Genomic DNA, 111,528 nt, shown 5'->3' with positions numbered 1-111,528 from the left:
GGTGCTCGTTGATTCGGGCACCCGGGACAGGGAGGCGCCGCCCGGAGCGATGCGTCAGCGGAACGTCGAGTACGACGCGGACGACGACGCCTACGTGCGGTTCCTCGAGGAGGAGGTGCTGCCGCTGGTCGAGCAGCGACATCGGATCACCCGGGACCCGGCGCGCCGAGCGATCTGCGGCGGCAGCAGCGGAGGGAACGCGAGCTTCACCGCCGCCTGGCATCGACCGGACCTGTTCGGCGTCGCGCTGTGCTTCCTGGCGAGCTTCGCGCAGATGCCCGGCGGGAACCCATACCCCGCGCTCCTCCCCGCGGTCGAGCGGCGGGCCCTGCGCGTCCTGCTGCAGATCGGGCACCGCGACCTCGGCCACGATCGCGCTGAGATGAACTGGCTCGCGGAGAACCTGCGCACGGGGGCGGCTCTCGCCGAGGCCGGGTACGACGTGCGCCTGGTGCTGGGCGACGGCGGACACAGCCCGAACCACGGAGGCGTCCTCCTGCCCGATGCCCTGCGCTGGGCGTTCGGCGACGCGGGTCCGGCCGCGGCGAAGCGCCGCTGAGCGGCCTCGCGATCACCGGCGACGAGGAGATCCGTCATCTCCCGAACATGCCGGACGGAGGATGGACATCAGATGAGCGCGGCGGTCCACGCATCCACGTTCCGCTCGAGGAACTGCGCGACGCCGCGCCAGTGGGTGCCGTGCCCGGAGAGGAACATCGACCCCCAGGGCTCGCGACCCTCACGACGTGCGGCCTCGAGCATGTCGTGCATCGCCCAGGCGCGACGCGACAGGATCGGGACCAGCTCGGCACGCAGCACGGCATCGGCCCCGTAGCCGTCGAGGAACGAGCGGAAGTCCTGCGCCGCCACGGCGGGATCCGCGGCGACATCGTTCAGCGTGAAGGCCTGCGCGGAGTAGGCGAGATCCCACAGCCGGGTGCTCGCCGCCGTGCCGTCCCAGTCGATGAAGACCCAGCGCTCGCCGAGCACGAGGTTCCAGGGTGTGAGATCGCCGTGGCAGACGAGGTCCGGCGCATCGACGGGGATCAGCGCCGGGCCGAGGCCCAGCTGCGCGGCGTCGAGGCCCTCGCTGGCGTCGTGGATCGCCCGGACCATGCCGCCGACGCGCGCGAGCTCGGGCCCGGTCAGCGGCGGGGAGCCCATCGCGAGCGGGCCGGGCACGTACTCGGTGACCATGCGCCCCTGCTCGTCCTGACCCATCGGCTCCGGGAGGTCGATGCCGCGTCCGCGCAGGGTGCGCATGTACGCGAGGACCCCGGGGGAATGCTCCGTCGACGGCTTGCGGACGGTGCCGCCCACGCGGACCACGCCCGCGCTCGCGTTCCCGCCGGACAGAGGGATCTCCTGATGCATTTCGCCAGCGTAGCGAGCAGCGGACGCCTAGGGTGGGAGCACCGGAGACCCACGAGGAGGTGGCGATGCCCCTGTACGAGTTCCGCTGCGAGAGCGGCCATGTGCGGGAACGTGCCCTGTCGATGCACAGCGAGGAGCGCAGCATCGTGTGCCCGGAGTGCGGCGGCGAGTCCTCCCGGCTCATCAGCGCCCCCGGCCTGAGCAGGCTGGGCTCGGCGCGCGCCCGCGCGATCGGCGCGGCGGAGGCGAGCGCCCACGCCCCCGCCGTCGTCGACCGTGTGCCCGGAGCCGGGTCCCGGCGCTCCGCACCGGTGACGCGGGACCCGCGCCACGCCAAGCTTCCGCGTCCCTGACGCGGTCGGGCGGGCTCGAGGACGCGCCCGCCGCACCCTGAGACGAAGGAGAACGGCCGATGCCGAAGAACGTCTTCCCGCTCGATTCCACCAAGCCCTTCACCGAGCAGCAGATCCTGGGCCACAACCGCTGGCACCCCGAGATCCCGCCGGCGGTGAGCGTGCGCCCCGGCGACACCTTCCGCGTCGACTGCCGTGAATGGTTCGACGGCTACATCAAGAACGACGACTCCGCCGAGGACGTCGCGACCGCGCCGCTGCACACGGTCCACACGCTCTCCGGCCCCTTCCGCATCGAGGGCGCGAAGCCCGGGGATCTCCTGATCGTCGACATCCTCGACGTGGGCCCGATCCCGCAGGAGGACGAGGGCCCGCTCGCCGGCCAGGGCTGGGGCTACACCGGCATCTTCGCGAAGCGCAACGGCGGCAGCTTCCTCACCGACGAGTTCCCCGACGCCTACAAGGCCGTCTGGGACTTCCGCGGCGGGAAGGCCACCTCGCGGCACGTGCCCGGCGTCGAGTTCACCGGCATCGTGCACCCCGGCCTCATGGGGACGGCGCCCTCGCCCGAGCTGCTGTCGAGGTGGAACTCGCGCGAGGCCGCGCTGATTGCGACCGACCCGCACCGCGTCCCCGCTCTCGCGCTGCCGCCGGAGCCCGACGGAGCGATCCTCGGCGGCGTCCCCGAAGCCGACCGCGGCCGGGTCGCCGCGGAGGCCGCCCGTACCGCGCCTCCGCGCGAGAACGGCGGAAACCAGGACATCAAGAACCTCACGAAGGGCACGCGGATCTTCTATCCCGTGTTCGTGGACGGCGCGAACTTCTCCGTCGGCGACCTGCATTTCTCGCAGGGAGATGGCGAGATCACGTTCTGCGGCGGCATCGAGATGGGCGGATTCATCGACTTCCATGTCGACGTCATCCCTGGAGGCATGGAGAAGTACGGCGTCAGCGAGAACGCGATCTTCATGCCGGGGAACACGCCGCCGCAGCACAGCCAGTGGCTGTCCTTCTCCGGCACCTCGGTGACCCTGGACGGCGAGCAGCGCTACCTCGACTCGCACCTGGCCTATCAGCGGGCATGCCTGCACGCGATCGACTACCTGTCGACCTTCGGCTGGTCGAAGGAGCAGGCCTACCTGCTGCTGGGCGCCGCGCCGATCGAGGGCCGCTTCTCCGGGGTCGTCGACATCCCGAACGCCTGCGCGACCGTGTATCTGCCGCTGGACATCTTCGACATCGACATCCGGCCGGGCGCCGGCGAGGTCCCGCGGATCGATCCGGGCATCGGCGCTCCGCGGGCCGTCGTGAGCTGACACGGGCCCGGGCGGCGGCCTGCGATGATCGAGGGCATGGACACCCTCGATCTCGCAGGCCGCCCCCTCACGATCCGCCGCGCCGTCCGGGCCGATGTCCCGGAGGTCGTGGCGCTGCTGAGCGATGACGTGCTGGGGCGCGAGCGGGAGGACGCCGACCTCGGCCCGTATCTCGCGGCCTTCGACCGCATCGAGGCACAGGGCGGCAACGAGGTGATCGTCGTCCGGGACGCGGCCGGCACCCTGCTCGCGACGCTGCAGCTCATGCTCCTCCCGTCGCTGTCCCGGAGCGGCATCACCCGCCTCCAGATCGAGGCGGTCCGGGTCGCCGCGGATGCGCGGGGCGGAGGCCTCGGGACGGCGATGCTCTTCTGGGCGCACGCGTGGGGACGGGAGCGGGGCGCACGCCTGGTCCAGCTCACCACCGATGTCGCGCGCACCGACGCCCGGCGGTTCTACGAGAATCTCGGCTACGTGCCGAGCCATGTGGGGCTCAAGCGGGAGCTGTGACGGGCTCCCGCTCGGGCGCGCCCGGCATGCTCACGAGCGTCCGTCCGAGAGACCGATCGGTGATGCCGGGTGCCGGGTGAGGTGAGGAGGAAGCGCAGGGGATCAGCGCCGCGCCCCTGCATGCACGTGGACGTGCAGGTGCTTCGAGTCCTGGTATGCGCCCAGATTCGTGAGCACCGCCGCCGCGCCGTGCTCCTGCTCGACGTCGCGGGCGATGCGCTGCACCGCGGCGAGCAGAGCCCGCAGATCGGCCTCGTCCTCGGGCCCGGCCGTCGTCAGCGAGCCGATGTGGCGCTTCGGCACGACCACGATGTGGACCTCCCAGAACGGCCGGGTGTGGTGGAAGCCGAGCACGCGCTCGTCCTGGTGGACGACACGGAGCGCGCCCGGATCGGGGATCGCCACGTCGCAGTAGAAGTCGGTGCCGGAGTAGGGCCGGGTCATCGGGCCAGCCTCTCACGCAGGACGTGGACGAGGAGGTGGGCGTAGCCGGCCGCGTCGTCGATCGCTCGACGGGTGTGCGGGACGAAGGTGAAGTCGTCCCCATCGTCCTGTGTGCCGACCATTCCACGACCGTACCCGTCCGACCATCCGTGTGTCGTGGAGCACATCTGGGGCGGGTGGGAATGTCGGGGCCGCAGGAGTAGTTGAGTCAGGTGTGCTCAAGTTCGATGACAGTAGGTTTGACAGGGTCGACCCGCGGATCTGTACTTGAGTCCGTACAGCTCATGTCTGGTCGTCACCTCGGCGACCGGCACAGCCCGAACGAACCCGTTGCGGCGCAGCGCCGCAGAAAGGCAGGCACCCATGTCCCGTGTCGTCGGAATCGACCTCGGAACCACCAACTCCTGCGTCGCCGTCCTCGAGGGCGGACAGCCCACCGTGATCGCGAATGCGGAGGGCCTGCGCACCACCCCGTCGGTCGTCGCCTTCTCCAAGCAGGGCGAGGTCCTCGTCGGCGAGGTCGCCAAGCGCCAGGCCGTCACCAACGTCGATCGCACCATCTCCTCCGTCAAGCGCCACATGGGCACCGACTGGACGAAGCAGATCGACGACAAGACCTACACCCCGCAGGAGATCTCCGCCCGCATCCTCGGCAAGCTCAAGCGCGACGCCGAGTCCTACCTGGGCGAGACCGTGACGGACGCGGTCATCACCGTCCCCGCGTACTTCTCCGACTCGGAGCGCCAGGCCACGAAGGACGCCGGCCAGGTCGCGGGCCTCAACGTCCTGCGCATCATCAACGAGCCCACCGCGGCTGCGCTCGCCTACGGCCTCGAGAAGGGCAAGGACGACGAGCAGATCCTGGTCTTCGACCTTGGCGGCGGCACGTTCGACGTGTCCCTGCTCGAGGTGAGCAAGGACGAGGACGGCTCGACCATCCAGGTCCAGGCCACCGCGGGCGACAACCGCCTCGGCGGCGACGACTGGGACCAGAAGATCGTCGACTGGCTGATCTCGCAGGTCAAGACCAAGGATGGCGTGGACCTGGGCAAGGACCGCATCGCCCTGCAGCGCCTCAAGGAGGCCGCGGAGCAGGCGAAGAAGGAGCTGTCCTCCGCCTCCAGCACCAACATCTCCCTGCAGTACCTCTCCATGACGGAGAACGGCCCCCTGCACCTGGACGAGAAGCTCACCCGTGCGCAGTTCGAGGACATGACCAAGGACCTCCTCGAGCGCACCAAGGCCCCCTTCCACCAGGTCATCAAGGACGCCGGCGTGAAGGTCTCCGACATCGACCACGTGGTCCTCGTCGGCGGCTCCACCCGCATGCCCGCCGTCTCCGAGGTCGTCAAGGAGCTCACCGGCAAGGAGCCCAACAAGGGCGTCAACCCCGATGAGGTCGTCGCCGTGGGCGCCGCCCTGCAGGCTGCCGTCATCACCGGTGACCGCAAGGACGTCCTGCTCATGGACGTCACCCCGCTCTCCCTCGGCATCGAGACCAAGGGCGGCGTGATGACCAAGCTCATCGAGCGCAACGCGGCCATCCCGACGAAGACCTCCGAGGTCTTCTCGACGGCCGATGACAACCAGCCCTCGGTGGCCATCCAGGTGTTCCAGGGTGAGCGTCAGTTCACCCGCGACAACAAGCTCCTGGGCACCTTCGAGCTGACCGGCATCGCACCGGCCCCGCGCGGCATGCCGCAGATCGAGGTCACCTTCGACATCGACTCCAACGGCATCGTCCACGTGACCGCGAAGGACCGCGGCACCGGCAACGAGCAGTCCATCCAGATCACCGGCGGCTCCGCCCTCTCCGAGGAGGACATCGACCGGATGGTCAAGGACGCCGAGGCCCACGCCGCGGAGGACGCCGAGCGCCGCAAGAACGCCGACGCCCGCAACACCCTCGAGCAGCTCGTCTACCAGGGCGAGACCCTGCTCAAGGACAACGCGGACAAGATCCAAGACGGCGACCGCACCAAGGCCGAGGACGCCATCTCCTCCGCCAAGGAGGTGCTCGCCAAGGAGGACGCCTCCACCGAGGACCTCGAGTCCGCGCGCGACGCCCTCAACGAGGCGCTGCAGGCCGTGGGCACCGCCATCTACTCGCAGGCGCAGGCCGCCGGCGAGGGCGAGGGCCAGGGTGCCCCGGCCGATGAGGATGACGACGTCGTCGACGCCGAGATCGTGGACGAGGACGAGGAGAAGAAGTGATGTCCGAGAGCCCCAGCACCCCCGACCCGGCCGAGGGCCGTGAGGGCGAGCCGCGGTTCTCCTTCACCGACAAGCGCAAGGTGAATCCGGAGGACGGCAGCGTCCGTCCGACGGAGGAGCCCGTCGATCCGATCGACGCGGAGGCCGCCGAGCTGTTCGAGAAGGCGGCGGCCGAGGGCGAGCAGCCCTCGGCCGAGGCCGAGCGCGTCCGTGAGCTCGAGGCGCAGGTCGCCGAGCTCACGGAGACCCTCAAGCGCGACCAGGCGGAGTACGTCAACTCCCGCCGCCGCATCGAGGCCAGCGCCCAGGCGGGTCAGCAGGCGGCGATCGCCTCCGTGCTCACCTCGCTGATCGGTGTCCTGGACGACATCGACCTGGGACGACAGCACGGCGACATCGTGGAGGGAACGCCCTTCCACGCGATCAGCCAGAAGCTCGAGACCGCCCTCGGGAGCCACGGGCTGGAGCGCTTCGGCGCCGTCGGCGAGGAGTTCGATCCCACCCTCCACGAGGCCCTCATGCACGAGGACTCCGAGGACGTCGAGGTCAACACGATCACCCTGGTCATGCAGCCCGGCTACCGCATGCACGACCGCGTGCTGCGTCCGGCCCGGGTGGGCACCCGCGGCCCGCAGTGACCCTCCGCCGCGCTCGACGCGGCGCACCACGGCGGGGCCGCCGATGTCACCGCGCATCGGCGGCCCCGCCCGCCCCAGCACATTCCCCTGCGACACGCTCCTGAAAGGAGGCGCGCATGTCCGGACAGGACTGGCTCGACAAGGACTTCTATGCGGTCCTCGGCGTCTCGAAGGACGCGGATTCCGCAGCGATCAAGAAGGCGTACCGGAAGAAGGCCAAGGAGCTGCACCCGGACCGCCACCCCGACGACCCCACCGCCGAGGACCGCTTCAAGGCCGTCGGCGAGGCCTACTCGGTGCTCAACGATGCCGAGCAGCGCCAGCAGTACGACGCGATCCGCGCCATGGGCGCGGGCGGCGCCCGCTTCACCCCCGGGGCCGGGGGCGGCGGCGCCGAGGACATCTTCTCCGCCATGTTCGGCGGCGGGGGCGGCGGCGTCCGCTTCGGCCAGGCCGGCGGCAACCCGTCCATGGACGACATCTTCTCCATGTTCGGGGGCGGCGGGGCCGGCTTCTCGCCGGGAGGCCCGCAGCCCGGCCCTCTGCAGGGGGAGGATCTCAGCGCCCGTGTGAAGCTCACCTTCCGCCAGGCGGCGGAGGGGCTCGAGCTCCCCGTGAGCGTCGGTGGCCGCTCCATCACCGCCCGCATCCCGGCAGGGGTGCACGACGGCCAGAGGATCCGCCTGCGCGGCAAGGGCTCGCCCGGCCAGCGCGGCGGGAAGCCCGGCGATCTCCTGCTGACCCTCGAGGTGGCCGCGCACCCCGTCTGGAGCGCCGACGGTGCGGATCTGCACATCACCGTCCCGATCCGCTACGACGAGGCCGTGCTCGGCACCGTCATCGCCGTGCCCCTCCTGGACGGCGGGACCGTGAAGATGAAGGTCGCGCCCGGCACTCCCGGCGGCCGGGTGCTGCGGGCCAAGGGTCGCGGCCTGAAGACGGCGAAGCGGACCGGCGATCTGAAGGTCACGATCCAGATCGATGTCCCCGCGGAGGTCGACGGCGATGCGCTCGCCGCGGTCGAGGCCCTCTCCGCGGCGCTCGCGGATCAGGACCCTCGCAGCGACCTCGCGGCGGAGGCCGCCCGCTGATCACCACGACCCGGTCGCGCCAGCGGCCGGGTCGTCCGCGTCGAGCCCCGGCGACGGGAGGAAGGACAAGGAGGCACCGCCATGGCACCAGCACACCGGATCGATGAGAACGCCCCGGTGTTCGTCATCTCCGTCGCCGCGGAGCTGTCGGGCATGCATCCGCAGACCCTGCGGCAGTACGACCGGATGGGTCTGGTCTCCCCGCAGCGCACCGCAGGCCGCGGTCGGCGGTACAGCGCCCGCGACGTGGTGCGGCTGCGGGAGGTGCAGCGGCTCTCCCAGGACGAGGGCATCAACCTCGCCGGCATCAAGCGGATCCTCGAGCTGCAGGACGAGGTCGGCGACCTCCACGAACAGCTCGCCTCCCTCCGCGCCGCCGTCGCGAAGATGACCGGCGCCGACTCCCGCGTCTTCACCGCGGACTCGACCGGCGAGGTCAGCACCCTGCGCCGCGGCCAGCGGCCCCGCCGCTCGAGCAGCGGCGCCATGGTGCTGTGGCGCGGGAGACCCTGACTCCCGGGAAGAGCTCGACCCTCCTCAGCGCGGGGCGAGGGAGCGGTACAGCCCCCGCCACTGCCCGGCGACCGAGGCCCGGTCGTAGAACGCGGCGCCGCGGCGAGCGCCGTCCCGAGCACGCTCCTGCGCCGCGCCGGGGGAGAGGATCCCCGTGAGCGCCTCCACGAAGGGCTCGATCTGCCCCGCCTCCGCCTCGATGCGCTCGGCGTAGTCCCCGAGCACACCCTCGTAGTACACGAGCTCGCGCACCAGGACCGGGGTCCCCGCCGCCATCGCCTCGAGGATCGTCATCGGGAACAGCTCCTCGAAGGACGGCAGGAAGAAGCAGTCCGCGAGATTCATGAACAGGTTCATCCGCTCCCGCGGCACCATGCCCAGCAGGCGCACGTTGCCCGGGAGGTTCTCGGCGGCCTCCTGGATCCGCGCATGCCCGGCCGTGATCCGGCCGAAGGAGAACCCGCCGGCCCAGAGGAACTGCACATCGGGCAGGGCCCGGGCCACCTCGAGGAAATCGAAGAATCCCTTGCGGACCTGCAGCTGGCCCGCGCACAGCACCACCGGACGGTGCGCGTCGAGTCCCAGCTGCGCCCGCAGCTCCCGGACGGCGGTGAGCCCCGCCTCGTCCCGCAGCGGATGGAAGTCCTGCTCGGAGACGAAGTTCGGGACGAAGGAGATCCGGGACGGGTCGAAGCCGTAGTCGCCCGCGAGCTTGCGGATGAACCACGGGTTGACCGTCACCAGGTGGTCCATCGACCGGTAGAAGCGCATCATGTACGCGTCGAAGACGGCCCGGGCCGGCCGTGGAAGGCTGATCGAGTCGTGCACCGTCTCCGGGATGAAATGCACATGGCCCAGCGTCGTGCCGCGGCGGCGCATGCGCGGCACCCGGGCGAGGAACTCCGGGTTGATCGAATGCACGTGGTTGATGTCCCCGGGGCGCCGGGCGCGATCGACGATGTCGAACTCGTCGGAGAGCTCGGCCGTGATCAGCGCGACCTGTTCGAGGTATGCGGAGCCGACCCCCTGGCCCTGCACGGAATCGGCCTTGGAGAAGGCATGGATGCTGGTGCGCGTCACCACGGCAGCAGCTCCGTGACCACGGCGGAGACGCCCAGGCCGTAGGCCAGCAGCGTCCACGGCTTCCCGGCCAGGATGATCATCAGGTAGGTGCGCCAGCGCATCTTCGTGGTCCCGGCGAGGTAGCACAGCAGGTCATCAGGCGCCACCGGCAGCACGATCGCCACGGCGAAGGCGCGCGCGAATCCGGGGCGGCGGGTCCAGCCGAGGTACTTCTCGACCGCGGCCGGGGAGAAGCGCCGCTCGATCATCCCGAGCCCCATCTGCCGGGCGATCGCGAAGTTGACGATCGACCCGGCGCAGATCGCGAGATAGCTGTAGAGCGTGCCCTCCACCGGGCCGAACAGGATCGGTGCCGCGGGGACCAGGAGGCCGCCCGGGATGAGAGGGAACACGGTGGTGGCGAAGGACAGGGCGAGGAACACGACCGGCCCCCATGCGCCGAGGGAGCCGATGAAGGTCTGCAGGCCCTCGAGGGAGCGGAGCACCCCCGACTGCATCCCCCAGGCCACGAGCGCCGCGCACAGCGCCATGCCCAGAACGGGCGCGAGACGGGTCGCCCGGTGCAGCGGATCGCGGCGCGGGCGCGACAGGGGACGGGGCCGGGCGGTCGCCGGGCGGACGGGCCGCGGCAGCGTCGGGACCGTCTGCAGCATGTCCTGGGCCTGGCTCATGCGCTCATCGCCAGCGAACGGTCCATCGCTCCGACCGCGGTGAGGGCGGCGCTCATGTAGCGGGCATCGGCGCGCCGGGCGATGACCCCGCGGTACACGTCCTCCACGGAGCGGGCGAAGGCATCGGCGCCGCAGGTGCGCCGGGCATGCTCGAGGGCGCCCGCGGACATGGTCGCGCGCAGGGCGCTCGAGGACAGCAGGCGGTCCAGGCCCGCCGCGAAGCCCGCCGCATCCTCGAAGCAGAAGCCCGTCACCCCTTCGACGACGACCGCGTCCAGAGACGGGTCCCGGCGGCACAGCAGCGGCACGCCGCAGGCGAGCGCCTCGATGAAGGTCAGCCCCTGGGTCTCGGACTGGGAGGCGCTGACGAACACGTCGCCGATCCGGTACCAGCGCGAGACCTCCGCGGGATCGACGACGCCGACGAAACGGACCTGCGCGCCGATGCCCAGCCGGGCCACCTTCGCCTCGAGCTCCGCCCGGTAGGGGCCATCGCCCACGATCACCAGGACCGCGCCCGGTCGATCCGCCGCGGCGAGGTGATCGATCACCTCGTCGACGTTCTTCTCCTTCGCCAGGCGGCACACCGACAGCAGCACCGTGTCCCCGGGGCCGATGCGGAGCCTGCGGCGCAGCTCCGCGGCATCGGCCCGTTCGGCCTCGGTCCGGGCCGGACGCAGACGCTCCAGGTCCAGTCCCGTCGGGATGACGTGCACCGGGCGCTCCACGTGGTAGCCCTCGAGCAGCCGGGCGACCTTCGCCGTCGGGGCGATCACCGCGTCGGTGCTGTGCAGCAGCTTGCGGGAGAAGGCGGCGACGGCCTTGCGGCCCATCGTGCGGCTCGGCGAGTAGTAGTGCGTGTAGTCCTCGTAGATCGTGTGGTACGTGTGCACCAGGGGGACGTCCAGATCACGCGCGATCCGCCGGGCCCAGACATGCGTCGAGAACTCGCAGTGGGAGTGGACCACGTCCGGAGCCCAGTCGAGGATCTCCCGCAGCATCCGCCGGTGGCTGAGCATGCCGATGCGGGCCTGGTCGTACACCAGCGCGGCGGACACCGAGCCCAGCTCGTACACCCCGTCGCGGCGGCGCGAGCGCAGCCCCGGGGCGAGCGTCAGGACCCGGACCTCGCACCCCAGCATCTCGAGGTGGCGGCGCAGCGTCGACACGGAGGCGACGACGCCGTTCACGGCGGGCTCCCACCAGTCGGTGGTGAGCAGCACCTTGAGCGCGGGGGAGATGTCTCGAGCGGCCATGCCCTCAGCATCCCCGACCGGCGTCGCGCGGGGATCCGACCGACGGAGGGAGCGTGTCAGCCCGAGGGATGATCCTGCGCCCTCCCGGAGGCTGACGGCGACGGGAGCGGCGACCCGATCGACGGCTCCGCCGATGCGGTGGCCTGGGGTGCTTGCGTGCATACTCCGAGGCTAATCCGCACCTGCGACGCTCGACAGGGGAAGGACCGGGGACGTTGATGAGTGTTTCCCCCTGGTGCCCCGGCCCGACACCTGGTATGAGGCTGCGGAGGGGTCAGCTCGCCTTGTAGGTGACGGTGAAGGAGGCGGCGTCCAGCTGCTGGGAGAAGATCGCGAAACGCGCCTGGACGTGCGGGGCCGAGGGATCCACGCCGAGCTCCGCGACGGGGAGGGCGTGCAGCGTGAAGATGTAGCGGTGCGGCGCCCCGGGCGGAGGCTGCGGACCGTCGTAGCCGATGCGGCCGAAGTCGTTCGCCGCCTGCTTCACGACGGCATCCTCGCGAGGAAGGCCCAGCGGCAGGGATCGCGCATCGGCCGGGATGTCCCACGCGATCCAGTGCCAGAATCCCGAACCGGTCGGGGCATCGGGGTCGTAGCACGTGAGGGCGAAGGAGGCCGTGTCCTCCGGGACCAGCTCCCAGGCCAGGTCCGGGGAGAGGTTCTCGCCGCCCAGCTCCGGCACGAGCTGCTGGGGGCCCACGACGCTGCCGGAGGGCAGCGCCTGCGAGGAGAGGCGGAAGCGGGTGTCGGGGCTCACGGTGTCGGGGCTCATGGAGGCAAGGGTAGGGAGGTCCGCATCGCATGTCGAGGATCGCCGCCTAGACTGCTGACCATGTCGAAAGCCGCACCCGCGCCTGCCTCCACGCCCGTCCAGCCTGTGATCGTGGGCGGCGACATCGGCGCCTACTCCCTGGCGCGCGCCTTCCACGAGGCCTACGGGGTGCGCTCGATCGTCATCAGCCGCCTGCGCGGCTGGCACGTGGATCGCTCGGCGATCATCGAGAACGTGACCTGCGCCGACCCCTTCGACGCCGCCCAGCTGGCACCCGTGATCGAGGAGATCGCGCGCGGCAGGACCACAGCGCCCGTGATCCTGCTGGGCTCGGCCGATGCGACGGTCAAGGCGATCATCGCCCTCCGCGACCAGCTGGGGCGCCTGCCCGAGGGCTGGAGGGCCCCCTACGTCGGCATGGACGCCTTCCGCGCCGGCACCGAGAAGCAGAACTTCACGGCCCTGTGCGAGAAGGTCGGCGTCGACCATCCGGCCACACGCGTCGTCGACCTCGCCCACGAGGTGGACCCCGATCTCGAGGTGCCCTTCACCTACCCCGTGATCGCGAAACCCGCCGAGGTCTCCGAATGGAAGAAGGCGCAGTTCGAGGGGAAGCAGAAGGTGCACACGGTCGCCTCCCGCCCCGAGCTCATCGCCCTCCTGCAGCGGATCCGCGCCGCGGGGTACCGCGAGTCCGTGATCGTGCAGGACCGGATCCCGGGAGATGACCAGTCCATGCGGATCCTCACCTGCTACTGCGACGCCGACTCGCGCATCCGCTTCGCCTCCTACGGACGCACCCTCCTGGAGGAGCACAGCCCCGGAGCGATCGGGAACCCCGCGGCGATCATCACCGCCGTCGACGAGGCCGTCGTCGCGCAGGCGCAGAAGCTCGTCACCGAGCTGGGCTGGACCGGGTACGCGAACTTCGACCTCAAGCACGACGCGCGCGACGGGCGCACGAAGTTCTTCGAGCTGAACCCGCGCCTGGGCCGCTCCAACTACTACGTGACCGCCGGCGGGCACAACCCCGTGACCTGGTACGTGCGCGAGCACCTCGGCGACGGGCTCGAAGAGGCGGGGGAGATCCTCCAGGAGCAGGAGGAAGCGCTGTACACCGTCGTCCCCCTCGCCCTCGTGCGCCGCTACACGACCCTCCCGGACGCGAAGGACCAGCTGCGACGCGTCATCGCCGCGAAGCGGGTCCGCAACCCGCTGCTGTACCGGGGCGTCGAGAAGGACCCCCGCCGCTGGGCGATGATCGCGGCGGCGATGGCGAACTACGTCCGCAAGTTCCGCCGCTACTATCACCCGGAGGACTTCCGGTGACCGGCGGCGCGATCGACCCCGCGCACTGGTCCTCGCAGGTGGTCGGCGTCCTCGGCGGGCTGGGCCCCGCGGCCACCGGGGTCTTCCTCGACCTGCTGGTGCGCGCGACCTCCGCCGCGAGCGACCAGGACCACCTCGATCTCCTCGTCTCCCAGCACTCCACCACCCCGGATCGCACCGCCCGCATCCTCGATCCCTCCGCGCCGGATCCGGGGATCGTCATCGCCCGCGATGCGCGGATGCTCGAGCGCGCCGGGGCGACGCTCCTGGTCATGCCGTGCAACACGGCGCACCATTTCGTGCAGCAGGCGGAGGCGGCGACGTCCGTGCCCTTCCTCAGCATCGTCGACCTCACGGCCGCCGCGGCCGCCCGCCGCGTCGAGGACGCCGACGGGGGATCCGTCGCGGTGTTCGCGACGGAGGGGAACATCCGCGCCGAGGTCTACCAGCATGCCCTCGACCAGGTGGGCGCGGAGGCATGGATCCCGACGCGCGCCGTCCAGGACCGCATCAACACGCTCATCTACGACCAGGTCAAGGCCGGGCGCCCCGCGGACCTCGCGCTCTTCGGGGAGTGCGTCGCCGCGGCCGTCGAGGCCGGCGCCGGCACCGTGGTGCTGGGCTGCACGGAGCTGTCGGTCATCTACGACCAGCAGGGCCTGCGCGGGGACCGTCGACTCACCGACTCCCTCACAGAGCTCGCCCGCGCCACCGTCCTCGCCGCCGGCAAGCCCCTCACGCCCGCCTTCGCCTAGGGGCCCGGAGACGGCCCACGAGCGCGGATCTCGATCGATGCGCGGATTTCGGGTCGCCTGAAGACCGTTTATGCGGCACGAACCCGCACAGAGAACGTCCACTCGCACGTCGTAGTTCTCATCCCGGCCAGCCGTGGTCGCGGAGCGCTCTCGAGACCCTGTCGATCGCGATCTCGGCGCCGCGGTGCATATGGTCGATCATGACGCGGACCTCGATCCAGCCGATGCGGCGCAGGCGCTCGGCACGGTCGATGTCGCGGCGCATCTGCGCGGCGGTCCGGTGACCTGCACCCTCGTACTCGCAGGCTACGCGCCAGGTCGGCCACTGCAGGTCAGGCTCATGGAGTGACTCCCCTCGTGGGCCGAGCAGCGGGAGATTGAGCTGCGCCTCCGGAAGGCCGGCGTCCTCGAGCGCCAGACGCAGCTCCGTCTCCATCGGGGAATCAGCCCCCACGCGCACCCGATCGAGCACGCGGCGCATCTGGACGATCCCCGGGCGGCCGGCGTTCCGCTCCACGACCATCCTGAGCTCCTGGAGACTCGCCCACGGACCGGTGCGCCCTCCCTCGAGCCCGGGGCGCGGCCGACGTACGAAATGATCGCCGATGGCCGTGAGCTGGAGATCCGTGAGGCGGCCGGCGAGGTCCACCCAGGTCTGCGTGCGAGTCGTGATCGGCACGTCTCCGAGGAACCGCACCGCCGCAGAGGGAAGGGACGCGGTGCGCACGCGCAGTCCGGACGTCGTCGGGCGCAGACCGGAGCGCGGAACGGTCACCTCGAGCCGTCGAGCGGCGGCGTCCTCGTCCGATCCCGCCTCGAGCTCGGCCGGGAGCGGGAAGTCCCAGATCCGGGCGGCGCTCGCCCCGGAGACCACGAGCTCGGGACGACCCCAGGTGACCGCGGACGCCATCTCGAGCTCGGTGACCCGGCAGCCGGCGGCGACATAGAGGCCGGATCCGAGACGTCGCAGATCCTTCCGTCGAAGACGCGACGGGGGGACGCCCAGCTCTCGCGCCTCGGCACGCGTGAAGACGCGAGAGGAGAGCGGAGCAGGGAGGGGCCGGGGGATGCGTGCCATGAGCTGAATGTGTCACGACCCCGGAAACGAGGACGTCGGTCATCCCCAATGCACAGGCCATCCGCACGTCACGCTGGTCCTCCCCACCGAGCGCCTCTCATGACCTGCACGCTCGGTGAGCCGGGCGGCGTGAGATCCGTGCGCGGATTCGGGTCGCCTGAAGACCGTTCATGCGGCACGAACCCGCACACCGATCGGAGGACGGAACCGGGGCCCCGACGGGCGCCGGCTCAGAAGCCGGTGGCGGTGGGGCGGGGGTAGTGGCGCAGGAACTTGCGCACATGGCCCAGGGCGACCCGCCAGGCGTAGCGCCTCGCCCAGGAGCCGTCGGCCGGGTAGGCCCACGGGTTCGCGGCGCCGCGGCGGGCGACGGTGCGCACCCAGCGGCGCTGCGCCGGATCGGTGACGTAGCGCAGCAGCAGCGGCAGCGGGACCAGGGAGTAGAGGATCTCGTCGTAGCTCGTCAGCGGCTCGATCTCGCGATGCTCGATACGATCGGCGACGACGACGCGGGACACGTTCGCCCCGGCGGCCGTGTTGTAGTGCAGGTTCCGGCCGATGCGCGGGTTCACCTCGAAGAACTTCAGGACCCCGTCGCGCGGGTCCTCCTTCACGTCGAAGTTGGCGAAGCCGCGCCAGCTCGTCGCCGCGAGGAGGCGCCGGGCCTGCTCGAGGGCCTCGGGGAGCGGGGTCGTGATCATCGCGGCCGGGCGGCCCAGCGCATCCGGGGTGTGCTCCTCGAGCAGCACCCGGGCGGAGGTCAGCAGCGTCACCCGTCCGGCCTGGTCGACATATGCGGTGATCGAGCACATGGCCGTGTCATCGCCCGGGATCAGCTCCTGGACCACGAGGCGACCGCGGTAGCCGGCGCGCGCGATCGTGCGCAGGAGGGCGTCGAGCTCCTCGGCGGAGTGGACGAACCATACCTTCTTCTTCTCCGGGAAGCGGACCGCCGCCATGTCCGCGGTCTTGGCGGCCTTCATGACCAGGGGGAAGGGGATGTCGAAGGTCGGCGGGGTCCACGCGGCGGCCGCCTCGGCATCGGCCAGCCCCCGCATATCGACGATCTCGGTGCGGGGCGCGGAGACGCCTTCGGACTCGCACAGCTGCGCGAACTCCGCTTTGTCGGAGACCCGGTCGAGGGTCTCCGCGTCGAGGATCGGGATCTCGTAGAGGTCCTCGAGCTGTCCGCGATGGTCGCTCAGCAGCTGCACGACGGAGTCGGCGTTGCACAGCAGCAGCTGCGGACGCTCCCCGCCGCGGGACCGGGCGAGCTCCACGAGGGCCTCGATCATGTCGGCGTCCTCGGCCCCGGCGCCCAGCTCGATCAGCTCGCAGGCGACCGAGCGGCGCATCGGCTCCAGGCCGACCTTCGTGACGACCGTCGCGACGGTGCCGTACTGCTCGTGGAAGGCACGGGCGAAGGCGTAGACGCCGAGGCCCGACCCGACCAGGACGAGGTCGAAGTCGGCGGCCGATGCGGGGGAGGAAGCGGTCTCAGGCATGCTCCGGATCCTATCGACCCCGGCGGGACGAGCGTCCCGGACACCGCCGAACGGGCCGGAGTCCGGGACGCAGGACACGTGCGGCGCTCAGGGTCGGCGCACCCAGACGGTGCCGTCGGCGGGGATCATGCCCTCCTTCGCCGGGGCCGCGGCTGAGGCGATGAGCAGCTCCGCCCCGGGGCCGGCGACGGCCTCCAGCGGAACAGGGCGCTGCGTGGTGTTCACGGCCGCGCGGATGCCGCCGTGATCGATCGCGAGGACGCCGTCCGGCATCCCCTCCACGACGGCGATGCCCTCGGCCGGCAGGCCCAGGCGCAGCTCGCGCCGCAGGCGCAGGGCGGAGCGGTACATCTCCAGGGTCGAGCCGTCGACGTCCGCCTGCACGTCCGCGGCGAGGGACGCGAACTCCGCGGGCTGGGGGAGCCAGGACGCGCCGGTGGGCGAGAAGCCGTACGCCGGGGCGTCGGCCTCCCACGGGAGGGGCACGCGGCAGCCGTCGCGGCCGGGCACGCCGGCCCGATGATGTGCGGGGTCCTCGCGCAGCGCATCGGGGATGTCGCGGACCTCCGGGAGCCCCAGCTCCTCGCCCTGGTACAGGTAGGCCGATCCCGGCAGGGCCAGCATGAGCAGGCTCGCGGCACGGGCACGGCGCAGCCCCAGCTCCGCATCGGGCACCTCGTCGCGGGCGAGGCCCTCGCCGAAGCGGTGGTCCGGGGTGAAGCCGTAGCGGCTCGCATGGCGGATCACGTCATGGTTGGACAGGACCCAGGTGGTGGGGGCGCCCACCGCGTCGGCGAGCGCCAGCGGCTTCTCGATCGCGGCCCGCATCGTCTCCACGCCCCAGCGAGCCTGCAGGAAGCCGAAGTTGAAGGACTGGTGCGCCTTCTCGTCTCCGATGTACAGCGGCAGGCGCTTCTCGGGGATCCAGGCCTCGAGCACCATCATCCGGTCGCCGTCGTAGGAGTCGAGGATCGGACGCCATGCGCGGTAGATCTCGAGCACGCCGTCGTTGTCGAAGTAGATCGGGGCCTCTCCCTCGGGGATGTCGACCAGTCCCTCCGCGGTGACGGTGGCGTCGGGCAGGCCGTCGGGCTTGACCATGCCGTGGGCGACGTCCACGCGGAATCCGTCCACGCCGCGGTCCAGCCAGAAGCGGAGCACGTCGGCGAACAGCGCGTGGACCGCCGGGTTCTCCCAGTTCCAGTCGGGCTGGGTGGTGTCGAAGATGTGGAGGTACCACTGGCCGGGGGTGCCGTCGGCCTCGGTGACGCGCGTCCAGGCGGGGCCGTGGAAGATCGAGGTCCAGTTGTTCGGCGGCAGCTCGCCGCGAGTGCCGCGGCCGTCGCGGAAGATGTACATGTCCCGCTCGGGGGATCCGGGGGCTGCGGCGAGGGCCTCCTGGAACAGGGGATGCTCGCTCGAGGAGTGGTTGGGGACGATGTCCGCGATGATCCTCAGCCCCAGCTCGTGGGCGCAGGCGATGAGCTCGTCGGCGTCGGCGAGGGTGCCGAAGCGGGGGTCGACATCGGTGTAGTCGGCGACATCGTAGCCGGCGTCGTGCTGCGGGGAGGTGTAGAAGGGCGAGAGCCAGATCGCGTCGACGCCGAGGCCCGCGAGGTAGGGCAGGCGGGAGGTGATGCCGGGGAGGTCGCCCATGCCGTCGCCGTTCGCATCGGCGAAGGAGCGGGGGTAGACCTGGTAGACGACGGCATCGCGCCACCACGGGCTGTGCTGCGGGGACATGCGGGGATGGTTTCCTTCCGAGGGGAGGGCGGCCCGGACGGGCCGATGGTCAGGGGCGGCGGGTGCGGAGGAGGACGGCTCCGGGGCCGTCGGCACGGAGCACCAGGACGGTGCCGCGGGAGGAGGCCTCGAGCGGGCCTTCGGCGTGGAGGTCCTCGAACCCGGAGATGCCGGGGAGGACGTCGAGGTCGAGCTCGAGCGGGCCGTCCAGAGCCGCTCGGGCGAGGACGACGACCACGTCGCCGTCGGGGTGGGTGCGGGCGAGCACGAGGACGTCGTCGGCCGCGTGCAGCAGCGCGAGCCCGCCCTGGCGCAGCGCGACCTCCTGTCGCCGCAGCCCCAGCAGCGCCCGGGTCGCGCGCAGGACCTCCGTGTCGATCCGCTCCGGGTCCTCGGCGGCGATCGCCTCCCAGGGCATCGGGGTGCGGGAGTGCTCGCCGGTCGTGCCCCGGGCGCCCAGCTCGTCGCCCGCGAAGAGCGTGGGCACGCCGGGGAGGGCGGCGAGCGCCGCGACCGCGACGATCTGCCGTTCCCGGGTGCCGACGACGCTGCGGGTGCGCGGGGTGTCGTGGCTCGCGAGCTGGTTCTGCGAGTGCTGACGGGCCGACCAGCTCAGCTGCGCCCCGTAGTCCACGATGGTGCGCGCGATCGCCTGCCCGGGAAGGCGGGGGATCGTGGTGGGCAGGCCCAGCCAGTTCAGATCCGAGGCCGGGTCGGTGAGCCATGCCCACAGCGGGCGGGTGAACCCGGTGTAGTTCATGGTGCCGTGCCAGCCGTCGCCGGCGAGGTCGGCGCTCGCGTCGTGGCCGTGCTCGGCCAGCAGCCAGTGCGAGGGCTCGCCGTCCTGATCGAGCGCCCGCAGGGTGGCGCGGATGCTGCGCGCGACGTCATGGGCGACATCGACGTCGTCGTGGCGACCGGTCATGTTGGCGACGTCGATGCGCCAGCCGTCCGCGCGCAGCGGCTCGCGCAGGTAGCGGGCGACCACGCTGCCGGGGCCCTCGACCAGGCGGCGCCGCAGCTCGGGCGAGCGCAGGTCGAGCTTCGGCAGGCTGGGCACGGCGTCCAGCCAGGAGCGATAGCTGCTCGGGTGGTCGGTGAACAGGTAGAAGCCGGCCTCGGGAGAGGCGGGATCCGCCTGGGCGGCGCGGAACCACTCGTGCGTGTCGCCGGTGTGGTTGGTGGTCAGGTCCAGCAGCAGGCGCATGCCCCGCGCGTGCAGCGCGGCGGAGAGCCGGACGAGGGCCTCGTCGCCGCCCAGCAGCGGGTCGACGCGGTCGAAGGTCGAGGCGTCGTAGCGGTGCACGGAGCCCGCGGGGAAGACGGGGGTGAGGTAGAGCGTGTCCGCGCCGAGGGAGGCCACATGGTCGAGGTGCTCGATCACCCCGTCGAGGTCCCCGCCGAAGAGCTGGCGCGCGGTGAGCTCGCCCTGCACGGCGGGCTCCTCGTCCCAGCGCATCGGCACCGCCCAGCCGGGGAGGTCGGCGGGGGCGGGGCGGCCCTCGGAGTCCGCGGGGGAGGAGGCCGAGCGGGCGAAGCGATCGGGGAAGACCTGGTAGACGATCGCATCGGCGACCCAGTCGGGGGCGCTCTCGTGGACGACGAGACGGAAGTCCGTCGCATCGGACACGTCCCAGGGGACGAGCCCGGCGGCCGTGAGCCAGGCATAGGCGGGGACGTCCTCCGATCCCGGACCCAGCAGGCAGAAGCGATAGCGGACCACGGGGTTCTCCGCGCGCAGCTCGGTCTCCCACCAGGCGCCCGTGGGGTCCTCGTCGACGCACCGCAGACGGGAGGTGCGGATCTCTCCGTCGATCACGGCGCGCAGGGCGACCACGTCGACGGGGTAGCTCGCGGGGACGCGGACGCGCAGGAGGGCGCTCTCGCCCAGGCGCCGCGGGGGCCGGGGCGAGAACAGGGGGCCGGAGTCGTGGAGGGGGCGTCGATGCAGCGGCGGCAGCGGCAGCGGCGCGGTCATCCCTTCACCGCCCCGGCGGTCGAGCCGCCCACGATGAAGCGCTGCAGGAACTGGTACAGCACGATCACCGGGACCATGATCATCACGGAGCCGGCCGCGAACAGGCCCAGGTTGTTGGAGCGGTCGCCGGCGAGCATGCCGTACAGGCCCACTGCGAGGGTCTTGTTCTCATCGCTCGTGAGGAAGATCGAGCCGAGCAGGAAGTCGCTCATGACGCCGACCAGGCTCAGCAGCAGCGTGGTCGCGAGGATCGGGACCAGGGCCGGCAGCAGGATGAGGGAGAAGACCTGCCAGTGGTCCGCGCCGTCGATGGTCGCGGCCTCGTCGAGCTCCCGGGGCACCGTGTCGAAGAAGCCCTTGATCAGCCAGACCTGGCCGAGCGACCCGCCCAGCAGCACGATGATGTACCCGGGCAGGGAGTCCAGGCCCAGGATCGGGACCGCGGCGCCGAGGTCGGAGATCATCGAGTAGATCGCGATCATCGACAGGATCGCCGGGAACATCATCACCAGCAGCAGGGCGAGCATGCCCCCGCGGCGGCCGCGGAAGCGCATGCGGCTGAAGGCGTAGGAGGCGAGCACCGACAGGAACACCTGCACCGAGGCGACGACGACGCAGACGATGACGGTGTTGAGGTACCACCGCGCGAAGGCGCCGCGAGCCCCGGACAGCAGGGTCTCGTAATGGGTGAGGCTCACGTCCCGGGGGAGGATCCCCGAGGAGGAGACCGTCCCCAGGGGGTTCAGCGAGGCGGAGACGACGAAGAGGATCGGGAAGACGGCGAAGGCGATCGCGGCGATGCCGACGAGGTGGCGCCAGCCGACCTCCGCCATCCAGCGGGACCGGGGCATGCGGCGCGGCGCGGGAGCCGCGACCGGGGCGGGGTGCTGTGTCATGGCGTGTCCTTCCGGGGCTCAGTTGACGTCTTCGAGGACGCGTGCGAAGCGGAACTGGATCGCGGCGAGGGCGCCGGTGAGGACGAACAGGGCCACCGAGACCGCGGCGGCGAAGCCGAAGTCCGCTCCCGACCCGCCGAAGGCGATCCGGTACACCATCGAGATGAGGATGTCGGTCGCGCCGCGCGTGTACTCGTTGGCGGGGAAGGGCCCGCCGCCGGTGAGCAGCTCGATCGCGTTGAAGTTGTTGAAGTTGAAGGCGAAGGAGGCCACGAGCAGCGGGGCGACCGCGACCAGCAGCAGCGGGGCGAGCACGCGCCAGGTGATCTGGAAGCGGCTCGCGCCGTCGATGCGCGCCGCCTCGAGCATGTCCCGGGGGATCGCCTGGAGCGCGCCGGTGCAGACGATGAACATGTACGGGAAGCCCATCCACAGGTTCGTCAGCAGCACGGCGGCCTTGGCGAGGTAGGGGTCGCCGAACCAGTTCAGGTGCAGCCCGAGCGTCTGGTTGATGAGGCCGAAGTCGCGGTTGTAGAAGTTCGACCAGACCAGCAGGGCGATGAAGCCGGGCACCGCGTAGGGCATGAGCAGGATCGAGCGGTACAGGCGGCGTCCGCGCAGGCGCTCGTCGTCGAGGACGAGGGCGAGGACGAAGCCGACCACGAAGGTGAGCCCGACGCTCCCGGCGGCGAAGACGAGGGTCCATACGAAGGCGTCGACGAACTGGCCGGCGAGCTTGCCGTCGGTGAACAGGCGTGCGTAGTTGGCCCAGCCCACGTTCTGCACCCAGGACTGCGACATGCGCTCGCCGCTCTCGGAGACGAAGTACTCGCTGTCCCCGACCTTCTGCACCGTGTAGACCTCGCCGGTCTGCGTATGGGTGATCGTGTCGGCGGCCTCGTCGTACTGCAGCACCTTGGTGCCCTCGAAGGCCTGGTTCACGCCGAGGAGGCGGACCGCGGTGTCCTGGTCGACCTCGACCGCGATCTCCTGCAGCTCGGCGTAGTGCTCGTTGATCTCCTGAGGGGTCAGCAGCCTCGCCCCGTCCACGGCGGTGACGCGGCCATCGGTGACGGTCGCCTCTCCGGCGGGCACGGGCTCGAGGGGCTCGGTCGCGCTGCCCCGGCTGACGGACCCGTCCGCGGGGTTCACGAGATAGAAGACGTAGGCGCCCTCGTCGGCGCCGTCCTCAGCCGCCACGGCGAGCGCGTAGCGGGGGGCGTCCGCGCTCTGCTGCACCGAGTTCCCGGTGATCGCGGCGATCGCCTGCTCCTTGGTCCCGCGGCTGCCGTCGCCGTAGTTGGTGAAGGAGTAGCCGATGGTCACGACGATCGGGACGATCAGGAAGACGGCGAGGAAGAAGGTCCCGGGGAAGATGTACTTCGCGGGCACGAACCGTTTCGTGCCGTAGAGGACGAAGATGCCGATCGCGGCGGCGAGGACGACGGACAGCCAGAGCCACGACTGCTGGCCGATCATCACCGGGACGATCCAGATCGTCACCGCGAGCACGGCTCCCAGCAGGAGGATGCGCGCGGCCTGGCAGAGGAGGCCTCTGCTGCGCTCACGGGGTGCGCGGCGCCCGGGGGCGTGCGTCGGGGTCATCGGTCGAGGCCTTTCTCGAGGTCTGCGGTCGGGGGCGGAGGGCGGGCGCCGGGGAGTCCGGGCGCCCGCCCTCCGGGGGCTCAGGCGCCGATCTTCCCGGCGATCTGCTCGCCCGCGGAGGTCATGACCTCACTCGGGTCCGCGCCGCCGACGATGTTCGCCTGCGCCTGGCCCAGCGGCGCCCAGATCTCGGACATGGCGGGGATGGAGGGCATCGGGTCGGTGCTCTCGGCGAGCTCCGCGATCCTCACCATCTCCGGGTTGTCGGCGGCGAGCTCGGTCTGGAGGTCGAGGGAGACCGGTGGGAGCTGGTTGCTCGCGAACATGGCGCGGGCGATATCGGGGCTGGAGGCGACGTCGGAGAGCAGCTGCTGGGCGAAGCCCTGGTTCTTGCCGGAGGAGGCGACGTAGAAGGCGTTGACGCCGGCGAAGGGCTTGGCCGGTTCCATGCCCTCGAAGCCCGGGACGGCGCTCATGGTGACGTCGAGGCCGGACTTCGCGATGTCGGCGAGCGCCCAGGGGCCCGAGACGAGGTAGGCGGCCTTGCCGTCGGTGAACAGGGAGATCGCGTTGTCCCCGGAGATCGAGGTCTTGAGCACGCCCTGCTCGCCGAGGGCCTTGATCTTCTCGCCGGCGGCGATCGAGCCCTCCTTGCCCACGCCCAGATCCTTCGGGTCGAGGTTGCCGGAGGCGTCGGCGCCGAACAGGTAGCCGCCGCCGGAGGAGTACAGGGGCTGCATGTGATAGGCGTCGCCCTGCTCGCCGACGGGCAGGGACAGGACGTTCTCGGCTCCTCCCTCGGTGCCTGCGGCCACGAGCTCCTCGATGCTCGTGGGCTCCGGGGCGGCGGTGAGGGCGTTGTTCGCGAACAGGGCGAGGGTCTCGACCGCGTACGGGACGCCGTAGGTCTGGCCCTCGAACTGGACCGCGGTCATGCCGATCGGCGCGAGCTTGTCGGCGGCGTCGGAGGGCAGCTGCACCGGCACGATCGCGGCGTTCTGGACGAGGTTGCCGATCCAGTCATGGGCGCCGAGCATCACGTCCGGCCCGTTGCCCGCCTGGTTCGCGGTCACGAAGGCGGCCTGCGGGTCGTTGGAGATGGTCTGGACGGCGGCCGTGATGCCCTGGGTCTGGGCCCAGGCGGCGATCGGCTCCTGGAGGGATGCCGCCTTCTTCTCATCGGCCCAGATCACGAGGTCGGCATCGGCGCGGGCGGGGGCGGCGGAGGGATCCGCCTCGCCGCCGCCGTCGGAGGCCGGGGCAGGTTCCGTGGCGGCGGTGTCCGGGGAGGACTCTCCGCCGCAGGCGGCCAGGAGCGCGGTGGCGGCGCCCGCGGCACCCAGGGCGAGGAAAGACTTGCGACGGATCTGCACAGCGATCTCCTTCGATTCAGCGTGGGGGAGGGGAGCTTCCATGCTCACCCTGCGGGGATGACTGTAGCCGCGGGCCGAAGGGTCGTGCAAGAATACGCAAGAACTTTCAACCCGGATGTGATCGGACTGTGACCTCCGATCGGGGACACTGCTGTCACCAGGAGGTATGCACCGTGAAAGCACGACTGATCGACATCGCCCGCGAGGCCGATGTGAGCGAGGCGACCGTCTCGCGGGTCCTCAACGACCGGCCGGGGGTCAACGAGGAGACCCGGCAGCTGGTCCTGCAGGCCGCGCGTCGGCTCGGGCGGCAGATCATGCCCGTTCCCGAGGAGCTGCCCCGCATGATCGGCCTCCTCGTGCCGGACCTCGAGAACCAGATCTTCGCCGCCTGGGTCGAACGGCTCGAGGCGGAGCTGTTCGAGCGCGGCGTCTCCTCCCTCGTCGGCGTGCGCGCCCGCACCGTCGAGCGCGAGCGCGAGCACCTTCAGCGCTTCCTCCGCGCCGGCGCGAGCGGGATCATCGTCGTCTCCGGCTTCCATGCCCAGCAGTCCAGCCCCCTGGACCACTACCGCGAGGTGACCGACGCCGGGGTCCCGCTGGTGATGGTCAACGGCGAGCGGCACGACCTCGACGCGGCCTTCATCTCCTCCGACGACGTGCACGCCATCGAGCTGTCCCTCGCCCATCTCGAGGAGCTCGGGCACCGGCGGATCGGCCTCGCCGTGGGCGACGAGCACACCTGGCCGGTGCGCACCAAGGTCCAGGCCTTCGAGGCCGCCCGGCGGGCGGCGGGAGAGCCCGGGGCGCCGATCGCCTACACCGACTTCTCCTACGCCGGCGGCTACGAGGCCGCCCGCGACCTCGCCGGGCGCGGCGTGACCGCGATCGTCTGCGGGAGCGACGTGATGGCCTCCGGCGCCCTCGAAGGGCTGCGCTCGATCGGCCTGAGCACCCCGGAGGACGTATCCGTGCTCGGCTACGACGACGTCTCCTGGGCGGGCCTGACCACCCCGCCGCTGACGACCATCCGTCAGAGTGTCTCGCTCATGGCCCGCTCCGCGGTGCGGACGGTGCTGGCCGGAGGCCAGGGCAGCCGGCGCCCCACCCGCACCGAGCTCGCGATCCGCCCCCAGCTGATCGTGCGCGGATCCACCGGGGCGGCCCCCGGGCGATCCCGATAGCATGGGCCGGGTGACCACCACCGACACCGCCTCCGACCCCGGCATCTCCGCCAGCAGCTACGACACCGCGCGCAGGCGCAGCGACCAGATCTGGCAGCAGATCGCGCAGGACCCCTCGGGTCTGCGCATGCTCACCGGCGACCGCCCCACGGGCGCCCTGCACATCGGCCACTACTTCGGCTCGCTGCAGAACCGGGTGCGACTGCAGGAGGCCGGCGTCGAGACCTGGCTGATCATCGCGGACTACCAGGTGATCACCGACCGCGAGGTGCTCGGCGACATCAAGGGCTCCGTGCGCGAGCTGCTCACCGACTATCTCGCCGTCGGCATCGACCCCGAGCGGGCCACCATCTTCACCCATTCCGCCGTGCCGGCGCTGAACCAGCTCATGCTCCCGTTCCTGTCGCTGGTCACCCAGCCGGAGCTCGAGCGCAACCCGACCGTCAAGGCGGAGCTCGCCGCGGCCGGGAAGTCCGCGATGGGCGGGCTCATGCTCACCTATCCCGTGCATCAGGCCGCGGACATCCTGTTCTGCCACGGCAACCTCGTCCCGGTCGGGAAGGACCAGCTGCCGCACATCGAGCAGACCCGGGTGGTCGCGCGCCGCTTCAACGAGCGCTACGCCGGCGGCGAGCAGATCTTCGCCGAGCCCGATGCCCTCCTCTCCGAGGCGCCGACCATCCTGGGGCTCGACGGCTCGCGCAAGATGAGCAAGTCGCTGGGCAACACCGTCATGCTGCGCATGAGCGCGGACGAGACGGTCACGAAGATCAAGAAGGCGAAGACCGACTCCGAGCGGCGCATCACCTTCGATCCCGAGGCGCGCCCCGAGGTCGCGAACCTCCTCATGATTGCGGGGCTGTCGACCGGGCGCGCGCCCGAGGAGATCGCCGAGGAGATCGGCGACAAGGGCGCCGGGACCCTCAAGATGCTCACCGCCGAGGCTCTCAACGAGCACCTGGCCCCGATCCGCGCCCGCCGCGCCGAGATCGAGCGGGATCCGGACCGGCTGTGGGAGATCCTGCGCGCCGGGAACGCCCGCGCGGGCGAGGTCGCGGAGCAGACCCTCGCGCAGGTCCGTGAGGCCATGGGCATGAGCTACTGAGCCCGGTTCCCGCAGGATCCGAGGGTCGGACGCCGCAGGGCGTCCGACCCTCGCTGCTTATACTGGTTCGAAGGAATGCTTTGCACGCTGACAGGACGACAGAGGAGCACCGATGCCCGTCTACAACGACGTCTCCGAGCTGGTGGGGCGCACACCCCTGGTCCGGCTGAACAAGCTGGGCGACGAGGTCCGGGCCACCGTGCTCGCCAAGCTCGAGTTCTACAATCCCGCGAGCTCCGTCAAGGACCGCATCGGCGTGGCCATGATCGATGCCGCAGAGGCCTCGGGCGAGCTCGCCCCCGGAGGCACGATCGTCGAGGCGACCAGCGGCAACACCGGCATCGCCCTGGCGATGATCGGCACCTCGCGCGGCTACCGGGTCGTGCTCACGATGCCGGAGTCCGCCTCCAAGGAGCGCCGCGGCCTGCTGCGTGCCTTCGGCGCGGAGCTCGTCCTGACCGAGGCCGCGGGCGGGATGAAGGGCGCGGTCGAGAAGGCTGCGCAGATCGCCGCCGAGACCGGGGGCGTGCAGGTGCGCCAGTTCGACAACCAGGCGAACCGCGCAGCGCACTACGCGACCACCGGTCCGGAGATCTGGGCGGACACGGAGGGCGTCGTCGACGCCCTCGTCTCCGGCATCGGCACGGGCGGCACCATCTCCGGCGCGGGCGCCTACCTGCGCGAGCAGAACCCCGCGGTGAAGATCTTCGCCGTCGAGCCGGCGGAGTCCCCGATCCTCAACGGCGGAGCCCCCGGCCCCCACAAGATCCAGGGCATCGGCGCGAACTTCGTGCCCTCCGTCCTGGACCGCGAGATCTACGACGAGGTCCTCGACATCGACGCTCCGACGGCGATGGAGCGGGCCCGCGGCATCGCCCGCACCGAGGGGCTCCTCGTCGGCATCTCGGCGGGTGCGGCGATCGAGGCGGCGGCCCGCGTCGGCTCCCGGCCCGAGCTCGAGGGGAAGACGATCGTCGTGATCATCCCGTCCTTCGGTGAGCGCTACCTCTCCACCCCGCTCTACGCCGAGTACATGGACTGAGCCCGGATTGGGACTCCTCTCCCGCGCGATGGACGCCGTGGCCGCGGTCCGCGAGGACGTGGCCGCGGCGCGCCGCCGCGATCCCGCCGCCACTGGCGACCTCCAGCTCGTGCTGACGTCCCCGGGCCTGCACGCGATCTGGGCGCACCGGGCGGCGCACGCCCTGTGGCGCCGCCCGCGGGCCCGGCTGCCCGCGCTCCTGCTCGCCCAGGGCATGCGCTCGGCCACCGGCATCGAGATCCACCCGGGGGCGCAGATCGGCCGACGCTTCTTCATCGACCACGGCATGGGCGTGGTGATCGGGGAGACCGCGGAGGTCGGCGACGACGTCATGCTCTATCACGGGGTGACGCTCGGGGGACGCTCCATGCGGCGCGTCAAGCGCCATCCGACGGTCGGCGACGGGGTCACCATCGGCGCCGGCGCCCGCGTCCTGGGGCCCGTGGTCCTCGGCGAGCGCTCGCAGATCGGGGCGAACGCCGTAGTCGTCCGCGACGTCCCCGCGGGAGCGACCGCCGTCGGCGTCCCTGCCCGCGTCCGCGGCGGCGCGGCGCATCCCGAGGAGAACGTGGACCCCGCGATCTGGATCTGAGCGGGCCCGCGCCCTCAGAAGGGGTGCAGGAACGGGTTGTCCGCCACCCCGCGACGCGCCCGCTCCCAGCTCGGGAGCACGTCGTGGCAGTCCGCCCGGATCACCTCGTCGAAGACTCCGCGCAGGCCGGCGGCGGGCGGCGGGTCGATGTCGATGAGCACCGTCCTCGCCCCCGCCTCACGGGCCAGCGGGGCGAGGCGGGCGGCCGGGAGGACCGCCCCGCTGGTGCCCACCACGACGAACAGCTCCGCCTCCCGCGCCAGGCGCAGGGACCGGTCGATCGCGGCACCGGGCAGCTGCTCGTCGAACAGCACCACGTCCGGCCGGGTCGGAGCGCCGCACACCGGGCACTGCGCCGGAGCGCCGTGGTCCTCGGCTCGGTCCCCTTCGCCCGGGGAGAGGGGAATGCTCCAGTCGCAGCATCCGTCCAGGCAGACGGCGCGCAGGGCGCTGCCGTGGAGCTCGGAGACGTCGGCGCTGCCGGCCGCCTGATGCAGGCCGTCGATGTTCTGCGTGATCACCGGGGCGCCCAGGCGGGCGATCGCGAGGTGTCCCGGGGTCGGCCCGTGCGCCGCCGCGATGCGCGCCATGCGCCCCCACACCCGCCACAGCAGCGGGAGGGACGCGGGCAGCGCGGAGCCGTGCATCGCAGCCTCGAGCTCCGGCTCGAGGCGCCAGAGACCGCCCGGCCCCCGGAACTGCCCGAGCCCGGTGCGGGCGCTGAGCCCGGCACCGGTGAGGAAGACGATCCGCCGGTGCTCGGGCGCGGGCCGGAAGTCCCTGCTCACCACTCCTCGTGCGTGCGGGAGTCCCAGGCGGCGTCCTCGCCCAGGTCCAGGGACGCGAGCAGGGAGCGGTCCGCATCGTCGAGGGCCACCCCGCCGAGGTCGGCATTGGCGAGCTGACGCTGCGGCGTCGACGACTTCGGGATCACGACGACGCCCTGGTCGACCGCCCAGCGCAGCGCGATCTGCGCCGGGGTGACGCCGTGCTTCGCGGCGATCCGCCGGATCGCGAACTGCTCGGGCAGGCCCTCGCGCCCGCCCAGGGGACCCCAGGCCTCGGTGAGGATCCCGTGCTCCGCATGGAAGGCCAGCGACTCCTGCCGCGGCAGGGCGGGGGAGAGCTGGATCTGGTTCAGAGCCGGCCACACCCCGGTCGCGTCGAACAGCTCCTGCAGCTGCTCGGGCCGGAAGTTGGAGACGCCCGCATGGGTGATCAGACCCTCCTCGCGCAGGTCCAGCAGGGTGCGCCAGGTGTCCAGGGCGAGGCCGCGGGAGGGATTGGGCCAGTGGATGAGGACGATGTCCGCGCGCTCCAGACCCAGCCGGCGCAGGGACTCGAGCACCCCGGTCCGGGTCGCCTCGCGCCCCTGGTCGCCTCCGGCGACCTTCGTGGTCACGAGGACCTCCTCCCGGTCGACCCCGCTGCTGCGCAGCGCCTGCCCGACGCAGGCCTCGTTGCCGTACTGGGCGGCCGTGTCGATGAGCCGGTAGCCGTTCTCGAGCGCGCTGCGCACGGCCTCGGCGCCCTCGACGCCCTTGAGCGAGCTGGTGCCGAAGCCGATGAGCGGGATCGGAGAGCCGTCGGCCAGGGTCGTGGTGGGGATGTCGAGCCTCGGCATGCGGGGCCTCCTCGATGCAGGGGATGCGGGCACCTCCATCGAACCACGGATGGGAGCCCGCGGGGGCCGCGCCTCCGGCCTATGCTCACGACAGGGTGCGCGAGAGCACCGGAGGCGGAACCGCCGAAGGAGCGGAGGGAGAGGAGCGGGCGATGGAGCACCGCAGGGGAGCGGGCGGCGCCCCGGCCTGGGGGATCCCGGACGAGGTCTCGCCCCTGCGGCGGGTGATCCTGCATCGGCCCGGACCCGAGCTCGAGCGCCTGACCCCGCAGACCCGGGACCGCTTCCTGTTCGACGAGCTGCTGTGGCTCGAGCGCGCCCGCGCCGAGCACGACGCCTTCGCGGCCCTGCTGCGCGCGGAGGGGGTCGAGGTCCTGCTGGTGCATGAGCTGCTCGAGGAGCTGCTGGCCGTGCCCGAAGCCCGGCAGGAGGTGCTCGAGCGCTCCCTGGACCCGGCCACGCTCGGCGACATCGCGGCGCAGGACCTGGGCGATGCGCTCTCGGGTCTTCCCGCGGGCCGCCTGGCCGGGCTCCTCCTGGCCGGGATCACGCGCGCGGAGCTCGAGGGCCTCGGCGTGCGCCCCCGCTCGGTCACGGTGCAGCGCACCGCACCGGACGAGCTGCTGCTGGACCCTCTGCCCAACCACCTGTTCACCCGGGACTCCTCGGTGTGGATCGGGGCGGCCGCCTTCGTCCCCGGCATGCGCCGCAGCGCCCGGCGGCGCGAGTCGGTGCACCTGGAGATGATCTACCGCCATCACCCGCTCTTCGCGGGCGCATCGGTTGACGCCTCCCGCTGCGTCGTCGAGGGCGGGGACGTGCTCGTCCTCGGGGAGGGGAGCATCGCGATCGGCCTGTCGGAGCGGACGAGCGCCGCCGGGGTCGAGCACCTCGCCGGGGCGCTGCTGGCCTCCGGGCGGGCGGAGCGGGTGATCGCCCTCGCGCTGCCCCATGAGCGCTCGATGATGCACCTGGACACCGTGATGACGCAGGTGGATCGCGAGTCCGTGGTGCGATACGGCCCTCTGCCGGGACTGGAGAGCTACGAGATCCGCCGCCGCGAGGGGCGCCTGGTGACCCGGGCGCATCCGGGGTCGGAGATGGACGTCGTCCTCGCGCGGGCCCTCGGGATCCCGCGCCTGCGGGTGCTGAGCCCCCAGCTCGACCGCTATGCGGCGGCGCGCGAGCAGTGGGACGACGGCTGCAACGTGCTCGCCCTCGGACCGGGACGGGTCGTCGCCTACGAGCGTGTGCGGGCGACCAACGACCATCTGCGCTCCTGCGGGATCGAGGTGCTCGAGATCCCCGGGAGCGAGCTCGGACGAGGACGCGGAGGCCCCCGCTGCATGTCCTGCCCGGTGCTGCGGGGCTGAGCGCCCTCGTACTCCTCAGAGGCGGCGCGGGGGAGCATCGCGCAGCGACCGCGCGAGCTCCTCGCGCGTGGGCAGCGGCGCCTGCAGCGAGCGCTCCATGAGCAGCTGCTGGGTGCCGAACTCCTCGAGACCGCGGCGCACGGTGAAGCCCAGGCGGCGCAGCAGCGTCACGCTGCGCTTGTTGCGGGTCTGCGTGACCGCGATGACGTGCTCGTCCTCGAGGGCGGTCTGCGCCCAGCCGAGCAGGGCGTGGCAGGCCTCGGCCGCGAAGCCCTGCCCGGTGTGCTCGGGCAGCAGCGCATAGGACAGCTCGAGCTCGCCGCGGTCGTAGGTCAGCACGATCGAGCCGAGCATCGCGTCGTCCTCGGCGCGGGCCACGGCCCACCGACCCCAGCTCAGGCCCAGAGGGCTGAGCTCGAGAGCCTGCCGCGAGGCGTAGTCGACCGAGCCTCCCAGGTACTCGCGCGTGACCGGATCGGTCATGAGGCGGATCATCTCTGCCCGGTCCCGGTCGTCGGGCTCGCGGATCAGGATGCGGTCCCCCCGGATCCTGATCGGCCACTGCTGCGTACCTTCCCGATTCACGCCTTCACTGTACGGGACCGGCGGCCGCCGGCGGGCGGTACAGTGTCCGGGACGGCTCGAGGGAGAGCCGGACAGGGGAGCTGTATCCGCCGCTCCGCCCGCACGCCACCAGGAGAGACGATGCCCGCACCGGCCCTGAACGCCACGCCCCTGCATGCGCTCCACGAGTCGCTCGGCGCGACGTTCACGGACTTCGCGGGCTGGCAGATGCCGGTGCGCTACACCTCCGACCTCGCCGAGCACCACGCGGTCCGCACCGGTGCCGGGATCTTCGACCTCAGCCATATGGGGGAGATCCGCCTGAGCGGCTCGGGTGCGGGGGAGGCCCTCGACCATGCGCTCGCCGGGAAGCTCTCGACCCTCGCCGTGGGTCGGGCGAAGTACTCCCTCATGCTCGCTCCGGAGGGCGGCGTGATCGACGACGTGATCGTCTACCGGCTGGGGGAGGAGGAGCTCCTGGTGGTCGCCAACGCCGGGAACGCCGCCGTCGTCGCGGGCGAGCTCGCGGACCGCGCGGCCGGCTTCGACACGCAGGTCCGCGACGACTCCGCCGCGATCGCGCTGATCGCGGTGCAGGGGCCGGCCAGCGCGGACATCGTCACCCGCGCGCTGACCGATGCGGCCTCCCCGGCCTCCGGCATCGACGCCGAGGACGTCGCCGCGCTGGGCTACTACCGCGTCCTGCAGGGGACCTTCGCCGGGCACGAGCTGCTGCTGGCCCGCACCGGCTACACCGGCGAGGACGGGTTCGAGCTGTACGTCCCGGCTGCCCGGGCCGTCGAGCTGTGGGAGCTGCTGGCCGCGCACGGCGGCGAGGACCTGGTGCCCTGCGGCCTCGCCTCGCGCGACACCCTCCGGCTCGAGGCGGGAATGCCCCTGTACGGCCACGAGCTGAGCCGCGACACCCTGCCGGCACAGGCAGGGCTCGGCCGGGTCGTGGCGCTGCGGACCAAGGGCGACTTCATCGGCCGGGCCGCCGTGGAGTCCGCCGACCTCTCCGGATCCCGTGTGCTCGCGGGCCTGGTCGCCGAGGGACGCCGCGCCGCCCGCGCGGGCAGCGCCGTCCGGGACCTCACCGGCCGGATCATCGGCGAGGTGACCTCCGGGGTCCTCTCGCCGACCCTGGGCCATCCGATCGCCCTGGCCTACCTCGACCCCGCCTCCACCGAGGTCGGGACCGAGCTGGTGATCGACGTGCGCGGCAAGGACCTGCCCGCCCGCGTCGTCTCCCTCCCGTTCTACTCGCGCGCCTGATCCCGGTGCACGAGCCTCACCCCCACCCCGCGCCCCGAGGAAAGGACCTCCCCATGACCACCGAACTGCTCTACAGCAAGGACCACGAGTGGGTCCGCGTCGAGTCCGACGGCGTCGCCGTCATCGGCGTGACCGACTTCGCCGCCGGACAGCTGGGCGACGTCGTCTACGTCGACCTCCCCGAGGAGGGCGACGCCCTCACCGCGGGCGGCGAGATGGGCGAGATCGAGTCGACCAAGTCGGTCTCCGACCTGTTCTCCCCGATCGACGGGACCGTCACCGCGGTCAACCAGTCCGTCGTGGACTCGCCGGAGCTCGTCAACGCCTCTCCCTTCGAGGAGGGCTGGCTGATCAGGGCGAGCTTCGAGGCCCTGCCCGAGGACCTGCTCACGGCCGAGCAGTACGCCGCGCTCACCGGCGCCTGAGCGGGAGCGGGACAGCACGCGATGACCACCGCCTCCTCCGCACCCCGCCGCGAGCTCGGACCGTTCGTCGGCCGGCACGTCGGCACCGACGAGGCCGCACAGCAGCACATGCTCGAGACCCTCGGACTCCCGAGCCTGGACGCGCTGCTCGAGGCCGCCGTCCCGGGCACGATCCTGCTGGATCCCCGGACCGACGACGCCCTCGGCGACGGCGCGGGCGAGGCGGAGGTCCTCGCCGAGCTGCGCGGCCTCGCCTCCCGCAACACCGTGCGCACCTCGCTGCTCGGCGAGGGCTACTACGGGACCCTGACCCCGCCGGTGATCCAGCGGGGCGTCCTCGAGAACCCGGCCTGGTACACGGCCTACACCCCGTACCAGCCGGAGATCTCCCAGGGCCGCCTCGAGGCGCTGCTGAACTACCAGACGATGGTCTCGGAGCTCACGGGCCTGGCGATCGCGAACTCCTCCATGCTCGACGAGGCGACCGCCGCCGCGGAGGCGATGCTCCTGGCGCGCCGGAAGTCCCGCGCGCGGACGACCCGCTTCCTCGTGGACCAGGACGTGTTCGAGGCGACCCTCGCGGTCGTGCGGGGACGGGCCGAGGCCGTCGGCATCGAGCTCGTCGTCGCCGACCTGCAGGACCCCGCGGCGGCCGATGCCGCGCTCGAGGACGGCGTCTTCGGCGCGCTCGTGCAGTATCCCGCGGCCTCCGGGCGCGTCTGGGACCCGCGGGAGCTGTTCGCGAAGGTGCACGCCGCGGGCGGCCTCGCGATCGCCGCGAGCGATCTGCTCGCCCTGACGCTGCTGACCTCCCCGGGCGACCTGGGGGCCGATGTGGCCGTCGGCTCCTCGCAGCGCTTCGGCGTGCCGCTGGGCTTCGGAGGCCCGCACGCCGGCTTCATGAGCGTGCAGGCGGGGCTCGAGCGGCAGCTGCCGGGCCGTCTCGTCGGCGTGTCCGTGGATGCGGCGGGCGCCCCCGCCTACCGCCTCGCCCTGCAGACCCGCGAGCAGCACATCCGCCGCGAGAGGGCGACCAGCAACATCTGCACGGCGCAGGTGCTGCTGGCTGTGATGGCCTCGATGTACGCCGTCTACCACGGGCCCGCGGGGCTCACCGCGATCGCCCGCCAGGTCGCGGCCCGCACCGCGGACCTCGCCGCGCATCTGCGGGCCGAGGGCTTCCGCCTCGCCCACGGCTCCGTCTTCGACACCCTCGTGGTCGAGGTGCCCGGGAGGGCGGGACAGGTCGAGGAGACCTTCCGCGAGGCCGGCTACCTGCTGCGCGTGCTGGATGCCGACCGGGTGCGCCTGAGCCTGGACGAGACGATCGACGCGGAGGCGCTCGACGCGATCGCCGTGCTCTTCGAGCAGTTCTCGCCCCGGACGGGCAGCGCCGAGGACGCCCCGGCCGGCGGCGAGGTCGGCGCCGCGTGGCCGGGCGGCATCGTCCGCACCACCCCGTTCCTGCAGGACGCGGTCTTCTCGTCCTTCCACAGCGAGACCGCGATGATGCGCTACCTGCGCCGTCTCGCGGACAAGGACTACGCCCTGGACCGGGGCATGATCCCGCTGGGCTCGTGCACGATGAAGCTCAACGCCGCCGCGGAGATGACCGCGGTCACCTGGCCCGAGTTCGCGGGCCCTCATCCCTTCGCACCCGCGGAGGACGTCGAGGGCTACCTGGAGCTGATCGACCAGCTGGAGCGGTGGCTCGCCTCGGTGACGGGCTACGACACCGTGTCCCTGCAGCCGAACGCCGGAAGCCAGGGCGAGTACGCGGGGCTGCTCGCGATCAGCGCCTACCACCGCTCGCGCGGCGAGGCGCAGCGCACCGTGTGCCTCGTGCCCTCGAGCGCGCACGGCACCAACGCGGCATCGGCCGTGCTCGCGGGCCTGCGCGTCGTCGTGGTCGCCTCCGATGCGGAGGGCAACGTCGACCTCGACGACCTGAAGCAGAAGATCAAGGATCACGCCGAGGACCTCGCCGCCATCATGATCACCTACCCGTCCACGCACGGCGTGTACGAGGAGGAGGTCCGGACCGTCTGCCAGCTGGTCCACGACGCGGGGGGCCAGGTCTACGTCGACGGCGCGAACCTCAACGCCCTGCTCGAGGTCGCCCGGCCCGGCGAGTTCGGCGGCGACGTGTCCCACCTGAACCTGCACAAGACCTTCTGCATCCCGCACGGCGGCGGCGGCCCGGGCGTCGGCCCGGTCGCGGCGAAGGCCCATCTCGCGCCGTTCCTGCCGGGGCACCCGCTCGCCCAGCGCGCCGAGCATGCGGTCGCGGGCAGCGCGCCCGTCGCCCATGGCGGGGCGCCCGTCTCGCAGGCGCCCTACGGCTCGCCGTCGATCCTCCCGATCCCCTGGGCGTACATCCGCCTCATGGGTGCCCAGGGCCTGCGCCACGCCACGGCCTCCGCGGTGCTCGCGGCGAACTACATCGCGAAGCGGCTCGAGGGCACCTTCGAGACCCTCTACCGGGGCCGCAGCGGGCATGTCGCCCATGAGTGCATCCTGGACCTGCGGCCCTTCACCGCACGCACCGGCATCACCGTCGACGACGTGGCCAAGCGGCTGATCGACTACGGCTTCCACGCCCCGACCATGTCCTTCCCCGTCGCCGGGACGCTCATGGTCGAGCCGACGGAGTCCGAGGACCTCCCCGAGCTCGAGCGCTTCATCTCCGCGATGCTCATGATCGCGGAGGAGGCCGAGCAGGTGGCCTCCGGCGCCTGGCCGAAGGACGACAACCCTCTCGTGAACGCGCCCCACACCGCCGAGGCGATCGCGCGTGCCGACTGGGACCACCCGTATTCGCGGGAGATCGCGGTGTACCCGGGCGTGCACGCCGCGCGGGGCCTCGACCTCGGCGGCTACCACATGAGCGAGCAGATGCGGATCCAGGCGAAGTACTGGCCGCCGGTGCGCCGCATCGACCAGGCCTACGGCGATCGCAACCTCGTGTGCACCTGTCCTCCGCTCGAGGCCTACGAGTCCTGAGCCGCCCCTGTCCGTTCACGCCCGCCGCATGCCGCGAGCGGGCGTGAACGGAGATGACGGCCGCCTTGCGCCACACGGCGCCGCGCACCGTAACCTCAGGTCATGACCCAGATCCTCACCACGACCGCCGGCTCCCTCCCCCGGACGCCGGAGCTGCTCGCCGCCAACGCCGCCCGCACCTTCGCCGAGGACGGCCTCACCCCGCTGCCCTCGGCCGAGTTCGATGCGGCCCTGGCCGCGGCCGTCGACTCCGTGGTCGCCCGCCAGAAGCAGATCGGCATCACGGTGCCCGGCGACGGCGAGTACGGCAAGGCCATGACCACGACCTTCAACTACGGTGCCTGGTGGAGCTACATCTTCCACCGCACCGCGGGCCTCGAGGTCGTGCCCGAGGACACCTTCTTCTCCGCGTCCCCGACGGCGCCGAACGCCGAGGGCCTCACCCTGACCGCCTTCGGCAACCGCCGCGACCGCCAGCGCTTCCCCGACGTGTACGCGACCGATGCCGAGGTCAACAAGGCGACGCCCGACGGGGCCGCGCCCCTGTTCCCGGTCGCCTCGGGGACCCTCGCGTACACCGGCCAGGAGCTCATCGGCTCCGACGTCGCGAACTTCTCCCGCGCCCTGCGGGCCCAGGGCTACGAGCAGGGCTTCCTCACCTCGCTCTCGCCCGGTTCCGGCGCCCGCATCCAGGACCGCCGCTACGGCTCCGAGGACGCCTTCCTCGAGGCCTGGGCCGATGCCCTGCACGAGGAGTATCGGGCGATCACGGACGCGGGGCTGATCGTCCAGGTCGACGACCCCTCGATCGCCGAGAACTTCGACCAGATCGACCCCGAGCCGAGCATCGAGGACTACCTGCGCTTCACCGCCAAGCGCGTCGAGGCCCTCAACCATGCGCTGCGGGGCCTGCCCCGCGAGCTGCTGCGGTTCCACCTGTGCTGGGGCTCCTGGCACGGCCCGCACACGACGGACATCGAGCTGCGCCATCTGGTGGACCTCATGCTCGACATCGACGTCACCTACTACTCCTTCGAGGGCGCCAACGCCCGCCACGAGCACGAGCACGTGGTCTGGGACGAGGTGGAGCTGCCCGAGGACAAGATCATCGTCCCCGGCGTGGTCACGCACTCCACCAACGTCGTCGAGCATCCCGAGCTCGTCGCGCAGCGCATCGGCCGCTACGCGAAGCGCGTGGGCGCCGAGAGGGTCATCGCCTCGACCGACTGCGGGCTGGGCGGCCGGGTGCATCCCGACATCGCCTGGGCGAAGCTCGAGGCGCTGGTCGCCGGAGCGGAGATCGCCTCGCGCCGGTTCTGAGCGGCGCGGGGCGCCGGAGACGTTCACGCAGACGTCACGGACACGTCACGGTCCGCGGGGTCGGATCTCACCGCAGGGGAGCATCCTTCCTCGCGTGAGGATCCTGTTCGTGTCCGAATCGTTCCTGCCCCATATGAACGGCGTCACCGGCTCCGTGCTCCAGGTCGTCGACCAGTTCGCGGCCCGCGGCGACGACCTCGCGATCATCGCGCCCCGCCAGCCCGGCGCCGAGAGGTTCCTGCGCACGTCCTGCGGTCGGAAGATCCGCGTCCGCCGCATCACGTCGGTGCCGATGCTGGGCTACGGGGACGTGCGCATCGCCACCACCAGCGCGGCGTCCCTGCGTCGCCGCATCGCGGACTTCCAGCCCGATGTCGTCCATCTCGCCTCCCCGACGATCCTGGGCGGCAGGGCGATGATCGCCGCCCAGCAGCTGGGGCTGCCCACGGTCGCCGTGTACCAGACGGACATCCCCGGGTACACGGCCCGCTACGGGCTGCCCTTCCTCGAGGCGGCGAGCTGGCAGCTGCTGCGCGACGTCCACAACCGGGCGACGCTCACTCTGGCGCCCTCGACCTTCACCCGCGACCAGCTGCGCGAGCACGGGATCGAGCGCATCCGCCTGTGGCGGCGCGGCGTGGACACGGCCCGCTTCTCGCCCTCGCTGCGCAGCGAGGCCCTGCGGGCGGAGCTCGCGGAGCCGGGGGAGAGGATCGTCCTGTACGTGGGGCGCCTCGCCCCGGAGAAGCAGGTCGAGGATCTGCGGATCCTCCACGACCTCCCCGGGGTGCGGGTCGTCGTGGTGGGGGAGGGGCCCGAGGAGGAGACGCTGCGCCGGGCGATGCCGCGGGCCCGCTTCCGCGGCTTCCGCGGCGGCGCCGACCTCGCCGCGCACCTCGCGAGCGCCGACCTCTTCGTCCATCCGGGAGAGCTGGAGACCTTCTGCCAGACCATCCAGGAGGCCATGGCCTCCGGTCTGCCGGCGATCGCCCCTCGTCGCGGAGGGCCCGTCGACCTCATCGCCCCCAGCCGGACGGGCTGGCTGTACACGCCGGGGATGCTCGACGAGCTGCGGGAGCACGCCGTGGACCTGCTGTTCGACGATGCGAAGCGGGAAGCCTTCGGCGCCGCCGCGCTCGCGAGCGTGCACGCGCGCACCTGGCCGGTCCTGGCCGAGCAGCTGCGCGGGTACTACGCGGAGGCGATCGGGGCGCGGGAGCTCAGTCGCCGAGCGCCCTGAGGGCGAAGGCCTCGAGCAGCGCGGTCCAGGCTGCGCCGTCGCGAGGGTCCGCCCCGAGCGGGCCGGGATCCGCCTCGGGGTGGAACAGCAGCCCCCACAGGGATTCCTCGACCCGGAAGGCCGCGATGCCCCCCTGGGCGTCGTGGGCGAGCGTGCGCGCCCCCGGCGGCAGCGCGATCACCGAGCTGCCGGCCGGGCGGCGCAGCACCGGCACGTCGTCGCCGTCGGGAGGGGCGAGCGCGGCCAGCAGCGCGTCGGAGCGGCCCGAGGGCGTCAGCAGCAGCGCCTCGCATCGGGCCGGGGCATCCGGGTGCGCGGACCCTGCCACGCGCCCCTCGAGGGCGTGGGCGGCGAGCACCGCCCCCAGACCGATCCCCAGGGTCGGCAGATGGCGGGAGAGGGCTCGACGCAGCAGCGCCCGCACCTCGAGCATGGCGGCGTCGTGCTCCTCCTGCCGCGGGGCGGCCGCATCGCCGAGGACGACCAGCCCCTCCATCCGCAGCAGATCCGAGGGGATCTGGTCGCCGCGGGCGGGCTGCACCAGATGCACGAGCAGACCCGCCCGGGACAGCACGGGGGCCAGCGCCCCCGGGCCCGAGGCGGGGGACAGGTCGATCACGAGGCAGTCCGAGGCATGCGGGTTCATGACCCGTTCCTACCACTGCGCGCCCCGCCGCGCGTCACATTCGGACATGCACATGGCATGCGCGTCGCCGATGCCGTGGAATGAGCAGGTCGCATGCGCGGCGCGCCCCCGACCGGGGACGCAGGATCCTCGCGGAAAGGAACGTCATGGCACGGCTCAGCACTCGTCGCCCGCTCATCGGCATCACCGCAGGGACCACCCGCATGATGTCCGGCGCCTGGGCGGGCCATGAGGCGATCACGCTGACCGAGCACTACGTCCGCGCTCTGCGGGAGGCCGGCGCCCGCGTCGTCGTCCTCGCCCCGCAGGACCCGTGGAGCCAGGAGGAGCTCGCCGAGCTCGACGGCCTCGTCCTCTCCGGCGGCCGCGACCTCGATCCCGCCGCCTACGGGGCCGGTGCGCTCGAGACCGACCTGCCGCCCGACCCCGAGCGCGACGCCTTCGAGACGGCGCTGTACCGGACCGCGCGCGCCGCCGGCGTCCCCGTCCTGGGGATCTGCCGCGGCCTCCAGATCATCGCCGTCGCCGAGGGCGGCACCCTGCACCAGCACCTTCCCGTCGACGTGCCCGCCTACCCCGGCACCGGCCAGGCCCCCACCGCGGTCGAGGTCGAGCTGAGCGCCGCGAGCGACCTCGCCCTCGCCCTCGGCACCCGCCCCGCGGCGACCGCGTTCCATCACCAGGCGGTCGCCGAGGTCCCCGCGGGCCTGCGCGCCGTGGGCGTCCACAGCGGATCGGGCCTCGTCCTGGCCCTCGAGGCGGAGGAGGGAAGCCCCGTCCTCGCCGTGCAGTGGCATCCCGAGCTGGGCGGCGGCGCGGGTCTGTTCGATCACTTCGTCGCCGCGGCGCGCACGGGCGCCGGCGCGGACACCCTCCGCGCTGGCGTACGATGAGATCATCTGCGCCGTCCCGGGAGGAAGCATGAACTCTGAGCAGCCCAGCACCACCGTCGCGAGCCCTGCCGCGAGCCGGCGCGAGCCGCACGTCACGAGCGAGGGCAACGGCCTGATCAGCTCGATCATCCTCGCGACCGTCCTGTTCGTGCTGTTCGCCGGCGGCTTCTACGTGATGAGCCTCTACACCGTGGCCTGGTACCTGTTCGTGGTCGGTCTCGGCATGAGCATCGTCTCGCTGTTCATCACCTTCTCGGTGATCCCCAAGTACCTCACCTGAGCCCGGCCCCGCGCCGTCGCGGACGAGCTGGCACGGCGCGCCCGCGGGTGAAAGGATCCAGCGGTGTCCTTCTCGCGCCGCGCTCCGTCTCCGCCTCCTGACGCCCGTCGTGCCCGGTGGGCCGTCTCCCTGCTGTTCGCGCTGAACGGTGCTTCCTTCAGCGCGATCCTGCCCCGCTATCCGGAGCTCGTCGAGCAGATGGGCCTCAGCAACACCGCCTTCGGGCTCGCGATCGGCATCGGCCCTGTCGGCGGACTCCTCGCCGGACTGCTCGCGGCCCGGCTCATGAGCCGGCACGGATCGGCGAACGTCGCCGTCTGCTTCCAGGTCGTGGCGAGCACCGCGCATCTGCTCGTCTACACCTCCACCTCCTGGCTGTGGCTGACCGGTGCCCTGCTGCTGGCCACGGCGGCCGATGCCCTCACCGACATCTCGATGAACGCGCACGGCCTGCGCGTGGAGCGCCGGTACCGGCGCTCGATCATCAACAGCTACCACGGCTGGTGGTCCCTCGGCGCCGTCGGCGGCGGCCTGCTGGGCGCCCTCGGCGCACAGGCCTCCCTTCCGCTGTGGCTCCAGGGCGTGCTGGGTCTGCTCGGCTTCGGCGCCGCGGCGATCGTGTCGCGCCGCCTCATGCTGCGCGGCCCCGACACGACCGAGCGCACCCCCGCGCCCGTGGACGGCGCCGTCCACGGGGCGAGCCCCGCTCTCACCGGCGCCGGGGAGGTCCCGGCGCTGTCCCCGCCGGGACGCAGCATCCGCGGTCTCGCCCTGCGCCCGCTGGGCCTCGTGCTGGCCCTGGGCATGGTGCTCATCTTCGCCGGGTCGACCGAGGACGCGGGCGGCACCTGGGGCGCCCTGTTCATGACGAGCACCTTCGCGGCCGCACCCTTCGTGGCGGGGCTCGCCTTCGTCGCGCTGCAGGGAGCGCAGACCGTGGGCCGCTTCCTCGGCGACGGGATCGTGGACCGCCTCGGCGACCGGACCACGGCCCGGCTGGGCGCGCTCATCGCCGGGGTCGGCATGAGCATCGCGCTCATGCTGCCGCACCCCGTCACCGCGGTCATCGGCTTCGGCGCCGCGGGCTGGGGCGTCGCGACGCTGTTCCCGGCCGCGTTCCGCACCGCCGACGAGCTGCCGGGCCTGCCGCCGGGGGTCGGCATCACCGTCGTGGGCTGGCTCGCGCGCCTCGGCTTCTTCCTGACCCCTCCGCTCGTGGGCGCGCTCGCCGATGCGCTCACGCTCCGCTACGCCCTGTGGCTCGTGCCGCTGTATGCGGCGGGGATCCTCGTCTTCTCCGGGGTCCTCGAGGGGAAGAAGGAGCGGCACGGCGCGACGGTCCCGTCCTGACCGGGTGCGCGGCGCGCCTCCCGCGCCGCTCGGGCCCCGGGGCAGTCGTAAGGATTCCGTAAGGGCCCCGTCAGCACCTGTTCCGCATCTGGTGGGGAGCATGGAGCCATGGACACCACGTATCGCACCCGTTCCACGACCCTCCTGCGCACCGGCGCCGCGCTCCTTGGCGCCGCCGCCGCCCTCGGCCTCGCCGCCTGCGGCGCCGGCGAGCAGAACCCCTCCGAGGAGATGACCGAGGAGCAGATGACCGAGCAGCCCATGACCTCCGACGGCGGCGGGGACATGATGGAGGAGCCGATGTCCTCCGACGGCGGAGGAGAGATGATGGAGGGCGAGGACATGGGCTCCGAGGGCTCCATGACCGAGGACGTGGACATGACCGGCACGGACGGCGGGGAGTGACCAGAGCATGAGCACGAGCTCGCGGACCCGGGGCGCACGGCTGGCCGGAGCGCTGACGACGGCTGTCGCGGCGGGTCTGGGCCTGGGGCTCGCCGAGCTCGCCGCCGCCCTCGTCCAGCCCCGTACCTCCCCGGTGTCCCTGGTGGGGGCGGTGACCATCGATCTCACGCCGCCGCCGGTCAAGGACCTGGTGATCGGGTTGCTGGGGATGGCGGACAAGCCCTTCCTCATCGGCTGCGTGCTCGCGGGGACCCTCGCCATCACCGCCGTGATCGGCTCCGGGCTGGTCCGCACCGCCCGCTGGGCCTCGATCTGGATCGCAGCGGTCGGCGCCATCGCGATCCTCGCTGCGCTGCTGCGGGTCGCCGTCGCGCCGTCCTCCCTGGTGGCGGGGCTGGTCCTGGCCGCCGGCGGCATCGGCGCCCTCCATCTGCTGCGCACCCTGCTGCTGCGGGCCCAGGAGGAGCAGGCGGATCCCGCGGCCATCGGCGGCGCCTCGCGCCGGCGCCTGCTGGCCACCGGCGCGGGCCTCGGGGCGCTCGGCGCGCTCGCGCCGCTGGTGGGCCGTGCCCTGCGCCCCGCACCGCAGGTCGCCCCGGAGCTCCTGGCCGTCCCGGAGCCGCAGGTGCAGGCCCCGGAGCTGCCGGAGGGACTGGACGTCGAGGGCGTCAGCCCGCTGCGCACCCCGGCCGATGAGCTCTACCGCATCGACACCGCGCTGGTGGTGCCCGGGTACGACCCCGAGTCCTGGCGGCTGCGGATCGAGGGCATGGTCGAGAACCCCTACGAGATCACCCTGCCCGAGCTGCTGGCCATGCCCATGGTCGAGCACGACGCGACCATGCTGTGCGTGTCCAACCCGGTGGGCGGCGATCTCATCGGCTCCATCCGGTTCCAGGGGGTGCGGGTGCGGGACCTGCTCGCGCGCGCGGTCCCGCTGCGCGGCGCCGATCAGGTGCTGTCCACCTCCGTCGACGGGTTCACCGCGGGGACCCCGCTGGAGGCGCTCACGGACGACCGCGAGGCCCTCATCGCCGTGGCCATCAACGGCGAGCCCCTCAGCCCGGAGCACGGCGCGCCCGCCCGCCTGTTCACGCCGGGCCTGTACGGATACGTGGGGGCCACCAAATGGCTGACCACGCTCAGCGTCGGGACCTACGCCGAGCAGGTCGCCTACTGGACCAGCCGCGGCTGGTCCGCGAAGGGACCGGTGAAGACCTCGGCACGCATCGACACCCCGCGCGGTGACGGCCGCGTCGAGCCCGGGGCCGACGGCAGGGTGGCGGTGGCGGGCGTGGCGTGGGCCGTGCACCGGGGCGTCGGCGCCGTCCAGCTCCAGGTCGACGACGGCGAATGGATCGACGCCGAGCTGTCCGAGGACGTGGGCGCCGACTACTGGCGCCAGTGGGTGGTGCGCCTCGAGCTGGCTCCGGGCGAGCACCTGCTGACGGTCCGGGCGGCCGATGCCTCCGGCGAGCTGCAGAGCGCCGAGGTCGCCCCGCCTGCCCCGAACGGGTCGCAGGGGTACCACCGCATCAGCGTGGACGTGCGAGGGTGAAGGACACCTCGCAGCCGTCCTGAGCGCTGCGGGCGGTGACCGAGCCGCCGTGCGCGCTCGCGACCGAGCGCACGATCGCCAGCCCCAGCCCGGCGCCGGGCCGCTGCGGGCTGCGTGCCGCATCGCCCCGCCACAGCGGATCGAACATGCGCCGCCGCGTCTCCTCGTCGATGCCGCCGCAGGCGTCCTGCACGAGGACCCGGACCGCGCGACCCCGGGACTCCTCCCGCGCCGACACCAGCACCTCGCCACCGGACGGGGTGTGGCGCACCGCGTTCACCAGCAGATTCGTCACGGCGCGGAGCAGCTCTCGGGCATCGGCCGGGACCTGCAGGTGGGCGGGCACCTCTCCGCGGATCTCCACGCCCTCGGCGTCGGCCTCGGCACGCATCCCCGCGACCGCGTCGGAGACGAGATCGTGCAGGCGCACCTCCTCCCGGGGGCGCCGGGGCAGCGGGTAGGTGGACAGCGACAGCAGGTCGTCGGCCAGGGTGATCGCCTGGTCGATCTGCGCGAGCATGCGACGGGGGTACGCCTCGCGCTCCGATCCGACGCCGTCCTCGAGCGCCTGGGACATGGCGCGGATCCCGGCCAGCGGGGTGCGCAGGTCATGGGAGAGATGGCTGACCAGCTCCTGGCGCATGCGCTCCGCCTCGCGGGCGCGCTCGGCCCGGGCCACCTGCCAGGAGACCATCACCCCGACGGCCACGGCGACCGCGACCGAGACCACGACGATCGAGGTGAGCTGGCGCGAGGGCTCGGGCCCGAACAACATCAGCCGGGTGCCGGCGAGGACGCCGGCCGCCACCGCGGCGACCGCGGCGAGCGGCGCCGCCACGACCGCCCAGGCGAGGTGGCGGCGGGCGAGCACCACGGCCACGAGCGCGCCCGCGCCACCGGTCAGCACCGCCGCCGTCAGCGCGGTGAGCAGGGCGGCGCTCACGGCGCGGGATCCCAGCGATAGCCGCGGCCCCAGACCGTCACCAGCCGCCGCGGCCGTGCCGGATCCTCTTCGACCTTCTCCCGCAGCCGGCGCACGTGCACCGTCACCGTGGAGGGGTCCCCGTACTCCCAGTGCCACACGCTGCGCAGGATCTCGTCGCGCTCCAGCAGCTCCCCGGGCCGGCCCAGGAACCTCTCCAGCAGAGCGAACTCCCGCGGTGTCAGCGGCAGCGGCTGACCGGAGCGGGTCGCCGTCCCGGCCCGCGGATCCAGCTCCAGGTCACCGTCGCGGAGCACGTCCGACGGTCCGGCGAGGGCGGAGGACGTCGCGGCCGCACCGCGGCGCAGCACGGAGCGTGCCCGCAGGACGACCTCGCGGGGAGAGCAGGGCTTGGCGACGTAGTCATCGGCCCCGATCTCCAGGCCGAGGATCCGCTCGGGCTGCTCCGCCCGGGCGGTCAGCATGATCACCGGGATGCCGCATCCGGCGACCCGCAGGCGCCGGAACACCTCCAGACCGTCCATCCCCGGCAGGGAGAGATCCAGGACGACCAGATCCGGGTCCAGGGAGCGCACGCCCTCGAGGGCCGCGAGTCCGTCGCCCACGGGCGTGGCCTCGAAGCCGTCGGCCTCGAAGTAGTCCCGCAGCACCGAGCGCAGGACGGCGTCGTCGTCGACGACGAGCACGCGGGGCGCGGACGGCGTCGCGCTCACAGCAGGTGCGCGACGTCCCCGGCGCCCTCCCGACGGACCTCGGCCGCGCCGGAGGAGACGTCCACGACGCTGGTGGGGTCGATGCCGACCTCCCCCGAGTCGATGATCGCCTCGAGCTGGTGGTCCAGCAGGTCCTGCACCTGCCATCCCTCGCTGGGCGGCTCCTCGTGCCCCGGCAGCAGCAGCGTGGACGAGACGATCGGCTCTCCGAGCGCCTCGACCAGCGCGTGCGCGACCCGATGCTCGGGGATCCGCACGCCCACCGTCTTCTTCTTGGGGTGCGACATGCGCCGGGGAACCTCCTTGGTCGCCGGCAGGATGAACGTGTAGGGACCGGGCGTGGCGTTCTTGACCAGGCGGAACACCGGGTTGGAGATGATCACGAACTGGCCCAGCTGCGCGAAGTCCGCGCAGACGAGGGTGAAGTCGTGGTTCTGCCCCACCTGGCGGATCCGACGGATCCGCTCGAGGCCGTCCGCGTTGTCGAGCGTGCAGCCCAGCGCATAGCAGGAGTCCGTGGGGTACGCGATCAGGCCGCCCTCACGGAGGATCCGCACGGCCTGCTCGATGAGGCGCGGCTGCGGATCCACGGGATGGATGTCGAGATAACGGGCCATGCTCGATGGTACGTCCGGAGGCCCTGACCGGTCAGGGCCTGCGCTCAGGCGACCACGACGAACTCGCGGCCGATCCACTTCGTGCGGCGCAGACGCAGCACCGCGGAGATCGGCAGGGGGCCGTGGATGTGCGGGTAGGCCTCCCCGCTGGTGCCGATGGCGTCCTCCTCGAAGCTCACCATCACCCCGGCCTCCTCGACCCGGTTCACGTCGATCTCGAGGATCACCAGGTCCGCCGGACGGTCGGGGTACAGGCGCTTGGCGACCACGGAGATCTGCTCGGGCAGCGTCGCGTGGATGAAGCCGGTCTCGGCCAGGGGCAGGCCGCGCGTGGCGCGCTCGTAGACCCCGCGGGGAACCGCGTCCTCCCATGCGGCAAGGTCGGTGATGTGCCAGATGAGGGGCGCGGGCATGAGCGGCAGTGTACCGTGATCGACCATGGAGACCACGTCGAGTACCACGAGCGGCGGCGCAGGCCAGGAGGCCGACCGGCTCCTCCACGACCCGGACCGGGACCGCTACGAGCTCCTGCGCGGGCAGCAGGTCCTCGCCGTGCTGGGGTACGTCGACGAGGAGGCTCCCGGACCGCCCCCGGCGCGCCGTATCCGAGACCTGCGCTCCACGATCGTGGACCCGGAGCACACCGGAGACGGGCTCGGCTCCGCCCTGGTCCGCTTCGCCCTGGACGACATCCGCGCCAGCGGTCTGCACGTCGTCGCGACCTGCTGGTTCGCGGCCGGATGGATCGCCCGCCACGAGGAGTACGCGGATCTGCTCGCCTCGAGCGCAGGGACGACAGCCGGGGACGAGGGCCCGGGACCGGATGAGGGGACCGCGCCATGACCTACCGGATCCTCACGGTGTGCACCGGAAACATCTGCCGATCCCCGATGGCCGAGCTCGTCCTGCGCGACCGCCTCGCACAGGCGGGCCTGGAGGGCGAGGTCGCCGTCGAGTCCTACGGCACCACGAGCTGGGAGGAGGGCGAGCCCATCGATCATCGGGCCCGTGCGGTGCTCGCCGCCCACGGCATCGTCGCGGACGGCCACCGCGCCCGCCCGATGACGCGGCGCGCCCTGCAGGACGCCGATCTGATCCTCGCGATGGACCGCGATCACCTGGCTCCGATCCAGGAGACCGGCGGCCCCACGATCACCGGGCGCGTGCATCTGCTGCGCGCCTTCGATCCGGCGGCCGGTCCCGCACAGGGGATCCGCGATCCCTGGTACGGCGGCGAGGAGGACTTCCGCGCCTGCTTCGCCCTCATCGACGCGGCGGCCGACGGCGTCCTGGCCCATGTCCGCGACCAGCTCGCGGCGCGCCGGCGCTGAGCCCCCGTCCTCGACGCCTCGGAGGAGACCCATGGATGACGATGCCCGGATGCGGAGCGCCCTCGACCTCGCCTCCGCCCTGCGCCGCGGCGAGGTCGACGTGCGCGCGCACACCGAGGAGGTGCTGGCCGCGGCCGCGGAGGACGGTCCACGCGTCGGCGCTTTCGCCCACCTGCTGCCCGAGCGCTCCCGTCGGCAGGCGGAGCAGGCGGCCGACCAGCTCGCCGCCGCATCGCGTGCCGGCTCCGCGGGCCGCGCGGTGCTCGCCTCCCATCGGCCGCTGCTGGGCGTGCCGGTGCCCGTCAAGGACCTCAGCAGGATCGCGGGGGAGCCCTTCGAGGCGGGCAGCCTCGTCCTGCGCGGCACCCGGGCCGAGCTCACCGACGGGGTGCCCGCGCTCCTCGAGGAGGCGGGCACCGTGACGATCGGGAAGACCACCACCCCCGAGTTCGGCCTCCCCTGCTACACCGAGCCCGCGACGGGGGCCCCGGCCCGCACCCCCTGGGACCTCTCCCGCACGGCGGGCGGCTCGAGCGGCGGAGCCGCGGCCGCGGTCGCGAGCGGGATCGTGCCGCTCGCGCACGGCTCGGACGGCGGCGGCTCGATCCGGATCCCGGCCGCCTGCTGCGGGGTCCTCGGGATGAAGCCCTCGCGCGGGCTCGTCTCCCCGGGGCCGCACGGCGTCGAGGGCCCCGGTCTGGTGACCGACGGCATCCTCGCGCGCACCGTCCGCGACACGGCGGCGGGTCTGGACGTGATCGCGGGGCCCCGCCCCGGGGATGCCGCCCCGTCCCCTCCGCCGGCCGGGGGCTTCCTGGCCGGTCTCGAGGCCGCGCTCGAGGCCCTGGGCAGCGAGCCGCTGCGGATCGGAGTGCTGCTCGAGCCGCTCGCCGCGGCCGCCGAGGTCCATCCGGCCGCCCTGCGCGGCGTGGAGCGGGCCCGGGAGATCCTCGCCGCGGCCGGGCACACGCTCGTGGAGATCCCGGCACCGTTCACCCCGCAGCAGTGGCGCACCTTCATGCCCCTGTGGACGATCGGTGCCGCCTCGGTCCCGCTTCCTCTGGAGGCCGAGGCGCGGCTCATGCCGCTGACCCGCTGGCTGCGCGCTCAGGGGCGGCGGCAGGACGGGGTGGCCGTGTCGGAGGCGCTGGGCGGGATGCAGAGGCTCGCCCGGTGCGTGGGGGAGGCGTTCGACCACGTCGAGGTGGTCCTCACCCCCTCCCTGAGCGGGCCGCCCGCGCATCCCCGGCAGCTGCAGCTCGAGGACCCGGCAGCGGACTTCGAGGCGCAGTGCGCCTTCACCCCGTGGACGAGCACCTGGAACATGACCGGGCGGGCCGCGATCTCCGTCCCGCTGCATCGCGAGGACGTCGAGGGCACGGAGCTGCCGTTCGCTGTGCAGCTGGGGGCGGTCCGCGCCGCGGACGATCTGCGCGTCCTCGCCCTGGCGGCGCAGCTCGAGGCCGCGGACCCGTGGCCGCTCATCCGGCGGCCCGCGGCATGAGCGGCGGACGCGAGGACGGTCCGGGGGAGACCTCGGCGCCGCCGCTGCAGGTCGAGGGGACCGTGCGTCTGGACGTCTGGCTGTGGTCGGCGAGGATCTTCCCGACCCGCTCCGCGGCCACGGCCGCCTGCCGCGGCGGACATGTGCGCCGGGGCGGGGAGCCGGCGAAGGCGGCGCAGCAGATCTCCGTCGGCGATGAGCTGCGCGTCCGCTTCCCCGGGCGCGAGCGGATCCTGGTGGTCGCCGGGATCCTGCGCAGGCGCGTGGGGGCGCCGATGGCACGGCGCTGCTACGAGGACCGCTCCCCGGAGCCTCCGCCCCAGCTGATGGCAGCCCCGCCCCGGCGGGATCGCGGCACCGGCCGGCCCACGAAGAAGGACCGCCGGGAGATGGATCGCCTGCTGGGCCGGGACGGGGACGCCGGGACGCGGCGGCCCTGAGACGGGGCGGCGCGAGTCAGGCTCCGCCGCTCGCGCCGAGGAGCTGGGCGCGGTTCGCGGTGAGCTTCCCCAGCAACTGCCGCTCGTGCTCGACGGCCTTCGGATTCGCGCCGTCGGCCATGAGCCGCTGGCGCACCGAGGCGAGATCCGCGCTGTCGCGGATGAACTTCTTCATGACGGGAAGCGCACCGATCTGCCGTGCCCAGCGCCTGCCCTCCCGGCGGCCCGACCAGGTCGCGAGCATCGTCACCTCCTCGTGGGTGAGCCAGCCGCGGTTGGCGTAGTCGCCCAGCCGCACGCGGGTCAGCCGGGCCTCGTCCCAGACCAGCACGCCGATCAGCACCAGCCACACGAACGACAGGGCCATCTCCACCAGGAGCATGACCACCAGGCCGGCGAAGCTCGGGAAGAGGAAGGAGCTTCCGTTCCACAGAGCGTGCAGGGCGATGCCGGGCCAGGTCGCGACGAGGAACACCAGGACGCCGGGGAGGGTACCCCACTTCCGGGCGACGAGGCCCATGATCACACCGGTCAGCGAGGTGTAGACGGCGTGGCCGAAGATGCCGATGACGCCGCGGATGAAGCCGTTGACGACAAGCCCGGTGACGCCGCCGCTGTCGAGGGCGTTGCCGTAGTAGAGGATGTTCTCGGTGAAGGCGAAGCCGCCGCCGATCAGCGCCCCGTACAGCAGGCCGTCCAGGGGCCCGTTGAAGTAGCGCCGGGCGATGAGGAACAGGAGCACCAGGCCCAGTCCCTTCGAGGTCTCCTCCGTGATCGGGGCGCTGACGACGGCGCCGACGACGCTCGCGAAGCCCTCGCTGCCCGAGATGACGTAGGCGAGCAGCGAGACCGCGGTGTTGACGACGTAGCTGATGCCGACCGCGATCGCGGCGCCCCAGAGCACCGCGCTGAGGAGCAGGCCGATCGGCTGCGGGTCCCATCGGTCGGCGAGGAGGATGACCCCGGCGATCACCAGGAGCGATCCGCTCGCGAGGATGGCGTAGCCCAGCCACCACAGCGGGTTCGAGGTCGTGGTCAGCGCGTACTCGATGAAGAAGTAGGCGAGCACGACCAGCAGCGCCATGCCCAGGAGAGCGGCGACCACCCAGATCAGGACCTGCGAGACCGGGACGTACGAGGGGGCGGATCGGCTCAGCTGCTGCACCTGGCGGGTCTGGGTCGCCCAGGCGGACTGCGGCTGGGCCTGCTGGGGAGCATGCAGCGGCGCGGGGGCGAATCGCGCGGCGGTGAGCCCGCCGGCAGGTCGCACGGACGTGTCGTACAGGCGGGGGAGCCCGTAGTCGACGTACTGCGGGGTGGACTGGAAGCCGGGGGCGCCCTGCGGATGCGGCGCGGCGCCCGGGCGGGGCCGCGGCTGCCCCTGCTGCGGGGGCGGACCGGGGGGAAGAGACATGAGAGACCTCGGGTCGGAGAGGGGAGAAGGGGCGGTGTGAGGACCGCCATGTCCTGCGATAGTAGCGGTGGCGCCGCCGGGCGCCCAGCCGATGCCCGCGCCCGGCTCCGCGGGCGGGCTGCGCACAGAATCTCCAAAGTTGAGCGGAATAGACTCAACCTGGAGGTCGTTGCAGAGGATGTCCCCGGCGGCAGGGGAGATGCTCCGGCTCTCGCCTCCCGCCCGTCCCGTCCGAAAGGAAAGCCGTGGAGTTCCGCTTCACCACCCGCTCGCAGGATGCCGTGAGCGCCGCCGCCCAGCGGGCGGCGGAGCTCGGCAACCCCCAGGTCCTCGCCGTCCACCTCCTGTGGGCTCTCGCCGCCCAGTCCGATGGCATCGCCCGCGCGCTCCTGTCCCAGGTGGGCGTGGACCCCGATGACGTCCTCGCCCGTGCCGATGCCGCGATCGCGGCTCTGCCCTCCGTCAGCGGCGGCGGCACCCCGGAGCACCCGACCTTCGTCGGCTCCGGCTTCGACGCCCTGGAAGCGGCCCGCACGGAAGCCGACGCCCAGGGACGCACCTACCTGTCCACCGAGCAGCTGCTGATCGGCATCGCGCTCGGGAAGGACGACGCCGCGCGCCTGCTCACCTCCGCGGGAGCGAGTCCGGCCGTGCTTCGTGACGCCGCGGAACAGCTCAGCTCGAAAGGAGCACAGATGGACACCCAGAACCCCGAAGGATCCTTCCAGAGCCTGGAGAAGTTCGGCATCGACCTGACCGAGCAGGCCCGGGAGGGACGCCTGGACCCGGTGATCGGCCGCGACGGCGAGATCCGGCGCGTCGTGCAGGTGCTCTCGCGCCGCACCAAGAACAACCCCGTGCTGATCGGGGAGCCCGGCGTCGGCAAGACCGCCGTCGTCGAGGGCCTCGCCCAGCGCATCGTCGCCGGCGACGTGCCGGAGTCGCTGCGGGGCAAGCGCCTCATCTCCCTGGACCTGTCCTCGATGGTCGCCGGCTCGAAGTACCGCGGCGAGTTCGAGGAGCGGATGAAGGCGGTCCTCGACGAGATCCGCACCAGCGACGGGCAGATCATCACCTTCATCGACGAGCTGCATACGGTCGTCGGCGCAGGCGGCGGCTCCGAGGGCGCCATGGACGCGGGGAACATGCTCAAGCCGATGCTCGCCCGCGGCGAGCTGCGTATGGTCGGCGCGACCACCCTCGACGAGTACCGGGAGAACATCGAGAAGGACCCGGCCCTCGAGCGGCGCTTCCAGCAGGTGTTCGTCGGCGAGCCCAGCGTCGAGGACACGATCACGATCCTGCGCGGCCTCAAGGACAAGTACGAGGCCCACCACAAGGTCTCGATCACCGACTCGGCGCTCGTGGCCGCTGCGACGCTCTCGGACCGCTACATCAGCGGTCGCCAGCTGCCGGACAAGGCCATCGACCTGGTCGACGAGGCGGCCTCGCGCCAGCGCATGGAGCTGGACTCCTCCCCGGTGGAGCTGGACATCCTGCGTCGCCAGGTGGACCGGCTGAAGATGGAGGAGCTCGCGCTCGCCGGCTCCGACGATCCGGGCAGCCAGGTCCAGCTCGAGTCGGTGCGCTCGCAGCTCGCCGACCGCACCGAGCGCCGCGATGCGCTCGCCGCGCGCTGGGAGCGCGAGAAGGCCGGTCTCAACCTGGTCGGCGACCTCAAGGCACAGCTCGAGCAGCTGCGCATGCAGGCCGACCGTGCCCAGCGCGAGGGCGATCTGACCGCCGCCTCGAAGATCCTCTACGGCGACATCCCGCAGCTGAAGCGGGAGCTGCAGGCCGCGGAGGAGCAGGAGGCCGTCGGACAGATCGAGTCCGAGCGTCCGCTGGTCTCCGAGCGGGTCGGTCCCGATGACATCGCCGAGGTCGTGGGCTCGTGGACGGGCATCCCCGCCGGGCGGCTCCTCCAGTCCGAGACGCAGAAGCTGCTCGAGATGGAGGACATCATCGGCCGGCGGCTGATCGGCCAGCGGCGCGCCGTCGCCGAGGTCTCCGACGCGGTGCGGCGCGCCCGCGCCGGGATCGCGGATCCGAACCGGCCCACCGGCTCGTTCCTGTTCCTGGGCCCCACGGGCGTGGGCAAGACCGAGCTCGCCAAGTCGCTCGCGGAGTTCCTCTTCGACGACGAGCGGGCCATGGTCCGCATCGACATGTCCGAGTACGGGGAGAAGCACACGGTCTCGCGGCTGGTCGGTGCGCCTCCCGGCTACGTCGGCTACGACGAGGGCGGTCAGCTGACCGAGGCCGTGCGCCGACGGCCCTACTCGGTCGTGCTGCTCGACGAGATCGAGAAGGCGCACCCCGATGTCTTCGACATCCTGCTCCAGGTCCTCGACGACGGGCGGCTGACCGACGGCCAGGGCCGCACGGTCGACTTCCGCAGCACGATCCTCATCCTCACCTCGAACCTGGGTTCGCAGTTCCTGCTGGACGAGGGGCTCGACGAGAAGGGACGCGAGAGCGCGGTCATGAACGTCGTGCGGGCCTCCTTCAAGCCCGAGTTCCTCAACCGCCTCGACGACGTCGTCATGTTCGAGCGGCTCAGTCGGGAGCAGCTGGCGAGGATCGTCGCCCTGCAGGTCGCCTCCGTCGGGGATCGTCTCGCCGATCGGCGCATCGCGCTCGACGTGTCCGATGCCGCGATCGCCTGGCTCGCGGACGAGGGCTGGGACCCCGCCTACGGGGCGCGCCCGCTCAAGCGGCTCGTCCAGAAGGAGATCGGGGACGCGCTGGCCCGCATGATCCTGCGCGGAGAGGTCGCGGACGGCGAGACCGTCCGCGTTGACCGGGACGGGAACGAGGACGGACTGCGGCTCACCGCGATCCCGGAGGCCCCGATCGCGGAGGGCGCCGACGTGGCCGATCAGCCTCGCGAGGAGGGCTGACCCCGGCCGCCGGAGGAGCGGAGGGCGCGCGCCGCGCCGCTCCCGGGGCTCGCCGTCGGATGGGGATCCGGCGGCGAGCCCCTCACGATCCCGCCGACGGTGACGGATCCCAGGGCGCGGGGGCGTACCGCCGCCGCGCCCGCAGGAGCACCTGCGGATCGGTGAGGGAGTCCCGTGTGTCCTGGATCCCCTCGCGCATCGCGCCGAGGCCCTCGTGGGCGCCGGTGAGCGCATCGGTCACGGGGTCGATGCCGAGCTGATCGGAGACGCCGATCCCGGTCTCCAGGACCGATTCCCCCGCACCGAGCCAGGGGTCGACCACGTCGGGGACCATCAGCAGGCTCCGGTTCTCCCAGTCGCGCAGAGCACCGTACTCGAGCTCCCGGGCGGCCCCGGCGAGATCACCGTCCACCAGGGAGCCTCCGACGTCCGCCGTGGTCTGCGAGAGGTTGGCGATGCTCTGATCGAGGCCTCGTGCCGTCTGTCCCAGCACGGAGTCCTCGCCGAGGACGGCGCCGGTGGTGTCCACCGGGGTGCGGAGCACGCGCAGGGCGGGGACGAGCTCGCCGTGCCCGTGCTCGACCAGCCAGCTCTCCCCGCGGTCGAAGAGGTCCTCGGACGAGGCCTGCAGCTCCATGAGGCTCTGCACCGCACCCGCTCCGGGGACCAGCCCGATCGCCTCGCTGCGGATCGTGCCGGCGGTGTCCAGATGGGACTGCCGGTACTCGAGGGCCGGCTCATGGCGCAGTGAGGCGGGATCGACCGGTGAGGGGGCGCGGAGCACGTCATGGATCCGGTCCCGGACGCCGTCCGCCGTCCTGCGGATCCGGGACATCTGCCCGGGGAGCGGCATCATCGGACCGCCGAGCAGCCCGGGGCCCGTGCCGGGAAGCGGCGGGGTCATGAGGATCTCCGGCATCCAGGAGCCGGAGCCGCCGTCCGGAGCGCTGGCCGCGTCCTGGTCGGCGGCCTGCTGATCCAGCTCGGTGCCCAGCTCCTCGAGCCGGGACGCGATCACGGAGCCCTGCTGCACGAGTGCCCGGGCCGCGTCCCGGAAGGAGTCCGCATCGGCTCCCGCCCAGGCCAGCGACGTGGAGTGCCTGCGGAGCCCCTCCCACAGCTCGCGCAGACGCTCCGCGCCGTCCCGGATCCGCTCGTCCATATCGCGCATCTGCTCGGGGATGCACCCGAAGAATTCGTCCATGCCGGGACCGTAGGCGAGGAGGGGGACCTGCCGCGCGGGCCGGCCTCGGATTGTGGACAACCCCGATGGGGAGGACATGCGCCGGGGCCTCTTCCCGTCGTCGACGCCGAGGAGCCGCCGCGGTCCTGCGGGGAGGGAGCAGGACCGGCGACGGCTCCTCGGCGCGGCGGGAACCTCAGACCACGATGTTGACGAGCTTCGGCGCCCGCACGATGACCTTGCGGATGCTCTGTCCCTCGAGCAGCTCGACCACCCGCGGCTCGGCGAGCACCAGGGCCTCCAGCTCGGCCTCGGAGATCTCCGCGTCGACGTCCACGCGGTGACGGACCTTGCCCCGCACCTGCACGACGCAGGTGACGGTGTCCGCCTTCACGAGCGCCGGGTCCGCGACGGGGTACGGGGCGCGGGCCAGCGAGTCGGCGTGCCCCAGACGGCTCCACAGCTCCTCGGCCATGTGCGGAGCGAAGGGCGAGGCCATGAGCACCAGCGGCTCGACGACCTCGCGCGGGCTGACGCCGGCCTTGGTCAGGTGGTTCACCAGCTCGATGAGCTTCGCGATCACCGTGTTGAACTGCATCTGGTCCATCTCGCGGCGCACCACGTCGATCGTGCGGTGCAGGGCCTGCCGGGTCGGCAGGTCCGCCTCCTCGTCGGTGACCACGAGCGCCCCGGACTCCTCGTCCACGACCAGGCGCCACAGGCGCTGCAGGAAGCGCTGGGAGCCGACGACGGCGCGGGTCTCCCAGGGACGGGACAGATCCAGCGGGCCCATCGACATCTCGTACACGCGCAGGGTGTCCGCGCCGTACTCGGCGTACATCTCGTCGGGGGAGACGCTGTTCTTCAGCGACTTGCCCATCTTGCCGTACTCCTGGGCGACCGGCTTGCCCTCATGGGTGAAGGTGCCGTCGGCCTCCTCGCGCACCTCCGCGGCGGGCACGTAGAAGCCGCGCTCGTCCGTGTAGGCGAAGGCCTGGATGTAGCCCTGGTTGAACAGCTTGTGGAAGGGCTCCTGGCTCGCGATGAATCCGCGGTCGAACAGCACCTTGTGCCAGAACCGCGCGTACAGCAGGTGCAGCACGGCGTGCTCCACGCCGCCCACGTACAGGTCCACGCCGCCCACCTCGCCCGGCGCCTTGGGCCCCAGCCAGTACTCCTCGTTGGTGGGATCCACGAGCGAGGCCGGGTCGGAGGGGTCGATGTAGCGCAGCGCGTACCAGGAGGAGCCCGCCCAGTTGGGCATCGTGTTGGTCTCCCGGCGGTATCGCCGGGGACCGTCGCCCAGGTCCAGCGTCACGTGGACCCAGTCCTCGTTCCGGGACAGCGGGGTCTGCGGCTCCGTGTCCGCGTCCTCCGGATCGAAGGTCCGCGGGGAGAAGTCCTCCAGCTCCGGCAGCGGGACCGGCAGCTGATCCAGCGGCAGCGCGATCGGCGTGTCCGGGTCGTCCTCGGCGTACACGATGGGGAACGGCTCGCCCCAGTAGCGCTGGCGGGAGAACAGCCAGTCGCGCAGGCGGTAGGTCGTCCGGGATCGGCCGAAGCCCTTCGCGAGGGCGAACTCGATGGCCGCCGCCTTCGCCTCGTCGATCTCCATCCCGTTCAGGTCCAGCTCCCCGTGGGCGGAGTTGATTTTCGCGCCCGGGCCCGTGTACGCCCGGCCCTCCTCGAAGTCCTCCGGGACCTGCACCGTGCGGATCACGGGAAGCTCGAAGCGGGAGGCGAAGTCGTAGTCGCGCTGATCCTCCGCGGGGACGGCCATGATCGCGCCCGTGCCGTAGCCGGTCAGGACGTAGTCCGCGGTAAACACGGGGACGCGTCGCTCGTCCATCGGGTTCACGGCGAACAGGCCCGTGAACACACCGGTCTTCTCGCGGTCCTCCGCGGTCCGGTCCTCGGCCGATGCCGCGGCCGCGCGCGCCCGGTAGGCGGCGACGGCCTCGCGCGGGCCCGCGGCGCCGCCGGTCCATGCCTCGCGCGTTCCCTCCGGCCATGCCTCCGGCAGCGTCTCGAGGTCCGCCAGCAGGGCATGCTCGGGCGCCAGCACCGTGAACGTCGCCCCGAACAGCGTGTCCGGACGGGTCGTGAACACGTCGAACGAACGGGCGGCGGTGCCCGCGTCGCCCTCGATCGCGAAGGTGATCTCCGCGCCGCGGGAGCGGCCGATCCAGTTGCGCTGCATCGAGCGCACCGACTCCGGCCAGTCCACGCGGTCCAGGTCGTCGACCAGGCGATCCGCATAGGCGGTGATGCGCATGTTCCACTGCCGCAGGCGGCGGCGGAAGACGGGGAAGTTGCCGCGCTCGGAGCGGCCGTCGGGGGTGACCTCCTCGTTGGCCAGCACCGTGCCCAGGCCCGGGCTCCAGTTCACCGGGGTGTCGGAGACGTAGGCCAGGCGGAACGCGTCCACCAGCTCCTGCATGTGCGAGGGCTCGTACTGGACCAGGAAGTCGAAGGGGATCTTCGTGCCCGCGTCCCAGTGCTCGGGCGCCGGCTTGCGGGAGCGCCAGTACTCGGGCAGCTCGATGCCCTGGCGCTCGGCCAGGTCCCACGGGTCGACCTCGCGATCCTGGATCGCGCCCTTCAGCTCGGAGATCGGGCGGGCCCGGCCCACGACCCCGTCGGCGTTCGGCGCGTCCGGGTCGTACCAGGAGTCGAACAGCTGCAGGAAGATCCACTGGGTCCAGCGCACGAAGTCATCGTCGGTCGTGGCCAGCTCGCGGCGCCGGTCATGGGACAGGCCCAGACGGAACAGCTGACGGCGCATCGTGGCGATGTTCGCCTCGGTCGTCACGCGCGGGTGGGTCCCGGTCTGGATCGCGTACTGCTCGGCGGGCAGCCCGAAGGCGTCGTAGCCCATCGTGTACAGGACGTTGCGGCCCAGCATGCGCTGATGACGGGCCACGACGTCGGTGGCGATGTAGCCCAGCGGATGCCCCACGTGCAGGCCGGAGCCGGAGGGGTAGGGGAACATGTCCATGATGAAGGACTTCTCCGCGGGCAGCGCGCCGGAGCCTGCGAGCGGTCCCACGGGGTTGGTCGCGTGGAAGGTGCCCCTCTCCTCCCAGGTCGCCTGCCAGCGGTTCTCGATCTCGTCGGCCATCTGAGCCGTGTAGCGGTACGGCGCCTCGGTCATGGGTGTTCCTCGCTCCTGCGTGTGGATGGGGGTGTCGTCGTCCCGACATGAAAAAACCCTCGTGCGCACGAGGGGAGCCGCGTCGGTGCCGCGGGGCCGGGCGCTCCGCGGGGAGCGACGGCGAGCGGCCTGGGTACGACGCGGCTACGGAAGCTGAAGACGACGAGCCACGGGCTCAGTCTACGCCGCGGCCCCCGCCCGGCCAACCTGGTGCGCCGCGGGCTACATCCCGAGGACCGCCGACAGGGCCAGCAGGACCACGACCGTGCCGACCGTCGTGGTCAGCACCGTGTCCCGGGCCAGCTCCTCCGAGGCCTCATAGCGGGACGCCGCGACGTACACGTTCTGCGCCGTGGGGAGCGCCGCCATCACCACGACGGCGTACAGGTCATGGCCGCGCATCCCGATCGCCGCGCCGATGCCGAGAGCGATCAGCGGCATGAGCACGAGCTTCGCGAGGGAGGAGACCATGATGAGCCCGCGGTAGCCGGCGCCCTTCGCATACGGGGCCGAGCCGATCAGCGAGATGCCGTAGGCCAGCAGCATGCCGGGGATCGCCATGTCCGCGAGCGCCTCGAAGGGCTCGAGGACCACCGGGGGGAGGGTGACGCCCGCGCTGACCAGGACCAGCCCGAGGACCGCCATGAGGATCGTCGGGTTCGCGCCGATGTTCCGCAGCACCCCGCCGAGCCCGGCCTTCCCGTCCTGCGTCGCCGCATGCAGCAGGAAGAGGTACAGCGGCGTGTACACGGCCTGCTGGAACAGGATCACGGGCAGGGCGTGGGAGATGTCGCCCAGCACGTACAGCGCGATGGGGAAGCCCATGTTCGCGCCGTTGACGACCGAGCCGCTGACGGCCGCGATGATCAGATCGGGTCCTCGCCGGGAGGTCAGCAGCCGCAGCCCCACCACGAGCAGGCCTCCGGTCAGCAGCCCCGAGGCCCCGGCCACGAGCATCGGCGCCGAGAGGACCTGTCGCAGGTCCGAGGTCAGCAGCGCGGTGAGGACCAGGGCGGGGGAGGCGAGGAAGAACGTGACCCGGTTCAGGACGAAGCGCGCCTGGTCGCCGAGGACGCCGGTGCGGCCGATGCCCCAGCCGATCGCGATGAGGGCCCAGACGATGAAGAATCCGGACAGAACGCCCATCATGCGGCGCCGCCTCCCTCGCCGCGGTCCGGGACCAGGGGGAGGAGGCGCGCGAGGGTCATCGGACCCCGGCGCTCTCTCGGCCGGAGATCTGGGAGGCGTCGCCGGGGACCGGTGCGGCGCCGTCGCTGCCGAGGGCCACGATCCGGTTGCGGGCGTCGACGTGCACGACCTGAGGACGGTGCGCGCGGGCCTCCGCCTCGGTGAACAGGCCGTAGGCCATGATGATCACGAGGTGCCCGGGAGCCACGAGGTGAGCTGCGGCACCGTTGATGCCGATCACACCGCTGCCGCGCTCGCCCGCGATCGCATAGGTCACCAGCCGCGATCCGTTGTCGATGTCCACGACCGTGACCTGCTCGTTCTCCAGGATTCCGGCAGCATCGAGCAGGTCGGCGTCGATCGTGATCGAGCCGACGTAGTGCAGATCGGCCTGCGTGACCGTCCCGCGGTGGATCTTCGAGGACATGAGTGTGCGCATCATCGTGGCTCCAGTCTTCCATGCGCGATGATGGACGGGTCCGCATCGTCAGGAGGATCACCATGCCCAAGGCCCGTCGCCGCTCCGCTCACCGCAGCGAGCGGTTCGAAGACATGGCGCTTCCCGAGGAGCTGCTGGCCGTCCTCGCCCAGCAGGGCCTCGACCGCGCCTTCGAGATCCAGGAGGCGATCCTGCCCGATGCCCTCGCGGGCCGCGACGTGCTCGCCCGCGCGGAGACCGGCAGCGGCAAGACCCTCGCCTTCGCCCTGTCGATGACCGCCCGCTTCCGGGGTCGCAAGGTGCACCGCCGTCGCCCGCTGGGCGTGGTCCTGGTGCCCACCCGCGAGCTCGCCGTGCAGGTGGTGGACACCATCCACCCCTTCGCCCGGGCCGTGAGGATCCGTGCCCAGCTGGTCGCCGGCGGCATGAACATCGACAAGCAGGCCGAGGCCCTGGCCCGCGGGGTCGAGATCGTCGTGGCCACACCGGGCCGGCTGCTGGACCTCGCCGCCCGGGAGGCCCTGTTCCTCGACCGCGTGGAGACCACCGTCATCGACGAGGCCGATCACATGGCCGATCTCGGCTTCCTCGAGGACGTCACCCGGATCCTCGCCGCGACGCCGATGGGATCGCAGAAGATGCTCTTCTCCGCGACGCTCGACGGGCAGGTGGAGCAGATCATCGACCGCTTCCTCATCGATCCCGTCTCGCATGAGACCACTCCGGTCAGCGCGGCGGTGAAGACGATGACGCACCACGTGCTCGCCATCAATCCCAAGCAGAAGCGGCAGATCACCGCGCAGCTCGGCGCCCGCCGCGGCCGGACCCTCATGTTCACGCGCACCCAGCTGGGCGCGGAGCGCGTCGCCCAGGAGCTGATCGAGGTCGGCGTGGGCGCCGCCGCCCTGCACGGGAACAAGCAGCAGGGACTGCGCACCAACGTCCTCGCGGGCTTCCGCGAAGGCGCCTTCCCCGTGCTTGTGGCGACCGATGTCGCCGCCCGCGGCCTGCACATCGACGACGTCTCGATGGTCGTGCACGTCGATCCCGCGACCGACGTGAAGGAGTACGTGCACCGCTCCGGGCGCACCGCCCGCGCGGGGGCCAGCGGCACCGTCGTCACCCTCGCGCTGCCCCATCAGCTGGGCTCCACCCGCGACATCGTGCAGACGGCGGATGTCGTGCCGATCGAGGCGGAGGCCGCCGACGCCGCGGCGCAGGCGCTCGTGGACCTGGGCGGGCGCCGGCCCTCGGGCGAGGCCGTCCCGGACCCGGCCCGCATCAAGCACAAGGGCGCGCCGCGCAAGCTCGACTTCGGACGTCGCGGCGGGGCGAGCCGCGAGCTCGCCGAGACCCGGCGCATGAACGAGGAGCGGCGTGCGTCCTGGGAGGAGACCTCCGGACGGCCCGGCGCCAAGGCCTCGCGGGCCGGCTCCTCCTCGGGCCGCGGCGGCCGCCCCCGGGCCGGCGGGCGGCCGCCGCGCCGGGGAGGCTCCCGGTGAGCGTGAGCCTGTTCGATCTGTTCAAGATCGGCATCGGACCGTCCAGCTCCCACACGGTGGGACCGATGCGCGCCGCCGCAGGCTTCGCGCAGGAGGTGCTGGACACCCCCGGGATCGGCGCGCAGGTCGCCGACGTGCAGGTCCACCTGTACGGCTCCCTCGCCGCGACCGGACACGGCCACGGCACCCTGGACGCGATCGTCATGGGCCTCGAGGGCGCGGACCCCGAGACGGTCGACCCGATCGGGGGACGGGAGCGCGTCGCCCGGATCGCTGAGCACGGCGGCCTCCTGCTGGACGGCCGGCGCGAGGTGTCCCTGCGCCCCGAGGACATCGTCCTGCATCCGCTGACCTTCCTCCCCCAGCACTCCAACGGCATGATCTTCATCGCCCTGGACGCCGCGGGCCATGAGCTGGTGCGCCGGCCGATGTTCTCGATCGGCGGAGGCTTCGTCGTCGACGCGGAGGACATGAGCCGGCCGATCGCCGCGGTCGTCGCCGAGGAGAGCGGCGGCTCGCAGGTCTTCACCTCCGGCGCGGAGCTGCTGCGCGTGTGCGCGGAGCGCGGCATCTCCGTGTCCGAGGCGATGCTCGAGCGCGAGCGGCAGTGGCGCAGCGACGAGGAGATCCGCCGTGGCGCGCTGCGGATCTGGCGGGCCATGAGCGACTGCATCGAGCGGGGCGTGCGGACCCACGGCACGCTCCCGGGCGGCCTCGGGGTCGCGCGGCGCGCCGCCCCGTGGTACGAGAGCCTGCAGGTCGAGGACCCGGACAGGCTCGCGATGAACGCCTTCGAATGGGTCTCGCTCGCGGCGCTCGCCGTGAACGAGGAGAACGCGGCCGGAGGGCGCGTGGTCACCGCTCCGACCAACGGCGCCGCCGGCATCATCCCGGCCGTGCTGCACTTCGCGACGACCTACCTGGCCGATGTCGATCCCGAGGAGGTCGCGGTCCGCTTCCTGCTGGCCGCGGCGGCGGTCGGCTCCCTGTTCAAGGAGCACGCCTCCATCTCCGGGGCCGAGGTCGGCTGTCAGGGGGAGGTCGGCTCGGCCTGCTCGATGGCGGCCGCGGGCCTCGCGGAGGTGATGGGCGGCAAGCCCCCGCAGGTCGAGAACGCCGCTGAGATCGCGATGGAGCACAATCTCGGTCTGACCTGCGATCCGATCGGCGGACTCGTGCAGATCCCCTGCATCGAGCGCAATGCGATGGCCGCCGTGAAGGCGATCACCGCGGCCCGCTTCGCGCTGCGCGGCACCGGGGAGCACTTCGTCTCCCTGGACACGGTCATCGAGACGATGCGCCAGACCGGACGGGACATGTCCGAGCGCTACAAGGAGACGGCGATGGGAGGGCTCGCGGTCACCGCGGTCCCGGTCTCGCGTCCGGACTGCTGATCTCCTCGTCCCCGGCCTCGAGCACGACCTCGCGGGGCACGGCCGCCGGGCCGAGGCTGCTGCGCACCCGGTCCCGCAGCATCTGCGCGAGCCCCGGGGCCCCGGTCCCCGCCAGGGCCGCCCCGGCGGCCAGGCGCACGCGCGCCCGGGTGCGCGAGCCGAACCGTGCGTCGGCCACGACATCGATGTCCGCTGCGGCGATGCCCGGGAGCTCGGCGAGGAGCTCCGCCACCTCCGACGGGTCGTGCATCATGCCTCCGGTCACGAGGCGGCCGTCCGCCCTCCCCAGGACCTGCACGCGCCCGTGCTCGTCGATCAGGCCCCGGTCGGTGACGATCTCCCGACCGCCGGTGAACGGGCTGCGCACATGGAGCAGTCCGTCCGCCGCGCGGACCCGCACCCCTCGCAGCGGCGTCCCGTCCACGCTCACCGACCCGGTCTCCGTAGCCCCGTAGACGTCGTGGATCCGGCCGATCCCCGCCCGGCGGAGCTCCGCGCGTGCCGCCTCGCGGAGCACATCGGAGCCGCTGACGGCGACCTCGATCGGGAGCGGGCCGGAGCGTGCGAGGTCCAGCAGATGCACGGGGACGCCGGAGATCAGGTCGGGACGCGTGCGGGACAGGAGCGCATGGGCCCCGGATGGAGAGACCCGGGTGATGTCCACGAGCCGCATCCCGAGGACGAGAGCGCCGAGGGCGGTGGCGAGTCCGTGCCCGTGCTCGCCGGGGGCGGCGCAGGCGAGGGTCCGCCCGGGGCGCATGCCCAGCCGTCGGGCGAGGTCGAGGCCGGTGCGGAGCTGCGCGAGGCTCGGTGCGGTGCGCGGGTGCGGGACGGGGGCTCCGGTGGTGCCGGAGGACCGGAGGATCACGGCCTCGGCGCCGGGTGTGCAGATGCGGGCGAGGATCTCGCGCAGAGGGGCGGGGGAGAGGGCGACCGTCGGGTCCTCGGACGCCCGGGTCCGGGCGTGGTCGAGCAGATCCGCCGCGGTGAGCGGGCCCTCCTCGTCGATGAGCACGACCGCGCGCGGTGTGAGGCGTGCCCGCAGAGCGAGGGCGCGGGCGGGGGCGAGGCCCCTCATCGGCGCGACGCCTGCACGGCGAGACGGGCGAGCGCCCCCGCCGCCCGCGCGGAGGCGGACGGCAGCGCCTGCGCGAGCGGGGCGGCGAGGCGCGTCCACCATGGGCTGATGAGGGTGCGGCCGGGGCGCAGAGCACGGGCGACGAAGGCCGCCCCCTGCTCGGGGGTGAGAGCTCCGCGCGGGGACGCGCCGTAGCACGGCTGCGACATGGCGGTCGCGACCAGGGGGACCTCGGCGATGGCGATCCGCACGCCGTGGCGGGCCGCCTCGGGACGCAGGGCCCGCAGCCAGGTGTCCAAGCCCGCCTTCGAGGCCCCGTAGGCGGCCCAGCCCGGGGCCGGGATGCGGGCGCTCGCACTGGTGACGGCGATGATCGTCCCGGAGCCTGCGGCGCACATCGGCTCGAGCAGGGCCAGGATCAGCCCGCCCGTCCCGACGAGGTTGACCGCGCTCATCCGCGCGAGGTCGTGCGCGCGTCCGAACGTCGCCTCGAGTCCTCGATGCAGGGACCGCCCGGCGCAGCAGACGACCGCGGCGGGCGTGCCGTCCTCGTGCAACGTCGTCGCGGCGAGCTGCTCGACCGCGGCCGCATCGCGCAGGTCCAGGGGCCGGACGCTCACCCGGGCGCCGCGGTCGCGGGCCTGCCCGGCGACGCGCTCGAGGGCGGAGGCGTCGCGGCCGCTGAGGACGAGGTGCGAGCCCGGCCGGGCGAGCTGCAGCGCGAGGGCGCCGCCGATGCCGCCGCTGGCCCCCGTGATGAGGACGGGCCGGCGGCTCTCGTGCACATCCTCCGCCATCGTCTGCGCGCCTCCTGCCGGGGCTGTCGGTGGTGCTCTCGGTACGTCCGCGGAGAAGCCGTGCTTCCGGGGGACGGGTCCATCATGGACGAGACCCGCGCTGGTCGGGGCGGTTCCTCGCCGATGCGCGGCTGTCGGCCCGCGGGCGGAGGCGCCGCATCCGGGTGAGGGCCCGTCCCCGACAGTCACTAGAGTGCTAGCATTCTTGCATGACAGCCGAGAAGGTCCAGTTCAACGTCTACCTGCCGCGGCCTCTGGTGACCGCGGTGAAGCATCGCGCGATCGACGAGGGTGCGAGCCTGTCGGCCCTCGTCGAACGCGCTCTCCAGGAATATCTCCTCGCCCATGGCGAGGACCGCCGCTGAGCGAGTCGCCGGCCGGCACCGCCGACAGGCACGAGCAGACACGAGAAGAGAAGGAAGAACGATGACCTCGAACCCCGACGGATCCGCCGCCCGCACCCCGTTCCACGTCTACCCCCTGCGGTTCACCGCCCATCCCGCCGCCATGATCACCTTCCTGCGCACCCTGGGCCTCGCGCCCCAGCTGACCGCCGGGGATGGCACCTTCGGCGAGCTGCACGCCGGGGCCGGCCGCGTCATGGTGCACAGCGCCTCCGGCTCCGAGGGCGGGGCCCGCAGCGGCGACACCGACCTCTGCCTCGCCGTGCCGGACACCATGGCGGCCGCCGCCGAGCTCCGCGAGGCGGGGCTGGCGGTGAGGACCTGGGACGAGACCTACGGCAAGCAGGGCGTCGTCGCCGGGCCCGCGGGGGAGAGCATCGGCCTGAACGAGGACCAGGAGGACACCTACGGGTACGAGGGCCACGATCCCTCGGGCGCGGACCCGCGCCTCGAGGTCGTCGCCGTCCTCAGCAGCGACGACTTCGCGCGGGATGCCGCCTGGTTCGCCCGCTTCGGCTTCCTCCCGGCGGGCGAGGGCGACGAGCACTGGCAGGCGCTGCGCGGACCCGGCCGCGCCGGCACCATCGGGCTGCACGCGCCGATCGCGGGGGACGCGGGAGGACGGCGCACGCGCGGGACCGGCTCCGAGTTCGGCTCGAGCCTCCAGGTGCGCCTCGGCTTCGAGACGAGCGAGGATCTCGAGGCGCTCGCCCGGCGCCTCGCCGATGCCGGATATGCGGCGCACCTGGTCGAGGGTGCCCCTGCGCGCTCCGTGCACGTGACCGATCCTGACGGAACCGTGATCGAGGTGCACATGAGCGAGGGTGCCTGAGCGCTGCGAAGGTGCGATAACGTGGCTCCGCCCACAGTTCCGGGCCGCAGGCCCAGCAGACCAGGAGCGATGATGCCCGACGACGCCCCCGACGGAATCGACAGCCTCTCGACCGAGACGCGCAGCTTCCCCCCGAGCTCCGAGTTCGTGAAGGACGCGGTCGCTCGCCCCTCCCTCTACCTCGAGGCGGAGCGCGACCGCGAGGAGTTCTGGCGGAACCAGGCCAGCCTCCTCAGCTGGGAGACCCCCTTCACCGAGGTCCTCGACTGGACGAACCCGCCGTTCGCGAAGTGGTTCGCCGACGGTCGGCTCAACGCGGCCTACAACTGCGTGGACCGCCACGTCGAGTCGGGGCACGGTGACCAGATCGCCCTCCTGGCCGAGTACGAGGACGGCAGCGATGCGACGTACACCTACGCGCAGGTGAAGGACGAGATCAGCCGCCTCGCGAACGTGCTCGTCGAGCTCGGCGTGCAGACCGGCGACCGCGTCGGCATCTACCTGCCGATGATCCCCGAGGCCGCGTTCGCGATGCTGGCCTGCGCCCGCATCGGCGCCCCGCACTCCGTGGTCTTCGGCGGCTTCAGCGCGGACGCGCTGCGCTCCCGGATGGAGGACGCGGAGGCGAAGGTCGTCATCACCGCCGACGGCCAGTTCCGTCGGGGCAAGGCCATGCCGCTCAAGCCCGCCGTCGACGAGGCCCTCGCCCACGGCGCGCCGTCGGTCACGAACGTGATCGTCGTGCGCCGCACCGGCGGCGAGGTCGCCTGGACCGAGGGTCGCGACCTGTGGTGGCATGACCTGCGCGAGAGCGCCTCGACCGAGCACGAGCCCGTCTGGGTCGAGGCCGAGCACCCCCTGTACATCCTGTACACCTCCGGCACCACGGGGAAGCCCAAGGGCATCGTCCACACCACCGGCGGCTATCTCACCCAGACCTCCTACACGCACCGCGCCGTCTTCGACCTGAAGCCCGACACCGACGTGTACTGGTGCACGGCGGACGTCGGCTGGGTCACCGGGCACTCCTACGTCGTCTACGGTCCGATGGCCAACCGCGCCACGCAGGTCATCTACGAGGGCACCCCGGACACGCCGCATCAGGGCCGCTGGTGGGAGATCATCCAGAAGTACGGCGTCACCCAGTTCTACTCCTCGCCGACCGCGATCCGCACCGCCATGAAGTGGGGCGAGGACATCCCCGCGAAGTTCGACCTGTCCTCGCTGCGCCTGCTGGGCAGCGTCGGGGAATCCATCAACCCCGAGGCGTGGATGTGGTACCGCCGGGTGATCGGCGGGGACCGCTGCCCGATCGTGGACACCTGGTGGCAGACCGAGACGGGCGCGATCATGATCTCCCCGCTGCCGGGGGTGACCAGCACCAAGCCGGGCTCGGCGCAGGTGCCGCTGCCGGGCATCGTCGCCGACGTCGTGAACGACGCGGGGGAGAGCGTGGGCGCCGGCAAGGGCGGCTACCTCGTGCTCGGCGAGCCCTGGCCCTCCATGCTGCGCGGCATCTGGGGTGATCCCGAGCGCTTCCAGGAGACCTACTGGTCCCGCTTCCCCGGGAAGTACTTCGCCGGGGACGGCGCGCGCCGCGACGACGACGGCGACATCTGGCTGCTGGGCCGCGTCGACGACGTCATGAACGTGTCCGGGCACCGCCTGTCCACCACGGAGATCGAGTCGGCCCTGGTGTCCCATGCCTGGGTCGCCGAGGCGGCGGTGGTCGGTGCGAGCGATGCGACCACCGGCCAGGCGCCCGTCGCCTTCGTGATCCTCCGGGGCGGCTCCGAGGAGGAGGTCGCCGCGGCCGGCGGTGAGGCACAGGTCTCCGAGATCCTCCGCCAGCACGTGGGCCGGGAGATCGGGCCGATCGCGAAGCCGAAGCAGGTCCTGCTCGTGACCGAGCTGCCCAAGACCCGCTCCGGCAAGATCATGCGCCGCCTCCTGCGCGATGTCGCCGAGAACCGGGCGATCGGCGACACCCAGACCCTCGCGGACTCCTCCGTCATGGATCTCATCCAGCAGGGGCTCACCGGCCGGAGGTGACCGCGCGGCACCGGATCCGGAGCGGGGAGGGCCCCGACCCGGATCCGGCGCCCGCTCAGCGCGTGACCGACGCCGACCCGACGCTCGTGCGGATGCGGAGGACGGGATCCCCGGCCCCGGAGGACTCGATGCCGGGGGCGATCCAGAGCTCTCCGGTGCTGGTGGAGGCATCGACGGCCCACCGGCTTCCGGCGGGCACGAGCACGCTCACGTCTCCCACGTCGGAGACGGCCTCGATCGAGGACGCGGGGCCCGCCGCCCCGATCTGCACGTCGACGTCGCCGACGTTCGAGGTCGCGCTCACCGTGGCATCGGCCGGGACGTCCTGCACATGCACGTCGCCGGTGTCGGTGCGGGCGGTGACCTGCGGGCCCGTCGCCGTGATCGACACATCGCCGACGCTCGTGTACGCGTCGGTGACCCGCAGCCCGGTCTGGGGGACGACCAGCAGCAGCGAGCGGTGGTCGTCCTCCCAGGGGATGGGCCCGTTCATGGCGGGCTGCTGCACCGTCACGGTGGGGGACTCGGCCGTGCCGCTCACGGTCACGCGCGCGAGGGCGGTCGCGTCCTCGCCGGGCAGCTGGGTGGAGCCGTACTCGACCAGGCCCAGCGTCGGGCTCGTGACATCGCCCGGGATCACCACGATGTCGCCGACATCGGAGCGCAGGCTCACGGACGTCGCCCCGGTCAGCTCGACCTGGGCAGGAGCCTGCTGGTAGCTGCCCTGGGTCCACCACGAGAGGAAGGTCTGGGCGCCCAGCAGGGCGAGGACCGCGAGGACGACCAGGCCGGCCAGGAGGGTGAGGGTGACGCGCCAGCTGCGTTCGCCGCGCGGGCTCGGGGACAGGACATGGGGCGGGATCGTGGTGGTCATCGGTCCTCCGACTCGAGGTAGCGCAGCACGGCCATGACGCGGCGGTTCTCGCCGTCGACCGGGGTGAGGCCCAGCTTCAGGAACAGCGAGGAGATGTGCTTCTCGACGCTTCCCGCGGACAGGAACAGCTCCGCGGCGATCGCCGCGTTCGATCGGCCCTGCGCCATCGCCTCGAGGACCTCCCGCTCGCGCGGGGTCAGGGACTCGATCACCGAGCGGCGCCGTGTGCGGACCAGGATCTGCTGGATGACCTCGGGGTCCAGCCAGGTCCCGCCGCCGCCGACGGTGTCGATCACCCCCAGGAACTCGTCGACGTCGGCCACGCGGTCCTTGAGCACGTAGCCGAGCCCGCGCGGAGTGCCCGCGATGAGCTCGGAGGCGTAGCGCTCCTCCACGTACTGCGACAGCACGAGCAGCGCGACCTCCGGGTTCTGCTCCCGGATGAGGACCGCGGCGCGCACGCCCTCGTCGGTGAAGGTCGGCGGCATGCGCACGTCGATGACGGCGAGGTCGGGCCGATGCTCCGTGACCGCGGACAGCAGCCCGGTCCCGTCCTCGACGGCGGCGACGACCTCATGGCCGGCATCGGCGAGCAGGCGCTCCAGCCCGGCGCGCAGGAGGACGGCGTCCTCGGCGATGACGATCCTCATCGGATCTCCTCCTTCAGGGGCGCCGGTGCCGGAGCCGGCATCGGCAGGACGACGTGGAGGCTGGTCCCGCCTCCGGGCGGACTGGAGAGCTCGAGGCGGCCGCCTGCGGCGCGGACCCGATCGGTCAGGCCCGCGAGCCCTGTGCGCTGTCCGGTCGCGAGCCCGCCGCGGTGCACGGCGGCACCGCCGCGGCCGTTGTCGCTGATCAGGATCTCCAGGCCGGAGACCTGCTGGCGCACCTGGACCGCGGCGCGGGATGCGCCGGAATGCTTGGCGACGTTCGTCAGCGCCTCCGAGACCACGAAGTAGGCCACGCCCTCGGTCTCGCGGCCCATCCGCTGCGGAAGGTCGGTGTGGAGGTCCACGGCGATGGGGGATCGGGCGGCGAGCGCCGACAGCGCCGGATCCAGTCCGCGGTCGGTGAGCACCGCGGGGTGTATGCCGCGGGCGAGCTGGCGCAGATCGGTGATGACCCCCTTGGCCTCGGAATGCGCCTCCCCGACGAGCTCGGCGGCCCGCTCCGGATCGGTCGCGATCTTCGACTTCGCGATGCCGAGGGTCATCGCGAGGGCGACCAGACGCGGCTGCACCCCGTCGTGGAGGTCCCGCTCGATGCGCAGCCTCTCCTGAGCGGCCGCGTCCACGGCCCCCTGGCGGCGCTGGTCGAGCTCTGCGACCTGCTCCTTGAGCTCCTGCTCGCTGCGGGAGAGGAAGGCGCGGGCCAGAACCCGATCCAGGATCGCGCCCAGCGCGATCACGCCGACGGCGATGAGCAGGCAGACCGCGCCGACGACGAGCAGCCCGTCGTCCAGGTGCACGCGCCCGATGGTCACGGATCCGGCGCGCACGAAGATGTCGACCGCGGTCCAGCTGGTCCACAGCGCGACGAGCGCCACGCTCCCGACCACCAGAGCGCTCAGCATCGTGAGGTGATGGTGCAGGGCGGCGCCCCAGAAGGACAGGGAGCTCAGGTCGAGCCAGAGGTTGTGCAGCGCACCGGCGATCCCCGTGCGCTGCGAGCGCCGCCGGGCCGGCACGGTCACCCGGATGCCGTGCACGGCGCTGGCCCGTCGACGCTCGACGACGGCCGCGAGGCGCATCAGCAGGATCCAGGGGATCAGCAGGAGCAGGCCGGAGCCGAGGGCGGGGAGGGAGGCGAAGCCGGTGACGACGAGCACGAGGCTCGTGATGCCCCAGGTCCAGGAGAGCAGGGACCACAGGATCACCGAGCTTCCGGCCGCGATCGCGTGCGGGCGGCGCCGCACGGGCTCCGGCGCGGAGGGCTCGGCCGCGGCCGGTGGGTCCGCGGCGACCGGCGGCGGGGACGGCGGCGGGGCCGCAGCACCCGGGGAGGGTGCGGAGTCGTGCGATGTCATGGGCTCCACGCTAGAGGCCGCGGGGCGGGGCCGGCAGACGGCCGGCCGCCGAGCCGAGCGGGGGATAACCCCCACACGAGCGGGTCGGCCGCGACGGACCGGGCCCGGGAAGGGCATCGCGTGCGGTTCAATGGACCCATGAGCGAGAACGCGCGGGGCACGCAGCCCGAGGACACCGTCGACCTGAGCAGCACCTCCTCGAGCGGAGGCGATGCCTCCGGCTCCGGGCGCGGCACGCTGCGCGACGTGGCGGACTCCCTGGGCATCTCCAGCGCCGTCGCCCTGCGCGCCCTGCGCGGGATGGAGGACATCCGTCCCCAGCTGCGCAGCCGCGTGCACGAGGAGGCCGAGCGCCTGCGCTTCCCGCTCGAGGAGCTGTCCCAGGCGGGCGACCACCGCGGCGTCGTGGCCGTGCTGGTCAACACGATGCGGAACACCTGGATCTCCGACCTGGTGCGGGCGATCCGGATCGAGCTCGCCGCGACCGGACGCTCCGCGGTCGTCGTGCCGACCCGGCGCCGGATCCCGGAGTACCCGGTCGCGGCGGACACCGAGGCCATCGAGTCGCTCATGCATCTGGGCGTGGACGGCTTCCTCATGGTCTCGGACCTCCACGACGTCGAGTCGGTGCTCGACGTGCTCGGGGACCGGCCGCTCGTGGGCATCGGCTGCTCGCAGGACTTCGCGGGACGCTTCGACACGGTGCGGATCGACGACGTGGTGGGCCAGGGCATCCTCGTCGACCATCTCGTGAGCCTCGGCCACGAGGACATCGCCCACGTCGGCGGGGTCGGCTCGACCGTCGCCCGCGAGCGGGCCGACGCCTTCCGCGCCGCGATGGACCGTCACGGCCTGGGCGAGCACGCCCGGGTCGAGCCGGGGGACTTCACGGAGCAGGTCGGGCAGACCGCGGGGTCGATGCTGCTGCGCGGCAGCCAGGTTCCCACCGCCGTCACCTGCGCGAACGACGTGACCGCGGTCGGCGTGCTGTCCGCGGCGCGCGAGGCGGGCTACGACGTCCCCGGCCAGCTCGCGGTCGCCGGGTACGGCAACACGTCCCTGGCCTCCTCCGGCATCGCGGAGATGACGAGCATCGACCCGAACTCCGACCGGCTGGGCGCCCTCGCCGCCCAGTTCCTGGTCGAGCGCGTCTCCGGCCATGACGCGGCGCCGCGCGACGTCGCCGTCGCCCCGTCGCTCGTCCGCCGCCGCAGCACCTCCGCGGGACCGCGGCCCGCCTCGGTCAAGCGCAAGCGCGTCTCCATCGACTGACACCCGGCCCGAGCATCCGCAAGACACAGCACCGCGCTGAGATAGGCTCCTTCCCATGATCAACCCCACGAACGACCCGAGCACGCCGCCCACCCAGCGGTCCATCGGCGAGCTGGTCGCGTCCATCAAGGACGAGCTCCTGGGCGTCGTCCACCACGAGATCGACATCGCCAAGAAGGAGTTCACCGCCATCGCGGTGAAGGCCGGCGTCGGCATCGCTCTGTTCCTGGTGACGGCCTTCTTCCTGCTGAGCGCCTGGGTGATGCTGCTGTTCGCGGCCGCCTGGGGCCTGGTCGCCCTGGGGCTCCCCGCCTGGGGCGCCTTCCTCATCGTCATGGGCGCCCTCGTGCTGATCGGCATCATCGCCGCGGCCGTCGGCTATTTCGTCTACCTCGCCAAGATCAAGGCGCCGGAGACCACGATCGCCACCGCCAAGGGCGCCGTCGACGCGGTCAAGGGCGTCCGGCACCGCAACGCCGTCTCCTACGATGACACCTACGAGGAGCTGTACGGCAAGCAGGTCAGCTGACCCATCCCGCCGTGAGTACCATGGTGCGGTGACTCTCCAGCTGCACGACTCCGCCACACGGACGACCGCTCCGTTCCGCCCTCTGGTGGACGGGGCGGTCTCGCTGTACGTGTGCGGCCCCACCACGCAGGGGTCCCCGCACCTCGGCCACCTGCGCACCTTCCTCGCCTTCGACGTGCTGGTGCGCTGGCTGCGCCGCAGCGGCTACGACGTGACCTACGTCCGCAACGTCACCGACATCGACGACAAGGTCCTCGCCAAGGCCGCCGAGGCGGGATGGCCCTGGTGGGCCTGGTCGCTGCGCTTCGAGCGCGAGTTCCACGAGCAGCTCGACGCCGTCGGCTGCGTGCGCCCCACCTACGAGCCCCGCGCGACCGGGCACGTCCCCGAGATGATCGCCTTCATGGAGCGGCTGAAGGGGCGCGGCCACGCCTACGCCGACGGCGAGGGATCCGTCTACTTCGACGTCTCCTCGCTCCCGGACTACGGCTCGCTGACCCGCCAGTCCCTCGAGGACCTGCAGGAGACGGGGGAGGAGACGGAGCCGGGCAAGCGCGCCCCCCAGGACTTCGCCCTGTGGAAGGCCGCCAAGCCGGAGGAGCCTGCCTCCGCCAGCTGGGACACGCCCTTCGGACGCGGTCGTCCCGGCTGGCACCTCGAGTGCTCCGCGATGGCGCACAAGTACCTCGGGGAGAGCTTCGACATCCACGCCGGCGGCCTGGACCTGCGCTTCCCGCACCACGAGAACGAGCAGGCGCAGTCCCACGCCGCCGGCTACGGCTTCGCCCGGCGATGGATGCACTCCGGAGTGCTCACGGTCGACGGGCTGAAGATGGGCAAGAGCCTCGACAACTTCGTCACCGCCGAGGACGCGCTCGCCGCGCATCCCGCACCCGTGGTGCGCCTGGCGCTCGTGGGCGCCCACTACCGGGCGCTCGTCGAGTACAACTCCCGCGCCCTCGCGGAGGCCGCGACCGTCTGGGACCGATTCACCGCGACGGCCGGGCGGGCCCGGGAGCTGCTCGTCGCCGACGGGCGGGAGCTCGAGGATCCGCGCACCGCACAGCTCCCGGAGGCCTTCGTCGCCGCGCTCGACGACGACCTCGCCGTACCGGAGGCGCTCGCGGTGATCCATCGGACCCAGACGGAGCTGAACGCGCTGCTCGCGGGCGGGGCAGGAGCCGATCCCGCGAGCATCGGCTCCCTCCTCGGGCAGCTGCGCGGCATGCTCGACGTGCTGGGCCTGGACCCGCTGGATGCCCAGTGGACGCAGGAGGACCGCTCCGCGGGGGCGGAGCATGCGGCGCTCGACGCGCTCGTGCAGGCGCAGCTCCGCGCCCGGGCGCAGGCGCGCGCCGCGAAGGACTGGACAGCCGCTGACAGGATCCGCGATGACCTCGCCGCGGCGGGGATCCGTGTGGAGGACGGGCCCGACGGCGCCCGCTGGACGCTCGAGACGACCGGGAGGTCATGATGGCAGGCAACGGAGGACGCCGCGGGGCGATCCGCCGCACGAAGAAGGGTGCGACCACGGGCTCCGGAGGGGTGCGTCGACGTGCTCTCGAGGGCAGGGGTCCGACCCCGAAGGCGACCGATCGCCCCGGGCACAAGGCCTACGCCGGCGGGTCCTCGTCCTCCGGCGCGCGCGCCGGCACGGGGCGGGACGGCAGGGCGCGCGGCGGCAAGGTCCCCGGATCCGATCAGGTCGCCGGTCGCAACGCCGTCCTCGAGGCGCTGCGCGAGGATGTTCCCGTGACCGCGCTGTCGGTGATGGTGCGGATCGAGAGCGATGATCGGGTCCGGGAGATCCTGCGCCTCGCGCAGGCCCGGAGCGTTCCCGTCCAGGAGGTCACGCGCACCGACCTGGACCGGATGACGGACCACGCGGTCCACCAGGGCGTGTCCCTGACGATCCCGCCGTACGAGTACGCGGACCTCGACGAACTGCTGCAGATCGCCTCCGACGCCTTCGACGCGCCCCTGCTGATCGCCCTGGACGGCATCACCGATCCGCGGAACCTGGGGGCGATCCTGCGCAGCGCCGGGGCCTTCGGTGCCCATGGCGTCATCCTCCCCGAGCGCCGCAGCGTGTCGATGACCGCGAGCGTCTGGAAGGTCGCCGCCGGGGCGGCGGGCCGGGTGCGCGTCGCCCAGGTCACCAATCTCAACCGCGCCATCGCCGATCTCAAGGCGCAGGGCCTGTTCGCCCTCGGCCTGGACGCGGGCGGCGAGGTGACCACCCGCTCCATGGACCTTGCCGCGGAGCCCGTCGTCCTCGTGATCGGCGCCGAGGGCAAGGGGCTCTCGCGCCTGGCCCGCGAGCTGTGCGATCAGGTCGTCTCGATCCCGATGGAGTCCGCGACGGAATCGCTCAACGCCTCCGTGGCCGCCGCGATCGCGCTCTACGAGGTCGCGGGAGCACGCGCCGCCGTCGGCCGCCGCTGACGGACGGCCCCGCGGGGCGGGGCATCCATGCCCCGCCCCGCGGGACCTCAGCTCTCGAAGATCGGCAGAGCGGAGGTCTCCGTCGTGACGAGGGACTTCTCGTTGGGGCGCAGCGGCAGCTGATGCGCGACGTAGTCCTGCGCCGCCTCCACGAGCGGGACGTCGCGGCCCTGCTTCTCCGAGAGGTACCAGCGGTGCTCGAGCACCTCGTGGAAGAACTCGGGGGCCTCGAGCTTCTGCCGCATGGATCGGGGGATCGAGCGGACCACGGGCTCGTACTGCATCTGCAGCCACTCGTGGGCGACGAACTCCTCGTCCTCGGCCTGCTGCTCCGTGAGCGCCACATAGTGGTCGAGGTCGTTGAGCAGGCGGCGGGCCTGGTTCTCCCCGGCATCGATGCCCGTCAGGCGCATCAGGCGGCGCGCATGATGCCCGGCGTCGACGACCTTCGGATGGATCGTCACGGTGGTGCCGTCGAGGTCTGTCGTGATCTCGAGCTCGTCGACGTCGAAGCCCAGCTCGTTCAGCCTCTCGATCCGCGCGGAGACGCGCCAGCGCTCGTCGGAGGAGAAGCTCTCCCGCGAGGTGAGCGCGGCCCACAGCTCCTCGTAGCGGCTGAGCAGCGAGTCCCCGACCTCGATCGGATCGGTCTCCTCGTCCAGCAGCTCCCCGGCCTGGAGGTCGAACAGCTCGCCGATGATGTTCGTGCGGGCGAGATCCAGGTCGTAGGCGCGCTGGCCGTCGGACAGCTGCTCGTACAGGGTGCCGGTCTCGACGTCGACGAGGTACGCGGCGAAGGCCCCGGCATCGCGGCGGAACAGGGTGTTGGACAGGGAGACGTCGCCCCAGTAGAAGCCCTCCAGATGCAGGCGCACCAGCAGCACTGCGAGCGCGTCGATCAGCCGCTTGGCGGTGTCCTGCCGGGAGATCTGGCTGAACACGGCGCGGTAGGGCAGCGAGAACTGCAGGTGCCGGGTGATGAGCACCGCGTCGAGCGGCTCACCGGCCCGGGTCTCGCGCCCGCTGACCACGCCGAAGGGCTCGACCGCCGGGATGCCCAGCTTCCCGAGCAGCCGCAGCATCGAGTACTCGCGCTGGGCCAGGTGATGGGCGATCTCCTTGAGCGCCAGGACCCGGCCGGTCACGCGCGCGAAGCGCACCACGTGCCGGGAGATGCCGCGCGGCAGCGAGGCGAGCAGGGAATCGGGCCACTCCTCGAGGGGGACGTCCCAGGGCAGGTCCAGCAGTGCCGGATCTGCTCGGGACGCGGTGATCTCCAGAGGTGCCATGGGGTCCATTGTGCCCTGTCGGGTCGTCCTCACGCACGAGCGGACGCCGGTGGACGTGAGGTGTTCACCGGTTCTCCGCATCGCCCGTCCCCGGGGACGCGGACGGCGGGCGCCCGGCCGAAGCCGGACGCCCGCCGTCGGGACGCAGCCCGTCAGTCGCCCAGGCGGGCGCCCGTCGAGGTGTCGAACAGGTGCAGGTGGCCCTGGGCGGGACGGAAGTGGACCGTCTCGCCCTTCATCGGGGGCTTGCGGCCGTCGACGCGGGCGATGATCGGCTTGGCCGTCTCGTCCGAGCCGGCGAGGCGCCCGTAGACGTACGCATCGGCGCCGAGCTCCTCGACGACGTCGACCTCGACCGCGAGGCCGGTGCCGTCCGTGGAGATCTCGAGATCCTCCGGGCGGACGCCCACGGTGACCGTGGACTGGCTGGTCTCGGACAGGATCGAGCGGTCGACCGGGACGGTCGCGCCGCCGAACAGGACGCCCTGATCGGTCACCTTCGAGTCGATCAGGTTCATCGCGGGGGAGCCGATGAAGCCCGCCACGAAGACGTTGTTCGGGTGGTCGTACATGCGGCGGGGCGTGTCGATCTGCTGGAGCACGCCGTTGGCGAGGACGGCCACGCGGTCGCCCATCGTCATGGCCTCGGTCTGGTCGTGGGTCACGTACACGGTCGTGACGCCCAGGCGACGCTGGAGCGAGGCGATCTGCGTACGGGTGGACACACGGAGCTTGGCGTCGAGGTTCGACAGCGGCTCGTCCATGAGGAAGACCTGGGGGGAGCGGACGATCGCGCGGCCCATGGCCACGCGCTGACGCTGACCGCCGGAGAGCGCCTTCGGCTTGCGGTCGAGGTACTCCTCGAGATCCAGGATCTTCGCGGCCTCCTCGACGCGCTTGCGGATCTCCGCCTTCGGGGTGCCCGCGATCTTCAGCGCGAAGCCCATGTTGTCGGCGACCGACATGTGCGGGTACAGCGCGTAGTTCTGGAAGACCATCGCGATGTCGCGGTCCTTCGGCGGGACGTCGGTGACGTCGCGGTCGCCGATCAGGATGCGGCCGCCGTCGATCTCCTCGAGGCCGGCGAGCATGCGCAGCGCGGTCGACTTGCCGGAGCCCGAGGGGCCCACGAGCACGAGGAACTCGCCGTCCTCGATCTCGATGTTGAGGCTGTCGACGGCCGGGCGCTCCTGGCCCGCGTAGACGCGCGACGCGTTGTCGTAAGTAACAGTTGCCATGGGGGTGACCCATTCCCTTCACCGGCAGGTACGTGCCGGACGGTCCGTTGTGAAGTGTTTCTGTTCTCACCGGTGCGGAACACCTTCGTCCGCGGATTCGTGTGCGCCATTGCACCGGCGTGAGCGAGTGTAGCCCATCACAGGGGGTGCTTCCTGTGATACTCACAGGATGGACCTCACCCAGCTCGTGACCAAGACCCTCGACCGCCGCTCCCGGGCCGGCGCACCCCTGCGGATCGTGCAGGCGGGCCACCCGGCGCTGCGCTCTCCCGCCCGCGACGGATACGGCCGCCTCCCGACCGCCCTGCTGCTCGAGCTCATCGAGGCGATGACCGTGACCATGCGCGCCGCCCCCGGCGTCGGGCTGGCCGCCCCCCAGGTGGGCATCCCCATGCGGCTGTTCGTGATCGAGGACCGCTCCGCGGAGGACGGGGCCGAGCGCGATGCCGAGGACGACCTCCTCGAGCGCGACGGCGTCCCCCTGCGCGCCGTCCTCGACCCCGCGTACGAGGCGCTCGAGGAGGACGGCCGCGAGACCGTCTATGCCTGGGAGGGCTGCCTCTCCGTCGAGGACTGGCGCTCGATCGTGCCGAGGCCCCGCAGCATCCGCTTCCGCGGCCTCGAGGTCGACGGGCGCGGAGACGTCGTCGAGGTCGAGGAGGTCCACCGGGGCTGGCCGGCGCGGATCCTCCAGCACGAGACCGATCATCTGGCGGGCACGCTCTGCCACGACCTCGGCGTCCCCCGCTCCTTCGTGCAGTCCCGGTACGTCGCGCGCTACGCCGACATGCCCGAGGCGGTGCGCTGGCTGGGGCTCGACGGGGAGATCGCGCGGCTCGGCACAGGCGAGGCGGTCATCCGCTCCTGAGCTTCTCCCGGTACCGTGTCCCCGGACGTCCCGTCGGGGAGCGGACCACCCGAGCGGATCCCTGAGCAGATCGGAGACACCATGAACCGCAGCACCCCCGTCCCGGAGATCGAGCCCGAGGCCGCAGAGCAGGAGGGCGGCACGGTCCTGGACGAGCGCTGGCTGAAGATGATCGATGCCGCGCTCAAGGTGCAGACGCCCGTCGCCGCGGCCTACGTCGCCCGGCTGCGCGCCAAGCACCCCGAGGCCACGGACGACGAGCTGATCGCCTCGGTCTGCCGGAAGTTCAGCCTGCTCATGACGGCCACCGGCGCCGGGATCGGCGGCGTCGCCGCCCTGCCCGGGCTCGGCACCGCGGCCGCCGTGGGCCTCACCATCGGCGAGGGCGCCTCCTTCGCGGAGGCCTGCGCCTTCCTGACCCTCGCCGTCGCGGACATCCGCGGGATCGACATGAAGGATCGCGACACGCGGCGGATGGTCATGTTCGGGGTCCTGAGCGGCGACAAGGGCACGCGGATCATCGCCAAGACCCTCGGCAAGCAGGGCATGCAGTGGAACACCGTGCTCGCCGGCAGCGGCAGCAGCATCGTGCCGCGCCTGATCAACACCCAGATCTCTCACTGGGTCCGGCGCAAGATCGCGGCGCGCGCGGGCAAGCTCTGGATGGCCCGCCTGCTCCCCTTCGGCATCGGCGCGGTCATCGGCGGCGTCGGCAGCCGCATGGTCTCCCGCTCGGTGACCGATGCCGTGCAGGAGATCTTCGGGGCCGGTCCGATGATCGCCGGGGAGGCGGAGGAGCCCTCGGCCGGGTCCTGACCCGGCCCGGCACATCAGATCCGGGCAGGCGCATCAGATCCGGACAGAAGAGCGCCGCGGCCGGGAGAGGATCTCTCCCGGCCGCGGCGCTCTCTCGATTCCGGCGCGGAGCCGGGAGGGCCTCAGAAGGTCTGCGTGAACTCGTTGGCGTGCTCCGTGCCCACGGCGCGCTCGTAGGAGCGGCGGATCTCCGCCTCCGCATCGCTGCGGCCCTCCCAGTGGGCACCCTCGACGCTCTTGCCCGGCTCGAGGTCCTTGTACACCTCGAAGAAGTGCTGGATCTCCAGCCGATGGAACTCCGAGACGTCCGTGAGCTCCTGGCGGCGGACCTGGCGCTGATCCCCGACGGGCACCGCGATGATCTTGTCATCGCCCCCGGACTCGTCGCGCATGCGGAACATCCCGAGGGCACGGCAGCGGATCAGGCAGCCCGGGAACGTCGGCTCCTCGAGGAGCACGAGCACGTCCAGCGGGTCCCCGTCCTCGCCGAGCGTGCCCTCGATGAACCCGTAGTCGTCCGGGTACCGGGTGGCGGTGAACAGCATGCGGTCCAGGCGGATGCGGCCGTTGTGGTGGTCCACCTCGTACTTGTTGCGGTTCCCGCGAGGGATCTCGATGGTGACGTCGAATTCCACGAGTGCTGCTCCGTTGCTTCGATGCCCCTCTGGGGGCGGTAGCGCTGACCGGCACACTCTATCGTGAGAGGCATGGATGCGCAGAAACTCTGGAGACCTCTGGCCTTCGTGCTGTGCGCGGCGGTGCCCGTGGGCTTCTACGCGGTCGGCGACGCGACCGACGCCTTCCCCGGAGTGCTCACGCTCGTGCAGGAGGACACGGGGACGGACTTCCGGCCGCCCGCGCAGGCCGAGGAGCTCCCGCGCGCCGATCCCGCCGCCATGATCCCCCTCGCCTCGCCCTCCGTCGTCGACGGGACCGGGGCGAGCCTCGACGCGCGCATGTCGGCGCATGCCGAGCTGCCGGTGGTCCACGGCGGTCTCGCCTATGCGGTCGTCGACGCGCAGACCGGGACGGTGCTCGCCGAGCGCGAGGCCGACTCCGCCCTCGTGCCCGCCTCCACGCTGAAGCTGCTCAGCGCCGCCGCCGTGCTGCGGGCGCGCTCGGGCGAGGACACCCTCGCCACCCGTGCGCAGCTGGACGGGAGCACGCTCACCCTCATCGGCGAGGGGGACATGTTCCTCACCGATCAGCGACTGGGGGAGCTCGCCGACCAGGCCGCGGCGATGGTCGCCGAGCACGGCGGGGGACCGGTCGCCCTCGTGCTCGACGACACCTTCATCACCGAGGGCACGAACCCCGCCTGGGGCGCGAACGGCCCGGCCGGCGGCTGGGTGTCCCCGGTCGCGGCGCTCGCGATCGACGAGGGCAGGCTCGACGGCGAGCAGTACGGGGCCAAGTCCGCCGACCCCGCGGGCGATGCCGCCGAGCGCTTCGCGCAGCTGCTGCGCGAGCGCGGCGTGGAGGTGACCGGCGACGTGACCCGGGGACGGGCTGCCCCGCAGGACGCCGCGAAGCCGGAGGTCCGCATCGAGTCGGCGCCGCTCGAGGAAATCGTCCGCCACGTCCTGACGATCTCCGACAACACCGGAGCCGAGCTGCTGGCCTATCTCGTGGCTGATGCCCGGGGCGCGGAGATGACCCCGTCAGGGGCGTCCGGCGCGGTCGAGGCGGAGATCCGCGACCTCGCCGCGCAGCTCGGCATCCCCGAGGCCGATCTCGACGCCCTCGAGATCCATGACGGCAGCGGTCTCAGCGTGCAGAACCGGGTGCCGCCGCGCCTGTTCGCGGTGGTCCTCGGCGAGGTCGCCTCGGGTGGGGCGCCCGAGCTCGAGCCGCTCCTGTACGACGTGCCCATCGGAGGTCTGACCGGCACGCTCGCCGAACGCTTCGGCGAGCCGGACGCGGCCTCGGCCCGCGGCATCGTGCGCGGCAAGACGGGCTACCTCAGCGGCACCGCGACCCTGGCCGGGGTCACGACCCTGCCCGACGGCCGCACGGTCACCTTCATGATCGCCGTGCACGGCTTCGAGAGCACACAGGCCAGCGAAGCGCGGGAGGCCGTGGACCTCGTCGCCGCCGAGATCGCGAGGAGCTCCTGATGGCCGGTCCGCCCCGCGTCGTCGCGCGCGCCCGCAGCGCGGTGCGGGCCCACCTCGCCGCCCGCCTCGAGCTGCTCGCCGATGACACCGGCGCCGGGCATCTCGCCCCGCGCGTGCTGGTCGGCGTGAGCGGGGGAGCGGACTCCCTGGCGCTGCTGGCCACGACCGCGTGGGTCGCCCACCGCATGGGACTGGAGACCGAGGCGCTGATCATCGACCACGCCCTGCAGGAGGACTCCGCCGCCGTGGCCGGCCGCGCCGCGGAGACCTGCCGGCGCCTGGGGGCGCAGGCGGCGGAGATCCGTCGCGTGCAGGTCCGCACGGACGGCCCCGGCGGGATCGAGAACGCCGCGCGCGCGGCGCGGCAGCAGGTCTTCGCACAGCGCCTCGAGGAGACCGGGGCGCTCGCGCTCCTGCTCGGGCACACGCTCGACGACCAGGCCGAGCAGGTCCTCATGGGTCTCGCGCGCGGCGGCGGGCCCCGGGCGCTCGCGGGCATCCCGCCCGTGCGCGGGCCCGTGCTGCGCCCCTTCCTCGGCGCCGCCCGCGACGAGACCACCGCCCTGCGGCGCGCGGACACCGAGGAGATCTGCCGTCTCCACGACGCGGACTGGTGGGAGGACCCGATGAACGCGGACCCCGCCCTCCTGCGCTCGCGCGTGCGCGGCACCGTGCTGCCGCTGCTGCGGGAGCAGCTGGGCGAGCAGATCGACGAGAACCTCGCCCGCGCCGCCGCCCTCATCGGCCCCGACGTCGAGCACCTCGACGCGGAGGCGCGGGACCAGCTCGAGGCCCTGCGCCGGGACGGCGGGGAGCTGCGCGAGGAGCGGGACCTGCTGCTGCTGGACGTGCACGCGCTCGCCGCCGCACCGGGCGTGCTGCGCACCCGGATCCTCCGCGACGCCTCCCGCCTCGCGGAGGCGGCCGCGGGCACCCCCTCGGACAAGTCGCTCCTGCGCCGCCAGGTGCTCGCGGCGGACGCCCTGGTCGTCTCATGGCACGGTCAGGCTGGCGTACCCCTTCCGGGTAGGATCGAGGTCGCTCGCCGCGACGGGCTCCTGGTCTGGCGACGCGCCGACCCGTGAGGACCTCGGGACGAGAACGACGACATCCCACCAAGGAGCTGTGCGTGTCCGATACGCAACATCACGCGGCAGATGCTCGCGCGCGCATGCAGGACGACGTCGAGCGCGTCCTGCTGGACGAGACGGCGATCCGCGGCCGGCTGGCCGAGATCGGCCGGCAGATCACCGAGGACTACGCGGACGAGCCGCCGATCCTGGTCGGGGTCCTCAAGGGCGCGGTGATGGTCATGTCCGACCTCGCCCGCAGCATCGACCTGCCCGTCGAGATGGACTGGATGGCGGTGTCCTCCTACGGGGCCGGCACCAGATCCTCCGGGGTGGTGCGCATCCTCAAGGACCTCGGGACAGACATCGCGGACCGCCACGTCCTGATCGTCGAGGACATCATCGACTCCGGGCTGACCCTGAGCTGGCTGCTGGCGAACCTGCGCTCCCGCGGCCCCCGCAGCGTCGAGGTGGCGGCGCTGCTGCGCAAGCCCGAGGCGGCGCGCATCGAGATCGACGTGAAGTACATCGGCTTCGACATCCCCAACGAGTTCGTCATCGGCTACGGGCTCGACTACGCAGAGACCTACCGGAACCTGCCCTACGTCGGAGTTCTGAAGCGCTCCGTCTACGAGGACTGACATGGCATCGAGCACACCCAAGAAGAAGCGATCCCTGCCCGGGATCGCCCTGTGGATCATCCTGGCCCTGCTGCTGGGGACGGTCCTGTTCTCCTTCCTCAGCCGCGACGGCTACCAGGAGATCGACACCGAGCAGGGGCTGCAGCTCCTGGCCGAGGGCAAGGTCGAGCAGGTCGTCATCTTCGACGGCAACCAGCAGCGCGTCGACATGGTGCTGACGGAGCCCTTCACGGACGGCGACACCGACAAGGGCACCAAGGTGCGCTTCCCCTACGTCACCGCGCGCGGTGACGCGATCGTCGCGGCCGTCGAGAAGGCGGCTCCCGCCAAGGGCTACACGGACGAGATCGCCACGAGCTCGATGCTCACGACCCTGCTCGTCTCCTTCCTGCCGCTGCTCATCTTCTTCGCCCTGTTCTGGTTCCTCATCATGAACGCCCAGGGCGGCGGGAAGGCCATGCAGTTCGGCAAGTCCAAGGCCAAGCTGTTCAACAAGGAGGCCCCCAAGGTCACCTTCGCGGACGTCGCCGGCGCCGAGGAAGCCGTCGAGGAGCTCGACGAGATCAAGCAGTTCCTCGTCGCCCCGGAGAAGTACCATGCCGTCGGCGCGAAGATCCCCAAGGGCGTCCTCCTGTACGGCCCTCCCGGAACCGGAAAGACGCTCCTGGCCCGGGCCGTCGCCGGCGAGGCGAACGTGCCGTTCTACTCGATCTCGGGCTCGGACTTCGTCGAGATGTTCGTGGGCGTCGGCGCGAGCCGTGTCCGCGACCTGTTCTCGACCGCGAAGGAGAACGCCCCCGCGATCATCTTCATCGACGAGATCGACGCCGTGGGCCGCCACCGCGGCGCCGGCATGGGCGGCGGCCACGACGAGCGCGAGCAGACCCTGAACCAGATGCTCGTCGAGATGGACGGGTTCGACGAGAACCAGAACGTCATCCTCATCGCCGCGACGAACCGCGTCGACATCCTCGACCCGGCGCTGCTGCGCCCGGGCCGCTTCGACCGGCAGATCGCCGTCGAGGCCCCGGACCTCAAGGGTCGCCTGCACATCCTGACGGTGCACGCGAAGGGGAAGCCGCTCGCGAGCGACGTCGACCTCGAGGTCGTCGCCCGCCGCACCATCGGCATGTCCGGCGCGGACCTGGCGAACGTGCTCAACGAGGCGGCTCTGCTGACCGCGCGCTCCGGGAACCAGATCATCGACAACCGAGCCCTGGACGAGGCGATCGACCGCGTCTCCATGGGGCCGCAGCGGTACTCCAAGGTCATGAGCGATCGCGAGCGGCAGATGACCGCGTACCACGAGGGCGGCCACGCCCTGGTCGCGGCGGCCCTGAACAACTCGGCGCCCGTGACCAAGGTGACGATCCTGCCGCGCGGCCGCGCCGGCGGCTACACCATGGTCGTGCCCACCGCGGACCGCAACTACCAGTCCCGCAACGAGCTGCTGGACCGTCTCGCCTACGCGATGGGCGGCTACGCGGTCGAGGAGGGCATCTTCCACGACGTCACCACCGGTCCCGGATCGGACCTCCAGAACGCCACCAAGATCGCGCGGACCATGGTCACCCAGCTCGGCATGAGCGCCGTGCTCGGACAGGTCACCTACGGCGAGGGCCAGGACGAGGTCTTCGTCGGCATGCAGTCCGGCCAGGGCCCCCAGTACTCCGACGAGACCGCGGAGCTGATCGACGCGGAGGTGCGCCGGCTCATCAGCCAGGCCCTCGACGAGGCGTGGAGCGTGATCAGCGCCAACCGCGACGTGCTGGACCGCCTGGTCCTCGAGCTGCTCGAGAAGGAGACGCTGAACGAGCCCGAGCTCGCCGTGATCTTCGCGGACGTCCGCAAGCAGCCGCTGCGCCAGGTGTGGCAGTCCAGCCAGAGCCGTCCCGTCTTCCACGATCCGCTGGTCGGCGGGAACCCGCAGGCCACGGGCTCCGAATCCCATGATGCCGGGGAGCCCCTCACCCCCGGGGCGCCCGAGCTGCCGCATCCCGGCGGCGAGGGCCCGTCCATCCCCGGAGCCCCGCGCAGCGCGGAGGAGCGCTGATGAGCGTGGACCACGCCCGGATCGAGGCGGCCGTCCGCGAGATCCTCGCGGGGATCGGGGAGGACCCGGACCGCGACGGCCTGCTGGAGACGCCCGCCCGCGTCGCCCGCATGTACGCCGAGGTCTTCGCCGGGCTGTCCCAGGACGCGGCGGAACCGCTCGCGACGACCTTCGACATCGAGCATCAGGAGCTCGTCCTGGTCCGGGACATCTCCTTCCACTCGATGTGCGAGCACCACCTGCTGCCCTTCATGGGCATCGCCCACGTCGGGTACATCCCGGGCGCGGGCGGCGTGACCGGTCTCAGCAAGCTCGCCCGGCTCGTGCACGTGTATGCCCGCCGCCCCCAGGTGCAGGAGCGCATCACGAGCCAGATCGCCGATGCGCTCATGGAGGAGCTGCAGGCCGCCGGGGCGATCGTCGTCCTCGAGGCCGAGCACATGTGCATGTCCATGCGCGGCGTGCGCGCCCAGGGGGCGAAGACGGTCACCTCCGCGGTGCGCGGCCAGCTGCGCGAGGGGACCACCCGCGCCGAGGCCATGTCCCTCATCATGCGGGGCTGATCCATGGCACCCCGTCCCGCCGGTCTCCCCGACGCCCTCGACGTGCCCGGGACGCTCGTCATGGGCGTCCTGAACGTGACCCCGGACTCCTTCTCCGACGGCGGCAGGCACTTCGAGACCGCGGCGGCGATCGAGCATGGTCGGCGTCTCGCCCGGGAGGGCGCCGCGATCATCGACATCGGCGGCGAATCCACGCGGCCCGGAGCCCCGCGCGTCGACGAGGAGGAGGAGCTGCGCCGGGTCGTGCCCGTGATCCGTGCGCTCGCCGCCGAAGGGCATGTCATCAGCGTGGACACGATGCGGGCCTCGGTCGCCGCCGCCGCGGTCGCGGAGGGGGCGCTCATCATCAACGACGTCTCCGCGGGCCTCGCGGACGTCGACATGGGCACCGGCGCCGCCCGGCTCCGGACACGCCGGGGAACCCCGCCCGCCTTCATCGCCATGCACTGGCGCGGTCACAGCGACGTGATGAACGCCCTCACCGACTACGAGGACGTCGCCCGCGACAGCGCCGCGGAGCTCGCGACGCGCCTCGAGGCGCTGCGGGAGGCCGGGGTCGACGAGGAGTACCTCATCGCCGATCCGGGCCTCGGCTTCTCCAAGACCGGGGAGCAGAACTGGCAGATCCTCGCGGACTGGGAGGCGCTGCGCCGCTCGGGGCTGCCGATCCTCATCGGCGCCTCGCGCAAGCGCTTCGTCTCCGCGCTCGGCGTCGACCGGGACGCCGCGACCGCGGCGATCAGCGCGATCAGCGCGCAGCACGGGGCCTGGGCGGTGCGGGTGCACGAGGTCCCCTCCAGCGTGGCCGCGGTCGCCGTCGGCAATCGGCTGCGGGAGGCCCGGCGATGAGCCCCCTCCTGCCGGTGGATCCGGTCCCGGACATGATCGAGCTGCTGGGCGTGCGCGCCCGTGGTCACCACGGGGTCCTCGAGAGCGAGAAGCGCGAGGGACAGGAGTTCCTCGTCGACGTGCGCATGCAGCTGGGCACCCGCGCGGCGGCGCGGACCGATGCGCTGGGCCGCACCGTGAACTACGCCGAGGTCGCCGATGCGATCGTCGCCGAGATCCGGTCCGAGAGCCGCGACCTCGTCGAGACCGTCGCCGCGCAGATCGCGGCCCGGATCCTGCGCGAGCAGCCTCTTGTGCGGTGCGTCGAGGTCACCCTCCACAAGCCTTCGGCGCCGATCCCGCACCCCTTCGAGGACGTGCGCATCCGCATCGTGCGCGAGGCGCCTGCGGTGGACGCCGTCCTCGCCGTGGGCGGCAACCTGGGCGACCGCGCCGCGCATCTGGAGCGTGCCCTCATGCTGCTCGCGGACGAGCCTGGCGTCGAGATCGCCTGGACGGGTCCGGTCCTGGAGACCGATCCCGTCGGCGGCGTCCCGCAGGCGGCGTTCCTCAATTCCGTCATCGGGGTGAGGACCGTGCTCGGGCCGTGGGAGCTGCTCGAGCTCGCCCGTGCGATCGAGGCCGATGCGCACCGTCGGCGCGAGGTCCGCTGGGGACCCCGCACCCTGGACGTGGACGTGATCACCTACGGCGACCTGGTCCAGGACGACCCCGAGCTGATCCTGCCGCACCCCCGAGCGGCCGAGCGGGCCTTCGTCCTGGCTCCCTGGGCCGCCGCCCGCCCCGCGGCGGTGCTGCCCGGTCACGGCGGCGTGCAGGAGCTGCTGGAGCGGGCCGAGGACCGGCACGGACTGCGCCCCGGGGCCCAGGTCCCCGGCTACGGACGGACCGCCCCGGCCGGGCCGGACCCGGCATGAAGCCGCTGTCGATCCCGCTGCTGGTCGTGGTGCTCGCGGCCGCCACCGGCTTCGGGACCACCCTCGCGCAGCTGATCGCCTCGCGCGGAGGGGTCGTGCCCATCACCGGCTGGCTGACGGGCCTGCTGCTGCTGGCCCTGACGGCGGTGCTGATCGTCGTGGGCCTGCCGCTGCGCCGCTATCTGAAGGAGTCCGAGGAGCGCTCGGCCTCCGGCTCCTTCGCCCCGCGACGCCATCAGCTCGACATGATCACCGCCTACCGCGTCGTGACCTTCGCCCGGGCCTGCGCCTACACGGGCGTGCTCGTGGGCGGGGCGCATCTGGGGATCGCCCTCCACCTGGGTCCCTCCGGGATCGGGAGCATGGCCGGAGCGGTACTCCCGACCCTCTTCGCCGGGGTCTGCGGCATCGTGCTCGCCGTGGCCGGCGTGGTGGTCGAGCGCTGGGGGAAGCTCCCGCCGGAGGAAGGGGACCCCTCCGCGGAGTCGAGCCCCGCCTGACACGCCTGCGTCGCCCCTGCCGGGCTCGGCGGGGCGTGCGACCGCCGGACCGGGCCGTGGGACGAAAGTCGGAGTTGCCTCCGGGACCGGTGCTGAGACGATGGGGGCATGAGCATCTCCGGGCACGACCCCGCCGCCCCTGTCACCTCCTCGGCTGAGCCGTCCCCCGCCCGGCCCGATCCCGCAACGCCGGATCCTGCCCGGCCGGATCCTGCGGGGCCCCGGTCAGCACCCGCGGGCCTGTCCCCGGAGGCGTACGCCGCCGTCAACAGGGACCGGCTCGGGATCTCCGGTCTGCGCCCTGTCTCCCCGGACCTGGTGCGGGCGCGCCTGCTCGCCGGGATCGTGGGCGACGTGATCGGTCTGCTGCTGATCGCGGGCTGCATCGTGCTGTGGCTGCTGCTGGACTGGTGGTGGATGATCTTCCCCGCCGTCCTCGTCCTCGTCCTCGTGCTGCAGGCGGTGCTGCTGACCCCGCGCCGCGTCCGGGCCATCGGCTACCTCGACCGGGAGGAGGACCTCGTCGTCGCCTCCGGGATCATGTTCCGCTCCCTCGAGACGGTCGCCTTCGGACGCGTGCAGTCCGTCGAGGTGCATGAGGGGCCGATCGAGCGCAGCCTGGGCCTGGCCTCGCTGTCCGTGTCGACGGCCGCGGGCGAGGCCGACGTCTCGCTGCCGGGCCTCCCGCGGGAGGAGGCCGAACGGCTGCGCGAGCTGCTCACCCGCCGCGGCGTCGAGCTGATGGCCGCGCTGTGAGCGCCGTCGACCCCGCGGAGCCCCGCGGCGAGGAGGCGGAGCCCCGCGATGAGGAGGCGGTCGCTCTCGCGGTCCCGGAGTCCGCGCAGCGCCGCACGCATCCGCTGACGCCGTTCATCAGCGGCTGGAAGATCATCCTGGCGATCGTCGCCGCGCTGTCGATCCAGAACATCACGGCGCTCGTGAACGAGTTCACCATGAGCCGCCTGCTCATCGGCCTGGGCATCCTCGCCGTCGTCATCGTCGTCTCGATCGCCGTGTCCGCTCTGTCCTGGCGCTTCCTGACCTATGCGATCACCCCGGAGGGGGTGCTGCTGCGCTCCGGGGTGCTCACCCGGACCCGCCGCTTCGCGCCCCGCGAGAAGATCGACTCCGTCTCCGTCGAGCGCCCGCTGTCCGCGCGCGTGCTGGGCCTGGCGAAGGTGCGGGTGGAGATCGCCGGCGGCGGCGAGTCCCATCTCGACATCGCCTACGTGCGGTCGGCCGACGCCGAGCGGATGCGCGAGGAGATCCTCGTCGCCGCCCGGGCCGCCGACCCCGAGGCCGCGCCGCCGCTCCCGGACGTCGATCCGGCCGCGCCGGGCCGCGAGGCGCCGGGCGCACCTGCCTGGGACGCGGTGCTGCTGGACGGCGTGAGCGACGGAGAACGGATCTCGCAGGTGCCGACCGCACGTCTGCTCCACTCCATGATCCGCGACGTGAGCTTCCTGATCGGGGCGTTCTTCCTGCTCGTGGGCATGATCGTGGCGGTCGCCCTGCTGCTGTGGGACCGGGGCCCGGGCATGGGGGCGATCATCGCCATGGTCCCGGCCCTCATCGCGGTGCCGAAGCTCGTGTTCGGCCGGATCGAGGCGGGCTGGGGATTCGTCTCCCGCATCACCGACCGCGGGCTGCGTCTGCGTCGCGGCCTGCTGAACACCCGCACCGACAACGTCCCCTCGGGACGGATCCAGGAGCTCGCCCTGTCCCAGCCGGCGCTGTGGCGCTCACGCCGCTGGGCCCGGGCGACGGTCACGGTCGCGGGGATCGACGACTCGGACACCGAGGGCTCGCTCACGGTCCTGCCGGTGGGCACCCCCGAGGAGCTGCGGCTCACCCTGGGACACCTCCTGCCGCCGCTGGGCACCGCGGACGACGACGCGACCCTCGCGCACCTGCTCACCGCCCGGGCGCGGGACATCGACGGCATGCGCCCGCCTCGCCGCTGGCAGTGGATCGCCCGCCGCACCGAGGTGGTCGTCCTGCTGCCCGGCTACGTGGTGCGGCGCTCCGGCATCCTCACCCGCACGGTGCAGCTCGTCGCCCGCGACCGGATCCAGGGGATCACGGTGTCCGAGGGACCGATCGAGCGCCGCTGCGGCCTGCTGTCCCTCGCGGTGCCGGTCGCGGGGACGACCCTGAACGCCTCCGGGATGCCGCGCGATCAGGTGCTGGCCCTGCGGGAGCCGCTCGCGCGCGACGCGGCGCGCCTGCGCCGGTACCGTGACCGCGCGCACTGGCCCCTTCCTCCGCTGGCCGCGGGAGGAGCCCGATGAGCGGGCCGCCGCGACTGGGCATCGGGATCATCGGCGCCGGCCGCGTGGGGGCGGTGCTCGGCGCCGCCCTGCGCGCCCAGGGCCATGCGATCATCGGCGCCTGCGCCGTCTCCCGGGCCTCGCGGGAGCGAGCCGCCGCGCTGCTCCCGGGCGTGCCCCTGCTCGCGGTGGACCGGATCGTCGAGCGCAGCGAGATGGTCCTGCTCGCCGTCCCCGACGACGAGCTGGGGCCGCTCGCGGCGGGGATCGCCGCGACCGGCCTGAGCCCGGGCGGGCAGGTGATCGTGCACACCTCCGGCAGCCATGGCATCGAGGTCCTCGCCCCGCTCGAGGCGGCCGGATGCACGGTCCTCGCGATCCATCCGGCGATGACCTTCACCGGGACCGTCGCGGACCTGCCGCGGCTGATCGGCTGCCCGATGGCGATCACCGCCCGCGCGGCCCTCGCCCCGATCGCGCAGGCCCTCGTCGTCGAGCTCGAGGGCCGACCGGTCCTCCTCGCCGAAGGCGACCGCACCGCCTACCATGCCGCGCTCTCCCACGGGGCGAACCATCTGGTCGTGCTCGTGGACCAGGCCCGTGAGATCCTCAGCAGGCTGGGGATCGAGGATCCCGGCGCGTACCTGCGGCCCCTGCTGAGCGCGGCGCTCGAGGAATCCCTGGCGCAGGGAGCGCGGGCCCTGACCGGTCCCGTCCGCCGCGGCGACGCAGGAACGGTCCGGGCCCACCTGGAGGCCCTGACCGATCTCGCCCAGGACGGCGTCGGCTCCTCGGATCTCGAGGCCACCTACCGGGCCCTTGCCCTCGCCGCGCTGTCCCGTGCGGGCCTCGACCGCTCCCGCGAAGAGCTGATCCGTGCGATCCTCGATCCGGCAGAACGGAACCCGGAGGCAGGACCATGACCCAGATCGTCACGACGAAGGCGCAGCTGCGCACCGCCCGCGAGAGCCTGCCCGGGAGCGTGGCCGTGGTCATGACGATGGGAGCCCTGCACGAGGGGCACCTCATGCTGGTGCGGCGGGCCCGCGAGATCGCCGACTCGGTGGTCGTGACGATCTTCGTCAATCCCCTCCAGTTCGGTCCCACCGAGGACTACGAGGCGTATCCGCGCGATCTCGCCGGGGACGTCGCGCTCCTCGACGGCCTCGCCGACCTCGTCTTCGCCCCGGAGGTCTGGGAGATGTACCCGGTGCTGCCTCCGCCGGTGAGCGTGAGCGCCGGTGTGCTCGGCACCCGCTTCGAGGGCGCCGCCCGTCCTGGGCACTTCGACGGGGTCGTCACCGTCGTCACCAAGCTGCTGCACCTGATCGCACCGGATGCGGCCGTCTTCGGGCGCAAGGACGCCCAGCAGCTCGCGATCCTGGAGCGGCTCGTCGCCGATCTGGACCTGCCGGTCCGGATCGAGGCCGTCGACATCGTGCGGGAGGAGTCGGGACTGGCCCGCTCGAGCCGCAACGCCTACCTGAGCGCGGCCGGCCGGGACCGGGCGCTCGTCCTCTCGCGCACGATCGCGGCGGTGCAGGAGGCCGCGCCCGATGCCGCCGCCGTCCTCGCCGTCCTCGAGCGGGCGGGACGAGGCGAGGGGGACGGCGGCGAGGCGGGGGAGGTCCGCTGGGCCTACGCCGAGGCCGTCGATCCCGCGACCTTCGAGAGCATCGGCCCGGGGCATCACGGCGAGGTGCTCGTGGTCCTGGCCGCCCATGTGGAGGGCACTCGGCTGCTGGATGCGACCACGCTCGTCGTCTCCGGGTGAGGTCGCCCACGGTCGGCGGGATCGCAGCGGATCCTCTGGGAGGCTCCGGGCACGAGGTGAGATGATCGGCAGATGACTGATGCGCACGCGGCCCAGGACCAGCTCGACACCTCTGATCAGATCGCCGTGCGCAAGGCCAAGCGCGAGCGCCTCATCGGGCGCGGCGAGGAGGCCTACCCGGTCTCCGTCCCCGTCACCACGACGATCGCCGCGGTGCGCGCGGCCCATGGCGACCTCGAGGCCGGCCAGGAGCTCGAGGACGTGCTCGTCGGCATCGCCGGCCGCGTCGTGTTCCTGCGCAACACCGGGAAGCTCGCCTTCGTCTCCGTGCAGGACGGGGAGGGCCAGCGCCTGCAGGTGATGCTCAGCCAGGCCGCTGTCGGGCAGGAGCGCCTGGCCGCGTTCAAGGCCGATGTCGACCTGGGCGACCATGTCTTCTTCCACGGCCACGTGGGCGCATCGCGCCGCGGCGAGCTGTCGATCTTCGCCGATTCCTGGCAGATGGCGGCCAAGGCGATCCGGCCCCTTCCGGTGCTGCATGCGGACCTCTCCGAGGAGTCGCGCGTGCGCCGCCGCTATGTCGATCTGATCGTCCGCCCGGAGGCGCGCCGCATCGCCCGCCTGCGCAGCGAGGTCATGCATTCCCTGCGGGATTCGTTCCATCGGCGCGACTTCCTCGAGATCGAGACCCCGATGCTGCAGGTGATTCCCTCCGGCGCGGCCGCCCGTCCCTTCGTCACCCAGATCAACGCCTTCGATATGGAGCTCTACCTGCGGATCGCGCCGGAGCTGTTCCTCAAGCGCGCCGCGGTCGGCGGGCTCGAGCGGGTCTTCGAGATCAACCGCAACTTCCGCAACGAGGGTGCGGACTCCACGCACTCTCCCGAGTTCGCGATGCTCGAGGCCTATCAGGCCTACGGCGACTACCACACGATCGCCGACCTCGCCCGGGCCCTGGTCCAGGAGGCCGCGCTCGCGGCGACCGGGTCGAGCGTGGTCACCCTGCCCGACGGCGAGGAGTACGACCTCGGCGGCGACTGGGAGAGGATCACCGTCTACGGCTCGCTGTCCGAGTCGCTCGGCGAGGAGATCACCCCGCAGACCTCTCCGGAGCGGCTGCGGGAGATCGCGCGTTCCCTCGAGCTGGACCTCGACCATCCGAGGTTCGGGCACGGCAAGCTGGTGGAGGAGCTGTTCGAGCACCGGGTGGGCGATCATCTGTGGGCGCCGACCTTCGTCTGCGACTTCCCGGTGGAGACCAGCCCCCTCGTCCGGGGCCACCGCGACCAGGAGGGTGTCGTGGAGAAGTGGGATCTGTACGTGCGCGGCTTCGAGCTGGGCACCGGATACTCCGAGCTCGTGGACCCCGTGATCCAGCGTGAGCGCTTCGAGCAGCAGGCGCGCCTGGCAGCCGCCGGCGACGACGAGGCGATGCGCCTGGACGAGGATTTCCTCGAGGCGATGGAGCATGCGCTCCCGCCCACCGGTGGAATGGGGATGGGGATCGACCGTCTCCTCATGGCGCTCACCGGGCTCGGGATCCGCGAGACCATTCTGTTCCCCCTCGTGAAGCCGGGAGCCTGACATGGCCGGTTTCCTGTTCGAAGCGGGTGCGCTCCTCCCGTCGATCGGTGTGGGCCTGCTGTTCTGGTTCGTGATCCGCGCGATTCTTCGCGCGGACCGGCGCGAGCGGGAAGCGGAACGTCAGGCGGACCGGGATTTTCGTGCTGGGGTGGATCGGAAAGATTCTCCGGAGAGCTCCGGTGCCGGCGCATCGAATGTCGTCAAGGATTGACAGCATTCCGTGCGGCACGACAGTATTGGGGAGCAGGCATAGCCGCCTGCAGTGATCGGCCCCCTCATCAAGGAGTATCCATGGCACGCAAGACCTTCGTCGAGCTGATCGACGACCTCGACGGGTCCAAGGCCGACCAGACGGTCACCTTCTCCCTGGACGGCGTCTCGTACGAGATCGACCTCTCCGAGGACAACGCTTCGCGCCTGCGCGAGGAGCTCGGCACCTGGGTCGCCAAGGCGCGCCGCGTGAGCGGTCGTCGCACCCGCGGGACGGGCGCCTCCGCTCCGGCCAAGGATTCCGCGCTCGTGCGTGAATGGGCTCGCGAGAACGGCTACGAGGTCTCCGACCGCGGCCGCATCTCCGCCGAGATCCGCACGGCCTACGAGAACGCGCACTGAGCAGCAGGAGACGCCGCTCGGCATCGCATGAGGAAGGCGCCGCTCCCCGGGGAGCGGCGCCTTCCTCATGCCTCGCGTCCGCGCGGCGTCCTCAGAAGCCGCGGATGCTCCAGGCCGCCTCGTGGGCGGCGCCCGGGGCGAGGCGGATGACGTCGGTGCCGGAGCGGAAGGCGTCCGGCGGACAGGTCATCGGCTCGACCGCGAGACCCTTCCGGTTCGCCTCCGGCTCGGGCCGATCCGCCGTGTGCAGCTGCAGCCAGGAGCAGCGGGCATCGGCGCTCATCTCGACGCCGGTGCCGCCCGGGGCGGTCAGACGGATGCGCGCGACCCCGTCGGGATCGCGCTCGAGGTCGGTGAAGGCATGGTCGATCTGCTGGTCGCCGATCACGCGGCCCGCCCGGAAGTCGAACTCTCCGCCCTCGTCGACCCGCTTGATGCCGGTGGGCAGCAGCCGATCCGGGGTGACGGTCACGACGGTGCCGAGGCCCGTCTGCAGCGTCCAGGTGTCCAGCGGCTCGGGGCCGGCGACCAGGTACGGGTGGGGGCACACGCCGTAGGGTGCGTCCTCGGCGCCGACGTTGCGGGCCGTGACCGTGGTTGTGAGGCCCGCAGCGGCGTCCACCCGGTGCTCGACGGCGAGCTCGAGGGAGAAGGGATACCCGGGGCTCGCCGGCAGCAGCACCCGGAGCTCCAGCGCATCGGCGGCCTCGGCGGCCACGGTGAAGGGGAGGAAGCAGACGAGGCCGTGGAGCGCATTCCGGCGCTCGGGCTCGTTCAGCGCCGCCTGGATCTCCTGTCCGTCCCAGGTGTACAGGCCGTCGCCGATCCGGTTGGGCCACGGGGCGACCACCGCACCGCGGTAGAACTGCATGGGTCCCGTGGGCGGGTTGCGGACCAGCAGGTCGCGGCCCTGGTAGGTGAGGGACTCGAGGATCGCCCCGACCTCGGCGATCTCGGCGCGGTAGTCGCCGGCGGCGATCTCGTGGACCGTGCCGCGCACCGGGACGGGGGCGGCGGACGGGGACGCAGGGGTGCTCATGCTGACGGGGTCTCCTCGGGCAGGGGATCGGGGGAGGGCTCGGGCTCCGGTTCGACGAGGACGATGTGCAGGCGGCGGGGACCGTGCACGCCCTCGACACGGCTGAGCTCGATGTCGCTCGTGGCGCTGGGACCGGAGATCATCGTCCAGGGGGCGCGCGGGTCCTCGCCCATGCGCTGGATGGCGCGCGGCACCCCGACGACGACCTGCTCGGACTCGAGGACCACGACATGGAGATCCGGGAGCAGGGAGATGGCTCGGCGGCCGGAGAGGTCGTCGGAGCGCAGCAGGATCGTGCCGGTCGCAGCGATCGCCGTGTGACAGCCGGTGAGGACCGCGTCGATCCGGTCCAGCTCGCGAGGGCCGGCGCTGCCGTCGTCCCGGAGGACCCCCGCGGGGATCTCCTGCAGCCAGTCCTCGGGCACCCCGGCCGGGACGATCACGCTGCCTGCCTCGCGGAGGGCCTCGGCGATGGCGCGCCCGCGCCGGGAGGGCGTGGTCCGATGCACGGTCGCGGTGTAGTCCTCGAGCCGCTTCACCAGCAGGTCGCGGACCTTGGCGGCGTCGGCGCCCTCGGAGCGGTCGTCGGCCCGGGCGTAGCGGCGGGGGACCTCGGCGGCCTCGGTGACGGCGTCGCGGCGAGGGGCCTCCAGGGCGGTGCGCAGCCGCGCGAGGATCTCCTCCTTGGCGCTGAGGCCGGGGGTGCGTGCGGGGCGGGAGTCGTGCCAGGTGCTCATGCGCGCGGGTCCTCGCCCTCGGCCCCGCCCGGGGCGGGGTGCTCCTCGCGCTCCGCCCACCAGCTGCGGAAGGACTGCCGCGGCGTGGGCAGGTCGCGATGGTCGGTCCAGCCCGTCACGAGCGGCAGGAAACCCGGCAGAGCGCCGATGTTCCCGCTGCGCCGGACCTTCCCGAGCCCGGCGCTCGCCCGGACGGCGGCGTCGTACAGGCGCGGCGAGGACATGAGGCGGGAGGCGCCGCGCATGGCGAGGTCCCAGGTGCCGTGGAACTGGCCACGGCTCTCCCGGCGCTGGTCGACCTCCTTCGCTCGCAGATGCACGAGGATCGAGGGGATGTCGATCTTCACCGGGCACACGTCGTAGCAGGCGCCGCACAGGCTCGAGGCGTACGGCAGCGAGGCGCTCGGGTCCCCGGGGCCGGTGACGCCGGTCATCTGCGGGGAGAGGATCGCCCCGATGGGCCCGGGATAGGTGGAGCCGTAGGCGTGCCCGCCGGCCCGCTCGTAGACGGGGCACACGTTCAGGCAGGCGGAGCAGCGGATGCAGTGCAGGGCGCTGCGGCCCTCGGGATCCGCCAGGACGGCGCTGCGGCCGTTGTCCAGGAGCACGAGGTGGAACTCCTGCGGTCCGTCGCCCTCGGCGACGCCGGTGAACAGGGTCGTGTACGGGTTCATCCGCTCGCCCGTGGAGGAGCGCGGCAGCAGCTGCAGGAACACCTCGAGGTCCTCGAAGGCCGGGATGACCTTCTCGACGCCGAGCACGGTGATGAGGGTGCGGGGGAGGGTCAGGCACATCCGGCCGTTGCCCTCGGACTCGACGACCGCGATGGTGCCGGTCTCCGCGACCGCGAAGTTGCCGCCGGATATCGCCACCGATTCCGACATGTCCAGGAACTTCTCCCGCAGGAAGCGGCGCGCGGCGCCGGCCAGCTCCGCAGGGTCGTCGGTGATCGCGGGGTCCAGGTCCGGCATCGCCGCCAGGAAGATCTCCCGGATCTCGGCGCGGTTGCGGTGGATCGCGGGGACCAGGATGTGGCTGGGCGTGTCCCCGGCCAGCTGGACGATGAGCTCGGCGAGGTCGGATTCGATCGCCTGGATCCCGGCATGCGCGAGGGTCTCGTTCAGGCCGATCTCCTGGGTCGCCATCGATTTGACCTTGAGCACCTCGCTCGCCCCGCGCTCGAGGACGAGCCGGGTGACGATGTCACCCGCCTCGTCGGCGTCACGGGCCCAGTGGACGGTGCCGCCGGCGGCTTCCACCGACTCCTCGAGCTGCACCAGCAGCTCGGGGAGATGGTCGGTGACCTGCCACTTCACCGCGCTTGCCGCGTCGCGGAGCTTCTGCCAGTCCCGGACCTCGCGGACCACCGAGGCACGTTTGTCCTGGATCGTGGACGTCGCGTGCCGGAGGTTCTCGCGCAGCACCGGGTTCGCGAGCTCGGTGCGGGCCCGCTGCGGGAACGGCTCGCTCCCGCGCAGATGCGAGGAGCCGGGGGAGGCGTGCTGCGGGCGGACGGCCGGGATCCCGAGCGGCACGGGGCCGGGGGTCATGATGCCCGCCCCAGCAGCTCGGGAGAGGAGACGAAGGGGTGCTCCCGCGTCGAGGCGAGGATCTGGGCGAGGTGCACGGGACGCGGGGCGTCGCCGTTGCGGGAGAGCTTGCCGCCGATGTTCATGAGGCACGAGGCATCGCCCGCGACGACGAACTCGGCCCCGGACCGCACGACGTTCGCGGCCTTGTCGGTGACCATCGCATCGGAGACGTCCGCGTTCTTCACGCTGAAGGTGCCGCCGAAGCCGCAGCAGGTGGAGGACTCGGGCAGGTTCACGATCTCGATCCCCTCCACGGCGCGCAGCAGCTTGAGCGGGCGCGCGCCCACCTTCAGGACCCGCATCGAATGGCAGGTGGGATGGTAGGTCACGGTGTGCGGGAAGTAGGCGCCGACGTCGGAGACGCCGAGCACGTCCACGAGCAGCTCGGAGAGCTCGTACGTCTTCGCCGAGACCGCCTCCGCGCGCCGCTCGAGGTCCGTGTCGCCCTCGTGCCGCGCGACCAGCCGATGCTGCTCGCGCACGCAGCCCGCGCAGGACCCCGAGGGCATGACGATCGCGTCGACCTCGTCGAGCCGCTGCTCGAAGGTGTCCACGAAGTGCCGCACCACCGGGGCGGCCTCGGCGTAGTAGCCGGTGTTGGTGTGCATCTGCCCGCAGCAGGTCTGCCGCGGATCGAAGACCACCTGGTGGCCCAGCCGCTCCAGGAGCAGCACGGTCGAGCGGGCGACGTCGGGGGCCATGACGTCGACCAGGCAGGTGGTCATCAGGGAGATGCGCATCGCGAGCCGTCTCAGTCGTGGGCGAGGCCGAGCGCCGTCGCGGTCCGCTCGAGGGACAGGCGGGCGGCCGCGGCGTCCTCGGACAGGGTCGTGCCGAAGCTCGGCACCATGCCCGTGATGCGCGGCCTCCAGGAGGAGAAGCGCTCGGGGAACACCTTCTCCAGCAGCTGGAGCATGATCGGCGTCGCCGTCGAGGCGCCGGGGGATGCGCCCAGCATGCCGCTGATCGACCCGTCGCCGGCGCTGATCAGCTGGGTGCCGAACTGGAGCACGCCCACCTTCTTGCGGTCCGGGGCGATCACCTGGACGCGCTGCCCGGCGGTGATCAGCTCCCAGTCCTCGTCGCGGGCGGAGGGCATGTACTCGCGCAGCGCCTCCATGCGCTGCTCCCGGGATGCGGCGACCTCGGTGACGAGATACTTCATGAGGCCCAGGTTCGGCGGGGCGACCGCCATCATCTGCGCGATGTTGCCGGGCCGGATCGAGGCGAACAGGTCCGTGTACGAGCCGGTCTTGAGGAACTTCGGCGTCCAGCCCGCGTAGGGGCCGAACAGCAGGCCCTGACGGCCGTCGATGTAGCGGGTGTCCAGGTGCGGCACGCTCATCGGCGGGGCGCCGACGGCGGCCTTGCCGTACACCTTCGCGCTGTGGCGGGCGATGACCTCGGGGTTCGTGCAGCGCAGCCACTGGCCAGAGATCGGGAAGCCGCCGAAGCCCCGGATCTCCTCGATCCCGGAGGACTGCAGCAGCGGCAGGGCGTTGCCCCCCGCGCCGACGAACACGAAGGGCGCCCGGATGACACGGACGTCGCCGGTGGCGGTGCCGCGGTGCATCACGCCCCAGTCCGGGCCCATCCGGCGCAGCGAGGTGACCTCGCGGCCCGTGCTCACGGTCGTGCCGGCGGTGCTCGCGAAGGCGAAGAGCTGACGGGTCAGCTCCCCGAAGTTCACGTCCGTCCCATCGGGGGCGTAGGTCGCGGCGATCGTCTCGGTGACCGGGCGGCCCTCGCTGATCAGCGGCGCCCACTGCGCCAGCTGCGCATGCTCGGTCGTGAAGCGCATCCTGTCGAACAGCGGGTTCGCCACGAGCGCCTCATGCCGGCGGTGGAGGTAGTCGACGTTCTCGACCCCGTGCACGAAGGACATGTGGGGCACGGTGCGGATGAACGACTCCGGGGCGGCGATCCGGTCGTTCTCGACCAGGTGCGCCCAGAACTGGCGGGAGACCTGGAACTGCTCGTTGATCGAGATGGCCTTCGCCGGGGAGACGGAGCCGTCGACGTCCTGCGGTGTGTAGTTCAGCTCGCACAGGGCGCTGTGGCCCGTGCCCGCGTTGTTCCAGCCGTCGCTCGACTCGAGTCCCACGGCGTCGAGCCGCTCGATGACCTGCACATCCCAGTCGGGCTCGAGCTCCGCCAGGAGCGCGGCGAGCGTGGCGCTCGCGATCCCCCCGCCGATCAGCACTGCATCCGCTCGGGTCACGTCCACCCTGAGGTCAGCCATGTCACTCCGTTCCAGCTCGTGTGGTGTGGGTCCGATCTGCGCTCTCGGCACCGGGCCGCCGTCCGGGCCAGCTTAGCCGTCATCGAGGGGCCGCTCGAACCCGGTCCGGTCCGGCCCGGGGCCGCTCAGCCGGCGTTCCGCGGGCCGTGCAGGGAGGCGGACCCGCCCGGGGCGAGGACGAGGCTCTGGGGCCGGCCGGCCCCGTGCACCTCGAGGGCGATCGGATCGGTCCGTCCGGGATCGGCCCGCAGATCCGCGTGGACCTCGTGCTCGTCCCAGCGGAGGTCGACCACGACGCCGCCGCGGGCGCGCAGGCCGCGGGCCGTGCCGCGGGGCCAGGATTCCGGCAGCGCCGGCAGCAGGTCCAGACGTCGCGGCCCGGGCTCGTCGGTCCGCCCGGTGGAGGACGCGCTCCGATGCGACTGCAGCAGCAGCTCGAGGATGCCGGCGAGCGCCCCGAAGTTCCCGTCGATCTGGAAGGGCGGGTGCGCGCACAGCAGCGTCCGGTAGACGCCGCCCTCCGAGGTCGAGAACCGCTTCCCGGCCGGCTCGAGGTCCACGGGATGCAGGAAGCGGCGCACGAAGCGCTCGGCGAGCTCGCCGTCGGCCAGCCGGGCGGCGAGGCAGATCCGCCAGGCGAGGCTCCACCCGGTCGACTCGAAGCCGCGGGCGAGCAGGCTCTCCCTCGCTGCGGCGCCGCGCTCCGGATCCGTCTGCGGATCCAGGGCCGTGCCCGGGAACAGGCCGATCAGATGGGACTGGTGGCGATGCAGGGGCTCGGGGTCGGCGAGGGCCGGATCGGACCATTCGGCGATCAGCCCCGAGGGGAGGATCTGCTCGCGGGGCAGGTGGGCGAGCGCGGAGCGGGCCCGGCCGGTGAGCTCGGTATCGGCCCCGGGGGCGAGGTCGAGCAGCGATTCCAGCACGTCCCGGATCAGCGCGAGGTCGCTCGTGGTCGAGACATGGACCTCGTGCACGGCGCCGTCCGGGGTGCGGAAGGTGTTCTCCGGCGAGGTCGAGGGCGCGGTCCCGAGGGTGCCGTCCGGCATCTCCACCAGCAGGTCGAGCACGAAGCGGCAGCAGTCCACGAGCAGCTCGCGCACCGCGGCGGGCACGCCTGCGGCCGTGAAGCGGTGCAGGTCCACCAGGGTGCTGGTCACCCACGCTCCGCCGAGCGGCCAGAAGGACCACTTGGGGTGGTCCTCGCCGTCGCCGACAGGGCCGGCGTAGCCCCAGCGGTCGGAGTTGTGGTGCAGGGTCCAGCCGCGGGCGCCGTACACCTCGCGCGCGACCCGCGCTCCCTGCTGCGCCAGCAGCTGCGACCAGGTCGTCAGCCCCTCGCCCACCTCCACGAGGTTCGCAGGGCCCGCGGGCCAGTAGTTCATCTCGAGGTTGATGTTCGTGGTGTAGTCGCTGAACCACGGCGGGTTCGGATCCTCGTTCCAGATCCCCTGCAGGTTCAGCGGCGGGTTCTGGCCGCGACCGCCGGTGATCAGCAGGTAGCGGCCGAAGTGCGCGAGCAGCGCGACGAGATCCGCGATCTCCGCGGGGGACGCGTCACCGGACCGCGCGGAGACCAGCCGTGCCTCGGTGGTCGTGGGCGGGCCGCTCCGGTCCGTGCCGGGAGCCAGATCCAGCTCGGTGCGCGCGTAGAGCTCCCGATGGGTCTGCGCCGCGCGCGCCATCAGCACGGTCGCCTCCGTCCCGGCCAGGGCATCGGCGCGGGCGAGGACCTCTGCCTCGAGGGCTTCCGCGTCGGGGACGCGCAGCGCGCCGTCGAGGGCGAACTGCGTCGCGGAGAGGAGGCGCAGCTCGAGCCGCCGGGCTCCCCGGATCCGCAGGGAGGCGTCCCCCGCGCACAGCTCGCCGTCGGTCCGGACCTCCAGGACCCAGGAGGCGTGGACGGTCTGTGCGAAGCTCTCGGCAGGCCGGGAGGGGCTGTTTCCCCCGGCGTCCGGGTCCACCGCGGCGGCCACGGCGAGACGGCCGACGAGGCGTGCCGCGGGCCCGGCGACGGGTCCCGGGTCCTGCCTGCGCAGCTGCTGCTCGTGCAGAGAGGTCACCGCCACCGACACGTCCGTGGGAGCGGAGAAGAGGCGCTGCTCGAGCAGCACGTCATCGGCCGCGCTGATGGTGCTGAGCACCTCGAGGACCTCGCCGCCGGGCGCGGTCATGCGGGTCCGGGCGAGGGCATCGGCGAGGTCGAGCTCGCGCTCGACGCGTGAGGACGGGTCCTGTGCGCTGGTGACGAGGACGTCGAGGTAGGGCTGGTACATCTGCGCATCGCCCGACTGCATGCGGCGCGTGTGCTCCTCCGCGGAGCCCAGGTCCCCGGCGAGCACGGCCGTGCGAGCCGCGGCCAGATGCTCGGCGGCGCCCGGGGCGAGGGAGCGTGGTCGGGGGCCGCCCCGCCACACGCCGGAGTCGTTGACCTGGATGCGATCGGCGCCGGGACGGCCGAAGACCATGGCTCCGAGGTGGCCGTTCCCCAGCGGGAAGGCGTCGGTCCAGGCCTCGGCGGGACGGTCGGAGAACAGGCTGTGACGGGGATCGGGCATGAGAGGGGGGTCCCTTCGGGTCGGTTCGGGTCGGGGGCCGGGGTCAGGAGTCGTGGCGGGCCAGGAGCGCCTCGGTGCGCCGGCCGAGCAGGGTGCTCGCGGCCTGGACGGCGGTTCCCGTCCCCAGCAGGAGGCCGAAGGGCGGCAGCAGGTAGGCCAGGACCAGGATCCCGGCGGTGCACAGCACCGTGAGGACCGCGGCGAGCGGCACGGCCCCGGGGCACAGGAGGCTGACCCGCCAGGAGACCAGGAGCTCCTGGCGCCGCAGCCGGGGCACGGTCGCCAGAGCGGCGGCGCTCGCGGTCGCCCAGCCCACGGCGATCGCGGCGAGGATCATGACGGGGGCGAGCATCCAGGGCTGGGGGACCCCGCCGCGCAGGGCGAGGAAGATCGTCGAGATCCCGCCGAGCTGCACGGCGCCGAAGGGGAGCAGGCGCAGCGTCGCCCGGAGCAGCTCGCGGCGATAGGTCTCCCACATCGTCCGCGCGACGGGGGCGGTGCCGCCGTCGCGCCGGGCCCGCACGGCGTCCCCGGCGGCGCAGGTCGCGGGGCCGATGCCGAGCACCACGAGCCCGAGGAGGGTGAGCGCCCACCACAGCAGGGTCACCTTCAGCAGCAGAAGGAGCGCGTCGATCGCGTCGTTCGCCTTCAGCGCCCAGCCGGGGACCTGCTGCGGGCCGGAGCTCGGTCGCGTCATCATCGGTCCAGACTACCGATGATTGAGAGGAATGTCCCGCGTGCCGCCGGAGAGTTCGTGGGAGTTCGTCCGGCGTCCTCGCATAGTCATCGGATCTCTGGCAGGCTGGGTGCATGACAGCACCGACCGCGTCCTCCGCCCTCGCCCCCACCCCCGGTCAGCTCGCCTGGCAGCGGGCCGGCCTGGGCGTCTTCTTCCACTTCGGGGTCAACACCTTCGCCGGCAAGGAATGGTCCGACGGCACCGTCCCCGCCGCCGACTTCGACCCGAGCGAGCTCGACGCCGACGAATGGGTCCGCACCGCCCGCGACCTCGGCGCCGCGTACGTCGTCCTCACCGCCAAGCATCACGACGGCTTCTGCCTGTGGCCCACCGCCACCACGGACTACTCCGTCGCCTCCTCCCCGTGGAAGGACGGGAAGGGCGACGTCGTCGGCGACCTCGCGGCCGCCTGCCGGAGGCATGGGCTGAAGCTGGGCCTGTACCTCTCGCCCTGGGACCGTCACGAGCCCAGCTACGCCGACGCCGAGGCCTACGATGCCTTCTACCTGCGCCAGCTGCGCGAGCTGTGCACGAACTACGGCGAGCTGTTCGAGGTCTGGTTCGACGGCGCCGGATCTGCGGGGCGCGTCTACGACTGGGACGCGATCGGGGAGCTCCTGGCCGAGCTCCAGCCGCAGGCGATGGTGTTCAACATGGGGCCCGCGACGATCCGCTGGGTCGGCAACGAGGACGGCCTGGCCGCCGACCCCTGCGAGTACGTGACCCGCTCGACGGATCTGAACCAGTACGACCCGGACACCGTGGAGTTCGGCGAGGCCCGCTACCTCCCCCCGGAGTGCGACGTCTCCCTGCGCCGCGGCTGGTTCTGGCAGGAGGGCGAGGAGCCCAAGTCCGTGCCGCACCTGCTGGAGATCCACGACCGCTCCCTGGGCCTGGGGGCGAACCTGCTGCTGAACATCCCGCCGGACCGTCGAGGCCGCATCGATCCGGCGGATGCCGCCCGCGTGCGCGAGCTGCGACAGGCGCTGGACGCCCGCTTCGGATCCCCGGTCGACGCCGAGCTCGAGGTGGAGACGGTCCCCGGCGGCGTGCGCGGGATCGCGCAGCTGCCGGGCGGCACGACCTTCGACCACGTCGAGCTGTTCGAGGACGTCTCCTCGGGGCAGCGCATCACCGAGCATCGGATCCTCGACGAGGACGGGACGGTGCTCGCGCAGGGGCACACCGTCGGCGTGCGCCGCATCCACCGGCTGCCGGCCGCGGCGACCGCGCGGCGTCTCACCCTCGAGGTGACGGGCGAGGGCGCCCTGGTCACCGGCCTGCAGGTCCATGATGCGAGCGGCGCTCCCGTGCCCGAGCTGCCCGAGGACTTCGGCGCCCCGACCGACGCACCCATCGACTGAGATCGACGCGCGTGCCGGCACCGGTGCTCGGCGCCGGCACGTGCGTCGCGGCGGTGGGGCATCGGCCCTCAGGACTGCTGGTCGTAGGCCTCCTGCTGGATGGCGAGGAAGGAGTCGAGCCCCATCGCGGAGAACTGCTCCGTGAAGGCCGTCCAGTCCGCGTCCTTGCTCGCATCGGCCTTGCCGGTGGCGAAGTTCGCGAAGCCCTGCGCGAGGTGCTGGTCGAGGTTCGCGCGGATCTCGCCGATCTGCGCCGACTGGTCGAGGTCGAAGGCGAGCGGCGGGACCTTCCGCTCCTTGCCGATGCGATACGGCTCGTAGGCCCTCCCCGCCTCGTACAGCGTGGGCTCCACGGAGGTCGACCCCTCCTCGAGGGCCTCGCCGTGGCGCTGGCCCATCGACTTGTAGAACGGGCCCCACTCCCACCAGCCCTGGTTCTTCAGATCCGTGCTGCCGGGAATCACCTCGTACACCGCCTGTGCGCCGTCGAGCCCGGTCGTCCCCTCGGCCGCCCAGTCCCAGCCCACGCCCTGCTCGCCGCGGCCCATCGAGGTGGTCAGGCCCAGCTCGAACTGGTGGTCCGCCCAGCGGATCATCGTCACCGGATCCTCGCAGGCATTCGTGATCACGAAGTTGGGGGAGCCGATCTGGTACCAGTCCCAGTCGCAGGTGCGCACCCCGCCCGGCCCCGCCATCGGCGGCAGCGGCTTCATGATCGAGGCCACGTTGCGGGGATCGGAGGGATCGGCGGCCGCGCTGAAGGATCCCTGCGAGCCGCCCAGCGCGATCCCGAATCGGGGCCCTTCGCCGCCGTCGCCCAGACGCTGCAGCTGCTCGTCGGTGAGCGAGAACATGGCCGGATCCAGGTGCTTCGCGGCGAACTGCTCCTGCAGCCAGATCGCTCCCTCCCGGTACCCCTCCTGGAGGGGAACCCAGGACACCTTCCCGTCGACGAGCAGGAGGTTGTCCAGGGACACCTCGAGGAAGGAGCCGAGGAAGAAGGCGCACAGGTTCATGACCGTCGTCGAGGTGGTCACCCCGAGCAGGGAGTCCGCGGGGCGGGAGGCCAGATGCGACCAGCTCTCCAGCAGCGCGTCGAACTCCTCCAGGGACTGCGGCACGTCGGCGCCCACCGCGGCCAGCCAGTCCGAGTTGTACCAGGTGCGCAGGCCCGCCGTCTTGCAGTGGTAGCAGTCGTTCATCGACGGGACGGCGTACATGCGCCCGTCCGGGGCGGTGAACAGGCTGCGCATGTCCGGGAAGGTGTCGAACATGTCGCGGATGTTCGGGGCGTTCTCGTCGATCAGCCTGTCCAGCGGCTGGAAGAGCCCCTGCTGGCCGTACACCGCGACCTGGGAGACGGTGAACAGATCCATCCCGGTCATCATCGCGTCCGGGAGGTCCCCGGCGGAGAGGATCGCGTTGACCTTCGTCTGCCCGTCCTCGCCGAGCGGGACGTCGAGGTAGGAGACCTTGACGCCGGTCTTCTCCTCCACCAGGCCCGCGTAGTAGTTCGTGGCGTAGTCCAGGTCCGGGATGCTGCGCCCCAGGACCCGGAACTCCGTCGTGCCGTCGCCGAAGGGCTCGAGCTCGCGGGCCCGCGGGCCCTGGTAGCCCTCCGGGTACAGCACGCCCTCGATCTCCGGGGCCTGCTCGACCTTCAGCGCGGCGCTGCCCTGCTCGTAGTCCGCCTCCGCGGCGGGGTCGCCCCCTCCGTCCTCCCCGCAGGCGGCGAGGACGGAGGGCGCGGCGACGAGAGCCGCCCCGCCCGCCCCTGCTCGCTGCAGGAAGGTTCGCCGTGATGGGGTCGGGGCCTGCGGCGCGGTCGTCCGGTCGTCGTGCGGGTCTGGGGCGGTCATGGTGCGTCTCCTGCGGGGTGGGGGCGTGGGTGATGGCGCGCGTCCCGGATCGAGGACATGGGTTCTCGATCCGGGACGCGGAGCGGGCGGGACGGGGGCGACCTCGTGCGGGCGGGCTCAGAGGCTCGCCGCGTCGGCCTCCGTGAGGATCTCGACGTAGCGCTCGGCGCCGGCGGCGTTCAGCGCGGCGACGTAGGCGTCCCAGTCGGCATCCGACTCGGCGTCCTTGGTGCCCAGGCACATGGCCACAGCGTTCTGGACGTAGGTCGAGTCGAGGTTGGTGCGCAGCTCCCCGACCTCGGCGGCCTGCGAGGAGTCGAAGTACGGCATGACGAACAGGGCTTCCTGCGGCGCCCGGAACTCCTCGTAGGTCCGACCGGCGCGGTAGATCCCGGGCTCGATCGAGTTCGCCTCGTTCACGGACTCGCCGTGGCGCACATCCATCCCGAGGTTGAACACGCCGTGTTCCTCCCAGGTCTGGTTGTCCGGCGTCTCGCCCTCGAGCTCGATCTTCTTGTAGAGGGCGGGGCGGTCGTCGATGCCCGTGTCCCCGGGCTCGGCCCACCGCCAGCGCTCGTCCTGCGGGCCCAGGCGCATGCTCAGGGTCGACAGCAGCGAGAGCTGGAAGTCCGCCCAGCGGATCAGCGTCTCGGGGTCCTCCGTGCTGGCCGGGATCACGAGACCCACCGACCCGGCGCCGGGGACGTCGTTCCAGGGGATGATCGCGGTCCCGCCCGGTCCGGTGAAGGGGCGCAGCGTCGTGAACTCGCGGAAGCGGGCGTCGGGCTTCTCGTACTCGACCGTGGAGAAGCTGCCCGGGGAGACCCCCTGGACGACGCCGACGCGGCTGCCGGAGGCGTTCATCGCCAGGCGGATCAGCTGATCGTTGTTCTGCGTGAAGGCGTTGGGGTCCACCAGCCCGTCCTTGGACCACCGGGCCATGGTCGCGAAGACCTCGCGCATCTTCTCATCCAGCGGCGTGTAGACGATCGTGTCGCCGTCCCGGCGCAGCTTCTCGATGCCGATGTCCAGGAACGCGGCGGAGACGAGCGCGAGGGGCAGGTCGTCCTTATGCCCGGTGAGCGGGGCGATCTCGGGGTTCGCCTGCTTCATGCCGCGCAGCATCGCCTCGAACTCCTCGATGGTCGAGGGCTGCTCGGAGAAGCCGGCGGCCTCCATCGAGGGAGTGTGGACCCAGGTGCGGGCGTGCGACGAGCGGCAGTGGTAGCACTGGTTCACCGAGGGGAAGGCGTACATCGCCCCGTCCGGAGCCGTCCACGCCGCGCGGAAGTCGGGATTCTGCTCGAAGACCTCCGCGAGCTGCGGGGCGAGACGGTCGATGAGCTCGTCGAGCGGCCGGAACAGGCCCTGCTGGCCGTACACGTACAGCTCCGACTTGGTGAAGCCGCCCATCCATTCCGGTCCCAGCATGAGGGCGTCGGGGAGATCGCCGCCAGCGAGGATCGCGTTGACCTTCGGCGCGCCCTCGTCTCCGCGGGGGACCGTGCTGTACTCGACCTTCACCCCGGTCTTCTCCTCGAGGTACGCGGAGAACACGTTCGTGTTCGGGTCGAAGTTCTCGACCGCACGGGTCGTGATCGTGAAGGTCCTCGAGCCGTCCGCGAAGGGCTCGGACTCGCGGGCCTTCGGACCCACGTAGCCCTCGGGGTAGGGGACGCCGTCGATCTCCGGGCCCAGCTCGACCTCGAGCTTCGCGGAGCCCTGCTGGTACTCGACCTGGGGGACATCGGCGGTGCCGCCCTCGGAGGAGCCGTCGGAGCAGCTCGCCAGGAGCGCGGCGGCGGGGGCGGCGCCGAGGCCGGCGAGGAGGCTGCGCCGGGCCAGGCGCCGACCGGGACGGGCAGAGGTGCTGCTCTCGGCGCAGGTGGGGCAGTCGGGGGCGGAAGCGGTGTTCAAGGCGACTCCTGACGTCATCGTGAGGGTGGGGGCCATCGGGGTCCTGCGTCCTGCGGGTCCTGAGGGGGAGGGCCCGGGCGGCAGTCGCCGCCCGGGCCCCGTGACGGGCTCTAGAACAGCCCGGCCTTGGTGATGCGCCGCGACAGCGAGTTCACGGCGATCAGGAGGATGAGCCCCACGACGCTGCGGAACAGGCCGATCGCTGTCGCGTAGCTGTACTGCGGGATGGGGCTCTTGAGGCCGACCTCGTACACGTAGGTGTCGATCACCTGCGAGGTCGTGAGGTTCAGCGGGTTCTGCATGAGCAGGACCTTCTCGAAGCCGACGCTCATGATCGAGCCGACGTTGAGGATCATCAGCACGACTGCGATCGGCATGATGGCCGGGACGTCGATGTGCCACATGCGGCGCACATGCGAGGCGCCGTCGACCTTCGCGGCCTCGTGCAGCTCGGGCGGGACCGAGGACAGCGCGGCGAGGTAGATGATCGCGCTGAAGCCGGCGGTCTGCCAGATCCCCGACCACACATAGGTGTGGCGGAACCATCCGGGGTCGGTGAGGAAGGCCGGGGGAGTGATGCCCAGCAGCTCGAAGGCGTGGGGGACGATGCCGGTCTGCGGGTCCAGCAGCATCACGAGGATGCCGACGACCACGACGATCGAGATGAAGTTGGGCGCGTAGGTGATCAGCTGGACGACGCGCGAGAAGTACTTCTGGCGGACCGCGTTCAGCGCCAGCGCGAGGATGATCGGGATCGGGAAGCCGGCGATCAGCTCGTAGAAGGCGAGGACGAGGGTGTTGCGCAGCAGGGGCCAGAAGTTGTAGCTGTGGAGGAACTTCTCGAAGTGCTTCCAGCCCACGAACTCGGAGCCGGTGAGGCCGCCTACGGGCGTGAAGTCGCGGAAGGCGATCTGGATGCCGTACATCGGCCAGTAGGCGAACAGCGCGACCCAGACGATCGCGGGCAGGAGCAGCAGGTACAGCTGCCACGAGTTCTTCAGCCGATGCGACAGCGGCACCGTGCGCCGGTCGGAGATCTGGGGTCCGGCGCCCTTCTTCTTCTTGGGCGCGTCGTCGACGCGCAGCTGGTCGACGAAGTTTCCCTGGTCAGTGCTCATGGTGGCAGGTCATCCCTTCAGCGAGCCGATCATCATGCCCTTGACGAAGTGCTTCTGCACGAACGGGTAGGCGATGAGCGGGGGGATCGAGGCGATGATGATCAGGGCGTACTTCAGCTTGTCGGCGAGCTTCTGCATCTCGGCGATGCGCTCCGGATCCGCATTGGCCATCTTGGACGGGTCGAAGGTGTTCTCCAGGAGGATGTTCCGCATGACCAGCTGGAGCGGGTACAGGCTCTCGTCGGTGAGGTAGATGAGGCCGTTGAAGTACGCGTTCCAGGTCGCGACGCCGTACAGCAGCAGGTTCACCGCGAGGATCGGCTTCGAGAGCGGGAGCACGATCTGGGCGAAGAAGCGCATGTCGCTCGCCCCGTCGATCCGGGAGCATTCGAGCAGCTCGTGCGGGATCGTCGTCTGGAAGAACGTGCGGGTCACGATGAGCTGCCACACGCTCACGGCGCCGGGCAGGATCATCGCCCAGATCGTGTTCAGCATCCCCAGCTGCTGCACCACCAGGTAGGTGGGGATCATACCGCCGGAGAACATCATGGTGAGCACGAAGACGAACGTGAACACGTTGCGTCCCACGAGGTCGGATCGCGAGAGGGCGTACCCGCCCATCACCGTGACCGCCGTGCCGATGAGCATCGCCGAGCCGGAGTACAGCAGCGAGTTGAGGAACCCGCGGGTGATCGCCGGATAGTCCAGCACCGCCTCGTACGCGTCGAACCCGAAGCCCACCGGCCACAGCCACATCTCTCCGGAGGACACGGCCGCCGGGTCGGAGAGCGAGGCGCTGACGATGTACACGAACGGGTAGATGATCGTGAGCGTGAACAGCGCGAGCACGATGATGAGGACGACGTTGAGCACCCGATCGGATCGGGGGTCCTTGATGCGCCGGGACGTCGTGTCCCGGGGCGGCGCCTCAGGGGCGGTCGTTGCGGATGCGGTCATGGATCATGCCTTCCTGCCGAGATCGAGCCTGAGGGCGATCACTTGTTCTGCGCGTCGTAGGCGGTCTGCTTGATCTGGACGTAGGTCTCGACGCCGATGGCCTTCGCAGTGGAGATGTACTCCTCCCAGTCGGCGTCCTTCGAGGCGTCCTTCTTGCCCGTGCCGAAGTTCGCGAGGGACTGCTTGATGTGGTTCTCGAGGTTGGTCTCGATCTCGCCGATCTGCGCGGACTGATCCATGTCGTAGACCAGCGGCGGGACGCCGCTCTCCTCCTTCGTCGCGAAGGGCTCGACCAGCTTCGTGCCGGCGTAGAGGATCGGCTCCCCGGACGGGGTCGAATCGAGGATCGCCTCGCCGTGACGCTGGTCGACCGACTTGTACAGCGGTCCCCATTCCCGCCAGACCTGGTTCTTGAGCTCCTCGGTCGTGGGGAGCATCTGGTACACCGCCTGGCGTCCGTCGATGCCCTTCTGGTCCGCGGTCGCCCAGTCCCAGGCGACGCCCTTCTCTCCGCGCAGCGAGTTGGTCATGGTGAGCGAACTGGTGGTCGGCCCAGCGGATCATCTGGACCGGGTCCTCGCACTTCGGGGTGATCACGAAGTTCGGGTACCCGTAGGAGAAATGATCCCACTGGCACGTCCGCACACCGGAGGGCCCGGCCATCGGCGCCATCGGCGTCATGATCCGGCCGACGTTGTTCGGGTCCGCGTAGTCGATGTTCGCGCCGAAATGGAACGTGGAGTATCCGTAGGCGATGCCGAACTTCGGGCCATCGGTCGCGTCGCCGAGCTTCTGATACTGCTCCGGCGTGTTCGCGAACATCCCCGCATCCAGG

General features: G+C 72.1%; 104 protein-coding genes (1 of these 104 only partly in view). 57 read left to right on the top strand and 47 right to left on the bottom strand.

What is annotated here, in order from left to right:
• Window positions 1-559, top strand: the 3' portion of a protein-coding gene (locus ACFFF6_RS09380) for an alpha/beta hydrolase (protein WP_376980100.1). It extends 317 nt beyond the left edge of the window; 559 of the gene's 876 nt are visible here — the last part of the coding sequence; the start codon falls outside the window, past its left edge; the stop codon is at window positions 557-559.
• Between the two features lie 68 nt (window positions 560-627).
• On the opposite strand, the gene ACFFF6_RS09375 is transcribed toward ACFFF6_RS09380, so the two are convergent.
• Window positions 628-1,374: a phosphotransferase gene (locus ACFFF6_RS09375; protein WP_376980099.1), complete on the bottom strand. Its 747-nt coding sequence runs from the start codon at window positions 1,372-1,374 to the stop codon at window positions 628-630.
• A 65-nt stretch (window positions 1,375-1,439) separates the two neighbouring features.
• Here ACFFF6_RS09375 and ACFFF6_RS09370 point away from each other — a divergent pair, with 65 nt between their 5' ends.
• From ACFFF6_RS09370 to ACFFF6_RS09360, 3 genes are read left to right on the top strand one after another with little or no spacing between them, the layout of a single operon-like run.
• The gene (locus ACFFF6_RS09370; protein WP_376980098.1) at window positions 1,440-1,727 is read left to right on the top strand and encodes an FmdB family zinc ribbon protein; all 288 of its coding nucleotides are present in this window, start codon (window positions 1,440-1,442) and stop codon (window positions 1,725-1,727) included.
• 59 nt (window positions 1,728-1,786) lie between these two features.
• Complete coding sequence (gene fmdA / locus ACFFF6_RS09365; protein ID WP_376980097.1) at window positions 1,787-3,043, top strand: formamidase; 1,257 nt, start codon at window positions 1,787-1,789, stop codon at window positions 3,041-3,043.
• A gap of 36 nt (window positions 3,044-3,079) precedes the next feature.
• Complete coding sequence (locus ACFFF6_RS09360; protein ID WP_376980096.1) at window positions 3,080-3,553, top strand: GNAT family N-acetyltransferase; 474 nt, start codon at window positions 3,080-3,082, stop codon at window positions 3,551-3,553.
• A gap of 102 nt (window positions 3,554-3,655) precedes the next feature.
• Here the strand turns inward: ACFFF6_RS09360 and ACFFF6_RS09355 are convergent, their stop codons facing one another.
• Together ACFFF6_RS09355 and ACFFF6_RS09350 are read right to left on the bottom strand one after the other, a co-directional pair.
• Window positions 3,656-3,997, bottom strand: a complete 342-nt coding sequence (locus ACFFF6_RS09355) for an HIT domain-containing protein (protein WP_376980095.1) — start codon at window positions 3,995-3,997, stop codon at window positions 3,656-3,658.
• On the bottom strand, window positions 3,994-4,119 hold the full coding sequence (locus ACFFF6_RS09350) for a hypothetical protein (protein ID WP_376980094.1): 126 nt from the start codon (window positions 4,117-4,119) through the stop codon (window positions 3,994-3,996). Before ACFFF6_RS09350 ends, ACFFF6_RS09355 begins: the two co-directional genes overlap by 4 nt.
• A gap of 241 nt (window positions 4,120-4,360) precedes the next feature.
• Here ACFFF6_RS09350 and dnaK point away from each other — a divergent pair, with 241 nt between their 5' ends.
• From dnaK to ACFFF6_RS09330, 4 genes are all read left to right on the top strand, one after another.
• The gene (gene dnaK, locus ACFFF6_RS09345; protein WP_376980093.1) at window positions 4,361-6,211 is read left to right on the top strand and encodes a molecular chaperone DnaK; all 1,851 of its coding nucleotides are present in this window, start codon (window positions 4,361-4,363) and stop codon (window positions 6,209-6,211) included.
• On the top strand, window positions 6,211-6,849 hold the full coding sequence (locus tag ACFFF6_RS09340) for a nucleotide exchange factor GrpE (RefSeq protein ID WP_376980092.1): 639 nt from the start codon (window positions 6,211-6,213) through the stop codon (window positions 6,847-6,849). The genes dnaK and ACFFF6_RS09340 overlap by 1 nt, the downstream gene beginning before the upstream one ends.
• 116 nt (window positions 6,850-6,965) lie before the next feature.
• Window positions 6,966-7,940: a DnaJ C-terminal domain-containing protein gene (locus ACFFF6_RS09335; RefSeq protein ID WP_376980091.1), complete on the top strand. Its 975-nt coding sequence runs from the start codon at window positions 6,966-6,968 to the stop codon at window positions 7,938-7,940.
• A gap of 81 nt (window positions 7,941-8,021) precedes the next feature.
• Window positions 8,022-8,453 (top strand): heat shock protein transcriptional repressor HspR, encoded by a 432-nt coding sequence (locus ACFFF6_RS09330; RefSeq protein WP_376980090.1) that lies wholly within the window; start codon window positions 8,022-8,024, stop codon window positions 8,451-8,453.
• 24 nt (window positions 8,454-8,477) lie between these two features.
• On the opposite strand, the gene ACFFF6_RS09325 is transcribed toward ACFFF6_RS09330, so the two are convergent.
• The 4 genes from ACFFF6_RS09325 to ACFFF6_RS09310 all read right to left on the bottom strand — a co-directional run bounded on the left by ACFFF6_RS09325 (window position 8,478) and on the right by ACFFF6_RS09310 (window position 12,235).
• Window positions 8,478-9,536, bottom strand: a complete 1,059-nt coding sequence (locus tag ACFFF6_RS09325) for a glycosyltransferase family 4 protein (RefSeq protein WP_376980089.1) — start codon at window positions 9,534-9,536, stop codon at window positions 8,478-8,480.
• Window positions 9,530-10,207, bottom strand: a complete 678-nt coding sequence (locus ACFFF6_RS09320) for a TVP38/TMEM64 family protein (RefSeq protein WP_376980088.1) — start codon at window positions 10,205-10,207, stop codon at window positions 9,530-9,532. Before ACFFF6_RS09320 ends, ACFFF6_RS09325 begins: the two co-directional genes overlap by 7 nt.
• Window positions 10,204-11,463, bottom strand: a complete 1,260-nt coding sequence (locus ACFFF6_RS09315) for a glycosyltransferase family 4 protein (protein WP_376980087.1) — start codon at window positions 11,461-11,463, stop codon at window positions 10,204-10,206. Before ACFFF6_RS09315 ends, ACFFF6_RS09320 begins: the two co-directional genes overlap by 4 nt.
• 274 nt (window positions 11,464-11,737) lie before the next feature.
• A complete protein-coding gene (locus ACFFF6_RS09310; protein WP_376980086.1) occupies window positions 11,738-12,235 on the bottom strand; it encodes a YbhB/YbcL family Raf kinase inhibitor-like protein in 498 nt (165 codons plus the stop codon).
• A gap of 60 nt (window positions 12,236-12,295) precedes the next feature.
• Here ACFFF6_RS09310 and ACFFF6_RS09305 point away from each other — a divergent pair, with 60 nt between their 5' ends.
• On the top strand, window positions 12,296-13,564 hold the full coding sequence (locus ACFFF6_RS09305) for a carboxylate--amine ligase (protein WP_376980085.1): 1,269 nt from the start codon (window positions 12,296-12,298) through the stop codon (window positions 13,562-13,564).
• Entirely contained in the window at window positions 13,561-14,319 is a 759-nt protein-coding gene (gene cuyB / locus ACFFF6_RS09300; RefSeq protein WP_376980084.1) for a cysteate racemase, read from the top strand. The genes ACFFF6_RS09305 and cuyB overlap by 4 nt, the downstream gene beginning before the upstream one ends.
• Window positions 14,320-14,437: 118 nt before the next feature.
• On the opposite strand, the gene ACFFF6_RS09295 is transcribed toward cuyB, so the two are convergent.
• The 7 genes from ACFFF6_RS09295 to ACFFF6_RS09265 all read right to left on the bottom strand — a co-directional run bounded on the left by ACFFF6_RS09295 (window position 14,438) and on the right by ACFFF6_RS09265 (window position 24,497).
• Window positions 14,438-15,397: a putative endonuclease domain-containing protein gene (locus ACFFF6_RS09295; RefSeq protein WP_376980083.1), complete on the bottom strand. Its 960-nt coding sequence runs from the start codon at window positions 15,395-15,397 to the stop codon at window positions 14,438-14,440.
• A gap of 230 nt (window positions 15,398-15,627) precedes the next feature.
• Window positions 15,628-16,902, bottom strand: a complete 1,275-nt coding sequence (locus tag ACFFF6_RS09290) for a carboxylate--amine ligase (protein ID WP_376980082.1) — start codon at window positions 16,900-16,902, stop codon at window positions 15,628-15,630.
• An 87-nt stretch (window positions 16,903-16,989) separates the two neighbouring features.
• Window positions 16,990-18,645, bottom strand: a complete 1,656-nt coding sequence (locus ACFFF6_RS09285; RefSeq protein ID WP_376980081.1) for a glycoside hydrolase family 13 protein — start codon at window positions 18,643-18,645, stop codon at window positions 16,990-16,992.
• Window positions 18,646-18,694: 49 nt separating this feature from the next.
• Window positions 18,695-20,623, bottom strand: a complete 1,929-nt coding sequence (locus ACFFF6_RS09280; protein ID WP_376980080.1) for a glycoside hydrolase family 13 protein — start codon at window positions 20,621-20,623, stop codon at window positions 18,695-18,697.
• Window positions 20,620-21,519: a sugar ABC transporter permease gene (locus ACFFF6_RS09275; RefSeq protein ID WP_376980079.1), complete on the bottom strand. Its 900-nt coding sequence runs from the start codon at window positions 21,517-21,519 to the stop codon at window positions 20,620-20,622. Before ACFFF6_RS09275 ends, ACFFF6_RS09280 begins: the two co-directional genes overlap by 4 nt.
• Window positions 21,520-21,537: 18 nt before the next feature.
• On the bottom strand, window positions 21,538-23,124 hold the full coding sequence (locus ACFFF6_RS09270) for an ABC transporter permease subunit (protein ID WP_376980078.1): 1,587 nt from the start codon (window positions 23,122-23,124) through the stop codon (window positions 21,538-21,540).
• An 80-nt stretch (window positions 23,125-23,204) separates the two neighbouring features.
• Window positions 23,205-24,497 carry a sugar ABC transporter substrate-binding protein gene (locus tag ACFFF6_RS09265; RefSeq protein WP_376980077.1) on the bottom strand — a complete coding sequence of 431 codons (1,293 nt, stop codon included), beginning with the start codon at window positions 24,495-24,497 and terminating at the stop codon, window positions 23,205-23,207.
• Window positions 24,498-24,670: 173 nt separating this feature from the next.
• Between ACFFF6_RS09265 and ACFFF6_RS09260 the strand changes: the two genes are divergently transcribed.
• From ACFFF6_RS09260 to epsC, 4 genes are all read left to right on the top strand, one after another.
• Window positions 24,671-25,681 (top strand): LacI family DNA-binding transcriptional regulator, encoded by a 1,011-nt coding sequence (locus ACFFF6_RS09260; protein ID WP_376980076.1) that lies wholly within the window; start codon window positions 24,671-24,673, stop codon window positions 25,679-25,681.
• A 1-nt stretch (window position 25,682) separates the two neighbouring features.
• Window positions 25,683-26,786, top strand: coding sequence for a tryptophan--tRNA ligase (gene trpS / locus ACFFF6_RS09255; protein WP_376980075.1), 1,104 nt, complete (start codon window positions 25,683-25,685; stop codon window positions 26,784-26,786).
• Window positions 26,787-26,898: 112 nt separating this feature from the next.
• On the top strand, window positions 26,899-27,828 hold the full coding sequence (gene cysK, locus ACFFF6_RS09250; protein ID WP_376980074.1) for a cysteine synthase A: 930 nt from the start codon (window positions 26,899-26,901) through the stop codon (window positions 27,826-27,828).
• Window positions 27,829-27,856: 28 nt separating this feature from the next.
• Entirely contained in the window at window positions 27,857-28,420 is a 564-nt protein-coding gene (gene epsC, locus ACFFF6_RS09245) for a serine O-acetyltransferase EpsC (protein ID WP_376980073.1), read from the top strand.
• Window positions 28,421-28,434: 14 nt separating this feature from the next.
• Here the strand turns inward: epsC and ACFFF6_RS09240 are convergent, their stop codons facing one another.
• Together ACFFF6_RS09240 and ACFFF6_RS09235 are read right to left on the bottom strand one after the other, a co-directional pair.
• Entirely contained in the window at window positions 28,435-29,208 is a 774-nt protein-coding gene (locus ACFFF6_RS09240; protein ID WP_376980072.1) for an SIR2 family NAD-dependent protein deacylase, read from the bottom strand.
• Complete coding sequence (locus tag ACFFF6_RS09235; protein ID WP_376980071.1) at window positions 29,205-30,044, bottom strand: aldo/keto reductase; 840 nt, start codon at window positions 30,042-30,044, stop codon at window positions 29,205-29,207. The genes ACFFF6_RS09240 and ACFFF6_RS09235 overlap by 4 nt, the downstream gene beginning before the upstream one ends.
• A 152-nt stretch (window positions 30,045-30,196) precedes the next feature.
• Here ACFFF6_RS09235 and ACFFF6_RS09230 point away from each other — a divergent pair, with 152 nt between their 5' ends.
• Complete coding sequence (locus ACFFF6_RS09230; protein WP_376980070.1) at window positions 30,197-31,417, top strand: arginine deiminase; 1,221 nt, start codon at window positions 30,197-30,199, stop codon at window positions 31,415-31,417.
• 15 nt (window positions 31,418-31,432) lie between these two features.
• Here ACFFF6_RS09230 and ACFFF6_RS09225 read toward each other — a convergent pair whose 3' ends face one another.
• Window positions 31,433-32,002 carry a GNAT family N-acetyltransferase gene (locus tag ACFFF6_RS09225; protein ID WP_376980069.1) on the bottom strand — a complete coding sequence of 190 codons (570 nt, stop codon included), beginning with the start codon at window positions 32,000-32,002 and terminating at the stop codon, window positions 31,433-31,435.
• A 120-nt stretch (window positions 32,003-32,122) separates the two neighbouring features.
• Between ACFFF6_RS09225 and gcvT the strand changes: the two genes are divergently transcribed.
• The 5 genes from gcvT (at window position 32,123) to ACFFF6_RS09200 (ending at window position 39,244) form a co-directional block, all read left to right on the top strand.
• Window positions 32,123-33,256, top strand: a complete 1,134-nt coding sequence (gene gcvT / locus ACFFF6_RS09220; RefSeq protein ID WP_376980068.1) for a glycine cleavage system aminomethyltransferase GcvT — start codon at window positions 32,123-32,125, stop codon at window positions 33,254-33,256.
• Between the two features lie 53 nt (window positions 33,257-33,309).
• Window positions 33,310-33,681, top strand: a complete 372-nt coding sequence (gene gcvH / locus ACFFF6_RS09215; RefSeq protein WP_376980067.1) for a glycine cleavage system protein GcvH — start codon at window positions 33,310-33,312, stop codon at window positions 33,679-33,681.
• A 21-nt stretch (window positions 33,682-33,702) separates the two neighbouring features.
• Window positions 33,703-36,684 (top strand): aminomethyl-transferring glycine dehydrogenase, encoded by a 2,982-nt coding sequence (gene gcvP, locus ACFFF6_RS09210; RefSeq protein WP_376980066.1) that lies wholly within the window; start codon window positions 33,703-33,705, stop codon window positions 36,682-36,684.
• 102 nt (window positions 36,685-36,786) lie between these two features.
• A complete protein-coding gene (locus ACFFF6_RS09205; RefSeq protein ID WP_376980065.1) occupies window positions 36,787-38,004 on the top strand; it encodes a cobalamin-independent methionine synthase II family protein in 1,218 nt (405 codons plus the stop codon).
• 109 nt (window positions 38,005-38,113) lie between these two features.
• Window positions 38,114-39,244, top strand: coding sequence for a glycosyltransferase family 4 protein (locus tag ACFFF6_RS09200; RefSeq protein ID WP_376980064.1), 1,131 nt, complete (start codon window positions 38,114-38,116; stop codon window positions 39,242-39,244).
• Here ACFFF6_RS09200 and ACFFF6_RS09195 read toward each other — a convergent pair.
• Complete coding sequence (locus ACFFF6_RS09195; RefSeq protein WP_376980063.1) at window positions 39,225-39,890, bottom strand: type 1 glutamine amidotransferase; 666 nt, start codon at window positions 39,888-39,890, stop codon at window positions 39,225-39,227. The two genes, ACFFF6_RS09200 and ACFFF6_RS09195, sit on opposite strands and share 20 nt — an antisense overlap.
• A gap of 146 nt (window positions 39,891-40,036) precedes the next feature.
• Between ACFFF6_RS09195 and ACFFF6_RS09190 the strand changes: the two genes are divergently transcribed.
• From ACFFF6_RS09190 to ACFFF6_RS09170, 5 genes are all read left to right on the top strand, one after another.
• Window positions 40,037-40,783: a gamma-glutamyl-gamma-aminobutyrate hydrolase family protein gene (locus ACFFF6_RS09190; RefSeq protein ID WP_376980062.1), complete on the top strand. Its 747-nt coding sequence runs from the start codon at window positions 40,037-40,039 to the stop codon at window positions 40,781-40,783.
• Between the two features lie 28 nt (window positions 40,784-40,811).
• Window positions 40,812-41,063 (top strand): hypothetical protein, encoded by a 252-nt coding sequence (locus ACFFF6_RS09185; protein ID WP_376980061.1) that lies wholly within the window; start codon window positions 40,812-40,814, stop codon window positions 41,061-41,063.
• A gap of 63 nt (window positions 41,064-41,126) precedes the next feature.
• A complete protein-coding gene (locus ACFFF6_RS09180; protein WP_376980060.1) occupies window positions 41,127-42,413 on the top strand; it encodes an MFS transporter in 1,287 nt (428 codons plus the stop codon).
• Window positions 42,414-42,521: 108 nt separating this feature from the next.
• Window positions 42,522-42,818 carry a hypothetical protein gene (locus tag ACFFF6_RS09175; RefSeq protein ID WP_376980059.1) on the top strand — a complete coding sequence of 99 codons (297 nt, stop codon included), beginning with the start codon at window positions 42,522-42,524 and terminating at the stop codon, window positions 42,816-42,818.
• Window positions 42,819-42,825: 7 nt separating this feature from the next.
• Window positions 42,826-44,376: a molybdopterin-dependent oxidoreductase gene (locus ACFFF6_RS09170; RefSeq protein WP_376980058.1), complete on the top strand. Its 1,551-nt coding sequence runs from the start codon at window positions 42,826-42,828 to the stop codon at window positions 44,374-44,376.
• Here the strand turns inward: ACFFF6_RS09170 and ACFFF6_RS09165 are convergent.
• From ACFFF6_RS09165 to ACFFF6_RS09150, 4 genes are read right to left on the bottom strand one after another with little or no spacing between them, the layout of a single operon-like run.
• Entirely contained in the window at window positions 44,354-45,319 is a 966-nt protein-coding gene (locus tag ACFFF6_RS09165; RefSeq protein ID WP_376980057.1) for a sensor histidine kinase, read from the bottom strand. The two genes, ACFFF6_RS09170 and ACFFF6_RS09165, sit on opposite strands and share 23 nt — an antisense overlap.
• Window positions 45,316-46,032 (bottom strand): response regulator transcription factor, encoded by a 717-nt coding sequence (locus tag ACFFF6_RS09160; protein ID WP_376980056.1) that lies wholly within the window; start codon window positions 46,030-46,032, stop codon window positions 45,316-45,318. The genes ACFFF6_RS09165 and ACFFF6_RS09160 overlap by 4 nt, the downstream gene beginning before the upstream one ends.
• Window positions 46,029-46,649: an L-threonylcarbamoyladenylate synthase gene (locus tag ACFFF6_RS09155; RefSeq protein ID WP_376980055.1), complete on the bottom strand. Its 621-nt coding sequence runs from the start codon at window positions 46,647-46,649 to the stop codon at window positions 46,029-46,031. The genes ACFFF6_RS09160 and ACFFF6_RS09155 overlap by 4 nt, the downstream gene beginning before the upstream one ends.
• Window positions 46,650-46,693: 44 nt before the next feature.
• Complete coding sequence (locus ACFFF6_RS09150) at window positions 46,694-47,062, bottom strand: DUF952 domain-containing protein (RefSeq protein ID WP_376980054.1); 369 nt, start codon at window positions 47,060-47,062, stop codon at window positions 46,694-46,696.
• Window positions 47,063-47,087: 25 nt separating this feature from the next.
• On the opposite strand from ACFFF6_RS09150, the gene ACFFF6_RS09145 reads away from it, so the two are divergent.
• The 4 genes from ACFFF6_RS09145 to ACFFF6_RS09130 are packed head-to-tail and all read left to right on the top strand — an operon-like array spanning window position 47,088 to window position 49,924.
• Window positions 47,088-47,492, top strand: coding sequence for a GNAT family N-acetyltransferase (locus ACFFF6_RS09145; RefSeq protein WP_376980053.1), 405 nt, complete (start codon window positions 47,088-47,090; stop codon window positions 47,490-47,492).
• Window positions 47,489-47,980, top strand: a complete 492-nt coding sequence (locus tag ACFFF6_RS09140) for a low molecular weight protein-tyrosine-phosphatase (RefSeq protein ID WP_376980052.1) — start codon at window positions 47,489-47,491, stop codon at window positions 47,978-47,980. The genes ACFFF6_RS09145 and ACFFF6_RS09140 overlap by 4 nt, the downstream gene beginning before the upstream one ends.
• A gap of 31 nt (window positions 47,981-48,011) precedes the next feature.
• Entirely contained in the window at window positions 48,012-49,484 is a 1,473-nt protein-coding gene (locus ACFFF6_RS09135) for an amidase (protein WP_376980051.1), read from the top strand.
• Complete coding sequence (locus tag ACFFF6_RS09130) at window positions 49,454-49,924, top strand: Hsp15 family ribosome-associated heat shock protein (RefSeq protein ID WP_376980050.1); 471 nt, start codon at window positions 49,454-49,456, stop codon at window positions 49,922-49,924. The genes ACFFF6_RS09135 and ACFFF6_RS09130 overlap by 31 nt, the downstream gene beginning before the upstream one ends.
• A 16-nt stretch (window positions 49,925-49,940) precedes the next feature.
• On the opposite strand, the gene ACFFF6_RS09125 is transcribed toward ACFFF6_RS09130, so the two are convergent.
• Entirely contained in the window at window positions 49,941-51,338 is a 1,398-nt protein-coding gene (locus ACFFF6_RS09125) for a PrsW family intramembrane metalloprotease (RefSeq protein ID WP_376980049.1), read from the bottom strand.
• Between the two features lie 245 nt (window positions 51,339-51,583).
• Here ACFFF6_RS09125 and clpB point away from each other — a divergent pair, with 245 nt between their 5' ends.
• On the top strand, window positions 51,584-54,241 hold the full coding sequence (gene clpB / locus ACFFF6_RS09120; protein ID WP_376980048.1) for an ATP-dependent chaperone ClpB: 2,658 nt from the start codon (window positions 51,584-51,586) through the stop codon (window positions 54,239-54,241).
• A gap of 82 nt (window positions 54,242-54,323) precedes the next feature.
• Here clpB and ACFFF6_RS09115 read toward each other — a convergent pair whose 3' ends face one another.
• From ACFFF6_RS09115 to panD, 4 genes are all read right to left on the bottom strand, one after another.
• Window positions 54,324-55,445, bottom strand: coding sequence for a WXG100 family type VII secretion target (locus ACFFF6_RS09115; protein ID WP_376980047.1), 1,122 nt, complete (start codon window positions 55,443-55,445; stop codon window positions 54,324-54,326).
• A gap of 175 nt (window positions 55,446-55,620) precedes the next feature.
• Complete coding sequence (gene leuS, locus ACFFF6_RS09110; RefSeq protein WP_376980046.1) at window positions 55,621-58,578, bottom strand: leucine--tRNA ligase; 2,958 nt, start codon at window positions 58,576-58,578, stop codon at window positions 55,621-55,623.
• 222 nt (window positions 58,579-58,800) lie between these two features.
• Window positions 58,801-59,727: an AEC family transporter gene (locus ACFFF6_RS09105; RefSeq protein ID WP_376980045.1), complete on the bottom strand. Its 927-nt coding sequence runs from the start codon at window positions 59,725-59,727 to the stop codon at window positions 58,801-58,803.
• A gap of 55 nt (window positions 59,728-59,782) precedes the next feature.
• A complete protein-coding gene (gene panD, locus ACFFF6_RS09100; protein WP_376980044.1) occupies window positions 59,783-60,208 on the bottom strand; it encodes an aspartate 1-decarboxylase in 426 nt (141 codons plus the stop codon).
• A 59-nt stretch (window positions 60,209-60,267) separates the two neighbouring features.
• On the opposite strand from panD, the gene ACFFF6_RS09095 reads away from it, so the two are divergent.
• Both ACFFF6_RS09095 and ACFFF6_RS09090 read left to right on the top strand, forming a co-directional pair.
• On the top strand, window positions 60,268-61,707 hold the full coding sequence (locus ACFFF6_RS09095) for a DEAD/DEAH box helicase (protein ID WP_376980043.1): 1,440 nt from the start codon (window positions 60,268-60,270) through the stop codon (window positions 61,705-61,707).
• A complete protein-coding gene (locus ACFFF6_RS09090; RefSeq protein WP_376980042.1) occupies window positions 61,704-63,101 on the top strand; it encodes an L-serine ammonia-lyase in 1,398 nt (465 codons plus the stop codon). The genes ACFFF6_RS09095 and ACFFF6_RS09090 overlap by 4 nt, the downstream gene beginning before the upstream one ends.
• Here the strand turns inward: ACFFF6_RS09090 and ACFFF6_RS09085 are convergent.
• Both ACFFF6_RS09085 and ACFFF6_RS09080 read right to left on the bottom strand, forming a co-directional pair.
• Window positions 63,067-64,179, bottom strand: coding sequence for an AMP-binding protein (locus ACFFF6_RS09085; RefSeq protein ID WP_376980041.1), 1,113 nt, complete (start codon window positions 64,177-64,179; stop codon window positions 63,067-63,069). The genes ACFFF6_RS09090 and ACFFF6_RS09085 overlap by 35 nt on opposite strands.
• The gene (locus ACFFF6_RS09080) at window positions 64,176-64,976 is read right to left on the bottom strand and encodes an SDR family NAD(P)-dependent oxidoreductase (protein WP_376980040.1); all 801 of its coding nucleotides are present in this window, start codon (window positions 64,974-64,976) and stop codon (window positions 64,176-64,178) included. Before ACFFF6_RS09080 ends, ACFFF6_RS09085 begins: the two co-directional genes overlap by 4 nt.
• Before the next feature lie 209 nt (window positions 64,977-65,185).
• Here ACFFF6_RS09080 and ACFFF6_RS09075 point away from each other — a divergent pair, with 209 nt between their 5' ends.
• The 3 genes from ACFFF6_RS09075 to acs all read left to right on the top strand — a co-directional run bounded on the left by ACFFF6_RS09075 (window position 65,186) and on the right by acs (window position 68,264).
• Window positions 65,186-65,341, top strand: coding sequence for a ribbon-helix-helix domain-containing protein (locus ACFFF6_RS09075; protein ID WP_376980039.1), 156 nt, complete (start codon window positions 65,186-65,188; stop codon window positions 65,339-65,341).
• Window positions 65,342-65,402: 61 nt separating this feature from the next.
• Complete coding sequence (locus ACFFF6_RS09070; protein ID WP_376980038.1) at window positions 65,403-66,212, top strand: hypothetical protein; 810 nt, start codon at window positions 65,403-65,405, stop codon at window positions 66,210-66,212.
• 72 nt (window positions 66,213-66,284) lie between these two features.
• On the top strand, window positions 66,285-68,264 hold the full coding sequence (gene acs / locus ACFFF6_RS09065) for an acetate--CoA ligase (protein ID WP_376980130.1): 1,980 nt from the start codon (window positions 66,285-66,287) through the stop codon (window positions 68,262-68,264).
• Window positions 68,265-68,319: 55 nt separating this feature from the next.
• Here acs and ACFFF6_RS09060 read toward each other — a convergent pair whose 3' ends face one another.
• From ACFFF6_RS09060 to ACFFF6_RS09050, 3 genes are read right to left on the bottom strand one after another with little or no spacing between them, the layout of a single operon-like run.
• On the bottom strand, window positions 68,320-69,138 hold the full coding sequence (locus ACFFF6_RS09060) for a hypothetical protein (RefSeq protein WP_376980037.1): 819 nt from the start codon (window positions 69,136-69,138) through the stop codon (window positions 68,320-68,322).
• Window positions 69,135-69,788: a LuxR C-terminal-related transcriptional regulator gene (locus ACFFF6_RS09055; RefSeq protein ID WP_376980036.1), complete on the bottom strand. Its 654-nt coding sequence runs from the start codon at window positions 69,786-69,788 to the stop codon at window positions 69,135-69,137. Before ACFFF6_RS09055 ends, ACFFF6_RS09060 begins: the two co-directional genes overlap by 4 nt.
• Entirely contained in the window at window positions 69,785-71,164 is a 1,380-nt protein-coding gene (locus tag ACFFF6_RS09050; protein WP_376980035.1) for a sensor histidine kinase, read from the bottom strand. The genes ACFFF6_RS09055 and ACFFF6_RS09050 overlap by 4 nt, the downstream gene beginning before the upstream one ends.
• 138 nt (window positions 71,165-71,302) lie before the next feature.
• Between ACFFF6_RS09050 and ACFFF6_RS09045 the strand changes: the two genes are divergently transcribed.
• Genes ACFFF6_RS09045 through rlmB form a run of 4 tightly spaced genes read left to right on the top strand, consistent with a single transcriptional unit; the run spans window position 71,303 to window position 75,410 of the window.
• Window positions 71,303-72,436: a LacI family DNA-binding transcriptional regulator gene (locus tag ACFFF6_RS09045; RefSeq protein WP_376980034.1), complete on the top strand. Its 1,134-nt coding sequence runs from the start codon at window positions 71,303-71,305 to the stop codon at window positions 72,434-72,436.
• Between the two features lie 55 nt (window positions 72,437-72,491).
• Window positions 72,492-72,965: a phage holin family protein gene (locus tag ACFFF6_RS09040; RefSeq protein ID WP_376980033.1), complete on the top strand. Its 474-nt coding sequence runs from the start codon at window positions 72,492-72,494 to the stop codon at window positions 72,963-72,965.
• Between the two features lie 28 nt (window positions 72,966-72,993).
• Complete coding sequence (gene cysS, locus ACFFF6_RS09035) at window positions 72,994-74,439, top strand: cysteine--tRNA ligase (RefSeq protein ID WP_376980032.1); 1,446 nt, start codon at window positions 72,994-72,996, stop codon at window positions 74,437-74,439.
• Window positions 74,439-75,410 (top strand): 23S rRNA (guanosine(2251)-2'-O)-methyltransferase RlmB, encoded by a 972-nt coding sequence (gene rlmB / locus ACFFF6_RS09030; protein ID WP_376980129.1) that lies wholly within the window; start codon window positions 74,439-74,441, stop codon window positions 75,408-75,410. The genes cysS and rlmB overlap by 1 nt, the downstream gene beginning before the upstream one ends.
• A 47-nt stretch (window positions 75,411-75,457) precedes the next feature.
• Here the strand turns inward: rlmB and ACFFF6_RS09025 are convergent, their stop codons facing one another.
• On the bottom strand, window positions 75,458-76,699 hold the full coding sequence (locus ACFFF6_RS09025; RefSeq protein WP_376980031.1) for a DUF4032 domain-containing protein: 1,242 nt from the start codon (window positions 76,697-76,699) through the stop codon (window positions 75,458-75,460).
• Between the two features lie 152 nt (window positions 76,700-76,851).
• Window positions 76,852-77,937 carry an ABC transporter ATP-binding protein gene (locus tag ACFFF6_RS09020; protein WP_376980030.1) on the bottom strand — a complete coding sequence of 362 codons (1,086 nt, stop codon included), beginning with the start codon at window positions 77,935-77,937 and terminating at the stop codon, window positions 76,852-76,854.
• 169 nt (window positions 77,938-78,106) lie between these two features.
• Between ACFFF6_RS09020 and ACFFF6_RS09015 the strand changes: the two genes are divergently transcribed.
• Together ACFFF6_RS09015 and ACFFF6_RS09010 are read left to right on the top strand one after the other, a co-directional pair.
• A complete protein-coding gene (locus ACFFF6_RS09015; protein ID WP_376980029.1) occupies window positions 78,107-78,805 on the top strand; it encodes a peptide deformylase in 699 nt (232 codons plus the stop codon).
• An 81-nt stretch (window positions 78,806-78,886) separates the two neighbouring features.
• Complete coding sequence (locus tag ACFFF6_RS09010; RefSeq protein WP_376980028.1) at window positions 78,887-79,621, top strand: hypothetical protein; 735 nt, start codon at window positions 78,887-78,889, stop codon at window positions 79,619-79,621.
• A gap of 122 nt (window positions 79,622-79,743) precedes the next feature.
• Here the strand turns inward: ACFFF6_RS09010 and ACFFF6_RS09005 are convergent, their stop codons facing one another.
• The gene (locus tag ACFFF6_RS09005) at window positions 79,744-80,256 is read right to left on the bottom strand and encodes an inorganic diphosphatase (RefSeq protein WP_376980027.1); all 513 of its coding nucleotides are present in this window, start codon (window positions 80,254-80,256) and stop codon (window positions 79,744-79,746) included.
• Between the two features lie 72 nt (window positions 80,257-80,328).
• On the opposite strand from ACFFF6_RS09005, the gene ACFFF6_RS09000 reads away from it, so the two are divergent.
• The 15 genes from ACFFF6_RS09000 to ACFFF6_RS08930 all read left to right on the top strand — a co-directional run bounded on the left by ACFFF6_RS09000 (window position 80,329) and on the right by ACFFF6_RS08930 (window position 94,571).
• Complete coding sequence (locus tag ACFFF6_RS09000; RefSeq protein WP_376980026.1) at window positions 80,329-81,738, top strand: D-alanyl-D-alanine carboxypeptidase/D-alanyl-D-alanine-endopeptidase; 1,410 nt, start codon at window positions 80,329-80,331, stop codon at window positions 81,736-81,738.
• Window positions 81,738-82,823: a tRNA lysidine(34) synthetase TilS gene (gene tilS / locus ACFFF6_RS08995; RefSeq protein WP_376980025.1), complete on the top strand. Its 1,086-nt coding sequence runs from the start codon at window positions 81,738-81,740 to the stop codon at window positions 82,821-82,823. The genes ACFFF6_RS09000 and tilS overlap by 1 nt, the downstream gene beginning before the upstream one ends.
• Window positions 82,824-82,909: 86 nt before the next feature.
• Complete coding sequence (hpt, locus tag ACFFF6_RS08990) at window positions 82,910-83,449, top strand: hypoxanthine phosphoribosyltransferase (protein ID WP_376980128.1); 540 nt, start codon at window positions 82,910-82,912, stop codon at window positions 83,447-83,449.
• A gap of 1 nt (window position 83,450) precedes the next feature.
• The gene (gene ftsH / locus ACFFF6_RS08985; protein WP_376980024.1) at window positions 83,451-85,502 is read left to right on the top strand and encodes an ATP-dependent zinc metalloprotease FtsH; all 2,052 of its coding nucleotides are present in this window, start codon (window positions 83,451-83,453) and stop codon (window positions 85,500-85,502) included.
• Window positions 85,502-86,065 (top strand): GTP cyclohydrolase I FolE, encoded by a 564-nt coding sequence (gene folE / locus ACFFF6_RS08980; protein WP_376980023.1) that lies wholly within the window; start codon window positions 85,502-85,504, stop codon window positions 86,063-86,065. The genes ftsH and folE overlap by 1 nt, the downstream gene beginning before the upstream one ends.
• A 3-nt stretch (window positions 86,066-86,068) precedes the next feature.
• Complete coding sequence (folP, locus tag ACFFF6_RS08975; protein ID WP_376980022.1) at window positions 86,069-86,914, top strand: dihydropteroate synthase; 846 nt, start codon at window positions 86,069-86,071, stop codon at window positions 86,912-86,914.
• Complete coding sequence (gene folK, locus ACFFF6_RS08970) at window positions 86,911-87,831, top strand: 2-amino-4-hydroxy-6-hydroxymethyldihydropteridine diphosphokinase (RefSeq protein WP_376980021.1); 921 nt, start codon at window positions 86,911-86,913, stop codon at window positions 87,829-87,831. The genes folP and folK overlap by 4 nt, the downstream gene beginning before the upstream one ends.
• Window positions 87,828-88,331, top strand: a complete 504-nt coding sequence (locus ACFFF6_RS08965; RefSeq protein WP_376980020.1) for a DUF3180 domain-containing protein — start codon at window positions 87,828-87,830, stop codon at window positions 88,329-88,331. Before folK ends, ACFFF6_RS08965 begins: the two co-directional genes overlap by 4 nt.
• 108 nt (window positions 88,332-88,439) lie before the next feature.
• Window positions 88,440-89,087 (top strand): PH domain-containing protein, encoded by a 648-nt coding sequence (locus tag ACFFF6_RS08960; RefSeq protein ID WP_376980019.1) that lies wholly within the window; start codon window positions 88,440-88,442, stop codon window positions 89,085-89,087.
• Window positions 89,084-90,622: a PH domain-containing protein gene (locus ACFFF6_RS08955; protein WP_376980018.1), complete on the top strand. Its 1,539-nt coding sequence runs from the start codon at window positions 89,084-89,086 to the stop codon at window positions 90,620-90,622. Before ACFFF6_RS08960 ends, ACFFF6_RS08955 begins: the two co-directional genes overlap by 4 nt.
• On the top strand, window positions 90,619-91,524 hold the full coding sequence (locus ACFFF6_RS08950; RefSeq protein WP_376980017.1) for a Rossmann-like and DUF2520 domain-containing protein: 906 nt from the start codon (window positions 90,619-90,621) through the stop codon (window positions 91,522-91,524). The genes ACFFF6_RS08955 and ACFFF6_RS08950 overlap by 4 nt, the downstream gene beginning before the upstream one ends.
• Entirely contained in the window at window positions 91,521-92,375 is an 855-nt protein-coding gene (gene panC / locus ACFFF6_RS08945; protein ID WP_376980016.1) for a pantoate--beta-alanine ligase, read from the top strand. Before ACFFF6_RS08950 ends, panC begins: the two co-directional genes overlap by 4 nt.
• Window positions 92,376-92,447: 72 nt before the next feature.
• Window positions 92,448-93,959, top strand: coding sequence for a lysine--tRNA ligase (lysS, locus tag ACFFF6_RS08940; RefSeq protein ID WP_376980015.1), 1,512 nt, complete (start codon window positions 92,448-92,450; stop codon window positions 93,957-93,959).
• A 1-nt stretch (window position 93,960) separates the two neighbouring features.
• Entirely contained in the window at window positions 93,961-94,170 is a 210-nt protein-coding gene (locus ACFFF6_RS08935) for a hypothetical protein (protein WP_376980014.1), read from the top strand.
• A gap of 80 nt (window positions 94,171-94,250) precedes the next feature.
• Window positions 94,251-94,571 (top strand): histone-like nucleoid-structuring protein Lsr2, encoded by a 321-nt coding sequence (locus tag ACFFF6_RS08930; protein ID WP_376980013.1) that lies wholly within the window; start codon window positions 94,251-94,253, stop codon window positions 94,569-94,571.
• 91 nt (window positions 94,572-94,662) lie between these two features.
• On the opposite strand, the gene ACFFF6_RS08925 is transcribed toward ACFFF6_RS08930, so the two are convergent.
• The 7 genes from ACFFF6_RS08925 to ACFFF6_RS08895 all read right to left on the bottom strand — a co-directional run bounded on the left by ACFFF6_RS08925 (window position 94,663) and on the right by ACFFF6_RS08895 (window position 103,439).
• Complete coding sequence (locus ACFFF6_RS08925) at window positions 94,663-95,610, bottom strand: aldose 1-epimerase family protein (RefSeq protein WP_376980012.1); 948 nt, start codon at window positions 95,608-95,610, stop codon at window positions 94,663-94,665.
• Window positions 95,607-96,347, bottom strand: a complete 741-nt coding sequence (locus tag ACFFF6_RS08920) for a LutC/YkgG family protein (protein WP_376980011.1) — start codon at window positions 96,345-96,347, stop codon at window positions 95,607-95,609. The genes ACFFF6_RS08925 and ACFFF6_RS08920 overlap by 4 nt, the downstream gene beginning before the upstream one ends.
• Window positions 96,344-97,897, bottom strand: coding sequence for a lactate utilization protein B (locus ACFFF6_RS08915; protein ID WP_376980010.1), 1,554 nt, complete (start codon window positions 97,895-97,897; stop codon window positions 96,344-96,346). Before ACFFF6_RS08915 ends, ACFFF6_RS08920 begins: the two co-directional genes overlap by 4 nt.
• A complete protein-coding gene (locus ACFFF6_RS08910) occupies window positions 97,894-98,679 on the bottom strand; it encodes a (Fe-S)-binding protein (protein ID WP_376980009.1) in 786 nt (261 codons plus the stop codon). Before ACFFF6_RS08910 ends, ACFFF6_RS08915 begins: the two co-directional genes overlap by 4 nt.
• An 11-nt stretch (window positions 98,680-98,690) precedes the next feature.
• Window positions 98,691-100,181 carry a malate:quinone oxidoreductase gene (locus ACFFF6_RS08905; RefSeq protein WP_376980008.1) on the bottom strand — a complete coding sequence of 497 codons (1,491 nt, stop codon included), beginning with the start codon at window positions 100,179-100,181 and terminating at the stop codon, window positions 98,691-98,693.
• A gap of 125 nt (window positions 100,182-100,306) precedes the next feature.
• Entirely contained in the window at window positions 100,307-102,739 is a 2,433-nt protein-coding gene (locus tag ACFFF6_RS08900) for a glycosyl hydrolase family 95 catalytic domain-containing protein (RefSeq protein ID WP_376980007.1), read from the bottom strand.
• A 43-nt stretch (window positions 102,740-102,782) separates the two neighbouring features.
• The gene (locus ACFFF6_RS08895; protein ID WP_376980006.1) at window positions 102,783-103,439 is read right to left on the bottom strand and encodes a DUF624 domain-containing protein; all 657 of its coding nucleotides are present in this window, start codon (window positions 103,437-103,439) and stop codon (window positions 102,783-102,785) included.
• Window positions 103,440-103,549: 110 nt separating this feature from the next.
• Here ACFFF6_RS08895 and ACFFF6_RS08890 point away from each other — a divergent pair, with 110 nt between their 5' ends.
• Window positions 103,550-104,842 carry an alpha-L-fucosidase gene (locus tag ACFFF6_RS08890; RefSeq protein WP_376980005.1) on the top strand — a complete coding sequence of 431 codons (1,293 nt, stop codon included), beginning with the start codon at window positions 103,550-103,552 and terminating at the stop codon, window positions 104,840-104,842.
• A 68-nt stretch (window positions 104,843-104,910) separates the two neighbouring features.
• Here ACFFF6_RS08890 and ACFFF6_RS08885 read toward each other — a convergent pair whose 3' ends face one another.
• From ACFFF6_RS08885 to ACFFF6_RS08865, 5 genes are all read right to left on the bottom strand, one after another.
• A complete protein-coding gene (locus ACFFF6_RS08885; RefSeq protein ID WP_376980004.1) occupies window positions 104,911-106,701 on the bottom strand; it encodes a twin-arginine translocation signal domain-containing protein in 1,791 nt (596 codons plus the stop codon).
• Window positions 106,702-106,818: 117 nt separating this feature from the next.
• Window positions 106,819-108,618 carry an extracellular solute-binding protein gene (locus ACFFF6_RS08880; protein ID WP_376980003.1) on the bottom strand — a complete coding sequence of 600 codons (1,800 nt, stop codon included), beginning with the start codon at window positions 108,616-108,618 and terminating at the stop codon, window positions 106,819-106,821.
• Between the two features lie 110 nt (window positions 108,619-108,728).
• Window positions 108,729-109,736: an ABC transporter permease gene (locus tag ACFFF6_RS08875; protein WP_376980002.1), complete on the bottom strand. Its 1,008-nt coding sequence runs from the start codon at window positions 109,734-109,736 to the stop codon at window positions 108,729-108,731.
• 9 nt (window positions 109,737-109,745) lie between these two features.
• Window positions 109,746-110,693 carry a carbohydrate ABC transporter permease gene (locus tag ACFFF6_RS08870; RefSeq protein ID WP_376980001.1) on the bottom strand — a complete coding sequence of 316 codons (948 nt, stop codon included), beginning with the start codon at window positions 110,691-110,693 and terminating at the stop codon, window positions 109,746-109,748.
• Window positions 110,694-110,731: 38 nt separating this feature from the next.
• Entirely contained in the window at window positions 110,732-111,223 is a 492-nt protein-coding gene (locus tag ACFFF6_RS08865) for a type 2 periplasmic-binding domain-containing protein (RefSeq protein ID WP_376980000.1), read from the bottom strand.
• Window positions 111,224-111,528: the final 305 nt, after the last annotated feature.

It is taken from the genome of Brachybacterium hainanense, from assembly GCF_042434575.1.
Lineage (GTDB): Bacteria > Actinomycetota > Actinomycetes > Actinomycetales > Dermabacteraceae > Brachybacterium > Brachybacterium hainanense.
Note: the sequence above shows the minus strand (reverse complement) of the source record. Positions and strands in the feature narration are given on the sequence as shown.

Coding starts and splice junctions, on each gene's coding strand:
- ACFFF6_RS09375 (WP_376980099.1), bottom strand. CDS start 1,374: ATGCATCAGGAGATCCCTCTGTCCGGCGGGAACGCGAGCGCGGGCGTG.
- ACFFF6_RS09370 (WP_376980098.1), top strand. CDS start 1,440: ATGCCCCTGTACGAGTTCCGCTGCGAGAGCGGCCATGTGCGGGAACGT.
- fmdA (WP_376980097.1), top strand. CDS start 1,787: ATGCCGAAGAACGTCTTCCCGCTCGATTCCACCAAGCCCTTCACCGAG.
- ACFFF6_RS09360 (WP_376980096.1), top strand. CDS start 3,080: ATGGACACCCTCGATCTCGCAGGCCGCCCCCTCACGATCCGCCGCGCC.
- ACFFF6_RS09355 (WP_376980095.1), bottom strand. CDS start 3,997: ATGACCCGGCCCTACTCCGGCACCGACTTCTACTGCGACGTGGCGATC.
- ACFFF6_RS09350 (WP_376980094.1), bottom strand. CDS start 4,119: ATGGTCGGCACACAGGACGATGGGGACGACTTCACCTTCGTCCCGCAC.
- dnaK (WP_376980093.1), top strand. CDS start 4,361: ATGTCCCGTGTCGTCGGAATCGACCTCGGAACCACCAACTCCTGCGTC.
- ACFFF6_RS09340 (WP_376980092.1), top strand. CDS start 6,211: ATGTCCGAGAGCCCCAGCACCCCCGACCCGGCCGAGGGCCGTGAGGGC.
- ACFFF6_RS09335 (WP_376980091.1), top strand. CDS start 6,966: ATGTCCGGACAGGACTGGCTCGACAAGGACTTCTATGCGGTCCTCGGC.
- ACFFF6_RS09330 (WP_376980090.1), top strand. CDS start 8,022: ATGGCACCAGCACACCGGATCGATGAGAACGCCCCGGTGTTCGTCATC.
- ACFFF6_RS09320 (WP_376980088.1), bottom strand. CDS start 10,207: ATGAGCCAGGCCCAGGACATGCTGCAGACGGTCCCGACGCTGCCGCGG.
- ACFFF6_RS09315 (WP_376980087.1), bottom strand. CDS start 11,463: ATGGCCGCTCGAGACATCTCCCCCGCGCTCAAGGTGCTGCTCACCACC.
- ACFFF6_RS09310 (WP_376980086.1), bottom strand. CDS start 12,235: ATGAGCCCCGACACCGTGAGCCCCGACACCCGCTTCCGCCTCTCCTCG.
- ACFFF6_RS09305 (WP_376980085.1), top strand. CDS start 12,296: ATGTCGAAAGCCGCACCCGCGCCTGCCTCCACGCCCGTCCAGCCTGTG.
- ACFFF6_RS09295 (WP_376980083.1), bottom strand. CDS start 15,397: ATGGCACGCATCCCCCGGCCCCTCCCTGCTCCGCTCTCCTCTCGCGTC.
- ACFFF6_RS09290 (WP_376980082.1), bottom strand. CDS start 16,902: ATGCCTGAGACCGCTTCCTCCCCCGCATCGGCCGCCGACTTCGACCTC.
- ACFFF6_RS09285 (WP_376980081.1), bottom strand. CDS start 18,645: ATGTCCCCGCAGCACAGCCCGTGGTGGCGCGATGCCGTCGTCTACCAG.
- ACFFF6_RS09280 (WP_376980080.1), bottom strand. CDS start 20,623: ATGACCGCGCCGCTGCCGCTGCCGCCGCTGCATCGACGCCCCCTCCAC.
- ACFFF6_RS09275 (WP_376980079.1), bottom strand. CDS start 21,519: ATGACACAGCACCCCGCCCCGGTCGCGGCTCCCGCGCCGCGCCGCATG.
- ACFFF6_RS09270 (WP_376980078.1), bottom strand. CDS start 23,124: ATGACCCCGACGCACGCCCCCGGGCGCCGCGCACCCCGTGAGCGCAGC.
- trpS (WP_376980075.1), top strand. CDS start 25,683: ATGGGCCGGGTGACCACCACCGACACCGCCTCCGACCCCGGCATCTCC.
- cysK (WP_376980074.1), top strand. CDS start 26,899: ATGCCCGTCTACAACGACGTCTCCGAGCTGGTGGGGCGCACACCCCTG.
- epsC (WP_376980073.1), top strand. CDS start 27,857: ATGGACGCCGTGGCCGCGGTCCGCGAGGACGTGGCCGCGGCGCGCCGC.
- ACFFF6_RS09235 (WP_376980071.1), bottom strand. CDS start 30,044: ATGCCGAGGCTCGACATCCCCACCACGACCCTGGCCGACGGCTCTCCG.
- ACFFF6_RS09230 (WP_376980070.1), top strand. CDS start 30,197: ATGGAGCACCGCAGGGGAGCGGGCGGCGCCCCGGCCTGGGGGATCCCG.
- gcvT (WP_376980068.1), top strand. CDS start 32,123: ATGCCCGCACCGGCCCTGAACGCCACGCCCCTGCATGCGCTCCACGAG.
- gcvH (WP_376980067.1), top strand. CDS start 33,310: ATGACCACCGAACTGCTCTACAGCAAGGACCACGAGTGGGTCCGCGTC.
- gcvP (WP_376980066.1), top strand. CDS start 33,703: ATGACCACCGCCTCCTCCGCACCCCGCCGCGAGCTCGGACCGTTCGTC.
- ACFFF6_RS09205 (WP_376980065.1), top strand. CDS start 36,787: ATGACCCAGATCCTCACCACGACCGCCGGCTCCCTCCCCCGGACGCCG.
- ACFFF6_RS09195 (WP_376980063.1), bottom strand. CDS start 39,890: ATGAACCCGCATGCCTCGGACTGCCTCGTGATCGACCTGTCCCCCGCC.
- ACFFF6_RS09190 (WP_376980062.1), top strand. CDS start 40,037: ATGGCACGGCTCAGCACTCGTCGCCCGCTCATCGGCATCACCGCAGGG.
- ACFFF6_RS09185 (WP_376980061.1), top strand. CDS start 40,812: ATGAACTCTGAGCAGCCCAGCACCACCGTCGCGAGCCCTGCCGCGAGC.
- ACFFF6_RS09175 (WP_376980059.1), top strand. CDS start 42,522: ATGGACACCACGTATCGCACCCGTTCCACGACCCTCCTGCGCACCGGC.
- ACFFF6_RS09170 (WP_376980058.1), top strand. CDS start 42,826: ATGAGCACGAGCTCGCGGACCCGGGGCGCACGGCTGGCCGGAGCGCTG.
- ACFFF6_RS09155 (WP_376980055.1), bottom strand. CDS start 46,649: ATGGCCCGTTATCTCGACATCCATCCCGTGGATCCGCAGCCGCGCCTC.
- ACFFF6_RS09150 (WP_376980054.1), bottom strand. CDS start 47,062: ATGCCCGCGCCCCTCATCTGGCACATCACCGACCTTGCCGCATGGGAG.
- ACFFF6_RS09145 (WP_376980053.1), top strand. CDS start 47,088: ATGGAGACCACGTCGAGTACCACGAGCGGCGGCGCAGGCCAGGAGGCC.
- ACFFF6_RS09140 (WP_376980052.1), top strand. CDS start 47,489: ATGACCTACCGGATCCTCACGGTGTGCACCGGAAACATCTGCCGATCC.
- ACFFF6_RS09135 (WP_376980051.1), top strand. CDS start 48,012: ATGGATGACGATGCCCGGATGCGGAGCGCCCTCGACCTCGCCTCCGCC.
- ACFFF6_RS09125 (WP_376980049.1), bottom strand. CDS start 51,338: ATGTCTCTTCCCCCCGGTCCGCCCCCGCAGCAGGGGCAGCCGCGGCCC.
- ACFFF6_RS09115 (WP_376980047.1), bottom strand. CDS start 55,445: ATGGACGAATTCTTCGGGTGCATCCCCGAGCAGATGCGCGATATGGAC.
- leuS (WP_376980046.1), bottom strand. CDS start 58,578: ATGACCGAGGCGCCGTACCGCTACACGGCTCAGATGGCCGACGAGATC.
- ACFFF6_RS09105 (WP_376980045.1), bottom strand. CDS start 59,727: ATGATGGGCGTTCTGTCCGGATTCTTCATCGTCTGGGCCCTCATCGCG.
- panD (WP_376980044.1), bottom strand. CDS start 60,208: ATGATGCGCACACTCATGTCCTCGAAGATCCACCGCGGGACGGTCACG.
- ACFFF6_RS09095 (WP_376980043.1), top strand. CDS start 60,268: ATGCCCAAGGCCCGTCGCCGCTCCGCTCACCGCAGCGAGCGGTTCGAA.
- ACFFF6_RS09085 (WP_376980041.1), bottom strand. CDS start 64,179: ATGAGGGGCCTCGCCCCCGCCCGCGCCCTCGCTCTGCGGGCACGCCTC.
- ACFFF6_RS09080 (WP_376980040.1), bottom strand. CDS start 64,976: ATGGCGGAGGATGTGCACGAGAGCCGCCGGCCCGTCCTCATCACGGGG.
- ACFFF6_RS09075 (WP_376980039.1), top strand. CDS start 65,186: ATGACAGCCGAGAAGGTCCAGTTCAACGTCTACCTGCCGCGGCCTCTG.
- ACFFF6_RS09070 (WP_376980038.1), top strand. CDS start 65,403: ATGACCTCGAACCCCGACGGATCCGCCGCCCGCACCCCGTTCCACGTC.
- acs (WP_376980130.1), top strand. CDS start 66,285: ATGCCCGACGACGCCCCCGACGGAATCGACAGCCTCTCGACCGAGACG.
- ACFFF6_RS09060 (WP_376980037.1), bottom strand. CDS start 69,138: ATGACCACCACGATCCCGCCCCATGTCCTGTCCCCGAGCCCGCGCGGC.
- ACFFF6_RS09055 (WP_376980036.1), bottom strand. CDS start 69,788: ATGAGGATCGTCATCGCCGAGGACGCCGTCCTCCTGCGCGCCGGGCTG.
- ACFFF6_RS09050 (WP_376980035.1), bottom strand. CDS start 71,164: ATGACATCGCACGACTCCGCACCCTCCCCGGGTGCTGCGGCCCCGCCG.
- ACFFF6_RS09045 (WP_376980034.1), top strand. CDS start 71,303: ATGAGCGAGAACGCGCGGGGCACGCAGCCCGAGGACACCGTCGACCTG.
- ACFFF6_RS09040 (WP_376980033.1), top strand. CDS start 72,492: ATGATCAACCCCACGAACGACCCGAGCACGCCGCCCACCCAGCGGTCC.
- rlmB (WP_376980129.1), top strand. CDS start 74,439: ATGGCAGGCAACGGAGGACGCCGCGGGGCGATCCGCCGCACGAAGAAG.
- ACFFF6_RS09025 (WP_376980031.1), bottom strand. CDS start 76,699: ATGGCACCTCTGGAGATCACCGCGTCCCGAGCAGATCCGGCACTGCTG.
- ACFFF6_RS09020 (WP_376980030.1), bottom strand. CDS start 77,937: ATGGCAACTGTTACTTACGACAACGCGTCGCGCGTCTACGCGGGCCAG.
- ACFFF6_RS09015 (WP_376980029.1), top strand. CDS start 78,107: ATGGACCTCACCCAGCTCGTGACCAAGACCCTCGACCGCCGCTCCCGG.
- ACFFF6_RS09010 (WP_376980028.1), top strand. CDS start 78,887: ATGAACCGCAGCACCCCCGTCCCGGAGATCGAGCCCGAGGCCGCAGAG.
- ACFFF6_RS09000 (WP_376980026.1), top strand. CDS start 80,329: ATGGATGCGCAGAAACTCTGGAGACCTCTGGCCTTCGTGCTGTGCGCG.
- tilS (WP_376980025.1), top strand. CDS start 81,738: ATGGCCGGTCCGCCCCGCGTCGTCGCGCGCGCCCGCAGCGCGGTGCGG.
- hpt (WP_376980128.1), top strand. CDS start 82,910: ATGCAGGACGACGTCGAGCGCGTCCTGCTGGACGAGACGGCGATCCGC.
- ftsH (WP_376980024.1), top strand. CDS start 83,451: ATGGCATCGAGCACACCCAAGAAGAAGCGATCCCTGCCCGGGATCGCC.
- folE (WP_376980023.1), top strand. CDS start 85,502: ATGAGCGTGGACCACGCCCGGATCGAGGCGGCCGTCCGCGAGATCCTC.
- folP (WP_376980022.1), top strand. CDS start 86,069: ATGGCACCCCGTCCCGCCGGTCTCCCCGACGCCCTCGACGTGCCCGGG.
- folK (WP_376980021.1), top strand. CDS start 86,911: ATGAGCCCCCTCCTGCCGGTGGATCCGGTCCCGGACATGATCGAGCTG.
- ACFFF6_RS08965 (WP_376980020.1), top strand. CDS start 87,828: ATGAAGCCGCTGTCGATCCCGCTGCTGGTCGTGGTGCTCGCGGCCGCC.
- ACFFF6_RS08960 (WP_376980019.1), top strand. CDS start 88,440: ATGAGCATCTCCGGGCACGACCCCGCCGCCCCTGTCACCTCCTCGGCT.
- ACFFF6_RS08950 (WP_376980017.1), top strand. CDS start 90,619: ATGAGCGGGCCGCCGCGACTGGGCATCGGGATCATCGGCGCCGGCCGC.
- panC (WP_376980016.1), top strand. CDS start 91,521: ATGACCCAGATCGTCACGACGAAGGCGCAGCTGCGCACCGCCCGCGAG.
- lysS (WP_376980015.1), top strand. CDS start 92,448: ATGACTGATGCGCACGCGGCCCAGGACCAGCTCGACACCTCTGATCAG.
- ACFFF6_RS08935 (WP_376980014.1), top strand. CDS start 93,961: ATGGCCGGTTTCCTGTTCGAAGCGGGTGCGCTCCTCCCGTCGATCGGT.
- ACFFF6_RS08930 (WP_376980013.1), top strand. CDS start 94,251: ATGGCACGCAAGACCTTCGTCGAGCTGATCGACGACCTCGACGGGTCC.
- ACFFF6_RS08925 (WP_376980012.1), bottom strand. CDS start 95,610: ATGAGCACCCCTGCGTCCCCGTCCGCCGCCCCCGTCCCGGTGCGCGGC.
- ACFFF6_RS08920 (WP_376980011.1), bottom strand. CDS start 96,347: ATGAGCACCTGGCACGACTCCCGCCCCGCACGCACCCCCGGCCTCAGC.
- ACFFF6_RS08915 (WP_376980010.1), bottom strand. CDS start 97,897: ATGACCCCCGGCCCCGTGCCGCTCGGGATCCCGGCCGTCCGCCCGCAG.
- ACFFF6_RS08910 (WP_376980009.1), bottom strand. CDS start 98,679: ATGCGCATCTCCCTGATGACCACCTGCCTGGTCGACGTCATGGCCCCC.
- ACFFF6_RS08905 (WP_376980008.1), bottom strand. CDS start 100,181: ATGGCTGACCTCAGGGTGGACGTGACCCGAGCGGATGCAGTGCTGATC.
- ACFFF6_RS08900 (WP_376980007.1), bottom strand. CDS start 102,739: ATGCCCGATCCCCGTCACAGCCTGTTCTCCGACCGTCCCGCCGAGGCC.
- ACFFF6_RS08895 (WP_376980006.1), bottom strand. CDS start 103,439: ATGATGACGCGACCGAGCTCCGGCCCGCAGCAGGTCCCCGGCTGGGCG.
- ACFFF6_RS08890 (WP_376980005.1), top strand. CDS start 103,550: ATGACAGCACCGACCGCGTCCTCCGCCCTCGCCCCCACCCCCGGTCAG.
- ACFFF6_RS08885 (WP_376980004.1), bottom strand. CDS start 106,701: ATGACCGCCCCAGACCCGCACGACGACCGGACGACCGCGCCGCAGGCC.
- ACFFF6_RS08875 (WP_376980002.1), bottom strand. CDS start 109,736: ATGAGCACTGACCAGGGAAACTTCGTCGACCAGCTGCGCGTCGACGAC.
- ACFFF6_RS08870 (WP_376980001.1), bottom strand. CDS start 110,693: ATGACCGCATCCGCAACGACCGCCCCTGAGGCGCCGCCCCGGGACACG.
- ACFFF6_RS08865 (WP_376980000.1), bottom strand. CDS start 111,223: ATGACCAACTCGCTGCGCGGAGAGAAGGGCGTCGCCTGGGACTGGGCG.